Origin of the sequence: Candidatus Pantoea persica (genome assembly GCF_013753875.1) — a bacterium.
Taxonomy (GTDB): Bacteria; Pseudomonadota; Gammaproteobacteria; order Enterobacterales; family Enterobacteriaceae; genus Pantoea; species Pantoea persica.
This window is the reverse complement of record NZ_SMDS01000002.1, coordinates 1-85113: the sequence shown is the minus strand read 5'-3', so window position 1 is coordinate 85113 and position 85113 is coordinate 1. Positions and strand designations below refer to the sequence as shown.

Below are 85113 nucleotides of genomic sequence, written 5' to 3'. Positions count from 1 at the left end.
AGAGAGAGAGAGAGAGAGAGAGAGAGAGAGAGAGAGAGAGAGAGAGAGAGAGAGAGAGAGAGAGAGAGAGAGAGAGAGAGAGAGAGAACGCCGGGCGCAGCAGCTGGTGAAAGGTCTGCTATAGGCTCTCCCGGTCGCGGGGCGCACCCAGCGGCGCGGAGTGGTTGATAAAACCGGGCGCCACCAGCACCTCGAATGCCGCGCGGTCGCCCGCCGCAATTACTTCCTGATTAAAGCGGCGCGCAAACGCCTGGATATCCTCCAGCACCGCCGCCGCGTCGGCGCCCGGCAGCGTGCGTAGCTCAAGGTCGAACTGGCAATCCTGCGGCACGATATTGAGCGCCGTGCCGACCTGCAGAGTACTGAAGGGCGGATCGAAGCGCGCGTCGCGCGTCTGCCGCAGCGTCTCACCAATCTCGACGATGTGCCCAATTAGCTTCGCCGCCTGCTCAATCGCATTGACGCCCGAGGGCGCATAGGCTGAATGGCAGGCGCGGCCGCGTACCTCACAGCGCATCGCCGCCTTGCCCTTGTGGCCGTAAACCGGCTTCATCTCCGTCGGCTCTCCGATAATGCACAGCGCGGGCTTCTCCGGCGACGCCCACAGATGCGCCACCAGCGTGCGCAGCGCGCTATTCATCGCCGGGCACGCCGTAGCTCGGCGCGTCGCGCGGATCGAGCGTGCGCGTTCGGAGTCGGCCCATTCGATACGCAAATCCACCAGCGGCCAGGTATAGTCGTCCACCACTTTCCCCGCTGCCGAGAGCACCGGCCCCACATCTCCGCCGAGCGCGATGCCCACTTGCAGCGCGGCGATCAGTCGGCTGGTCAGCTCGCCGCCATGGCTTTTTCCTTAATCTGGATCTCCCTTGTATGGCTGATAAAACTCTGCGTTTTTTAGTGGTGGACGATTTCGCCACCATGCGCCGCATCGTGCGCAATTTGCTCGAGGATCTCGGCTTCAACAACGTTGAGGAGGCGGAGGACGGGCAGGATGCGCTGAATAAGCTCCAGCAGGCGACGCAGCTCAGCGCGAGCTGGGACGCCTGGTTTGCCGATCCAGTGGCGCTGCCGATCGCCAGCGAGCTGGTCGGCGACACCCGTGATTTCCTGCGCGCGGTGCCCGACCTGACCGGCCGCACCAGCGCCGAGCTGACGGAAATCATGATGGCGCAGGACTTTCAGGATCTCACCGGCCAGGTGCTCAACCGCATGATGCAGCTGATTGAGAATATCGAGCAAAAGCTGATCCAAGTGCTGGTGGAAACCATACTGAATCTGGCGAGCGAGGCGGAGAAGCCGTCGGAGAGCCTGAATAAACGGCCCGCCGATCCGCCACAACCAGACTGGCGTGGTCGCCACCCAGGAGCAGGTGGACGATCTGCTCGCCGATCTCGGCTTCAGACCGCCCTGATGCCCGATCTCTCCCGCCCGCCACGATCTTGCCGAGCAGCCCGTGTCTGAAGAGAGATACGTTGAAAAAATCGAAGAGCCCACGCCCCAGCGACGACAATAAAGCGTGGGAATAGGGAACCATTCCGCGCTCGAAAGAGCTGACCTCATGGCTGATGCTGCTGGCGGATTGAGCGCTGACGTTCCGCGCCGGCGCGCTGCTGTCGCTAACGCTGGCGCTTTACGCCGTGGCCGTCGCCGCCTGCGTGGCCATCGTCGCGCTGGCACCGATGGTGGGCTATGACGTGTTCTATCAGCTGATGAGCCACCTGAAAAAACTGCGCATGAGCCGTGAGAAGATCCGCGACGAGCTGAAGCAGAGCGAAGGCGATCCGCAGGTCAAAGGCCGCCTGAAATAGCTGCGCCACGCGCTGGCGCGCAGCCGAATGATGGAGCAGGTGCCGAAAGCGGACGTCATTATCAACAACCCAACGCACTACTCCGTCGCGCTGTGCTGGCAGGCGAGCAGCATGCGCGCCCCGGTGGTGCTGGCGAAAGGCGCCGGCGAGATTGCGCAGCGCATTCGCGACAAAGGCGCCGCGCACCAGATCCCGATGCTGCAGGCCGCGCCGCTGGAGTTTATGCTTGACCAGCTGCTTACCTTTTACATTATCCTGGCGCTGATGATCCTACTGGTGGCAATGTTTACGCTAGAACACGCTCGATTTCTCCTCCTTCCCTGTGGTGGTGCTGTGCTCAACCCTGCTGCGCCTCGCACTCAATATCGCCTCGACCCGCATCATCCTGATAAAAGGCCACACCGGCGCCAGCGCCGCCGGCCGCGTGGTCGAGGCGTTCGGCTACTTTCTGGTGGGCGGCAACTTCACCATCGGCATCATCGTCTTCGCCATCCTGATCATCATTAACTTTATGGTGACCACCAAAGGGGCGGGACGCATTGCCGAAGTGGGCGCGCGCTTCGTGCTGGACGGCATGCTCGGCAAGCAGATGACCATCGACGCCGATCTCAATGCCGGTTTGATCGGCGAAGAGGAGGCGAAGCGCCGCCGTCGCAAGGTGACGCAGGAGTCCGATTTCTACGGCTCGATGGACGGCGCCAGCAAGTTCGTGCGCGGTGACACCATCGCCGGGCTGCTGATTATGGCGATCAATATTATCGGGCGGGCTGGTGATCAGCATGCTGCAGCACGACCTGTCGTTCGCCGATACGGCACAGACCTATGCCCTGCTGACCATCGGCGACGGGCTGGTGGCGCAGATCCCGGCGCTGATCGTCTCGACGGCGGCGGCGGGGGTGATCGTGACCCGCGTCTCAACCGAGGCGGACGTCAGCGAACAGATGGTCAGCCAGCTGTTTAACAATCCGCGCGTGATGCTGCTGGCCGCCGGGGTTATCGGCCTGCTGGGGATCATTCCCGGCATGCCTAACCTGATGTTTTTACTCTTTACCGCCGCGCTGCTCGCCCTCGCCTGGTGGCTGCGCGGCCAGCAAACCAGCGCGCCGCGTCCCCTGCTCAGCCGGGCGGTGCCGTCAGCGAGGCTGAACAGGCGCCAGAGGCCTCCTAGTCAGACGTAGCGCTGGAGGATGTGCTGGGGCTGGAGGTGGGCTATCGCCTGATCCCGCTAGTGGACAGCGCGCAGGAGAGGCAGCTGCTGACGCGCATTCGCGGCATACGTAAAAATTCGCCCAGAGCATGGGATTTCTGCCGCCCGCCATCCATATTTGCGACAATCTCGACCTGAAGCCCACCGCCTACCGCATCTTGCTGAACGGAGTGGAGATCACCAGCGGCGAGGTCCATCCCGAGCGCTGGATGGCGATCGATCCCGGCTGCGCGGAGGGCGAGCTGGAGGGCGTTCACGGGCGGGATCCAGCCTTCCAGCTGCCTGCCATCTGGATCGACGAGGAGTTCGTGATCTCCCGCTCCGCCAAGATGCAGTCGATTATCGCCTTTATCTCCACGCTGCAGTTTCTCAATACCGTCAAGCTGGATCATATGATCTGGAAGCTGCAGGTCTACCAGCTGCTGCTAGATAAAGAGGCCGATTACCGCGTCAATACCCATACCGACTGCCGACTGGGAAAATGGTACAACAAAGGGGAAGGCAAACACTTCGCTCACCTTGAGGCTTACCGCCAGCTTGAGCAGCCCCATGCCGAGGTGCATGCCAGCGGACGCACGGCGCTGGAGGCCTTCTTCAATCAGGACAGCGCCGGCATGGAGGCGGCGAGTCATCGCGTGGTGCGGCTAGTGGATGAGCTGGCAACCAGCATCACCTTTTAATCACGCGCCGCAAAAAGCATAAATAAGGTGTTTCCCCATCGCAGCCAGCGTGCAGTTGCCGCCTAGCATGGCCTCTGCGCCGGGAAACAGCAAAACCTCAGGCAGCAGATTTTATTTCGCGCGGAGCGGAAAAGTGAAAGGGTGATAATTGATTGAGATCACTATTTCCGTTTTTAACTCCAGGCTTATTGAATATTCACTAACCTTTCCGATACTAATTTATCGTGGTCATGAATGAAATAACAACTGCACGATGTTAATCGAGAAAAGCAATGCAAAAAATTCCTGAGCAATATAATAATGTACAAAATATTAATGACCTGAATCTCCCCTATTTACTTTTAGCGCAAACACTCATTAAAGAGGATAAAGAAGCCGCCCACTTTCGCCTGGGCTTAACGGAGGCGTTAATGGAGAGTCTGAAAAATATCTCCGTGCCTCAGCCGATAAAACTCGCCTCGACCAACCAGTTAATTTGTCAGCTGCGCATCAGCAGCTAAGCGGTTATCGATTTTCTGACGAAGGATTCGTGTATCGATGCACGGCAGCACGTCCATACCGGCATCATTTTGTCCACCGATCTCCTTCATACTCTTCCCGCCGCTGACACGGCAAAGTGATGACCATGCAATGAGCGAGCAAAGCATCCTCTATGAAGTCAACGATATCCATATTGCGATGGCGTTAATTTCCGCCAGCGCGCGTATGCAGGTATTAGAAAGTGAAACCACGCTCAGCCGCAGGAAATTATTGCGCCTCTATAAAAATAGATTAACGGCTGTTCCCCTGCGAAAGCTGCGCGATGCTGGAATAGGTGGCCTGCGCAGCGTGCGGCAGTAATTTTATCTCTACCGCGCGCTATACCAGCGCCCAGTTTATCCGCAGCCTGTGCCATCCGCCTTCGCGCGCCAGCAAGAAGAGCCACGGCGATGAGGCGCGCCAGGCTGTCGCCGTGAACTAATGTCAGGCCCGCCGTTCGCCTGAAAACCGCGGACGGCATGGCGCACCTTCATTTTCTTCCCCTTACCCGCCAGATGGCGAAATATCTGTTTCGCTCTGCCTTCCTGCCTGTCCGCCGCGCCACGTAATCAACCCGCGCGCAGAGCAAGTTTTATCCCCTTCGCAAAATGAAAAATATATTCCTTTTCGTGTTTTATTCAGAAAAAAAATTTGGTAAAACTCCGGGCAGTACGTTAGCGTTGATGGAATCCCATCATCAAAAGGTTAGAGAGGCTGCGTCAGGCTTTCTATAGTGGTGGAAGCCTGACGGCGGCGCGGTCAGCCGCCCGGCGCCACAACAGGCTAATAATTATGGAGATGCTATGTTTCCCTCTGCCTTACCTCGCCCGCACTGCCTGAGGCGCACGCTATTCCCGCGCTGCGCTGGAGCATCGTCGGTCCGGGCGGCGTCAATGGCCAGACAGCGATGCTGTTTACCCACGCGGGCGGCATGCAGTCGGTACTGCATACCACGCAGTTCAGCAACACGCCGGGCACGGCGGTGATTGCCGGACGCGACGCTCTCCCTTGACGGCCAGTTCCACGCACCGGGCAACTTCCGTCTGGTCTCTAGCGACAGGCGCCATACCCTGCACTGGGAAGAACCCGCCAACAGCTACCAGCAACTGTGGCATAAGATCGACCACTTAGGCCAGAGCCTGCCTGAGTCGCCAACGTGCTCGCTGACCACCTCGCTGCTGACGCTGTGCGCCATGTGAGGTGCGCCGCCAGATCGGCGTGACATTCAATGAAAAACGCTCACTTTGACTCCGGAGTTGTAAGATGAAAATCGCTTTTGACGTGGATGTAATCCGAGATATGGACATCACCCGCATGGTTCACCAGGTGGCCGAGTGGGGATATAAATATATTGAACAGTCGCCCCATCCGCAGATCAACCCGTTCTACAAACACCCCAAAGCCAGCCGCGAAACCATGCACGAATACAAAAACGCCCTCAACACCACCGGCGTGGAGCTCTCATCTTTTATCGTGGTTTACCGCTGGTCCGGCCCGGACGAGTTGCGGCGCCAGGCGGCGGTAAAAAACTGGAAGCGCATGATTGAGATCGCGGTGGAGATGGGCGTGCAGGTGATCAACACCGAGCTGTCCGGCAACCCTAACGAGCCGGAGATCTGCGAAGAGATGTTCTACCGCTCGATGGAGGAGCTGCTGCCGATTTTCGAACGCGAGAATATCCGCGTCGAGATCCAGTCGCACCCGTGGGACTTCTGCGAGAACAGCAACGAAACCGCCGATATGGTGAAGTCGTTCCGCAGCGACAACGTGAAGTATCTCTACAGTGTGCCACACACCTTTTTCTATGACAACGGCAAGGGCGACATCAGGCCGATGCTGGAGTACGTCGGCGACGATCTGTCGCACGTGCTGATCGCAGACACCATGAACCACACCAAGCACTGCCGCTATATCGTCAACCCGCCGGGTGTCGACGCCACCATCCACCAGCACGTCGGCGTCGGCGAAGGCGAAGTCGATTTCGATACCCTGTTCCAGACGCTGCGCGAGATGAATTTCGCCAACCGTACCTACAAGGTAGGCGGCGAATCCATTATCACCTCTGCGCTGTTCGGCTACCCGGAGAAGATGAAGGTGCAGGCGGTGGAGACGCGCGAGCTGATCGAGCGCGAGCTACTGAGCCGCGGACGGCACTGAGGGGCGACCGCGAGCGGATCGCTAAGGCGGTCGGTATCGCCTGCGGCGCAGGCCGTCCGCCAGGCCGGGCAGCTCAGCGACCTTCTCGCCGCCGGGCTGGCGCAGAAAGGCGTCCAGATGCGCGTAGTAGGTATCGCGCACACGGCTGAACCAGTCGGGAAACAAACCGGGCCCGGTAATGCCGTTCTCCTGATAGAGCGTCGCGCTGCGCGCCGCCTGTGGCTCCGAGACGAGCATGCCGCGCGCGCCGACCACGCTGATGTGCTCATCATGTACGGCGCGTGTTATCCAGCTGCGCCAGCGTGCCGGAGCTGAACTGCATAATCAGCACCGAGGTATCGACGTCGTTGAATTCGCGCAGCGCGCCAACGGTTTCCACCTCGTCGGCGGTCAGGAAGCGCAGCAGATCAAAAAAGTGGATCTCCTAGTCGCGCATCTGGCCGCCCGAGGCGCGCAGGTAGTCGAGCGACGGCATCTGCGAGGCACGGCACGCCATCTGCACCAGTTCCGGCGCGCCGATAGCGCCTTGCTGAATGCGCTGCCGCAGCTGCTGATGGCTGGCGTCGAAGCGCCGGTTGAAGCCAACGGTGACCGCAACGCGCAGCGGCGCAAGCCGATCCACCACCGCACGCGCCTTTGCCAGCGACAGATCGATAAGCTTTTCACATCACAGTAGACCGCCTTGCCCGCGCTGACCGCCTGCGCCAGAAAGTCGGCATGGGTGGGCGTCGAGCTGGCGATCAGCACCGCATCGATGTCGTCGCGGTTGATCGCCTCACCGCCCCACCCCGCGCGTGCGCCATAGCGCTACGCCAGCGCCCCGGCGCGCGCGTCGTTGAGATCGCACACCAGCGCCAGCTGCGCGCCCGGACGGGCCGCTAGGTTGGCGGCGTGCACCTGGCCGATAAAGCCGCTGCCGATCAGGGCGAAGCGTGGAGTTGCTGGCAACATATCCGTTTCCTTGTTTATCGTCTGGGAGGGCTGAGGCTGCCAACATAGCCGATGCCGTCGGTATAGCCGGTGATATTGATCGAATTAATGCGGCTAGCTTTTTTTAATACCGCGATGATAGTGTCCAGCTTGACGCGCGATTCCGGCAGCAGATCCTTGTAGCGGCTGCCAGCAAAGCGAAACAGCACCGACTCCTGCACCAGCGTGACGCCTTCGCCGCCCGTATACTGACAGGGCTTCACGGCTGAGGCCCGGTTGACGATTCTGTGCTGCCGCTGAATGGCGGCAAGCGCGCTCCGCGCTGATGCGCGCAACGGGCTGGTTGCTGACGCTGCCGTCCGCCACTGCCGCGCGGACAAAATAGGTTTGCCCGATTTTAAACAGCGCTTTGGTATCCGGCCGCGTCTTTTTTGCGTAGCGCGGCGCATCATCCAGCGCGGCGGCGAAGCTGTGCTCGCCCGGCCCGACGCACAGCAGGGTAAATTCGCCGGGAAGCAGCGTGGTGTGAAAGGCTTTATCAATATAGATATTGATCGGCCCATGTTTAATTATCGCTCGAATAGTAATAAACCAGCAGAGACCGCTCGGGAACAACCTGAGGAACTGAACGGTAGCCGAAATTATTTATACTGTTTTCACTGCCAGACGCAAGCGGGATTTTTTCTGCCTGTGCCCCAAATGAAATAAAAGAGGATAAGAGAAAACTTAACAGTTTTAATTTACTCGCAATCGTAATGATATTGGCATCCATTCTGGACTCCATATTTTTAACATTATTTTTCGATCGACAATAACGTTGTTGAACAATCCTTTCAGTGGCAATTTATGCCGCGCGCCGTCAGTAACGACGCGCGGCCAGCGCACTAAATCATGATCTGGTTATTCTGCAACAGCGTGACGAGATCTGTCTGGGTATTGGCCAGCGTCACCACTGCGGTAAAGCTGTAATCGCCACCGCTGCCGTCACGATCGAGGCTGATGACCGTGTTATTACCGGATATATCTGCCTTCAGATAGTTCAGGATGTCTCTGGAGGCGTAGTCCAGCTGCAGCTGCCCCCCCCATCCTGATAGAAGGAGAGACTGCCGGTGTAGTCCAGCAGCTCGCTCAAATCGATAAGATCCGCATTACTGTCGGTCGCCAGATCGCCGATGTGAAAATCGTGTATTGTATCGTGACCGTTGCCGCCGGCGCCCTTCGATGCCGATTAAGGTATCCGTGCCGTGAACGGTTGCCACTCAGGTCATCAGGTTGGCGTTAACCGCGCCTGGCGCACTGCTATAGTCGATGATGTCCAGCCCGGCTTCTTCGCTCCAGATGGCATTCCCGCTGACGATCAGGTTCCAGCCGCCGCCGGTATAGGTATCGTCACCGGCCGTACTGAAGAAGGTGTCGTTATAGCCGGTGCCGACAATGCCGCCGCTGCAGATGGTAGAATTAGCGTCGCCGCTGCTTTCCGCCGTCAGCACGTAGGCATCGTGCGATTTACCGGTGGTCAGGCCGCTCCAGGTTTAGTTCATCGTGCCGTTGGTATAGCCGCCGATGCTCTCGGTCGCGCCCAAATGGTTCGCAACGCCGTTGGTGACGCGCAGTAGCTGCACCGAGTAGGTTTAACTGGCGTCCAGCCCGAAAAAGCTGACCAGCCCATGCTGTTGCTCGAGCCCGACGCCTGCGGGTTGATCAGCTGGGTCGCCACCAGTTCGCGTGCCGAGTTGTAAAGCTCCACAGTGTTGCTGTAGAAGGTGTTAATGCCGTTGCCGTCCAAAATACGAATCTTCAGGCTGGTGCCGTCCGCCGCGATATTAGTGTTTTTCACTAGTAACGTAGGCGCGGAAGCGTCACCGGAAACGACATCTGTATCGCTTCCCGCGCTATAAACTACCAGATCCATCGAGCCATCCCGGTCGTAATCGAGCGCGACCGCGCCGGTCAGCCCGCTTGTAGGGGTTTTCCGTCAGGGCGATACCCGCCGCGCGCCAGTTGTTGTTGCCGCTGTTCATATAGAGCGTCGGCGTGTCATCTACGTCTGAACGCGGGATCTCGATGATGTCCATCAGCCCATCGTGGTTCCAGTCGATGGCCAGAGAGGTGCCGCCGTCCGCACGGAAGACGTTGGCATAGTAGCCCTACCGAACTAAAGCTGGTAATGCCGTCGCCGTTAACGGTGTTGTTGAGGATCCCCAGCCCGCGCGAGTAGTCACTCTGCACCGACACGCCCGCGCCATTGTAGTCGATGTGCGCAGTAATATCGACGGTGCCGTTGTTGTCGATATCGACCGCGCCGACCTCATGCATAACGCCCAGATCGGCGGGTATCGCGCCGCCCGGATGACCGTTAGCGAAACCCGTATTCGACTCGTAGGTCAGCGTGCCGTTCACGTTTTTGACAAACGAGATCGAGTCATACGCGGAATCGGCCAGCACAAAGTCGAGATAACCGTCGCCTTCACGGTCGTAGGCGATCACGCCACCCAAATGATTCAGGGTGCCCTGGTCCAGCGCGTGCGCTTGCCAGCTGCCGTCGGCGTTTTGCGTCCAGTAGGCCGTACGGCCGCCGTTATTGTAATCGCTCACCTGCGACATAATGTCGGTATAGCATCGCGGTTGATATCCGCGAAGGTCATGGAGTTAACGAAGTGTCCATACCAGGGGCCGCTCACATTGTATTCGGCGCCGTTGGCCGTGCTCGGCTCCGCCAGACAGGTGGAGGTATAGTCCGTCAGGTTATCGGCGCTGTAGATGCGTAGCGCGTTCGCCGCACTGGTACCACTGGTGCCGCGCACGCTCTGAGCAAACGACCAGGTACCGTTTTGGTTGACGTCACTGATCAGCGAAACGATAGCGCCCGCCTCAACCGTGCCATAGGTGTTGCTGTCAAATATCAGCACATCACTGGTGCTGAGCGTAGCGGCTACGGCGGGCGCCAGCGCCAGTACCTCAGGATCGGTAAGATCGACAACAACCTGATAGCATTTTTTCAAATGCCGTCGTGGTCGCGATATTGCCTGCGCCGTCGATGATACGCAGACTGAAATTGAAGGCCGTGCTTTACGTCACCTCCGCCAGCGGATAGCGCCACTCCGTGCCGCTTTCCAACAGCAGCGTCTCCCACGTCGCCCCGTTATCAAAGGTGATCTGCAGATATTTATCTGTTTTCAGCATCTAGCTCAGCGTGCCAGTGATGGTCACGGTAGTGTCGCGCGTCACCCCGTCGCTGTTGGCGGCGTCAACGCTGTGGTTGAAAAGATCGCCGACAGCTAAACCGTGCGACGTATCAGTGACGATCGCGGCGGCGGTCGTCATGCCCGCCGCGTCCGTCTACACTGCCGTCAGGCCGTGGGTGCCTGCCGCTAGCGCACCGCTCTCGTCCAGCGCCAGCCGCCAGCTGCCGTGCTCCTCCACCGTGACCGTGCCCAGCAGGGCGGTGGCGCCGTTGGGGGTGCTGTAGATCGCTACCCGGTCTCCCGCCGTGCCGGTGCCGCTGATCACCGGGGTCGGATCGTCGCTGCGGCCCCCGCTCACCAAGTTGCCAGTCACCTCGCCCGCGTTGTCCAGGTAGCCGGTGATCGCCAGCCTCGCCGCATCCGGGGCGGTGTAGTCAAGCCGCAGGCTGAACGCCGCCGAGGCCTCGCTCTCGTTGCCTACCACGTCCGTCGCCGCCGCCCGCAGGCGGTGCGCCCCGTCCGCCAGCGCGGCCTCCGGCGTCTAATGCCAGCTTCCGTCCGCGCCGACGACGGCGGAGCCGATCGCCGCACCGTTGTCGTAGATCGTCACGGTGCTGCCCGTGTCGCCGCGGCCGGAGAGCTTAGGCTGCGCGTCGTCGGTGACGTCGCCGCTGCTGAGCGCGCTGGTGATATCGCCGAAATCATCCGCAGCGGCTGGCGCCTTGGCTTCTTCCGGTGCGATGGTGTCGACCGTTATGGTGATGGTCGCGGACGCGCCGCTTACACGGCCGTCAGGATCGGCTTCGGTGGTGTAGAGCTTATGGGATCCGTCAGCGAAAGCGGCATCTGGTGTCCAGCGCCAGCGCCCGTCCGCATCCACCGTCACGGAGGCTATCGCGCTGCCGTTGTCGTAAAGCGTGACGATATTGCCTGCCGTACCCTGTCCCGCGATGTGCGGAAAAGATTCATCGGTAATATCGCCATCCGCCAGCACCCCGGTGATGACGCCGGTGCTATCGACAATTTCGCTGATGCCCAGGCTCTGCGGCAGCGCAGCGTCGCCGGAAGCGGCGTCATCCTAGTTATAGTGATGAATAATGGCAGCGTCAGCACCTATCGTGCCGGCGCCAGCGAGAAGTCCGAACAGCGGAAAAGATAGTTGCTCTCTTCCTGCGCGGCAAAGAACGTCACGCCCGACTCAACCGCATCACCCCCCAGCGCGACCGCTTCCAGCCGCCCTTCGGTAAGCAGATAGCCCGTTTCGTAACTTTTGCCTGACAGCGGCACATAGGAATAGATCATGCCGTCTTCCGCCATGCCGAGCAAAAGGGGCGACGGCTCGCCAGCATTGGCGAAGTAATCGGCCAGCACCAGCGAAGGCGAGTCATCGCCCTCCTGAATAACCAGCAGATCGTTGCCTGCGCGTTTTAACGTCACGTTTTCTGGCGCGAAGTTATTTTCTTCATTTTTGATCAGATATTGTTTGCCTGACGCAACGCTAATTTTTCCCAGCTGAGCATTATATCCCTTAACGCTTTCATTTTTTCCGTTAGCGCTACGCACTATGAAAACAATACTTTTTTCACTCATAGAAATATATTCCTTATCGATCGGACATCACTGTTCAATATGCTATTCACTTAGCGAACCGGAACTAACCTGTTTCAAAGGCGTAAGTCTACCTATTTTTTTCAGACGTAAAGACAGAAAAGCGGCCGCCGCTTAAATCAGAAAAAGCACAGGGGAAAGAAAAATCTGACAGACATACTCTCCGAAAAAAATGTTCCGCCTCGCGTGTTATTTAAAATAATAATCTCATCCTTGATCAGTTTTACTCCTTTAAGCAGATTACAACGGAAATTATGACAAAGATTAATTATCTGTATGCGTATTTATTGGCTGCGCGCTATGAATAAGCTGAGAACTTTTCATGCCAAGCTTGCTCAATATATTGAATTTATGAGCGCTGATGTTTTTTTCACTGCGGTAAAGCCTGATTGATATAGCCTTATTGCTTTCTCCCGACTGGCACAGCTTTAGGATTTCACGTTCCCGCCGCGTTAATCCGGCTTTTTCATACATTTCTTCATTAGTATTGCTGTCTGACTCCAGCACATCCCATGAGTAGCAGAAGCCTCCCGCCGCGACGATTCTGATGGCTGAGATAAAAAATTCTACGCTGCTCTCCTGATCGATCAGGCCGCGAAAGGCGGGCAGTTCGCGATAAAGATGGTGAAACAGGTGGCTGTTGGTTGAGAGTCCTAATACAGGCGTTTTCATGCCGGACAATTCGCGCTCGGTCGCAAGCAAGTCTGGACGCTGTTCGATGCTTTCGCAATTCATAATGATGATGTCAAATTGCTGTTTTGGCGCCGCGGTGGGGATTTCATCGCGCGAGAAGAGCGAAACTTAGTCATCAGGGAAGCACATCGTCAAAATATAGAAAATTCCCTGACACATAATGCTTTACGTACCCAGATACAAAAATTTTATAACTGCCCCAACTCTTTAGCACGTCAGCAACAAGCCCTATTAAATAATAAGGCGTGTTGCCCTGACCCGACGCCCGGTTTCTTTATCATTCATTTCCGACGGGTGATATGTGGCATTCAACTATCTGAAAAGCGCCGCTGTTTTTTCTCTGAAGCAATCTTGCCCGTTCCTTTTATCATTTAATTTCAATCAGCAGATTGTTTAGCTTGCGTTGAACAAGGAGACCATCTGCGAAAAATATTGTCAATATGCTGCTGTATAACATACAAACTTCACTTATTCCAAATTGGCAATCAGTTACTGGCAGAGCAGGCTCGATTGTAAAGCGTTAATAATCTCTTGCCAGCTGCTCTCTCTGTAATCATACCATTAACACCATAACCTTTATTGCCAAATAAAATTAACAAACCAAATTTTGTTAATTCACAGCACAATAAAAGACAATCAGGTAACAATTATGGTTATTCTGAGGAGGTTATTCGCAGTGGCGGTACTGCTCTGGGATTGATCCTGTTTACTTCCAGCATCCACGCCAAGGCACTTCTTGCCCGATAAAAAAGCGGGCACGGATATCATCCACGCGCGATACAGTAAAATAGTTAACATCTTTTATTTATTAAAGCTTCATTGCGCTGTGCGGCTGGGATAATGCATCACAACAATAAGCTGATTTCTTACTAAAGGAGAAATAACAGCCAGTGCTGAAAAAGCGGCCTGCTCCAGCAGCGGGATCCTTACTGTTTTCGGTCCTTTATCTGCCAAGCATCGGCGAAGCGGTAAGGCACAGATAAATGCAGCGCCAGTCCAGCCTAGCAGCGGCGAATATAAGCCGCGCCCGTTCAGGCTGGCGTGACGGGCCGCGCAGAACGGCGAAAAGTGCAACGTGCCTTGCTAAAAACTCATCAACAACCCCCTCGGTAAGGATCGTTGAATTGATTATTCTGCCATCTATTTGCTTGCTAATGGTTGATTATTAAAAAAATCTCCTCCACCCGTCAGCAGGTTATGCAAACATCGTCACACCGAGGTTTAAACCAAAATGACTACAGCCTGCACTTCAGGGATGGCGCCGGGGTATGCCGCGCCGACGCCGGAAAACAGCTTAGCGGGGCGTATTAACGCCCTGCTATCATCGCCGGGTTTGTGGCGCTTTATCGCCCTCGGCGGCTTTTTCGAACTCTACGATCTGTTTGAAACCGGCTATATCAGCTCTAGGCTGCTGGCCGCCGGCGTCTTTCACACCGGCAGCGCGGGCGCGTTTGGCATCGCCGATCAGGCCATCTTCGCCTCTGCTACCTTTCTCGGCCTGTTCGTAGGCGCCAGCCTGCTGGCGCACTGGGCCGACCGCTTCGGCCGCCGCCTGACCTTTATGTACGCGCTGGTCTAGTACGGCGTTTTCTCTCTGCTGATGGCTTTTCAGCAGAGCGCCGAAACGATCATTCTGTTTCGCTTTCTGGTGGGCATCGGGCTGGGCGTCGAGCTGGTCACTATCGATACCTACCTATCTGAATAGGTGCCGACCCATCTGCGCAGCCGCGCCTTCGCCTTCTCGTTTTTCGTGCAGTTCCTCTCCGTGCCGGCGGTGGCGCTGATGTCGTGGTGGCTGGTGCCGCAGCCCCTGCTGAGCCTGGAGGGCTGGCGCTGGGTGGTGATCGTCGGCGCGCTGGCTGGCGCAACAGGGCCGCCATCAGGAGGCGCATCACGTGCTGAGCGCGATGGAAAAACGCTGCGGCGTCGCGCCCGGCGCGGATTTCCCGCAGGATGACGCGGCGGCGCAGCTGCCGAAGCGCGGCAAGTTCCGCGAGATCTGGGCGCCGGCGTACCTCCACGGCGTACCGGAGGTGCCGAACACCTTTTTCACATTGTCGAAGAACGGCTCCAGCTCGTCGTAGGTAACGCCGAAATCCTGGATCGTCATCCCTTCCGAGATAAAGTTTTTTCCGTAGCGCTCTTCATAGTGGCTACACTGGCGCAGCTCGGTCGGGTCGACGCAGAAGTGCACGCCAGACCAGTGCAGGCCCGCGCCGCCGGTGCCGGTGCTCGACAGAAACGCCGCCAGCTGGCGATAGGGCACCGCCGTCTGCAAGGCGTCGTGACGGATGGTCACGGTGCTTTTCGACAGATCCTGGAACAGCTTTTTGCGGATGTTGTAGGTCAGCTCGTCAATCGACTGCGGATAGGTGCAGTCAGGATAGGTACCGCGATGCGGGCCGCGCTCCAGCGCCATCACATTCAGACCCGCTTCGGTCAGCTCTTTCGCCATAATGGCGCCGACCCAGCCGAAACCGACAATCACCGCGTCCGCTTTTTTCATTTCGTTTACCATGTTTACGCGCGCTCCCCGCGAATTGATACTGACGGGAAGGGATAGCGCTCGCCGCGCTCAACCCAGTCCATAAAGTCGGCGCGCGCGCCGGGAAAGCCGATCAGCATCCAGCCCACCATATTCTGGTTGCCGCCGTGGATCGGGTCGCTAAAGAAGCCTTCGCGGGTGTTCTGGATCAGGAAGGCGAAGAAGGTTTTCGCCGGCAGCTGGCGGAAATCGGCCTAGCCTCTCTCCATCGCCTGCAGCAGCACGTCCTGCTACTCGGCGCTCAGCTCGGCGAAGATTTTGCCGTGCTGGCGTTTGCTGTAGTCGTCGGCGTCCGCCAGCCCCAGGCGGTAGATCTGCTGCGGCACCAGCGGCAGCTGATAGCCCAGCTCTTTCGGCAGACTCGGGTTGAACGGCCTCTGCATGTACCAGTTGGCGCCGGTGGCGTAAGGGGTGTTCATCTGGCGGTCGATAAACTCCGGCACGCCCGCTTCCAGCGCCCCTAGGCCGCTCTCGTCGTTGGGGAGCAGGCGCGCCACTGCGGCCTTGATAAAGGCGAACTCTCTCTGCGGTAAACCAGCTGGGCTGATAGTCGCGCGCGGGTTGCGCGGCAGCGGGATCGGCGGCCTGTGCCACAGGCACCATGCTAAAGCCGCTAACGGCGGGTACCAGCGCGATGGTCTTTAACAGGAAATCCCTGCGCGTCTGCCCACGTTTTTGTTCTGACATGACATTGCCTCAGTACCGCCTGTAATGCGGCATGAAAGTTAAAAACTTGCGTTATAATGATTTTTTTGCGGATTAAGGGATACAGTCGGGTTGTTACCGGCAATAACGGGCGGCAGTATAACTGCCGTTGCGGTTAAACATTTAGATCGGCGAAACAAATTCGCACACATTTATTAACATCTTGCGAGCGCTTTTTACCTACGTCACGCGCGATTGTCATCATCGGAACAACACACAACATACAAATAACGCTGAAAGGCGTTATAAAAAGGTGCACACAACAGCGGAGAGCCTATGTTTAAGTCCTATTTCCCCCGGCCAGCGCTGTTTTTCAGCTCGGCTGCGATCTGGAGTCTGATCGCGATTTTCGCCTGGTTCGGCTTTGCCGACTATTTGCCGTCTCGCTGGCCTACGCTGCACACCGCGATGCAGCAGCCGTTGTCGACCACGGCCGCGCGCTTTATCGCCCCCAGCCAGCTCTGGTTTTACAGCTACTACTGGATCATTATGGCGATTTTCGCCCTCGCCTGGCGCGTTATCGATAATCATCCTTGGCAGCGCTGGTCCGTCTGGGGCTCGGCGCTGATTATCTTCGTCACCTGGTTCGGCGTGCAGGTCGGCGTCGGCGTCAACACCTGGTATGGCCCGTTTTACGATCTGATCCAGCAGGCGCTGACCAAGGCGGGTTCGGTGCCGATTAGCCGTTTCTATGCGGAAGTGATGGCCTTCCTCGGCATCGCGCTGATTGCGGTGGTCATCGGCGTGATGAACTCCTTTTTCATCAGCCACTGGGTATTCCGTTGGCGTACCGCTATGAATAACTACTACATGCATAACTGGCAGCGCCTGCGCCACGTCGAGGGCGCCGCGCAGCGCGTGCAGGAAGACACCATGCGCTTCGCCAGCACGCTGGAGGACTGGGGCGTCAGCTTTATTCAGGCGATCATGACGCTGGTGGCCTTTTTGCCGGTGCTGATCGCGCTGTCGCACCACGTCAAAGATGTACCGATCCTCGGCAATATTCCCTATGCGCTGGTGATCGCGGCGCTGCTCTGGTCGCTGTTCGGCACGGCGCTGCTGGCGCTGGTGGGCATTAAGCTGCCAGGGCTGGAGTTCCGCAATCAGCGGGTGGAGGCGGCCTATCGTAAAGAGCTGGTCTACGGCGAAGATAATCCCGATCGCGCCACGCCGCCGACGGTGCAGGCGCTGTTCAGCCGCGTGAGCTTCAACTATTTCCGCCTATACTTTCACTATCTCTACTTCAATATCACCCGCATTCTCTATCTGCAGGTGGATAACGTCTTCGGTCTGTTCGTGCTGTTTCCGTCGATGGTGGCGGGCACCATTACGCTCGGCCTGCTGAACCAGATCACCAATGTCTTCGATCAGGTGCGCTCGTCATTCCAGTATCTGATCACCTCCTGGTCGACGCTGGTGGAGCTAATGTCGATCTACAAGCGTCTGCGCAGCTTTGAGCAGATTTTGCAGGATATTCCGCATGAAGAGATGATGCGCGAAGCGGCGGAAAGCGAGTAGGCCGCCCCACACCGGGCGGCGGTTCAACGCGGCACGGCCCGCTGAGCAATGCGGCCCACGGCAGCAGACGCCGGACGCGTTTAACACCGCGCTTCGCGCTAATCCGCAGCAGCGTGCGCGTTCAGATACGGCACGCAGCCGCGCCGGACCAGCAGCTAGAATACGACGCTTCGCCTCCGTGGAGAGCACGTCCTCTGGCTGCCGCGCCGCGCTTCCCCCAGTGCGGCGAACACCTTCTCAACGGCATACGCGCCAGGATCTTTTACCCCGTCCAGCGTCTGCTGATTCAGGTAGGATGAGCGGCCCGCTCTGGCGCTCTGCATCTGGGCGGTGGATTCCGCGCCCTGCGCCGTAGCCTCTGCCGCCTCCGCCAGCGATTTGCCCGCTACCAGCGCCTCCACCAGCGTGCGGTGGCCAATCTGCGCGCCGCCGTAGTGCTTCATCTGCTCCAGCCCCTGCTTCAGCGCCTCCGGCAGCGATGCGCCCTGCGGCAGCTGCTGCGCCTCAAGCGCACTTTTCACCTTGCGCGCCCCGGCGGCAAAGGTGGAGCCGGTGTCGCCGTCGCCGACTTTCGCGTCAAGCGCGTTGAGCCCCACCTCCAGATCGATCAGCTTCTGGGCGACGCGCGCCACCACCTGACCCACCTGCTCATCCTGTGATGGAGTAAATTCCAGCTGGATGACCACGCGTTCGCTGGTCAGGGAGGTCACCGGCTCCACCGCATGGATCGGCGTCCAGCCCAGCACCTCCACCGGCGCCTTCAGCGCTTCGAGAAATGCGGCTTCCATCTGCAGCACCGTGAGCGAAAAGCCCTTCATATCCAGCGCGCTGACCAGCGTCGCCGGGCCGATAAGATGGCTGATCTGCGCCGCCATCGGGCTTTTCAGCACCTCGCGCGTTACCAGCGCTAGCTCTAGCATTGAAAAGCCGCCAAGGTTGTTGACCAGCAGCACAGCTTTGGTGCCGGCCGAGAGATGCTTCGCCAGCTTTTCCGTCATGATGGTCACCAGCTGCGCGCTGTTCTGCGTGTCCAGCGTGATCACGTCCGGCTTGCCGTGGACCCATGCCCAGTTAGCTCTCGCCCTCTTTGACGCGATTGTCGCGCCGCTCGCCGGGAATATGGCAGGTAGAGAAAGCGACGCCGATACTCGCCGTGCCCTTTATCGCGCGCTGCGCCAGGGTTTTCACCTGCGCCAGCGACTGCCCCTGCTCGGCGGCGTGACCGGCGATTTTATGGATCAGCGCGGTGCCGGCGATGCCGCGCGGCTGCGGGTTGTCCGGCAGCGCGATATCGTCCTGTACAATTACCATCTCAACGCTGTAGCCCAGCGCCCGGGCCTTTTCCGCCGCCAGCCCGAAGTTCAGCCGGTCGCCGATATAGTTCTTCACAATCAGCAGGCAGCCCGCGTCACCGGTCACGTTGATAATGGCGCTCAGCACCGCGTCCACGCTGGGCGAGGCGAAGATGTCGCCGCACACCGCGGCAGTTAGCATCCCTTTGCCAACAAATTCCGCGTGGGCTGGCTCGTGCTCGGAGCCGCCGCCGAAAATCAGCGCCACTTTGCTTTTGTCCCAGTCGTTGCGCACCACCACGCGAATATCGTCGCCCAGATCGAGGCGGCTGAGGTTGTGCCACGGCGTGCTCAGCAGCACGCCCGCTATCGCTTCGTTGACCAGATTATTTTTTTCATTCATCAGGAACTGGCTCATTACATCTTCTCCATTGGTGTTGATGCCGCCAGGCAGCGGCACGCTTTAAAGGTAGCCGAAGAAATGCAAAGAGCGGCCAGCGGCCGCCCCTGATGCGATTAGTGAAATTAAAGCACGATGCACATCACGCTGTCCGGGTTTTTCGGCGGTGCTTTGCGCAAGCCAGGCTGCTTGACGCTGACGAACAGCGCCTTGCCGTCGGCAGAGAGCGCCAGGCTGTTGGGCAGACCCGACGTTTTCACCGTGCGTTTCACCTTGTAGCTCTCCGCGTCGATAATGCTCACTTCGCCCGCTTTGCTATGGGTAACGTACAGCTCATTGCGCTGCGGGTTGAACAGCACCGCCAGCGACTCCGGCACGGCGATCGTCTGCATCACCGTCTGATCGCGCAGATCGACCACCAGCACCTGCGGCTGTTTCGAATAGCTGAGGAAGGCGTGCTAACCCTGGGTGTCCAGCGCGATATTCAGGAAGAAGTGTTCTTTATCACCGTCGATCTTCTGGCGTTTTTCCACGGTGTTGGTGCGGGTGTTGATAGTGACCAGCTCTCCGTCACCGTTGGTAACTTAGAGCTTCTGCTTCTCGCTGCCCACCGCCAGGCCGGTGCCCATTTTAACGGTGTTCGGCACCGTGCTGATCAACTGCATTGTCTTGCCGTCTACTACCCAGACCACGCTCTGCGGTCCCAGACCGGTGACGTAAACGTGATTAGTTTTAACGTCGACGGCGATCTCACGCGGCTGCAGCGGATGCACGTTCTCGCCGCGCTTGCGCCCGTCGAGCACCAGCGTATTGAGCACCTTGCCACTGGCGGTGTCGATAGCGATCAGCGCGCTGTTCACGGTATTGCCTATATAGAGCACGTTGGTCTACGGGTTGATGGCCGCGCCAAAGCTTTTTAGCTCGGTCGGGATGGTCTGCTTAACGGCCAGGTTCTGTGGATCAAGGCGGAATACCGCGCTGCCCTGCGAGGCGGCAAGGAACAGCGCGTTGTCTCTGGGGCTAAAGGCCAGCTCATAGGCGCCTTTGCTGACCGGCTAGTTGAGTTCGTCCGCGCGCCCAGTGTACCGGTGGCGGCGAAGAGGGCGGCGGCGAGCAGCGTGGTGCGCAGCGCAAAAGATAAAGATTTCATGATCTCTCCATAGCAAAAATTCACCGCCGTCAGGCAGTGCAGGAAAGCTCACATTGCAACCATACAAAAAAGAGAAACAGCCTTAAGGCCGACGAAGGATATTTTTTTGCAAATCATAAGGATTTATTGCCGGAAGGGAAGCTTTTTCACCTCTTTAAACGCCGCCAGGACGCCCGCAGGCGTCCTGTCAGCAACGAGATCGCGCTTATTTCAGCAGTTCAGACGTCATGTGAACGCCGTTGTTATTGTAGGCTTCGGTCACTTTATAAAAGGCGCTCGCTTCTTTCGCCTACGCGGCGATTTTCGCTTCCGCGCCGTCCAGCGTTGAGTCAACAGCGGTCACGCTCTGGGCGAAGCTGGTCAGCGGAAGAACGGAAATCGCGATAACAGCAGCAAAATTTTTGATAGTTTTCATGGTCAATTCCTCGGTAGATGTTTATTCAGGTAAGGCGTATCGCCTTGTTGAGAGAGATAATAGACTGGGGGCAGATAGTGAATAGCGGAGATAATTGCCGTTCTTTATCAAATTTACTGATTAATAAAGCGCACAAAGGGGGTAGCCGCGCCACAAAAGGTCAAATCGCTGGCAGAAAGGGAAAGGTCAGCATATTGCGCTGTCCTTTAACCTTTATCCATGATGACGTACGCGCGTGAAGATAGTTATTGCCGCCAGCAGCATCAAGACGCCGCTGTAGAGGAAGACGCCGCCCGCATCGCGCAGGTCGAACACCCAGCAGCCCGCCGCCCGATTCAGCGTCGTCCGGCACCGCGCGCGAAATCCAGGTGGACCAGCCGGTCGACATCGAGCCAAACGCCAGTCCCTATAGCGCCACGCCCGCGCCGACCAGCCAGGGAAAGGTCGCCGAAGTTCACTAGCAGCAGCGCCACGCCGCTCAGCGTCAGCGATACGCTGCGCGTCACCAGATAGCCGCCCGCCAGCGAGGTGCCGAAGAAGTTAGCCACGCCGAACGCCAGCAGCACCAGCGAGAGCTGATTGACGTTAAGCTGCGCCGCGCTTTCCAGAAAGGGCGCAGACAGGTGAAGAAGGCGAAGTGGCCGGTGAACATCATGATCACCGCCAGCATGCCCCAGAGCATCAGGCCGCTGCGCAGCAGATCGAGCATGCCGCCGCTGCGCGCCTTGTTTTCCGGCGGCATCGCCGGCAGCGTAAAGGCCTGCCACACCAGCGCCACCACGCCTAGGGCGGTGGTGAGCATAACATAAAGATATTGCGCCAGCAGATCAGCGAGCCCAGATAGCTGCCGAGCGGCGCAGCAATAATGGTCGCCAGCGAAATGCCGCTGAAAACGATCGACAGCGCGCGCGGCACCTGATCTTTCGGCACCAGCCGCATGGTAATGGCGGTAGCGAGCGTCCAGAAGCCGCCAATCGCCATGCCGAGCAGCACGCGCGCCAGTAGGAGCAAGGTTAAATTGCCCGCCAGCGCCACCAGCAGCGCAGTCACCGTCACCGTTTGTCCCGCCTGCCCTTCCGACACCCGCAGCGAGGCCGCGATCGGCGTCAGCAGGCTGACCGGCAGAAACTCCGCGGTGATCAATCCAAATACCCCAAACGCCATTGAAAAGACCGCGGCCTAGGTGGGACGCGCGGGTACGGAAATCTCATCAGCCACTTCTGAACTCAGACTCATGCTGCTTCTCCAGAGAAAATTTATAAAGGGGGAGAATGAGGTGCGCGTCAAGACGATCTATGATGGTTACACCTTCATTCTTGATAATTCGTCCTGATTGTTATGAGCCACTATGAAGATCTGACCAGCAAGCATGCTGATGGGCATGCGACTGCACAGCGTTACCTATCAGCGCATTCAGCTCGCCGCCCCGTTCGGCCTGCGCTATCCGCATGCGCCGGGCCGCGCGCAGTTCCACTTCGTCGGGCGCGGACCGCTGCTGGTGCGCGGCGAATCGGGCGAGATTTTTCAGCTGAACAGCGGCGATGCGCGATCCGCGCCTGAGCAAGACAATCGCCGCGATGCATCGCGTGCCGGGCGAAAACTGGACGGTTGAGGGGCCGGCGCGCGTGGCGGGCTGCTCGCGTTCGGTGTTTGCCGAGCGCTTTCAGAACGCCACCACCATGACGCCGCTGACCAAGCTGCGCATGCGGCTGGCGGTGCAGCGCATCGTCAATAACGGCGAAGCGGTTCCAGCTGGGGTATGGCTCGCTGGCGGCCTTCAGCCGCGCCTTTAAGCGCATTATCGGCCAGCCGCGCTGCGCGCCGGACGGGACGAGGCGCGCGTCGCCTCCTAGCGGAAGACTCTGATCGACTCCACTAGCCGGTTGGCCTAGTGCGTCATACGGCCCGACACCTCGACGCTCTTCTGCACCCGCGCCGCGTTGCGGTGGGTGATGTCGTCGAGATCCTCCACCGCCGTGGAGACCTCGCTCAGTGCGGTGGACTGTTCGACGGTCGCCGCACTGATCTGGGCGATCAGCGATGAGACGTTCTGCACCTGCACAACGATATCCTGCATGGTGCGGCCCGCCGCATTACCGCGATCACTGCCCAGGCGGACGCGGCCCGCGCTGTTTTGATTTCGCTGGCGGCCGTGGCACTGCACTGCGCCAGGTTGCACACCTCACCGGCCACCACGGCGAACCCTTTGCCCTGCTCGCCGGCGCGCGCCGCCTCTACTGAGGCGTTGAGCGCCAGAATATTGGTCTGGAAGGTGATGCTGTCGATCACGCTGGCGATGCGCTGCGAGCTGTCGGCGATCTCCGCCATAATGCTGACCATCTCCTGTATCACTTCGCCGCCCTTGCTCGCCGCCTGGCTGGTCTGCGCGGAGAGGGTATTCGCCTCGCCCGCGGTTTCGGTGTTGCTTTTCCCCGTGGTGGTCATCTCATTCATGGTGGCCGCGGTCTGCTGCACGTTGGCCGCCGCCTGGTCGGTGCGGCGGCTCAGTTCGTTGTTACTGTCGTCGCTGGCGCTGAGCACGTTGATCGCCTGGCCGCTGACGTCGTCCACCAGCCAGCGGAACATCTAGCACGCAGCGTCATGCCGACCTCATCGACGCGATCCATCTTCTCGACCTTGTGGCTGGCACCGGTGGCGACGCTGATCGCCTGCTGGCACATTCGCTCGATGGGGCGCGAGATCTGCTGTTTCATCCACAGGCTGGCCAGCAGCAGCAGGATCGCCATGTCGCCGGTAAAGCAGCCGAGCGCCGCGGCAGGGTTTTCAGCAGCGAGCCGACGCGGCGCCAGCCGGTGCGCACGAGCAGCCTTTTGTGGAAACGGCGCCCTTTCGCCCGCCCATCGCGGAAATCGCGGTAGAGCGCTTCAGTCTGGCGCACCTCCGCCTCGCCCGGTTTGGTCGCACTGACATAAAGCCCCGCACCAGCTTCTGGTTGGTGGCCTCGACGTCCACCATCAGGTTGCCGTAGACTTTGCCGCTGCGGATCATCGCGCCGGTGGTGAGCATATTGAGCATCAGCTTCTGGGCGGTGCCCGCCTTCATACGCGAGGAGCCGGTGACCACTTCCGGGCCGACCACCGGCGTCAGCGCAATGTCGGCCTCCTGCGCCATCGGGCTGTGGGGATTGCAGCTCAGCGCCGCCGTGGTAGCGCCGAGCGAACGGGCATACGCTAGCGCGCCCAGCACGTAAGGCGTGCGGCCGCTGGCGGCGATGCCCACCAGCACATCGCTGGCGCTGAACTGGATGTCGCGCAGATCCTGCGCGCCCTGCTCGCGGTTGTCCTCGGCGTTTTCTACCGCCTGCAGGATCGCCTGGTGGCCGCCGGCGATAAGGCCGATCACCTGGCCGCGCGGCGTGCCGAAGGTCGGGGGGCATTCGCTGGCGTCGAGAATGCCGAGTCGCCAGGAGGTGCCGGCGCCGCACCAGGTGGCCGCCCTGCGCGAAGGCAGCGACGATGGCATCAACCGCCTGCGCCACCTTTTTATCTTCGTTGTTGATGACGCACAGCATGGCGTCGGTGGCGAGTTCGTCGATGTTCTGGCTGGCCTGGTTGCGGCCTTCGGTGATCAGCTGGCTGAGGTCGATAGTTATGGGGCGTGCTCTAGGGGAAAGTATACAGGCCCGGTTTTATCATATTTGCGGGATAAAAAAAAAGGGTTCAGACGTGGTCTGAACCTTTGATCTTCGCTACGCTGGCTAGCAAGATGCTAACGCGTTAGCTCGCCGTTTGCGTGCGCAGCTTCAGCTCGTAGGCTTTCGCCTGCTCGGCGTCGAACTGATTCTCCCAGCGGGCGATCACCAGCACCGCCAGTGCATTGCCGATGACGTTCAGCGCGGTGCGCGCCATATCCATGATGCGGTCGACGCCGGTGATAAAGGTCAGGCCTTCCAGCGGAATGCCAACGCTGCCCAGCGTCGCCAGCAGCACCACGAACGAGACGCCCGGCACGCCGGCGATGCCCTTCGAGGTCACCATCAGCGTCAGCACCAAGATAATCTCATCGGTGAGCGACAGATCGATGCCGTACAGCTGCGCGATAAAGATCGCAGCGATGCTCTGGTAGAGCGTCGAGCCGTCCAGGTTGAACGAGTAGCCGGTCGGCACCACGAAGCTGGTGATCGCCTTCGGCGCGCCGTAGGCCTCCATCTTCTGCATAATGCGCGGCAGCACGGTTTCCGAGCTAGAGGTGGAGTAAGAGAGGATCAGCTCATCTTTCAGGATGCGCATCAGGGTGGTGATGTGCAGCTTGCACAGCCGCGCCACGCCGCCAAGGATAATGAAGGCGAAGAAGAGAATGGCGGCGTAAACCAGCATCACCAGCTTTGCCAGCGGCCACAGCGAGCTGAAGCCAAAGTTGGCGATGGTGACGGCGATCAGCGCGAACACGCCTGCCGGCGCATAGCGCATAATCATATGCGTCACTTTAAACATGGTTTCCGACACGCTGCGGAACAGGTTCACCAGCGGATTGCGCTGCTCGGACGGCAGCGAAGAGAGACCCAGGCCGAACAGCACCGAGAAGAAGATAATCGGCAGCATGTCGCCCTTCACCAGCGAGGCGAAGATGTTCTGCGGGATCAGCGATAGAATGGTGGTCACCAGGCTGTGGGGCCCGTTCTGCACTGCTTCGGTGGTGGCTTCATACTTAGAGATGTCCACCGTTGCCAGCGTTGACATATCAATGCCGGTGCCGGGTTGAAACACGTTAGCCAGCGTAATGCCGACCACAATGGCAAGGGTGGTGATCACTTCGAAATAGAGAATGGTTTTGACGCCAATCCGCCCCAATTTTTTTACATCACCCACGCCGGCAATGCCGACAATCAGGGATGAGATCACGATGGGCACAACAATCATCTTGATGAGATGAACGAAGATATCGCCCGCCGGGCTGAGAATATTGGTGATTAACCATTCACGATCGTCTGGCTGATTATGCAGCACGGAACCGACAACAATGCCGAGCACCAGAGCAATCAAAATCTGCCAGGCGAAGGTTATTTTAAAACCTTTCATAACGCGTTATTTCCTCAGTCAGAACCCCTATTGCTACGCTGCGAAGGTGCAGAGAAGGATACACACAGGGAAGTGAGCAAAAGCCAGGTAAATTAGAATGTTATTGAGGACAGCGTCCCGCACGAACATGCGAGAATTCCCGTACCCTTTTCAGACGCCGTCTGGTTAAGCTCCTGCTGAGCAGGAGTCAAGATAAGTACCATTTTCACGGTGGTAAATGCAACCCCTGGCGCGTTCGATTAAAGATTAGCCACTCTTATAGCATAAAATGCTGTTTTGTTATCAAAACCCTAACTTACTGTTCTAAAAAATAATAGTCTCGCCTTTTTCCGCATAGCTATGCAGCTTGCGCAAATTGTCGCCGGGCGCGTTTGCCTATTTTTTCATCATCTTCTCTGCGATTTACCTACACTGTCAGGCAACAGGCCGCGCAAAAGTGATGGCCTTTGCGCCCTGTTGGGAGGCGCAAATCTGCTCTCGTGATCTGAGACGCAAAAAAGAAACAAAGCGATGGCACGGGCTTTAATCAACCTTTGATTGACATATTATTAAAATTTTCAAGGAGATCCGCCATGAGCCAACTACATAAACACTCGATACCTGCCAGTATCGCCGCTAACGCACTGATCACCGCTGAGCAGTATCAGACGATGTATCAGCAATCCGTCCGCGACCCGGATGCGTTCTGGGGCGAACAGGGAAAAATCCTCGACTGGATCAAGCCCTACAGCAAAGTCAAAAACAGCTCTTTTGCGCCGGGCAATATCACCATCCGCTGGTATGAAGACGGCACGCTCAACCTAGCGGCAAACTGCCTTGACCGCCATCTGGCGACACGCGGCGACCATCCCGCCATTATCTGGGAAGGCGACGACGCCAGCGAAAGCAAGACCATCACCTTCCGCCAGCTGCATAACCAAGTGTGCCGCTTTGCCAACGTGCTGCTGTCGCTGGGGGTGAAAAAGGGCGACGTGGTAGCAATCTATATGCCGATGGTGCCGGAAGCGGCGGTGGCGATGCTCGCCTGCGCGCGCATTGGCGCGGTGCACTCGGTGATTTTTGGCGGCTTTTCGCCAGAGGCGGTGGCGGGACGCGTGGTGGACTCCAGCGCGAAGCTGATTATCACCTCTGACGAAGGGGTGCGCGCCGGCCGCACCATTGCGCTGAAGAAAAACGTTGACGACGCGCTGAACAATCCCAGCGTCAACAGCGTGAAAAATGTGGTGCTGCTGAAGCGCACCGGCAGCGACGTCGACTGGCACGACGGGCGCGATCTCTGGTGGGACGAGCTGATCGATAAGGTCAGCGAGCAGCACGCACCCGCCGAAATACAGGCGGAAGATCCGCTGTTTATCCTCTATACCTCCGGCTCGACCGGCAATCCCAAAGGGGTGCTGCACACCACCGGCGGCTACCTAGTTTATGCAGCCACCACCTTCAAATATGTCTTCGACTACCATCCGGACGATGTCTACTGGTGCACCGCCGACGTCGGCTGGGTGACCGGCCACAGCTATCTGCTTTACGGCCCGCTGGCCTGCGGCGCGACGACGCTGATGTTTGAGGGAGTCCCCAACTGGCCGAAGCCGAGCCGCATGGCGGAAGTGGTGGACAAGCACAAGGTGACGCTGCTCTACACCGCGCCGACGGTGATCCGCGCCCTGATGGCGGAAGGCGACAAAGCGATTGAGGGCACCAGCCGTCAGAGCCTGCGCATTATGGGATCGGTGGGCGAACCCATTAATCCGGAAGCCTGGGAGTGGTACTACAACAAGATCGGCGACGGCCGCTGCCCGATTGTCGATACCTGGTGGCAGACCGAAACTGGCGGCTTTATGATTGCCCCGCTGCCGGGCGCTACTGAGCTGAAGGCCGGCTCTGCCACGAAGCCCTTTTTCGGCGTGCAGCCGGCGCTGGTGGATAACGAAGGCAACCCGCAGGCGGGCGTGGCCGAAGGCAATCTGGTGATCACCGACTCCTGGCCGGGCCAGGCGCGCACCCTGTTCGGCGATCATAAACGCTTCGAGCAGACCTACTTCTCGACCTTTAAAAACTGCTATTTCAGCGGCGACGGTGCGCGCCGCGACGAGGATGGCTACTATTGGATCACCGGGCGCGTCGATGATGTGCTCAACGTCTCCGGCCACCGCCTCGGCACCGCTGAAATTGAGTCCGCGCTGGTGTCGCACCCGAAAATCGCCGAGGCGGCGGTGGTGGGCATCCCGCACAGCATCAAAGGCCAGGCGATCTACGCCTATATCACCCTGAACCACGGCGAAGAGCCGTCGCCGGAGCTCTACAGCGAAGTGCGCAGCTGGGTGCGCAAAGAGATCGGCCCCATCGCCACGCCCGATATCCTGCACTGGACCGATTCGCTGCCGAAAACCCGCTCCGGCAAGATTATGCGCCGCATTCTGCGCAAGATTGCCGCCGGCGACACCAGCAATCTAGGCGATACCTCGACTCTGGCCGATCCGGGCGTGGTAGACAAACTGCTAGAGGAGAAGCAGACGATCCGCATGCCTTAAACGCCTTTACCGGCCGGGAAGGCTCTTCTTGCCGCCGCCCTTTCCTTACGCAGTGTGTTTCTGAAGTCACATAACAATACCTAATCGGGCCTTTCTCACGCAGCGGCGTGAGGCTGCCGCCTGCACAACCTCTGGAGAAACTGTGATGAACGACGCCCTTTCCACCCAGGAGGCGCTCAATCAGCAGATTGAACGCCATCCGCGCTTTCAGGAGCTGGTGCACAAACGCCAGACGTTCGCCCTGGTGCTGTCGCTAATTATGCTGGTGCTCTACGTCGGCTTTATTTTGCTGATCGCCTTCGCCCCTAGCTGGCTCGGCACACCGCTGCATGCGGGCACCAACGTCACGCGCGGCATTCCTATCGGCGTGGGGCTGATTGTAATTTCTTTTGTGCTGACAGGCGTTTACGTCTGGCGCGCTAACGGCGAATTCGATCGCCTGACGAAGCAGATCCTGAGCGAGGTAAAATCATGAATCGTCTCTCCCTCTGGCTGCCAGCGGCGCTGCCCGGCGCCGCGCTGGCGGACGCGCTGACCGGCGCGGTGCAGAAGCAGGCCACGAACTATCAGGCGATTATCATGTTTGTGGTATTTGTCGCCGCCACGCTGGGCATTACCTACTGGGCGTCGAAGCGCACCCGCTCGCGCAGTGACTACTATACGGCGGGGGGCAATATCACCGGCTTTCAGAACGGGCTGGCGATGGCGGGCGATTTTATGTCCGCCGCCTCGTTTCTCGGCATCTCCGCGCTGGTCTATACCTCTGGCTACGACGGCCTGATCTACTCACTCGGCTTCCTGGTGGGCTGGCCGTTGATTCTGTTTCTGATCGCCGAGCGCCTGCGCAACCTTGGTCGCTATACCTTTGCCGACGTCGCCTCTTACCGTCTGCAGCAGAAACCGATTCGCACCCTCTCCGCCTGCGGCTCGCTGGTGGTGGTGGCGCTCTACCTGATTGCGCAGATGGTCGGTGCCGGCAAGCTGATCCAGCTGCTGTTCGGCCTCGACTACCATATCGCCGTGGTGCTGGTGGGCATTCTGATGGTGCTCTACGTGCTGTTCGGCGGCATGCTGGCCACCACCTGGGTGCAGATTATCAAGGCGGTGCTGCTGCTGTTCGGCGCCAGCTTTATGGCGATCATGGTGATGAAGGCGACGGGCTTCAGCTTAAATAACCTCTTTACCCTGGCGATGGCTGTGCACCTGAAAGGCGCGGCGATTATGCAGCCGGGCGGGCTGGTGAAGGATCCCGTTTCGGCACTGTCACTCGGGCTGGGGCTGATGTTCGGCACCGCCGGGCTGCCGCATATCCTGATGCGCTTCTTTACCGTGGCGGACGCGCGCGAGGCGCGGAAAAGCGTTTTCTGGGCCACCGGCTTTATGGGCTATTTCTACTTCCTGACCTTTATTATCGGCTTCGGCGCGATTCTGCTGGTCGGCGCTAACCCCGCCTTTAAGGACGCCAGCGGCGCGCTGATCGGCGGCACCAATATGGCGGCGGTGCATCTGGCGAACGCGGTGGGCGGCAGCACCTTCCTCGGTTTTATCTCCGCCGTGGCCTTCGCCACCATTCTGGCGGTGGTGGCCGGGCTGACGCTGGCGGGCGCCTCGGCGGTGTCGCATGACCTCTACGCCAGTGTGATCCGCAAAGGTCAGGCGAGCGAGCACGAAGAGCTGCGCGTGTCGAAGATCACCGTGCTGGTATTGGGGGTAGTGGCGATTGCGCTGGGCATTCTGTTTGAGAAGCAGAACATCGCCTTTATGGTCGGCCTCGCCTTCTCTATCGCCGCCAGCTGTAACTTCCCGATCATTCTGCTGTCAATGTACTGGTCGAAGCTGACCACGCGCGGCGCGATGATCGGCGGCTGGCTGGGTCTGATTACCGCAGTGGTGCTGATGATCCTCGGCCCGACCGTTTGGGTGCAGGTGCTGGGCCACGCCACGCCGGTTTATCCCTATGAGTATCCGGCGCTGTTTTCCATGGCGATCGCCTTTATCGGCACCTGGTTCTTCTCGGTGACCGACCATTCGCCGCAGGGCGCGCAGGAGCGTGGCCGCTTCCGCGCGCAGTTTATCCGCTCGCAGACCGGCATCGGGATTTCGCAGGGGAAGTCGCATTAACCGGTATCCTCTCTCGCCAGCGTTTTCGAACGCTGGCATTTTTTTCTGCGTGCAGGCTAAAATAGGCGTTAATCGCACGATTAAGGGATCCCTATGCTGAGTCTTACCGCTAACCAGGCTAAAACGCGTTTTGGCGAACTAATGAACAAAGCGCAGCACAAAACCGTGACTATCACCCAAAATGGCCGTACCGCCTTTGCCTGTCTCCCGCCGAAGAGTATGCGGCCTATGAGCAATTCAAGCTGGAAAGCCTGAGGAGCAGGCTGGCTCACGCCATCGCTCAGGCGGAAAATGAGCAGCTGCACAACGGCGAGGCTGCCTTTGATAAGCTAATGAAGGATCTGTAATGGGAAAGTTTACGCTCACGGATGACGGAAAGAGGATTTAAAAGAGATCAAAGCCCACTCATTAACGCAATAGGGGACTGTTATCACAAAAGATTACTTACAGGGAATACGCGTGGCGATGCAAATGCTGGCGAATCATCAGGCCGGCATTGACGTCAGCAATGAGACCTGGCCGGGCGTCTTTTACCAGCCCTACGACAGGTCATCGCGGTTATTCATCAGTCGCGTCTGCCGAATGTGGTGAAAAAACGTCAGCCCTGAAGTTATGGCAATAAAAAAGCCGGTCGCGCATGCAACCGGCTTGCACAGCACTTGTCTTGATTGAATCAGAAGCGCAGCGAGGCGCCGACGTACGGGCCGTCGACCAGCACGTTGTCTTTGCGGCTGCCCTTGTTGTTCAGCTCGATGTACTGATAGCCGACGCGCAGTTTGATCAGCGAAATCGGGGTGAAGCTCAGGCCGCCCGCGGCTTCCTGGTAGCTGTCAAGATGGTCGGTCAGACCTTCCGGCGCGTAGTAGTATCGCCGTACAGGCCCCACATGCTGTTGAAGCTGTACTGCGCGCCGCCGCCCAGCGCCATGGCGAAGCCATCTTTGCCATCTTCCGGATGGGTGATATGGTCTTGGCGGTCGGCGCCATAAGCAGTCTGCCGATATCGACGTTGTAACCCAGACCCAGGCCGTAGGTGCTACCGTCGTGATCGCTGCGCAGCCAGTTGCCCTTGAGGAACAGGCCCGGCGAGGTGGTGCCCAGACCAATGTTCAGATTGGTGTTATGCTCGCCCACATCGATGCTGCCTTCAATCGCCTGCGCGGCGCCGCTCAGCAGCAGGCTAGAGACCACGCCCTCCTGTTCGCCGAGCTGATAAGCGCGCGCCGTGCCTGCGCCGTTCGAGGCCGCGCCGAATCCCGCGTTTCGCCACACCCTGTTGAATAGCGATGCACAGAAACAGCACATCGCAGATTGCCATACCAAACACGCCGGTGATCACCACAAACAGCGCCACCAGATCCGGCTGGCCGCCGATGGGCTGCGCCGCCGCCAGCGCAAAGGGCGTAGTGATGAAGCGCACCGCCAGGCTGCGCTAGAGCGACTCCGGCAGCGTCAGCAGCCGCGCCAGCTACACCGAACTGCACACCGCGACTAGCGTGGCGGTGAGCTCGCCGGCGCTTAGCGACAGCCAGTGGCGGCGGATAATCGCCATTTTTTCATACACCTGCACGGCGAACGCCAGCGTCGCCGGGCCGAGCAGCCACAGCAGCCAGTCGCTCTCGGCGATATAGTCCTGCCAGGAGACGTGCAGCAGCAGCGTCGCCACCAGTGGCATCAGCAGCAGTGTTACCGCCGTGCAGAGCAGGCTCAGGAGCAGATCCCGCATCGCCGCCCTGCTTACCCACCGCGCGCGCCAGTTCATATTTATTAGCGGCGATCCACCACCAGCACACGGTAGAGGCGAGCACCAGTCATGTGCTAACTGCAATCACCACGCAGATGCGCCAGCCCTCGACGCGCAGCAGATCGCCGTAGTTCACCACCGCGCTACCACGGCGGGAATAAAGAACAGCAGTATCTCCGCCAGCAGCCAGCACGAGCCGGCCTTGACCCAGCGCAGCGGCAGCACGCGCGTGGCGATCAGCGCCAACATCAGCAGCATGCCGACGAATATTGGCGGGCAGCGGCAGATGCAGCCAGCTCACCAGCCGGTCGCTGGCAATAAACATGCCGATATAGAGCAGCAGCGGCAGCCAGAGTCGTTGCACCCTGCCCGCGCGCTGCGGGCTGAGCGCCAACGCCATTTTTCCTTCCTCCGACAAAATATCTGGTGCCCAGTATAAATCCGCTGCAGAGAGGGTGAAAAAAATGAATTAAAATTATTCAAATTATGCCAAAAGGGAATAGTTATGGACGTGCGCGCCTTGCACTATTTTACCGAAGTGGTGCATCAGCAAAGCTTTACCCGCACCGCGCAAAAACTTTTCATCACCCAGCCCACCATCAGCAAAATGGTGCGTCAGCTGGAAGAGGAGCTGGGCTGCACGCTGCTGCTGCGCGACGGGCGATAGCTGCACCTGAGCGACAGCGGCCAGGCTGTCTATCAGCGCGGGCTGGCGATCCTGCAGGAGTTTCACCAGCTGGGGGTGGAGATTGGCGACATTAATCAGCTGAAAACCGGCGAGCTGCGCCTCGGCATTCCGCCGATGGTCGGCATGCAAATCGCCGGGTCGATTTCAGTGTTTCGCCTCCGCTACCCCGGCGTCGAGCTGAATATTGCCGAGTTTGGCGGCCTGACGGTGCAGCAGGCGGTGCTGGCTGGCTCGCTGGATATCGCCCTCACCGCGCTGCCGGTCGACCCCGAGCTGCCGCTGAATACCCTGCGCTGATGCATCACCCGCTCTGCGTGCTGGTGCCGCGCCAGCCGGCGTAGCTCGACCGCAGCCACGTGACGCTGGCGGAGCTGGCGGCGCATCCGCTGCTGATCTTCAACGAGGAGTTTGCGCTTAATCGCCAGCTGATGACGGCGTTCCAGCGGCTCGGCGTGACGCCGCATATCGCGGTGCGCAGCGGGCTGTGGGATTTTCTGGCGGCGATGGTGCAGGCGGAGATGGGGCTGGCGATTTTGCCGGAGCCGATCTGCGAGCGGCTCGATAAGCAATCGCTGCTGTGGCTGCCGCTGGCGTAGGAGCTGAAGTGGAGTCTGGGCCTGATCTGGCGCGAGGGCAGCTATCTGTCACGCAGCGCGCAGGCGTGGATCGCCTGCTGCCGCGAACACTGGCCGGATAAAGCGCCGGGCCTGTCAGTCCAGGCGCGACGCGCGGCTTACTCTTCTTTCTCGATCAGCAGCGCTTCTAGCAGGTCGAGATCGCGCAGCAGACGCTGCATGCTTTCGTCAGAGATCTGCTGCGTCGCGCGCAGGTGATAGACCTCGGCGCGCTCGGCGCGCAGTGCGGTCAGGCGGAAGCGGCGCTCAAGATTCTCCGCGAACAGCGCCTGCTCCAGGTCGCTCTTGCCGTCGGCGCGGCGGCGCAGGTTGCCGATGACGCGCAGGCTTACCTCTTTCAGCAGCTCGGGATCGATGTTCTCTTCGCTGCTGTTCTCCAGCCGCGCTTCCATTTTATGCAGGCTTTCAATAGCGACGCTCGCCATCACCGCGCGGGCGTTTTGCAGCTCGCGGCGGTGTCCAGCCTTATCGATGCCGTCCACGCCGCGCAGCAGCAGCGGCAGCACCACGACGCCCACCAGCAGCGAAAACAGGATCACGCCGGTGGCGATAAACACCAGTTCATAGCGCGCCGGGAAGGGATCGCCGGAGGTCAGGAACAGCGGAATCGAGAGCACGCCCGCCAGGGTAATCGCCCCGCGCACGCCGGCAAACGTCGCAATCAACAGCTCGCGCAGCGAGTAGTTGGCGAACTCCAGCGGCCGCTTCTTCAGCACGCGCTTGCTGAAGCGTTGCATGATCCATAGCCAACCGAAACGCACCACCATCAGCGCGCCGTAGACTAGGATAATGTCGGTGAACAGCATCCACAGCTCGACGTTGGGATCGGCGTTAGCGGCGTCAATCGAGGTGCCGATAATGTCCGGCAGCTGCAGGCCGAGCATCAGGAACACCATGCCGTTGAACACAAACTCCAACATCTGCCAGACGCTGTTGGCGCGCAGGCGAATCGCCAGCGGTGCACGGCGGATAATGCCGGAGCGGGTAATGGTCATGCCCGCCGCGACCGCCGCCAGGATGCCGGAGACGCCGAGATGTTCAGCAATCAGATAGGAGGCGAACGGCAGCAGCAGCAGCAGCACGGTTTGCGTCGCCGGATCGTCGCAGCTCCAGCGGCTCAGCAGACGCAGCGATTTGCCGTAGAGCCAGCAGACCGCGACGCCGGCAATCAGGCCGCCGATGGCTACCTTAAGGAACTCGACGCTAGCGCCGCCCCAAGTGAACACCATGGTACCCATCGCCACGGCCACGGCAAACTTCAGCGACACTAGGCCGGAGGCGTCGTTCATCAGGGCTTCGCCCTGCACGATCGACATAATTTTTTTCGGGATGCGTTCTTCGCCGACGATGCCGGAGAGCGCCACGGCGTCAGTTGGCGACAGCACCGCCGCCAGCGCGAAGGCGGGGATCAGCGGTATGCCCGGCACCGTCCAGTAGATCAGGTAGCCGATGCCGACCACGGTAATCAGCACCAGCACCAGCGCCAGGCCGATAATTTCCCGGCCGTGATGCAGGAACTCGCTGATCGGCGTTTTCCAACCGTCAGCAAACAGTAGCGGCGGGATAAACAGTACCAGAAAGAGTTCGGGATCGAAATCGACGTGCAGGCCGAAGGTCGGCCAGGCGAGCAGAGCTCCGGCGAAGATCTGCACCAGCGGCAGCGGGATCTGAAACGGGAGAATGCGCGCCGCTACCCCGGACAGCGACACTACCAGCGTCATAATGAGAATAGTAAAAAAGATTTCCATGCTTTCCTTAGGCGAATCGTAAAGTCAGAACAGAGAACAAGATCGTGAGCGCTAAAGTGTAAAGCAAAGTTCGCAGAGAGGGGCAAGTCACGCGTGCGGCGCGGCGAAAACAAGAGAAAATTCCGGACGGGGCGGCGCCCGCCCGGACAAACAGTTAAATAGCCCAGCCTCCGGCATAAAAAATTACCAGCGCAGCGGCAATCACTACGGTGCAAACATTCAGCCTGCGCCACTCGCCGGCAAACAGGCGGCCAACAACCAGCACGGCGAAGCCGAGCATAAATGCCGGTCACGATATTGCAGGTGAGCACGATAAACACGGCGGTCAGCAGGCCGGACATCGTATCCACGAAGTCGCTGAAGTCGATTTTCGCCACATTGCTCAGCATCAGCAGCCCCACGTACATCAGCGCGGGCGCGGTAGCATAGGCCGGCACTAGGTAAGCCAGCGGCGACATAAACAGAATCACCAGGAACAGCAGGCCGACCACGATCTCCGTCAGGCCGGTTTTGCCGCCCGCCGCCGTGCCCGCGGCCGACTCGATATAGACCGCCGCCGGCGACGCGCCCACCAGGCCAGCGAACAGGCTGCTGACTGAATCGGTGGTCAGCGCGCGGCCGTCGTTGATGATCTGCCCCTTTTCATCCAGCAGGTTCGCCTGCCCCGCCACCGCGCGGATGGTGCCGGTGGCGTCGAAAACCGCGGTCATCACCAGCGCCAGCAAGCTCGGCAGTACCACCGGCTGTAGCGCGCCCATGATGTCGAGGCTGAACAGCAGCGACTCTCCCTGGCTATCGCGCAGGCTGGGCCAGGCGAACAGACCCTGATATTTCACCGCCGGATCGAAAATCAGCCCGAGCGCGGAAATCGCGATGATGGTCAGCAGAATGCCGCCCGACACCCGACGCTTCTCCAGACCGAAAATCGCCGCCAGTCCCAGCAGCGACATCATGACCGGGAACGAGGTGAAGTGGCCCAGCGCCACCGGCATGCCGGGAGCGGGATTATTCACCACCAGCCCGATGCCGTCTGCGGCGATCAGCAGCAGGAACAGGCCGATGCCAACGCCGGTGCCGTGCGCCACGCCCATCGGCAGATTGCGCAGGATCCGGGCGCGGATGCCGGTGACGGAGATAAAGGTAAAGAGCAGCCCCATCAGGAATACCGCGCCAAGCGCCACCGGCACGCTGATCTGCTGGCCCAGCACCAGGCTGAAGGCGGTAAATGCGGTCAGGGAGATGGCGCAGCCAATTGCCAGCGGCAGATTGGCCCACAGCCCCATGACGATAGAGCTGACGCTGGCGACCAGGCTGGTGGCGACAAAGACAGCTGTGGGCGAAAAGCCCGCCTTGCCCAGCATGCCCGGCACCACGATAACGGAGTAGACCATCGCCAGGAAAGTGGTCAGTCCCGCCAGAATTTCCTGCCGAACGCTGCTGCCGCGTGCAGAAACAGAGAACCAGGCGTCCAGCTTGCCAGCGGACGAGCGTGATTAATATGGCATAGTTGACCTCAAGAATTTTTGTTGTGTGAAACACCCTGCGTCGCCGCCTGCGCAATCCTTGATTTTTGGTCGGGCGCAAGGAGCGCCAGACGGCAGGCAAACGATTACTTCGCGGCGAATAACTGTCCGCAGTGCGGTCAGATAAAAGGCAGGGGATTACTTGGCGTTTGGCAGCCGATTTTCAACTGCTTTTTCGCCTTTATTCAGCATAAAACCAAGCGTGCGATGCGTTTTTTAGGGGTTATGCGGCGGCGACGCAACGTCACCGCCGTGCGGCAGGCGGCTTGCAGAGTAGAGGGCGAGCTAGCTGGCGGGCACGACCCCACCGCCCTGCTCGATAGCGCGCTGCTGAAGGGTGGCAAGCCAGGCCGCGGTGGAAGACATATCCGTCAGGCCGCCGCGCGACTGCATCGCCAGCAGCGAAAAGCTCATCTGGATATCGGCGATGCTGAAGCGCTTGCCGGCGAACCAAGGCTGCGACGCCAGCTGCTGCTCGATCATCTGACGATGCGGCGCCAGCATCGACGCCTCGCTCTGATACCGTTTAATCTGGTACGGCACCTCCAGCTCTTCCAGCAGCCACAGCACGCGGGGCGAGCGTGACTGCTCAAGGTGGTGGACAGTAATTATAATGAATCCCTGTTGTGAGCCTAAGGCAAGTATAGCGCTCAGCCTCTTCAGCGCGGCAGCTCGCCCTTTTCGTCCCTTTCGGGATCGAGCAACACCGCCCCCGAGCCCTGCTGCCCCAGTCGGTCGCCGGAATTGCGCAGCGGGCAGTCGAGCATCGACAGGCAGCCGATGCAGCCGTCGAGATCGTCGAGCAGACGTGTCAGAGTTCGATGCGCTTATCTAGCTCCTCGCGCCAGTGCTGCGTCAGTGCGTCCCACTCTTGCATCGACATGCGCTTGTTGGCGGGGATCTGCATCAGGCTGTCGCTGAGCGTGGCGAGCGGAATGCCGATGCGCTGGGCAATCTTGATAATGGCAACGCGGCACAGCACGTCGCGGCTATAGCGCCGCTGGTTGCCACCGTTGCGCGTACTGGAGATCAGCCCTTTGCTCTCAAAAAATGCAGCGCGGACACCGCTGCGGCGCGCCACTTCGCCGGGCGTCAGCACCGGTTTTGGGTAGTTGCGAGCTTTTTTATTGGGGACTTTACCTCAAGTTAACTTGAGGAATTATACTCCCCTGCGTCAAATAACGAATCCCTCAGGACTAAAGGACAAGATTATGATGCAAGAAGAGATCACCTACTCCCTGACGCACCGGATCGATCAAAACCTCGACAAGAATCTGTCGATTGATGAAGTAGCGGCGAAATCGGGCTATTCAAAATGGCACCTGCAGCGTATGTTCCGTATCGTGACGAAACAGACGCTGGGTGGCTATATTCGCGAACGTCGGCTGACGCTGGCGGCCGAGGCGCTGCACCAGATCCAGCGTCCGGTGTTCGATATCGCCATGCAGTATGGCTATGACTCGCAGCAGACCTTTTCTCACGTGTTCCGCCGCCAGTTTGCGTAAACGCCGACCGCCTATCGTCACTTTATGCGCCGTCAGAGCGCTCAGCGCCCGCGCCTAGTCAGCTTTGACTGTAGCGAACCGGCGGCCAGCTTTACCCAGCGCACCACCGGCGAATACTGCCCGATTCGCTAAGTTTACAGTGCCCTTGACGGGCGCACCTTTCCGCCTCGCTTTTTTCTTACCTGTTTCGATAAAAATTTTTCTACTGTACCAAGCACAAATTTTGTTTATAATTTCAAATCGCGTGACACAAGTCACACATTCTCCTGCCCACCCCCTTTTTTTGTCGACGAAAAAGCCTTTCCTAACAGGCTCTTTCGTCGCCGGTGATGTCCAGTAAGCGTCAGGGATAATCACTTAGATTCAGAGGCATAAGTCGATGGCGACGATAACTACCAGCTTAATTGTGATGCGTTGGGAACTGCTCAGCGCAATTTTGATGTTTTTTGCCAGCACGTTAAAAATTAAATTCCGCCAGAGCAGCCATCACGTGATGGCTTTTATGTGCGGTGGCATCGGCCTGTGGATGACCTGCTGGTTCGTCACCGGCCTGCTCGGCATTTCGCTGAGCATGGAGAATGTGCATAACTTTATGCTGATTACCAAAGATACTTTTATGCAGGTGATGAGCCAGACGCCGCCAGACTGGCCGATGCCCTGATGCGCATTCTGTTAACGAACCCCGCTCCGCGGGGTTTTTTATATTGCTGTGTCGATTTAAAATTTTTTCAACAAGGTCGGAATATTGACATCCGTTACCGAAACGCCCGGTCTCTGCGTGCCGCGGCGATCCTGAATCCACATATCTCCCATCATCTGGTTAAATCCTCGATCCAGCCCGATGACCAGCCCTGCGCCAGGCGTAAAGGTCAGCTCGCCGAAGTAGATGCGCTCATCGTGGATATATCAGTCGACGCGCGCATAGTCGAAATCGCTGGCCAGCTTTTTGCTCAGGCCGAGCGCATGCTGCAGCGACGCGGCGATTTTGCTGACGTCGAGCCCGGTATCGCGAATTTTATGGAACGCTTCGCTCAGGTTGTTGGCGTAGAAATTCATCGACAGCTGCGGCTGGCAACGGTTGTAGATCACCTGCAGCACATACTCGAAGCGGCCGTCGCGCTTGTTGAACATGTGGAATTTATAGTCAATCGGCGCTGTTTTGCCTTCCCCGATATACTGCTCGACTAGAATACGCGGCTTGATATAGCGATAGTGGATCTCGCGCGCCTCGTTGGCGAAGTCGGTTTTCAGCCACTTATAGCAGCTGTTGATGATCTGCTACTTACGCCGCGCGTCCGGCTCTTCCAGCAGAATCTCCACCATACTCGAGGCGTGGTTCGGCTTGATGACCGTGCTCTTCCAGCATTTCAGGCTGTTGAGCGTCGCGGGATCGGTGAACTCATGCACCAGCGGAATCAGGTATTCTTTGCCGATCTTCTCGGCGATATAGTCGCGCACCGAATATTTGTCGGAGAGTCGGCCTTAGATCTGGTAGTCGCCATAGACAAACTTGCGGTACAGCACCTTCTCGTTGAACACTTTCGGCTGACGCAGATTGAGTAATTTTTTGAACTTGTGGAAGTAGTAAATGCGGTCCTGGTATGCCCAGGGCATCTTCTTAATGAAGTACTGCACACTTATTCTGAGTTCATCTTTCAACTTAATCATATCTGACCTCATTTTTTAGTTTCGTAGTTGAGTGAGGAAACCTGGATCTTTTGAATGACGCCATTTGTGAAGAAGTAATTCATTACGGTGAGAGACAAGAGTTCCGACACGAAAACACTCCACGCGGCGCCCATAATGCCGTAGCCTTGGATCAGCCACCATGAAAGCGGCAGGCTGATGACCATCAGGTAGATGATTTTCTTCAACAGGTAGTTGAAGCCACCCTCTTTCACCATGTAGCGGTAGGCTAAGGTGCCCATAGCTGAAAAGCAGGTTGCCATTGACAGCAACGTAATGATACTTCCTAACTGTGTGTATTCCGAACCGTATAAAGCGATGATGATTTTTTCGCCGAACAGCGCAATAACGAGTAGCATCATCAGTAACACTCCCATGACATACCCATTAAGCCGCGCTGCCAGCTTAATGGCCACTTTGCCGCGTTCCCTGAAAATCTCAGTGAAGCATGAAGTAATGAGCACCACGGGATGAAAATCCACGAAGCCGCAATGGTGTTGGCCGCCGCAAACAGCCCAAGGTCGCTCGCCGAGGCGATGCCGGCTAAAAACATCTGCACGGCCTTAACCTGAACAGAGATGAAAATACTGGAGATGGCAAGCGGCAGACCAGCATACATCAGATAACGCAGTTAGGCGCTGCGCTTCTCTTGCAGCGGAGCAATATCCTGGGTTTCGCGGTAAAAGTTGTATCGCTTGATAACGTAAGGCACTAGCGTCACGGCGACGATCGAGAGCGTCAGCCACATCGGGTTGAGGCGCAGCCAGGCGACGACGAAGCTGATCGCAAAGCTCAGCAGCATCCCCACTGAGTTCGCCATGGTATTGAGCCGGGAAGCGAGGCGTGCATTGTTGTAAACGCCGAACGTATCCTGGGTGACGAATACCGACGCGACGAACGACGCCAGCATAAAGGGAGGAATTTCTCCGACATGGTGAACCAGACCCAGGCCATCACCGGGACCGCCGTCAGCAGTAGCAAGATCATGCGCAGCGTGCGCGCCACGTTCATCAGGCGCAACCCTCTCGGCGCGTTCTTGCTGATCCGTTTAAACAAGATGGTTTCGGTACCGAAGATGGCAACGGTCTGTACCATTGAAAATAAAAGAGGTTGAAAATGTCATTTGACCAAAAACGCTTGGCCCAAATGATTTCGCCACGTAGGAGGTCACAAATATGACGCCAAAAACCGAGACGATCTTTTCGGACATCATCCAGGCGGCATTAGACATCACGCTCAATTTCATTGACTCATCCTTTGCATTACTTACTTCAATCGCATCGGTATAACGTCCCTGTACGAATTAACAAACGCGCAGTGGGCCTGGCGTAAATTAAAGATGTCAGACCAGGCTGGCCCGAAAAATGAGAATAAGAACACTACTTGGTGATTATTTTCAGGATAATTCTGATTAAATCTGGCTCAGAACGGCAAATTTGGAAACGTTTTCACAAGCGAAACAGCAGCCATTCGCAAGCCACTTTCCTTCGTTTTTAGCAATCACCTTATGCTAAATATCAAAGGTATGTAGTAATTTTTCTTATTTGGAATGGGAATAATCTATAACAAAAATCCTTAGCCAGAAAGGTGCGTCCATCCTATAAGAATAAAATAAGATTTATCCCATAATGATATTTATTCCAAATCTATTAATTTAACTCACGTAATTCTAATTGCGAACTTTAATACTGCATTAATACTTTACTTACAGTGACAGATATTAATATAGTACGAGAGCATTTATGAGAAAGTCACGATATAGCAAAGAGCAAATCACAAATGCCATTAAAGCTTCCGAATCAGGAGTTAAAATTAGGGAGATTTGTGACGAGCTGGGGATCTCTGAGGCAACCATCTATGGCTGGAAGAAGAAATTCTCCGGTCTTTATTCTGAAAAGGGACGTAAAATCAAGGAACTAGAGGATAAACTACAAACCCCGACGCGTGAGCTACAGCTACTCAAATCAGACAAGGAGATGTTGCAAAACGTCCTGAAGAACTTCTTTACCACTAACGAAAAGCGTCAGGCAGTTAACTTTCTGCAGAGCACTTTCAACATCGGCACCTGCCGCAGCTGCCGCCTGCTGGATATTAGCCGTAGCGTTTATCACTATCCGTCAGACTCAGAAAACAAATAATACTGCTTTAATTTGACTTAGCGCTGAGATTGTTCTTATCAGAAGAGATGATGACACTTTAACATACCATTCGTGGCTTTAATTTCCGTTCCATGTATTCCTGATCCGTTTCCAAAGGAAACGACTTTCGTTTTTTGCGGTAATATTGATAGGCACCAGCAAATTTTACTTCCACTGAAGATTGTTTAACCAACGCGGTAAGAGCGAACCGACTTAGAATAGCCAGGAATCTTCCCGGCAAAATGCTTTATGATTTCTTATCACTCCCCTCCCTTTGCCGCCTGCGTCGCTAAGAATAATCCGTGAAAATATGAATGACGCTAACCTTTTATCAGAAAATTTATTGGGAATTTATCTTATTGGCTACGCTTTTTCTGGAAAAAACGATGGTTTATCGAACAGCATTCTCAGGGCCAAACGGTAATAAAAACGCAGCGGGAGAAAATAAATACGCAGGGGAATGACTAATTTAATGCCATCTTAACAGCGCAGATTTATTGGTAACGCTTCTTGTCAGCCCGCGCAAGGCAATAATATCACCAGTTACCGGTGTGCTTTATCCGCTTTAAGGAGGGCGAAAATGAGATCGCCATCGTTATTTACCGCTAATGGGCAGCGGACGTTGGATGATCTTTGGCAAAAGAACGGCGATATTTGCCGTTTCGCTCTACGAATAATTATTAAAACAGCGTGAAACCAACGACGCCAAACAGGTGCGCAGGCGTCGCTGGAAGGAAGGATTAATGCTCTATCGAGGTGACAATGGGTTGCGGCTTAATACGCATCGCCCAGAGCACACCGACAATCAGCAACAAAATGCCGGTGGCGGTCAACAATGGCGACCAGCTTTGCCGCCAGACAAACGTCCACAACAGCCCTGACAGGGTTTCGAAAACGATAAGCGGCCCCATCAATACCGTCGGTAGCCGCTGGCTGGCGGCGTTCCAGCAGAGCGTGCCCAGCCAGGAGCAGAGCAAGCCAATTAGCAGCATCAGCGGCAGAAAGTGATGCGGCTGCGGGCCGAAAGGCAGAGCAAAGTCGGGATGCTGCCAGGCGAGCTGGGCGCATACCAGCCCATACATCACCAGCGTCAGCGGCAGCGCGATACCGCTCAGGTACTGCGTTATATCGCCTCCGCCGCTCTGCCCGCGCAGCTCAGCGATATTGACGCACACCAGACCGCCGCCGATCGCCAGCAGCGCCGGTATCAGCTTGCGCCAGGTCAGACGCCCTTCAAGATGGCCGTAACAGAGGTTGGCGGTAATGGCCATCACCACTGGCAGGGTGCCGATAATCATGGTGGAAACCGGCGCGCCGGTGCGCTGAATGACGCTGGCGAGAAAGGTGTAATAGAGCAGATTGCCCACCAGCGACAGCTTCAGCGCCTCGCGCCAGTCGGCAGGTAGCAGCTGGCGCAGCCGCCGACGGTCGTGCCAGGCAAGTGGCAGCGCGATCAAACCAAAGGCCACGTAGCGTCCGGCGGACTGGAGCGCGCCGGGATAATCCGGCACCAGCAGCGGCCCGACGAAAATCAGACCCTACATCAGCCCTGCGGCAAGGGCAAACAGCACGCCAGCTAACATTGTCTCTTCCTTTATTGAGAGTGAGGCGGCAAGTGTGGCTGAAACAAGAAGGAAAATCTTGTAGCAGATTGCGCTATGCGTCGCGCACCTGTTTCTGATAGCGTACTAGCGTAATGCCGTAACGCTGCGCAAAGGCGCCAGTAAGATGCGCCTGGTCGCTCAGGCCGACGGCGTGCCGCGCGCCAGCTGCAGCTTGGCCTCGTACAGCCGATAGGCCATCAGCATCTGGTGCGGCGTGACGTGAAAGTGCGCGCGGAACGCGCGCAGAAAATGCCACGGCGAGAGCGCCGCCTGCGCCGCCAGCTCTTCCAGCCCGATCGGCTCGGCAAGATTGTCGCGCAGATAGTCGCGCCATCGCTTCAGGCTGGATATAGATCATCTGATAGCGCTAGCCCTCCACGCACGCCGATTCGCCGGTGTGCAGCTTATCAGGATTCATCATCACCAGCGACTGTGCTGGCGCGGTGTAGTGCGCGCCGCGACAGCGGAAACGCTGTGCGCCGGCCACGATGGTGCCGATGCCGAAGGCCTCATGCGTATGCGGCTCGAAAGCATAGCGAGAGATATGCGCCTGGTAGAGTTCCACGCCGGGCAGTTCGCCAAACTGGCGAAACTGCGCGCGCTCTTGCTCACAGGGAAAAACAGCCGGAACGCTTTCCACCTCGACGCCTCATTAACCAGAGAGAGGTGCAGCATGCCAGCGATAGCCGGCGAAATGCAAAACAGTTTTGCCATTTCGCGGCGGCGCGGTGAAACTGAGGCACACCTTTGGCAAGGAGAAAGCACGATGAACCAGCGAGTCGTTATCGTCGTGGATATGCAAAACGGCGTGTTCGCCACGCCGCGCTTCGATCGGGCCGGTCGTACCGCGCGCATCAATCAGCTCGCTGCCGCAGCCGATCGGACCATCTTCATCACCCATCTCGAAGGCGAGATGCAGCCCGGCAGCCAGGCGTTTGAACTGCTTCCGGAGCTGCGCCCGCCTGCAGGATCGCTCTACGTGACCAAAACCGCCCGCGACAGCTTCTGGCGGACGACGCTGGCCGCGACGCTTGCGCAGCTGGCCATGAATGAGTTTGTGATTTGCGGCTGCGCGACGGACTACTGCATCGATACCACGATCAAGGTCGGCGCCGTTTTGGGTTATCGCATTACCGTCGCCGGCGATGAGCACACCACGGCGAACCGCACTTACGCCAGCGCGGAGCAACTGATTGGGCAACATAATGAGGCCTGGGCGGGTTTGTCGCTGCCTGGCAATGTGCCGCGGGTAGTTAATACGGCGAATATCGTCGCTGACTGGCTGGCGCGGCGGCCAGCACCGCCGCTGGACCAGACGCTTCGCCACGGCTAAAACCGCAGGCAAAATAAAGGCCCCATAATCGGGGCCTTAACGCGAGCGTTAAACAGATGACAATCAGAACGGGATGTCGTCGTCGAAATCCATCGGCGGCTCGTTGTTGTTGCTGGCCGGCGCGCTCTGCGGACGCGGACGCGACTGCGCGCCACCGCTGAACTGGTTGCCGCCCTGCGGCTGCTGCTGGCCACCGCCCATCGGCGCGCCGCCGGCATTAGCGCCGCCCTGCTGACGGCTGCCTAGCATCTGCATGGTGCCGCCCACGTTGACCACGACTTCCGTAGTGTAGCGATCCTGGCCGCCTTGATCCTGCCACTTACGCGTGCGCAGCTGACCTTCGATATAGACCTGAGAACCTTTATGCAGATATTCGCCGGCGACTTCCGCCAGCTTGCCAAACAGCACGACGCGGTGCCACTCGGTGATCTCTTTGTTTTCACCGGTCTGCTTGTCACGCCAGCTCTCCGACGTGGCCAGCGTAATGTTGGCAACCGCGCCACCATTCGGCATGTAGCGCACTTCCGGATCCTGACCCAGATTCCCGACAAGAATCACTTTATTTACGCCACGACTGGCCATGTTGCTCTCTCCCGATGAGTTAATGCTAAGAGTCTAAATGATAAATTCTACCACGTCCTGCCGAGCGATCCCACTTTCGAGCCGGCTCGCAGAAGTGCTCATTTTACACCCATAAAGCCCAAAATACTGGATATTTAATCAGTCTATTTTTTGTGCCATAATATCGTGTTTACGCTAAATCGTGTCACAAGGACACAGAGCGTGCTGCTTAATCCGGGAAAGGTGAATGGATAAGATCGAAGTTCGTGGTGCCCGCACCCATAATTTGAAAAACATCAACCTGATCATCCCTCGCGACAAACTCATAGTAGTGACCGGCCTGTCAGGCTCCGGCAAATCCTCTCTGGCGTTTGATACGCTCTATGCGGAAGGTCAGCGCCGTTACGTCGAGTCGCTCTCTGCCTATGCGCGTCAGTTTCTCTCCTTGATGGAGAAGCCGGACGTCGACCATATCGAAGGTCTGTCGCCCGCTATCTCGATCGAGCAGAAGTCCACTTCACACAACCCCCGTTCGACGGTCGGCACCATCACCGAGATCTACGACTATCTGCGTCTGCTGTTCGCCCGCGTCGGCGAGCCGCGCTGCCCGGATCACGACGTGCCACTGGCGGCGCAAACCGTCAGCCAGATGGTGGATAACGTGTTGGCGCAGGGTGAAGGCCGTCGCCTGATGCTGCTGGCGCCGGTGGTGAAAGATCGCAAGGGCGAGCACACCAAAACGCTGGAGAACCTAGCTGCGCAGGGGTACATCCGCGCGCGCATCGACGGCGAAGTGTGCGATCTCTCCGATCCTTCGAAGCTGGAGCTGCAGAAAAAGCACACCATAGAGGTGGTCATCGATCGCTTTAAGGTGCGCGAGGATCTGGCGACGCGACTCGCCGAGTCGTTTGAAACCGCGCTAAATCTGTCCGGCGGCACCGCGGTCGTCGCCGATATGGACGACGCCGAGGCGGAAGAACTGTTCTTCTCCGCCAATTTCGCCTGCCCGATTTGCGGCTACAGCATGCGCGAGCTGGAACCGCGCCTGTTCTCGTTCAACAACCCGGCGGGCGCCTGCCCGACCTGCGACGGCCTAGGCGTACAGCAATATTTCGATCCCGATCGCGTGGTGCAGAACGGCGAACTGTCGCTGGCCGGCGGCGCCATCCGCGGCTGGGACCGCCGTAACTTTTACTATTTCCAGATGCTGCGTTCGCTGGCGGAGCATCTCGATTTCGACGTCGAAGCGCCGTTCAACACCCTGAGCGACAAAGCGCAGCAGGTGATCCTTTACGGCTCTGGCAAAGAGAGCATCGAATTTAAATACATCAACGATCGCGGCGACACCTCGGTGCGTCGTCATCCGTTCGAAGGCGTGCTGCACAATATGGAGCGCCGCTACAAAGAGACGGAATCGACAGCGGTACGCGAAGATCTGGCCAAATTTATCAGCAACCGCGCCTGTACCAGCTGCGAAGGCACGCGCCTGCGCCTCGAAGCGCGCCACGTGTTTGTGGAAAACACCAATCTGCCGACCATCTCCGATATGAGCATCGGTCATGCAATGGATTTCTTCCTCAACCTGAAGCTGAGCGGCCAGCGAGCCAAAATCGCCGAAAAAGTGCTGAAAGAGATTGGCGATCGCCTTAGCTTCCTGGTCAACGTCGGCCTGAACTACCTGTCGATGTCGCGCTCTGCGGAGACGCTTTCCGGCGGCGAAGCGCAGCGCATCCGTCTGGCGAGCCAGATCGGCGCCGGTCTGGTAGGCGTGATGTACGTGCTGGATGAGCCTTCTATCGGCCTGCACCAACGCGACAATGAACGCCTTCTCAGCACCCTGATCCATCTGCGCGATCTTGGCAACACCGTGATCGTGGTGGAGCATGACGAAGACGCTATCCGCGCGGCGGATCACGTAATCGACATCGGCCCCGGCGCGGGCGTGCACGGCGGGCAGATCGTAGCGGAAGGCACTGTGCATGAGATCATGGCGGTGGAAGAGTCGCTGACCGGCCAGTTCCTCAGCGGCAAGCGCGAGATTGCAGTGCCGAAAGAGCGCGTGAAGGGCGAACCGTCGAAGACGCTGAAGCTGAGCGGCGCGCACGGCAACAACCTGAAAAATGTGACGCTGACGCTGCCGGTCGGGCTGTTTACCTGCATTACCGGCGTCTCCGGCTCAGGCAAATCGACGCTGATCAACGACACGCTGTTCCCGCTCGCGCAGCGCCAGCTGAACGGCGCGACCACCGGCGAAGCGGCGCCCTATCGCGATATCAGCGGTCTGGAGCACTTCGATAAGGTGATCGATATTGACCAGAGCCCGATCGGCCGCACGCCGCGCTCTAACCCGGCGACCTATACCGGCATCTTTACGCCGGTACGTGAGCTGTTTGCCGGCGTGCCGGAAGCGCGTTCGCGCGGCTACAATCCTGGCCGCTTCAGCTTTAACGTGCGCGGCGGCCGCTGTGAAGCCTGTCAGGGCGACGGCGTATTGAAGGTAGAGATGCACTTTCTGCCCGATATCTACGTGCCCTGCGATCAGTGCAAAGGCAAGCGCTACAACCGCGAAACGCTGGAGATTAAATACAAAGGCAAGAGCATCCACGAAGTGCTGGAGATGACCATCGAAGAGGCGCGCGAGTTCTTCGACGCGGTGCCCGCGCTAGCGCGTAAGCTACAGACCCTGATGGATGTGGGCCTCCCCTATATTCGCCTCGGCCAGTCGGCGACCACGCTCTCTGGCGGTGAAGCGCAGCGCGTCAAGCTGGCGCGCGAGCTGTCGAAGCGCGGCACCGGCCAGACACTCTATATTCTCGATGAGCCAACCACCGGCCTGCACTTCGCCGATATTGCCCAGCTGCTGGAAGTGCTGCATCAGCTGCGCGACCAGGGCAATACCATCGTGGTGATTGAGCATAATCTGGACGTGATCAAGACCGCCGACTGGATTGTCGATCTTGGCCCGGAAGGCGGCGGCAGCGGCGGCGAGATCCTGATCGCCGGCACCCCGGAAACCGTGGCGGAGTGCGAGAAATCGCATACCGCGCGCTTCCTGAAGCCGCTGTTAGCGAAATAGCAGAAGCGCAAGTGCGCCAGCAGCGACTGGCGCACTGCTAATCTTAAAAGGCCCGCCGCAAGCGGGCCTTTCTGTTACTGCATATTCCCGCTGATAAAAACAGAATCAGGCAAGATTCATGCATGTATAGGCATAGTCGCGCTGACGTTCTGTGACTATGCTTTTAAGCGTTCCTCACTGGCAGGGTCCTCTGGCCGCGCGCTCTTGTCGGCGCGCCCTTTGCGCCGCACACATTGATCTCATCACGACACACCGAAACGGGAGACACCATGAATATTACGCACGCCTATGCTGCTCAGGACGCGAAATCGAACCTGGCGCCCTTCAATTACACCCCGCGCGCGCTACGCGCGCATGATGTCCAGATTGAAGTACTGTTCTGCGGCGTCTGCCACTCAGACCTGCATCAGGCCCGCAACGAGTGGAAAAATACCCTTTTTCCAGTGGTGCCGGAACATGAAATTGTCGGCCGCGTCACCGCCGTCGGCGACCAAGCCAGCAAATATAAAAGTAGGCGATCTGGTCGGCGTCGGCTGTATGGTCGGACTCCTGCCGCAGCTGTCCGAGCTGTCAAGAAGGGCTGGAGCAGTATTGCGAAGTCGGCTTCGTCGGCACCTACAACGGCCAGGATCGCGAAACCGGCGACGTACCTACGGCGGCTACTCGACTGCGGTGGTCGTCGATGAAAACTTCGTGCTGCGCGTGCCGGAAAACCTCGAGCTGGCGGGCGTCGCGCCGCTGCTGTGTGCGGGTATCACAACCTACTCGCCGCTGCGCCACTAGAACGTCGGTCCGGGCAAAAAAGTCGGCATCGTCGGGCTGGGCGGCCTTGGCCATATGAGCGTGAAGATTGCGCAAGCCATGGACGCGCATGTGGTGCTGTTCACTACCTCTGCGTCAAAAATCGAAGATGGCAAACGCCTTGGCGCGGATGAAGTGGTGGTGTCGAAGGATGCGGATCAGATGGCGCAGCACGTCAACAGCTTCGACTTTATCCTCAACACCGTGGCGGCGCAGCACGATCTCAACCCCTTTATCGCCCTGCTGAAGCGCGACGGCAATATGACGCTGGTGGGCGCGCCGGAGCACGATCACCCAGCGCCGCAGCATTGCCGGCTCGCTGATCGGTGGCATCGCCGAAACGCAGGAGATGCTCGATTTCTGCGGCAAGCACGACATCACCTTAGATATCGAACTGATCGCCATGCATCAAATTAACGAAGCCTACGAACGCATGCTGAAAAGCGACGTAAAGTACCACTTTGTTATCCATATCAACACGCTGCGCGACGAAGCGGCAGCGTAATCCCAACAGCGCGCACGGCGACCGGCCCCGCGCGCTGCGCTTTTCCTGCCACATCCCCGCCGCGCGGGTCGCGTCGGCCTGCTGATAAGACGTATCCATCAGATAGTAGATCTGTGAATCTTTTAGCGAACCGTCCAGCAGCAGCGTGCTCCGGTGGGTTTTATTGAGATGCTCGCTGGGAATGACATCGCTGTGCTCCTCGCGCAGCAGCTCCGCCAGCGCGGGCGTCGTCTTCAGCGAGACGGCTGGATGCCCTTTCACCTCATGCACCATCGCGAACAGCACGCTGCCGCTTTTGATTTGCGTTGCTTTCCAGTCGCTGTGGACGCTCTGCTCTGCGTCCGGCTTGCTCATGCAGTAGATCAGCAGATCTGACGTATTCATTTCGTTTCCCTTTGTAGAGTGGCGACCATGCGCCGCGCGCCGACGTGAATGCGGTGTTCGCCCAGCCAGATGCCCCGCAGGTGCCCAGCACTAACTTTCCACGTTGTACTGGCAGCAGCAGCAAGACGCCCGGCGTAGAGGATTTGATATGCGCCGGCATATCGTCGCGTCCCTCGTAATCGTGCTGATAAGGCGCCTGCTCCGGCACCTGGCGCATAAAGTGCTGCTCCATATCGCTGCGCACGGTCGGGTCGCAGTTCTCGTTCAGCGTCAGAGAGGCCGAGGTGTGCTGTAACAGCACATGGAGCAGTCCGGTCTGGCTCTACGCCAGCGCCGGGATTTGGCTGAGGATCTCATCGGTGCCAGATGAAAACCGCGTGATTTCTCACCGAGCGTGACGTTTGCTGATGCCACATGCCTTTTTCCTGAGTTGGTTACACCGTTTAAGTGTGCAAGAAGTCAGGCAAAGGTAAACCTGCAGGCAAAAAAACCGCCGGCCTGCGCCGACAGTTTATAAGGGGAAATACGTGCCGTGGTAAATAACAGCGGGATTACATGACGGCGGCAAACGCCTGTGCCACCTGATGCACGTTGTTATTGTTCAGGCCAGCCACGCAGATGCGCCCGCTGCAGACCAGGTAGATGCCGAACTCGTTGCGCAGGCGATCGACCTGCTGCGCGCTAAGGCCGGTATAGCTGAACATGCCGCGCTGTTGCAGCAGGTAATCGAAGTTTTTGCCGGGCAGCGCGGTGCTCAGCACGTCCACCAGCGTTTTACGCATGGCGATAATGCGCAGGCGCATCGCTTCCACTTCCGCCAGCCAGCTGGCCTTCAGCGCCTCGTTGTTGAGGACGCGCGCCACCACCTGCGCGCCGAAGTTCGGCGGGCTGGAGTAGTTACGGCGCACAGTGGCCTTCAGCTGGCCGAGCACGCAGCTCGCCTCTTCGGCGCTGTCGCAGACCACAGAGAGCCCGCCGACGCGTTCGCCATAGAGCGAGAAGATTTTCGAGAAGGAGTTGCTGACCAGCGCAGGCAGACCGGCCGCGACGATGGCGCGAATCGCATAGGCGTCCGCTTCCATGCCCGCGCCGAAGCCCTGATAGGCGATATCCAGGAACGGAATCAGCTCCTGCGCCTTTAGCACCTCAACGGTCTGGTCCCACTGTGCGTCGGTAAAATCGGCGCCGGTGGGATTGTGGCAGCAGGGATGCAGCAGCACGATACTCTGCTTTGGCAAGGCCTGCAGCGCACTAAGGAAGGCATCGAATTTAACGCCGTTGGTCTGCGCGTCGTACCACGGATAGGTCTTCACCTCGAAGCCCACGCCGTTGAAGATCGCGACATGGTTGTCCCAGGTGGGATCGCTGACCCATACGCCCGAATCGGGGAAGTAGCGCTTGAGAAAGTCCGCACCCACTTTCAACGCGCCGGAGCCGCCCAGCGTCTGAATCGACGCGATACGGCCCGCCTTCAGCAGCGGATGTTCGGCGCCGAACAGCAGTGGCGCGATGGCGTTGCGGTAGGCGTTGAGCCCTTCCATCGGCAGGTAGAGCGACGCCTGCTGCGGCTCGGCCTTCAGCTGCTCTTCTGCGGCAGCGACCGCCTGCAGCTGAGGAATAATTCCCTTTTCGTCGTAATAGAGGCCGATGCTGAGATTCACTTTATTGTCGCGCGGGTCCTGCTTGAAGGCTTCCATCAGCGACAGAATCGGGTCGCCGGCGTAGGCGTCAACGTTTCGAAACACGGTGTAGATCTCCAGAAATGGTCGTAATAATCAGTTGTGTATGCAGCGTTAAACCTGATAACGGCCGGGACGATGGTTCATGGCGATAATCAGGTTGAGGATCACCGCGCCCGCGATGGACGCCAGCAACATCGGCATGCTGACCACAAACAGCGACGCCAGCACCACGCAGGTATCGATGGCCATTTGCAGTTTCCCTGCGCACAGTCCGATACGATCCTGCAGCCACAGTGCCAGGATATTGATGCCGCCCAGGCTGGCTTTATGACGAAACAACACTATAAACCCAATGCCCATGATGACGTTACCGAACAGTGTCGCATAAAAGGGATTGAGCGCGGAAAAATGCACGAACAGCGGATGCAGGTGGGTAAACAGCGATACCAGCCCCACAGCGCAGAAGGTTTTCAGGGTGAATGCCCATCCCATACGCCGCATCGCCAGCCAGTAAAACGGCAGGTTGATCAGGAAGAAGGCGCTGCCGAACGACAGCGGCGACAGGTAGCTGATTAAAAAGGCGATGCCGGCGCTACTGCCGGTCAGCGCGCCTGCCTGCTTCAGCATGATGACGCCAAAGGATACCATCAGCGTGCTGAGCAGGAGCGCCAGCGCATCTTCGATACGGGAATGGGGAATACGAACGGGTGTTACGACGTTATCCATGGAGCGTTCTCATTGCAGTCAAACCGGAAAAGTTGCCGGTTTGATGCAAAAAGCGCACCATACCGCCGCCCTCAACGGCGCGGCGGCAGGTACCAACGAATATCTAGTTGATAACTAAGGCGCTTTTCTTGCTCTTTTTTGTGCACTCTTTACGGATTTCTCCGTTACTTCGTGTATAAATTTGCTATGCAGTGCTTGTTCTTTGCATTGAACGCGCTTTCTTTGCACCCAATAAGCACATCATGCACTATTTTGGCGCATTCCGTGCTCGGCTATCATCATCAGCCCGTTCTCTTTCAGGCGGCCCAGCACCACCGAGGTTTTAACGTGCGACACGCTTTTGTGGCCTGCCACCAACTGGCTGATCAAGGCGCTCAGCGAGGCGAGATCTGCCACTGCCACCTTCAGCAGATAGTCTGCGTCGCCGGTGATTTTGTAGGCGTCGACTATCGCCTCTTCCTGCTCCACCATGCGGTAAAAGCTATCGACATATTCGGCGGTGTGGTTTATCAGCCGCACCTCAATCAGCCCAACTATCCCCAGGCCAATCGCGTCGGGCGACAGCCGCGCATGGTAGCCGAGGATCAGATTCGCCTGTTCCAGATTGATGCGGCGACGTGAACATTGCGAGGCGGACAAACCCACTAAATCGCTCAGCTCCTGATTGGTTAAGCGGCCGTTGGATTGTAATAAAGTCAGAATTTTCAGGTCGTAATCATCTACGTGAGTCATGCTGCTTCCAAGCTTAGTCATACGCTGTGGTACAGATAACCCGATAAACGGCGAGGTTGTCCAACACTATTTTCTTATGATGCGAGGCGGCATGCACAGATCGCGCATGCCTTAGGGAGCGGCTATTCGTCGTCGTAGGTGGGACCGGCATAGTTGTCGAAGCGCGACCACTGGCCGTTGAAGGTCAGGCGCACCGTGCCGATGGGGCCGTTACGCTGCTTGCCGAGAATAATTTCAGCCATGCCTTTCAGATCGCTGTTCTCGTGGTAAACCTCGTCGCGGTAGATAAACATAATCAGGTCGGCGTCCTGCTCGATGGAGCCTGACTCACGCAGATCGGAGTTAACCGGACGCTTATTGGCGCGCTGTTCCAGCGAGCGGTTCAGCTGCGACAGCGCCACCACCGGCACGTTCAGCTCTTTCGCCAGCGCCTTGAGCGAGCGGGAGATCTCGGCGATCTCCAGCGTGCGGTTGTCGGAAAGCGCCGGCACGCGCATCAGCTGCAGGTAGTCGATCATAATCATGCTCAGCCCGCCGTTTTCGCGGAATACGCGACGCGCGCGCGAGCGCACTTCGGTGGGCGTCAGGCCGGAAGAGTCGTCGATATACATATTCTTCTTCTCCAGCAGAATGCCCATGGTGCCGGAGATACGCGCCCAGTCTTCGTCATCCAGCTGGCCGGTACGGATGCGCGTCTGATCCACGCGCGACAGCGATGCCAGCATACGCATCATGATCTGCTCGCTGGGCATCTCCAGGCTGAAGATCAGCACCGGCTTGTCGTGCAGCATAGCGGCGTTTTCGCACAGGTTCATGGCGAAGGTGGTTTTACCCATTGAGGGACGCGCCGCGACGACAATCAGATCCGACGGCTGCAGTCCCGCCGTCTTTTTATTCAGATCCTGATAGCCGGTATCGACGCCGGTGACGCCGTCGTGCGGCGTGGAAACCAGCGATTCGATGCGTGACACCGTGGCCTCCATCACTTCCTGGATGTTCTTCGGCCCTTCGTCTTTGTTAGCGCGCGACTCGGCGATTTTAAATACGTTGGATTCGGCGAAGTCGAGCAGCTCGTCACTGTTGCGCCCCTGCGGATCGTAGCCCGCGTCGGCGATCTGGTTCGCCACCGAGATCATCTCGCGCACCACTGCGCGTTCGCGCACGATATCCGTGTAGGCGCCGATGTTCGCCGCGCTGGGAGTGTTTTTCGCCAGCTCAGCCAGATAGGCGAATCCGCCCACCATTTCCAGCTCTCCACGCGTCTCCAGCGATTCAGAGAGGGTGATCAGGTCGATAGGCTGACCCGTCTCCAGCAGACGCTGCATTTCGGAGAAAATCAGGCGATGCGAACGGTTAAAGAAATCCTCTGCCACGACGCGCTCGGAAACGTTATCCCAGCGCTCGTTATCCAGCATCAACCCACCCAGCACCGACTGCTCCGCTTCAATCGAATGCGGCGGCATTTTAATACCTTCCAGCTGCCGGTCGGGCGTGTCGTTCAATTTGTTGGTGGGTTTATTTCCTGCCATAGCGAGTGCAATACCGATCTTCTGAGGGGACGCGCCAGTATACCTTATGGCGGCGCGCCTCTCACGCCTCATGTTGAACAATCAGTTGAACAATCACTGGAGTAAAAATGGCAAAGCGTATTCAGTTCACCGCGCCGGGCGGACCTAAGGTATTGCAATGGGTAGAGGTCGATCCCGCCGATCCTGCTGAACGCGAAGTACAGGTCGAAAACCGGGCTATCGGCATCAAATATATCGATACCTAATATACGCAGCGAGCTCTATCCGGTCGCCAGCCTGCCTTCCGGATTCGGCACCGAGGCGGCGGGCGTAGTGAAGCGCGTGGGCGCCGAGGTGACGCACTTCAAGCCGGGCGATCGCGTGATCTACTGCCAGGCGGCGCTGGGCGCCTACAGCGAGCAGCATAACGTGGCGGAGGATCGTCTGATGCTACTGCCGGACGCCATCAGCTTCGAACAGGCGGCCGCCAGCTTTCTTAAGGGGCTGACGGTGCACTATCTGCTGCGCCAGACCTATCAGGTGAAGCCGGATGAGCTGTTTCTGTTCCACGCCGCGGCCGGCGGCGTCGGCCTGATCGCCTGTCAGTGGGCGAAGGCGCTCAGCGCGCACCTGATCGGCACCGTCGGCTCGGCGGAAAAGGCGGAGCGCGCGAAAACGGCGGGTGCCTAGGCAACCATTAATTACCGTGTACCGTGAAGAGAATATCGCCGAGCGCGTCAGCCAGCTGACCGACGGCAAAAAAGGCGGTGGTTTACGACTCGGTGGGCAAAGACACCTGGGAAGCGTCGCTGGATTCGCTGCGCCGCCAGGGACTGATGGTGAATTTTGGTAATGCTTCCAGACCGGTGACCGGCATTGATTTAAACATTCTTAATTAAAAAGGCTCGCTGTTCGTGACGCGGCCGTCGCTCTACGGCTATATCACCAATCGTGAAGAGCTGGAGCAGGCAAGCAACGATCTCTTCTCGCTGCTGGCCAGCGGCGCTATCAAGATCGAGGTGCCTGAGCCGCAGAAATTACTGTTGAAAAAGGCAGCGCGGACGCATCAGACGCTGGAGAGCCACAGCACGCAGGGCTCCAGCCTGCTAATCCCCTGAGGCCAGAATGCAAATGGGGCTTCCCGAAGGAAGCCCCTTTTCTTTTATCGTTTGCGCTGGTGTAGGGACAGCGGCGATGAATTCATGTCGACTCAACGGCGACCATCTTGGCAGAAAACATCATAAGTAAATAATATGTTTAATTGCAAAACCGGCATAAGCAATCTGTCACTCTGTGATCGCGCCCGCAATTAATAGCCGCGACGGCGATCTAACCTGCTGATTTTGCAGCGCAGCTTCCGCTGTGCGCGTACGCGATCGTCGCCGGCGACGGTGCGATAAAGCCAGACGGCGGCCAGCGCCAGCAGCAGCCACGGCAAAAGTTTGATTATAAAAACGAACAGCCCGCCGACCATCATCAGCGCCGTTGCTACCAGCAGCGCCGCCAGTACCCCCAGCAGCGAGACGCCGGTGACCATCAGCATCACAAAAAAGCTTAGAAAGAATAAAATTTCCACTTGGCAACTCCTCTTGTTATGGCAACTTTTGTTATTTCAACAGCGTTATTACAAGAAGCGTGCCATATTATAAAGCACTGATATCTAGCATAAATAGCCTGCGCGCCGCGGGAAGAGATAGTGAAATTCGCCGTTTTATGGTGTAAAAAAACAGCTTGCGGGCTGGCTTTACGGGCGGTCGGGCTTCTTGTCAGCCACCAGCGCCAGCGCCGCTTCGAGCACACGCACGCCGGCGCCCGGCTTGTGGGCGTTCTCGCTCAGGTGTCGACGCCACTGGCGCGCGCCGGGAATCCCCTGGAACAGACCGAGCATATGGCGTGTGATATGGCCCAGATAGGTGCCCTTCGCCAGCTCCGCTTCGATATAAGGGTACATGGCGCGCACCGCCACCACCGGATCAACGGCCGGCGTATCGCGGCCGAACAGCTCGCGGTCCACCTGCGCCAGCAGGCCGGGATTCTGATACGCTTCGCGCCCCATCATCACGCCGTCCAGATGCTGCAGGTGCGTTTTGGACTCTTCCAGCGACTTTACCCCACCGTTAATGGCGATGGTCAGCTGCGGGAAATCGCGCTTGAGCTGGTAGACGCGCGGGTAGTCGAGTGGCGGGATCTCGCGGTTCTCTTTTGGACTGAGGCCGGAGAGCCAGGCTTTGCGCGCGTGAATAATAAAGGTATCGCAGCCGCCGCGCTGCGCCACGGTAGAGACGAAATCGACTAAAAATGCATAGCTGTCCTGCTCGTCAATGCCGATGCGGGTTTTGACCGTTACCGGAATATCGACGACCTGACGCATAGCGTCGATACACTCGGCGACCAGCGACGCTTCACCCATCAGGCAGGCGCCGAAACGGCCGTTTTGCACGCGGTCCGACGGGCAACCGACGTTAAGGTTGATTTCATCGTAGCCGCGCGCCTGCGCCAGCTTCGCGCACTGCGCCAGCGCCGCCGGATCGCTGCCACCCAGCTGCAGCGCAACCGGATGCTCCGCCTCGCTGTAGGCCAGATAGTCGCCCTTGCCGTGAATAATGGCGCCCGAGGTCACCATTTCTGTGTAGAGCAGCGTATCGCCGGTCAGCTGACGATGAAAATAGCGACAGTATCTGTCGGTCCAGTCGAGCATGGGCGCGATGGAAAAGCATTGCGAGGAAAAAGAGTTGCTCATGAAGCGCAGAAAATCCGTTAAGGGTGGTGATAATCTGCGCAAGGATAACACATTTACGGGGTGCCGGGCGATTGCGCGTTGCCCGATTTCTCCCCGATGGCAAGGCCGATCAGAAATTAAAGCCGAGCTGCATCATCGCGCCCCAGGTATTGTTGTCGCCCACCGAGACGGCCAAATCCAGATGCACCGCATTGTTGAACAGCGCCAGGCCGAAGCCAGCGGTGAAGACATTCTCATCGGCCGATTTCATATCCGCGCGGTAGCCGGCGTACAGCGCCAGCCAGTCCAGCACGCGACATTCGCCGCCGACGCCCGCGTACTGGCTATTCGCCTGCGACTTAAAACGCTTCGTCTCCGTTAAATCCACGTCCAGCGCGGCGGTAAACGGCCCGCTGCTCCATGACAGGCCAGACGTCACCAGCGGACGGATCTGATAGGTATCACGATAGCTGTTGGTCTCTTTGGTCTGCAAATCGCGCGACACCAGATTCAGGCCAGTAACGCCCAGCGTCCAGTTGTCGCCCAGCGGCGTCGCTAAGCCGGCATCGATGTTAAAAGCCAGTATTGTCGTTGCGGTAGCGGCTGCCGTTAAAGTCATTCTTGTCGTAGTTGTAGATGCTGGCGGAATAGTTATAGAGCCAGGTTTTCTGGATCTTCGGCGTCACGCCCAGCGAAACCGGATGGCCCGCTACGCTAAATTCGTGCGCCACCGCGACGCCGTAGTCGGTGACCAGCGCAGAAAGGCCGTGAGCGCTGGAGCGCAGGTTATTCTGGTTGCCCAGCGCGGGAATAGTAGTGCCGTTGGCCACACCATCAAGGTAGGCGATATCGCTCTGCGCGACGTCAGCGCGCAGATGCACCGTGCCGTAGGCTTTGGTGATAAAGGCGAATGGCAGCGTCTCGTTGGGCATAGTTACCGCCAGCGCCACACCCGCGTTGGCGTTAGCTTTGTTGCCCGCGCAGTTGGTCCGCCACATCGGCAGACGCCGCTTTCAGCTGCGGATAGCCGTTCAGGTAGTCGCGACAGGTCAGGTTGTTGATGACGTCTTTGTAGCGATCGACGGTGTCGCTGATGTCATCGACCTTATCCACCATCTTGTTGTCTTTATCCGTGATCTGCAAACCGGCAAAGAGAAAAATAATTGCCACGTTGTTTTCCGGCTGCGCCCGCGTCATCAGCGCCGGGTTCGCCAGTACCGCTGAGCCATAGGTCGAGGAGGCGACGCCGGTGCCGTCCATCGCGTCATTGCGCGTGTTGTACCAGGTACCTACTGCGAAGGCCGAAGAGGAAATGAAAACCGAATTCAAAACAAGCGGATATAAAAGCGTAGCGCGCCGGGAGTGTTTATTTGCCATTTGTCTGCCATCACCTTGATCGGGAAAACATTTATCACCAGAATTTGTTGTTAGCGATATTGTGAACGCTGGCTAACAATTCATTGCTGTGAGTTCAGTCAAAACAGCATTCTTATTCGCCGGATTGGATGCTTTTGCTGCAAAACGACGCTTTTATTGTTTTGCGGGGTCTTCATAAAGGAAATCAAGGCCAGTGGTTGCTTAAAGCCCATTGAACATTAGTGCTTAAACTATTGATTTTTAAAGAAATATGTCGGTTATGTTAACAATTATCTTAATTAGTCTGACCCTATCTGATGGGTGCATCTCAGGCCTGGCTGCGTTTTTCGCCGTTAATCCGATGAAAATAAAAGCGGAAATCAAAGCTGTGGCAAAAAAGCAGCTGCGCCAGCGCGAGCAAATTTATTGTGATAGAATAACATCTCGTTTCCTGGGGAGAAGTCACTATGTCGACAATGACGCCAGAGCAAATCATGACCCAGGCAGAGAAGCTGTGCCTGCAGCGCGGGGTGCGCCTGACGACGCAGCGCGCCGAAGTGCTGCGCCTGATGGCGATGCAGCACGGGTCGATTAGTGCCTATGATCTGCTGGGTCGGCTACGCGCCAGCGAGCCGCAGGCGAAACCGCCCACGGTCTATCGCGCGCTCGATTTTCTCCTGAAGCAGGGCTTTATCCATCGCGTGGAGTTAAACAACAGCTATGTGGTTTGTCATCACTTTGAAGCGCCCGCACATACGTCGGTGATGCTGGTGTGCGATCGCTGTGCGGCGGTAACGGAAAAGCAGGCGCAAGGCGTTGAGAAGATCATTGGCAGTCTGGCTGGCGAGGTGCAGTTTACGCTACGACACAGCGTGATAGAGGCGCATGGGCTGTGCGTTGCCTGTACGGAAGTGGAAGCCTGCACGCATCACGACTGCTGTAGCCATGACCATGAGACAGAAGGGAAAAAGCGCGGGAAAATAGGCTAAACGGCACTTCCCTGTGCCGTCTGTTCAGATCGGTCTGAACGGGGGAATTACCAGCGGTAGTCTTTGTTATGGGTTTCCCAGTCGGAGACTTCTTTTTCAGCCTCGTCCTTTGCGTAACCGTAGCGTTCCTGAATTTTGCCGACCAGCTGATCGCGTTTACCTTCGATAACCTACATATCGTCGTCAGTCAGCTTGCCTCATTTCTCTTTAAATTTTCCTTTGAACTGCTTCCCGTTACCGCTCGCTTCATATCTATTCATTATAGACCTCCACGTCATCCTTAGTTTTACATACCACCATTTAAAGGCAATACGACAATACAATGCGCTGCTGCATCGCGCTTTTGTAGGTTAATTATAGTAGACGAATCGACAACTGCCGGAGCATTACAGAATGTTCCGTATCGGCGCGGGCGTTCTGGACGGCGACTTTCGCGCTAATTAGTTGTTAAACCAGCGATTCAGACGCCATTCGCGCAGCCAGATGATCCAGAGCGAAACGCCGCGCAGCGCGAGAAACACGGTTACCGCCAGCCACAAGCCATGATTGCCAAGCCAGGGAAGCGTCGGCAGCGTCAGAAAGTAGCCGAGCGCCGCAATCGCTTCGCCGCTCAGCGCGTAGATCAGGGCGAACGCCAGCACTACCAGCCCCGCCTGGCGGCAGGCCGCGTGCCATACGTCGAGCAGCTAGCTGCCGTCGCGCGCGCCGAAGGCTTCGCCGGAGACGGCCTCGACCGCATAGGCGTAAAGGTGATAAACATCAGCAGCACGGCGTTGGCGGCGACGATCTCCGGCCCCAGCCGGGCGCCGATCAACGTCAGCGAGGCGAAACAAAACTGCACCAGCAGCGAGCGCAGCATGATGTCGCGATTAAGGCGCAGCAAGCGGCTGATGTCGCCGCGCCCGCCACGCCCCACTTCAACCCCAGCACCAGCCAAAGGTCGAGCAGGATATTCACACCGTTGCCGACCAGCAGCAGCAGCACCGGCACACGCGCATACTGCACGCCCAGCAGCCAGCCGAGCAGCACCATATTCGCCAGCGTCGCCGGCGCGCTGAGCCAGCGGATGTACATAAAGCGCGCCGCCTGCGCCAGTACCGCAGGGTCGCCGCCCGCCAGCTTGCCCGTCAGCGCGCCCAGCGAGTCGCGCAGCAGAATAAACAGTGCGCCGGTCAGCAGCGGCTGCGTCAGGGCGCGCGCCAGTGCCAGCCTGTCCTGCGCGCCGAACGCCTGCGCGGTCAGGCCCGTGGTGCTCATGCTCATAAACAGAAACAGCATAAAGACGAAGCTGGTGGCGGTAGCGCCAATCGCGACGCCACCTAGATCGACGGGACTGTCAAAGTGGCGATCACAGCCGTATCCACCAGCCCAAGCAGCGGAACGGTGATATTGAAGAGAATCATCGGCAGCGCCAGCCGCCAGAGTTGTCTGTCTTTCGCAGTGAAGAGACTCATCAGCGACTCCATGCCGCAGAGTAGAAGAGAGAGAGGTGTTCAGACGCCTGACAAAACGATGCAGGCGCCTGAAGGCAGCGGATCAGAGCTACTCGCCGTTGCGGACCACGCCCACCGCCAGACCTTCAACGGTCAGCGACTGGGTGCGCGTATCGACAACGATAGGCTGAAAGTCGTTGTTTTCCGGCAGCAGATGCACCACGGAACCCTGCTTTTTCCAGCGCTTCACGATCACTTCATCATCGATGCGCGCCACGACGACCTGGCCGTTGCGTACATCCTGCGTCTTATGCACAGCAAGCAGATCACCATCCATAATGCCAATATCTTTCATCGACATACCGGAAACGCGCAGCAGGAAATCGGCGGAAGGCTTAAACAGATCCGGATCGATTTTGTAGTGGGTTTCGATATGTTTCTGCGCCAGCATCGGCTCACCGGCGGCGACGCGCCCGATCAGCGGCAGACCGTTCGACTCTTCCTCTTCCATCAGCAGACGAATGCCGCGCGAGGCGCCGGAAACGATCTCAATGACGCCTTTGCGCGCCAGCACTTTCAGGTGCTCTTCGGCGGCGTTCGGGGAACGGAACCCCAGCTGCGAGGCGATTTCCGCGCGCGTCGGCGGCATGCCAGTCTGGTTAATATGGTCGCGAATCAGGTCATAAACCTGTTGCTGCCTGATGGTTAATGCTTTCATCCCGCCCCCTGGTTGTTTATACAGTCTCTGTAAGTATATATAGGTATTGGCGAAATGAAAAACCGAAACTCCGGTACAAAGCTGCCGACTGATAATTATGGAAGGCCTACCGCAAATGCGACCAGAGCAGCGCGATCCAGATGAAAAGCGCCAGTATGATAGCCAGCAATACGGCGGCGGAGCCCATATCCTTCGCCCTGCCCGCCAGCGGATGACGCTTATGACCAATGCGATCGACCACCGCTTCAATGGCGCTGTTCAGGATTTCGACGATGATAACCAGCACCACCGAGCCGATCATCAGGATGCGCGACACGGTATCCACATCCAGCCAGCAGGCGACGACGATAGCGATAATGGCGGCCGTCGCTTCCTGACGGAACGCGGCTTCATGCTGCCAGGCGGCGCGCAGTCCCTGCCACGAGTAGCCTGCCGCCTTTATAATCCTGAGCAAACCGGTGGTATTACTTGCCATTGCGAGGGAACCCTTTTAATCGTTTAACGTCAACGTCTGGGCCAAGTGCGTTTGGCACCACCACAGATCTTCGCAGCACTTTCTGGTATGCTTGCGGCGCTTTGCTAACAAGAGGCTTCATGTTGTCTATGTCAGGTTGGCGTAAACTCTATTATAAACTGTTGAATTTACCACTTTCCGTTTTGGTGAAAAGTAAGGCTATTCCGGCCGATCCCGTTTCCGAACATGGGCTGGATCCGACGCGGCCGATTATGTACGTGCTGCCTTACGATTCCAAGGCGGATTTGATGACGCTGCGTCAGCAGTGCCTCAGGCATAATTTGCCCGATCCGCTTTCGCCGCTGGAAATCGACGGCACGCTGTTGCCGCGTCACGTCTTTATTCATGACGGCCCGCGCGTCTTCCCCTGTTTCGTGCCCAGCACGGAATCGGTGAAGATTTTCCATGAGTATCTCGATCTGCACCGCAACAATCCCGCGCTGGATATTCAGATGCTGCCGGTATCGGTGATGTTCGGCCGCGCACCGGGCCGCGAGGTCCAGGGCGCCGATACGCCGTACTTGCGCGAGCTGAACGGCGTGGAAAAGTTCTTCGCCATCGTCTGGCACGGGCGCGACAGCTTTGTGCGCTTTTCCCCGACCGTCTCGCTGCGCTGGATGGCGACGCAGCACGGCACCGATAAAACCATTGCGCAGAAGCTGGCGCGCTTAGCGCGCATTCATTTCGCGCGTCAGCGTTTAGCGGCGGTGGGTCCGCGCCTGCCGGCGCGACAGGATCTCTTCAACAAGCTGCTGCAGTCCAAGGCGATTGAAAAAGCGGTGGAAGAAGAGGCGCGCAGCAAAAAGCTCTCCAATGAGAAGGCGCAGCAAAACGCCGTTGAAATGATGGAAGAGGTTGCCGCCGACTTCTCCTACGAGGCGATCCGCGTCACCGACCGCATAATGGGCTGGTTGTGGAGCCGTCTCTATCAGGGCATCAACGTCAACGGCGGCGAGCGCGTGCGCCAGCTGGCGGAAGATGGCCACGAGATCGTCTATGTTCCCTGCCATCGCAGCCACATGGACTATCTGCTGCTCTCCTATGTGCTCTATCATCAGGGCCTGGTGCCGCCGCATATCGCCGCGGGCATCAACCTCAACTTCTGGCCCGCCGGACCGATTTTCCGCCGTCTGGGCGCCTTCTTTATTCGCCGTACCTTCAAGGGCAACAAGCTCTACGCCACCGTATTCCGCGAATATCTGGGCGAGCTGTTCAGCCGCGGCTACTCGGTGGAGTATTTCGTTGAGGGCGGGCGCTCGCGCACCGGCCGCTTGCTCCATCCAAAAACCGGCACGCTGGCGATGACACTGCAGGCGATGCTGCGCGGCGGCAATCGCCCCATTACGCTGGTGCCGATCTACATCGGCTATGAGCACGTTATGGAAGTGGGCACTTACGCCAAAGAGCTGCGCGGCGCGGCGAAAGAGAAAGAAGGCTTTATGCAGATGGTGCGCGGGCTGCGTAAGCTGCGCAACCTGGGCCAGGGCTACGTCAACTTCGGCGAGCCGCTGCCGCTGGTCAACTACCTGAACAAGCGGGTGCCGGAGTGGCGCGACGCCATCGATCCTATAGAGCCGCAGCGTCCCAGCTGGCTGACGCCGACGGTCAATGACATTGCCGCGCGTCTAATGGTGCGCATCAACGAAGCGGGCGCCGCCAACGCGATGAACCTGTGCGTCACCGCGCTGCTCGCTTCACGTCAGCGCTCACTAACCCGTGAGCAGCTGATCGAACAGCTTGAGTGCTACACTCAGCTGCTGCGCAATGTGCCCTACTCGCCGGAATCGACGGTGCCGCCGCTCTCCGCAGAGGCGCTGCTGGATCATGCCATGAGCATGAACAAGTTCGAGACCAAGCAGGACAATATCGGCGATATAATCATCCTACCGCGCGAGCAGGCGGTGCTGATGACCTACTACCGCAACAACATTCACCATATGCTGGTGATGCCGTCGCTGATCGCCGCGATTATCCAGCAGCACCCGAACCTTAGCGAAGCCGAACTGCTGCGCCAGGTGAAGCTGATTTATCCCATGCTGAAGAGCGAGCTGTTCCTGTGCTGGGATATGGAGGCGCTGCCCAAGCTGCTGAACGCGCTTTGCCAGGAGCTGGCGCGCCAGGGACTGATTACCATTCAGGACAGCCAGCTGCGCCATACCGCCGCGCGCGTTCGCGCGCTGCAGTTGCTGGCTGCCGGCATCCGCGAAACCCTGCAGCGCTTCGCCATCACCTTCTCGATCCTCAGCGCGAAACCCGCCATCAACCGCGGCACGCTGGAAAAAGAGAGCCGCATGCTGGCGCAGCGTCTGTCGGTGCTGCACGGCATCAATGCGCCAGAGTTCTTTGATAAAGCGGTATTTACCACGTTGGTGCTGACGCTACGTGACGAAGGTTATATCAGCGATACCGGCGACGCTGACATCGAGCACACGCAGGCCACCTGGCATATTCTTGCCGACCTGGTGACCAGCGACGTGCGGCTGACCATCGAGAGCGCGGTGGCGCACGATTAACCCGCCGCAGGCAGAAAAAAAGGGCGACAGAGATATCACCCTTTTTTGCTTTTAAAACAGCTATCTAAATGGCGGCGTATTCAACACCACGCCGATAAACACCTCTAGGCCAACATAGTTATTGTTTAGGAAGCCCTGAAAACAGGCGTCGCGTTCGCGTCGGGCGATCAGCTTTTGCTGCCAGATAAACAGCGCCGCCGCGCCCGCCAGCGCCGCGTAGAAAAAGCCGTTAAGCTTCAGCCGCTCGCCTACCAGCGCCAGCAGTCCCAGCGTGGCGAGCTGCAGCAGGCCGATGATCAGCTTGTCGTAGCGGCCAAACAGAATCGCCGTCGACTTGATGCCGATTTTAAGGTCATCGTCGCGATCCACCATGGCGTACTGGGTGTCATAGGCGATAGTCCAGCAGATGTTTGCCAGGAATACCAGCCAGCACTCTAATGGTAAGTGCTCACCAACTGCAGCCCACGCCATTGGAATCGCCCAGCCGAACGCCGCCCCCAGCACCACCTGCGGCAAATGGGTATAGCGCTTCATAAAGGGATAGCACCAGGCAAGCGCCAGGCCGCCCATCGAAAGCAGAATGGTCATCAGGTTCATGGTCAGCACCAGCGCGAACGCCAGCAGCCCCAGCACCACAAACAGGATTTTCGCTTCTTTCTCGCTGACCACGCCGCTGGGCAGCGGACGGCCCGCGGTGCGCTTGACAAAGCCATCCACCTTGCGATCGGCGAAATCGTTGATTACGCAGCCCGCCGCGCGCATCACAACGACGCCGAGCATAAACACCATCAGCACCGAGAGCGGCGGCACGCCCATGTCCGACAGCCACAGCGCCCACAGCGTCGGCCACATCAGCAGCAGCGTGCCAATCGGTTTATTGATGCGCATCAGGCGGCTGTACGCCTGAAACTTGCTCATTTGTAAGCTCTTTTGCACGTTTACTATCTCTCAGGTCAGGTCGCGATAGAGCGGCGAGTCGGGTAAAAACAGTTCGGTCAGTAGCAGCGGCTTGCCCGACAGACGCAGGCGCGAACGCCGCCCCCAGAGCGCCTCGACGCTGCCGGGTTCGATAAAGTCGCGGCTCAGAGTTGAAGAGGAGAAAAGATAGCGGCCAAGCGGACGCGTGCCCAGCTGCTGCAGCATCTGTTCCGGCCCGTTGAGCGTGCTTTCCGGCACCAGCGTACGGCCGATGAGCCACGGCTCGTGGTCGCCGCACAGTACGATTTCGCGCAGCCAGAAGCGCGCATCCGCCGGCAGCAGCGCCTTTTCATCGCTGAGTTCATCCGCACTGATAAAGCCTTCGCGCATCGGCAGCACTGTCACCTGCCGACAGTGCTGCTCGAAGCGGCGCGTCATGGAGTCCTCTTCCATCAGCCAGTCCAGCAGCGGCGCCGTCAGCGTCGGATGCGTGGCTGGCAGCCAGTTGAGCGCGCGTAACAGGCTGAGCGCCTCTTGCGGCATATCTTTACCACTCCCGTCAATTTTGAGGGCAACAGTGTAGCGCAGAGGCGCGGTGGGCACACCTGGCGGCGTTTATTCCCGTTTCAGGCGGTTGTTGTTCGCCAGCCACAGCGTCACCACCAGGATCAGAATGGCGCCGGAATAGCAGAGCGTATCGAAGGGATTTTTATGGTCGACAATAATCAGACGGATAATTGCGGTGATGCCGATATAGACGAAATAGCGCAGCGGAAAGTGGTAGCCCGACTGGAAATACTTGACGATCAGCGCGATAAATTAGAAATAGAGGAAATAGATAACGATGCCCTCAATCAGCAGATAGGAGGACACATGCTCGCCGGTGTTCAGCTGTACATTGGCAAGGTGCAGCGTCTCTTTGCCGAGATACACCGCCAGAATAACCGCCAGCGCCAGCAGCCCCAAGTTAAGCACCCATTGCAGCACCATCGCGATATACTGGCCGCCGGCGGGTTTTACATTCATGATTTGCCTTGATAATTACTTGCTGAAAATATTCCTTATCATGCGGTAACGTGATTCAAATCACAATATGCCGCCGCCCTGTTAGCCGCCTCGCCTGCGGCGAGGCACGGATTTCCTTGCCCCCTAGTGCAGGGGTTTGGTCTACAGTTAACAAACTGGCAGCGAGCCATGTTGATTAAAGCTCAGGAAAATTGCGCCTGTTCGTCCCCTGTTTTCGCAGAGTGTTGTTTCCGCCAGGCTGGCATGCTGCTGCCTGATAGCCTGTCGGTTATGAAGTGTTGCTATGTTGACCCTGCTTAATCTTCTCTCAGCTGTCGCCCTGCTGGTCTGGGGCACCCATATCGTACGCTCCGGCATTATGCGCGTGTTCGGTGCCGATCTGCGCCGCGTGCTCAGCCGCAGCATTGAAAAGAAACTGATGGCCTTTCTGGCCGGCGTTGGCGTGACGACGCTGGTGCAGAGCAGCAACGCCACCACGCTGCTGGTGACCTCGTTTGTGGCGCAGAAGCTGATGGGCCTCACCCCGGCGCTGGTGGTGGTGCTAGGCGCCGACGTCGGCACCGCCATCATGGCGCGCATCCTTACCTTCCATCTATCCTGGCTATCGCCGCTGTTTATCTTTTTCGGCGTGGTGTTTTTTCTGTCGCGTAAGCAGACGCGCGTCGGCCAGATGGGGCGCGCCAGCATCGGGCTGGGCTTGATCCTGCTGGCGCTGCAGCTGATAGTCAGCGCCGCCCGGCCGATTACCCAGGCCTCCGGCGTGCAGGTTCTCTTCTCCAGCTTGACCGGCGATATTCTGCAGGATGCGCTTATCGGCGCGGTGTTCGCCATTATCAGCTACTCCAGCCTGGTAGCGGTGCTGATCACCGCCACGCTGACCGCCGCCGGAGTAATCTCCTTTAAGGTTGCACTCTGCCTAGTGATCGGCGCCAACCTCGGCAGTGGTCTGCTGGCGATGCTGAACGCCAGCGGCTCGAACGCCGCTGGCAAGCGGCTGGCGCTCGGCAGCCTGCTGTTCAAGCTACTGGGATCGCTGGCGGTGTTGCCCTTTATCAATCTGCTGGCGCCCTGGCTCGATAAAATGCCGGTCAATGACGAAGAGCTGGTGATCTTCTTTCACGTCTTTTACAACCTGCTGCGCTGCCTGGTGATGGTGCCTTTCGCCGATCCCATGGCGCACCTGTTCAAGCGGATGATCCGCGACGATACCGAGGCGGAAGCGACGCTGAAGCCGCGCCACCTCGACCGCAGCGCGCTCGATACCCCGGCGCTGGCGCTGGTGAACGCGGCGCGCGAAGCGCTGCGCATCGGGGATGTGCTGGAGTTGATGCTGGAGGCGTTCAGCAAAGTGGTGCATGGCGAAGTGCGCGAAGAGCGTACGGTGCGGCGGCTAGATGACGACGTCGACGTACTGTACACCGCCATTAAGCTCTATCTGGCGCGCATGCCCAAAGAGGATCTCTCGGAGGAGGACTCACGGCGCTGGGGCGAGGTGATTGAGATGTCGCTCAACTTGGAACAGGCTGGCGACATTATCGAGCGAATGAGCGCCGACGTGGCGGACAAATCTCTGACGCCGCGCCGCGCCTTCTCGGCAGAGGGGCTGAAAGAGCTGGAGGGGCTGAAAGAGCTGGAGGCGCTGCACGAGCAGCTGGTGGCGAACCTGCGCCTTAGTCTGTTGGTATTTCTGTCGCGCGATCTCGCCAGCACGAGACGGCTGCGCCGCGCCAAGCACCGCTTTTGCATTCTGATTCGCCGCTACTCGCACGCGCACGTCGAACGCCTGCATCAGAAGAACGTGCAGAGCATTGAGACCAGCTCGCTGCATCTCGGCCTGCTGGGGGATATGAAGCGCCTGAACTCGCTGCTGTGCAGCGTGGCCTATACGGTGCTGGAGCAGCCGGACGACGAGCGGGACTATGAGTAGAACGGGGGCCAACGGCCCCAGAGAGATGACGGCTTCTTGATCGGCTTGCCTGACCAGTAGCCGGCCAGCAGCGAGCCAGAGAGGTTTTGTCAGACCGAGAAGAGCGCGCCCGGCAGCGCCGCCAGACCGGAGTTCTGCATCCCGACCTCCAGCGCCAGCGTGTAGCAGGTCGATTCGTCAAAGCCAAACAGCTTGCTGCCCCAGTAGCCGCCCAGCAGGCCGATGGCGTTATGCAGCACCACAGCGGCGATCACCATCAGGCCGACCGAGCCGATAAAGCCCTGACTGACCGCCACCACCGCGCTGATGATCAGCAGAATGCAGACCATGGAAAAGGCCGGCAGGTAAGGCTTCACCCGACGCACCAGGCCGTTGAGGCAGTGGTGGATGATCAGCCCCAGGCTAATCGGGATCACTACGATCTTCACGATACTGAGCAGCATGCCCACCACGTCCACCTGAATATGGGTATCGACATAGAAGCGGGTCAGCAGCGGCGTGGCGAACACGCCCACCAGCGCGGAAACCGAGGAGATGGTCACCGACAGCGCCACGTCCCCCTTAGCCAGGTAGATCATCACGTTCGAGGCGGTGCCGCTCGCGACGCTGCCTACCAGGATCATGCCGGCGGCGAGCTCCTGCGGCATATGGAACAGCTTCGCCAGCGCACAGGCGGCGAGCTGCATCACCAGGTAGTGCAGAAAGGTACCGGCGGTACCGGCGCCGGACGCACCAGCACGCGCTTAAAGTCGTCGATATTCAGCGTGACACCCATGCCGAACATAATCAGCATCAGCAGCCAGGTAACCCACGGCCCAATGCCGAGAAAAACGCCGGGCGAATAGTAGGCGGCGATAGAGAGCAGCACGGCCCACAGCGGGAACAGGCAGGTTAAGGTGGCGAGCATAGCCAGACTCCCTTCTTTTAGATGTTGTGTTATTTCATGGTGTGTTTTGCCATAGAGACGCGGAGCGGGATCAAGAGGGTCGGAAGAGAAAATGCAGATCGACTGCTGCCGATCCGCTGAATAGTGCCGGAAATACGCTGGCTTTCGCGCCCAAACGCGGTGGATCGCACCAGCCGGACAGATCCTTATTCGAACAGGTTTTTATGCAGCGCGCGCACCACGCTTTCCGCATCTTCGCCCGGCACCAGGAAGCAGAGGTTATAGCTGCTGGCGCCATAGCAGATCAGACGCAGGTTGAATGGCTCCAGCGTGCTGAACACCTCTTTGCCGACGCCGCGCGCGCGGGAGAGGTTGTTGCCGATGATCGCCACCAGCGCCAGGTTCTCTTCTACTTCGACGCGGCAGAGCGACGACAGCTCCGTCAGCAGCGCCTGAGTCAGCAGGCTGTCGCCGGTCGAGGTGGAGCCGGTGGTGTCGAGCGTCAGCGCCACACTCACTTCCGAGGTGGTGATCAGATCGACGGAGATATTGTGGCGCGCCAGAATGGTGAACACTTCGACGAGGAAGCCGCGCGAGTGCAGCATATTCAGGCTGTGCAGCGTCAGCAGCGTCTGGCGACGACGCAGCGCCAGCGCGCGGAACAGCGGCGGATTGTCGGTTTCGCGGTGCACCCGCGTGCCACCGGCGGCCGGATCTTTACTCGAACCGACGAAGACCGGAATGTCGCTGCGCACCGCCGGCAACAGCGTCGCCGGATGCAACACCTTGGAGCCGAAGATCGCCATTTCGGTCGCCTCTTCAAAGGTGATGTCGTCGATGCGCTTGGCGGACGGCACCACGCGCGGGTCGGTAGTATAAATACCCGCCACGTCGGTCCAAATATCGACGCGCGCCGCTTTCAGCGCTTCGCCCAGCAGCGCAGCAGTGTAGTCGCTGCCGCCGCGGCCCAGCGTGGTGGTGCGGCCTTTCTGCTCACTGCCGATAAAGCCCTGGGTAATCACCAGCGACTGCGCCAGACGCGGCTGAAGCAGCACCGCGGCCTGCTCGGCCAGCGTCGCCACGATCGGTTCGGCGCGGCCGAAGCGGTCGCTGGTGCGCATCACTTTGCGCACGTCGAACCACTCCGTCTCGACCTGACGTTCGCGCAGGATCTCGACGAACAGCAGCGTCGACATCAGCTCGCCGTGGCTGACCAGTTCATCGGTCAGGGCGTTGGAGGTCGCCAGCGAGGCGGCGTCGGAGAGCATGGTGATGTTCTCGAGCATACGATCGATTTCGTCGCGGATCACCGCCGGGTTTTGCAGACGTTCGACGATCGCATACTGGATGCGGCGAATCTCGTCGAGCAGGTAAGCACGCTGCGCCTGCTCCTGGCCTTCCGCTAGGGAAACCAGCAGGTTAGTCACGCCCGCCGAGGCGGAAAGCACTACTAGGCGCGTATTGGCGTCGCCCAGCACCACGTCGGCGCTGCGGTTCATAGCATCGAAATCAGCAACGCTGGTGCCACCGAATTTCGCCACAATCATAGTTTGAGACATGTACGACCTCGTGTCAGGTTATCTTCTCCCGCGTGTATGGGACGGGAGCATTGTATCAGCCTTGGCACAAGGGAAGAGCAGAATTGGGCAAACAAGATTAGGAGACGAGTCACCCAGAAGCACTTCACCTTGCAGAGCGCCCGACTGTGGACGCCTCTGGTGACAACCCAGGGGATTCAGCCCCTGCAGCCGACAGGCAACACTCCGTGTGTTGTCCACCTCGGCGTCGCTCCCCCTGATGTGTTTTCCCCGGATACGGTTCCTCCAACACACTGCCTAGGCGACGCGCCTCTTCTGGCTTGCGCACGGGTGCGCAAGTAGCCGCATAAAAATACCGGGTCATAAGGTTGCTGTCTACGTCTGTCGTCAGCGACGCGCTCTTTTTTACCGCGCATCGTCACGCCCGGTGGATTAAGCGGCTCGCTTCCGGCCGGTTTATGCTGACCCGGCACAAAGAACGGCGGCGCGGCGCGCGGCACAACAGGCGTCGCCTAATCTGAAAATCACCGGTGGCGAAACGGCGCCGCAGCGCGGATTCTCAGGCGCGCAGGCGCCATCCATGCCGCCGGAAAGTGACGGCGCCGACAAAATTTTTCCTTTCCGTGGACACTGTTGTCATACTGAAACGCTATACGGGTGTGATTGCCCACGATGGAATGACAGTTCTTAAATTAACAAGAGTGTTGCTATGAAAAATATCAATCCGACGCAAACCGCGGCCTGGCAAGCGCTGCAACAGCATTTTGAACAGATGAAATCGGTCGAAATCGCCGATTTGTTCGCCCAGGATCCCGATCGTTTTGCGAAATTCTCCGCCACCTTCGACGACCAGATGCTGGTGGACTTTTCGAAAAACCGCATTACGCAGGAGACGCTCGACAAGCTGCAGGCACTGGCAAAAGAGACCGACCTGAGCGGTGCCATTAAATCGATGTTCTCTGGCGAGAAAATCAACCGCACCGAAGATCGCGCCGTGCTGCACGTCGCGCTGCGCAACCGCAGCAATAAGCCGATCCTGGTGGACGGCAAAGATGTGATGCCAGAAGTGAACGCGGTGCTGGAGAAGATGAAACACTTCTCCGAGCGCATCATCGGCGGCGAGTGGAAAGGGTATGCCGGCAAGGCGATCACCGACGTGGTAAATATCGGCATCGGCGGGTCGGATCTCGGGCCGTTCATGGTGACGGAGGCGCTGCGCCCCTATAAAAACCACCTGAATATGCACTTCGTCTCTAACGTTGACGGCACACATATTGCAGAAACCCTGAAAGATCTCAGCCCGGAAACCACCCTGTTCCTGGTGGCGTCGAAGACCTTCACCACCCAGGAAACCATGACAAACGCCCACAGCGCGCGCGACTGGTTCCTGAAAACCGCCGGCGATCAGCAGCATGTGGCGAAGCACTTCGCCGCGCTCTCCACCAATGCCAAAGCGGTGGGCGAGTTTGGTATCGACACTGCCAATATGTTTGAGTTCTGGGACTGGGTCGGCGGCCGCTACTCGCTCTGGTCCGCCATCGGCCTGTCAATTATTCTCTCTGTCGGCTTCGACAACTTCGAGCAGCTGCTGAGCGGCGCGCACGCGATGGATCAGCACTTCTCCATCACGCCAGCCGAGCAGAACCTGCCGGTGCTGTTGGCGCTGATCGGCATCTGGTACAATAACTTCTTCGGCGCTGAGACCGAGGCAATCTTACCTTACGATCAGTATATGCACCGCTTCGTGGCCTACTTCCAACAGGGCAACATGGAGTCCAACGGCAAGTACGTCGACCGCGATGGCAACCCGGTGGATTACCAGACCGGCCCGATTATCTGGGGCGAACCAAGCACCAACGGCCAGCACGCCTTCTATCAGCTGATCCACCAGGGCACCAAGCTGGTGCCGTGCGACTTTATCGCCCCGGCGATTACCCACAATGCGCTGTCGGATCACCACCAGAAGCTGCTCTCTAACTTCTTTGCCCAGACCGAAGCGCTGGCGTTCGGCAAGTCGCGCGAGGTGGTAGAGAAAGAGTTTACCGACGCGGGCAAATCCGCCGAGTCGGTCGCGCATATCGTGCCGTTCAAGGTGTTCGAGGGCAACCGTCCGACCAACTCGATCCTGCTGCGCGAGATCACGCCGTACAGCCTCGGCGCGCTGATTGCGCTCTACGAGCACAAGATCTTTACCCAGGGCGCCATCCTGAATATCTTTACCTTCGATCAGTGGGGCGTAGAGTTAGGCAAGCAGCTGGCTAACCGCATCCTGCCGGAGCTGGAAAACGGCGAGGACGTAACCAGCCACGACAGCTCCACCAATGGCTTGATTAACCGCTATAAAGCCTGGCGCTAATTATTGCGCGCTTGTCTTCAGGGCGGCCTTGTGGCCGCCTTTTTTCTGCCCTGCTCTGCAAAACAGCATCGTCAACGGCCTGAAGCGACCTGCTGCAGACGGGATAATTCTTAAAGTCGCCTCGGGTTAAACAAAGATAATGCCCAAACGCCTACCTCTCTTTTAGTTTACGCTGGCCCGTTTTCATAATTAAACTTTTGATTTCAAAATTTTTTTATTTTTTTGCCGCCAGGGAAAATCTGATAATCTCCGTTCCGGTCCAGATATTAATAAAAAAGAACAAAACGCTTTGCATTTGCCTTTCGCCCGAACGGATCTTCCGCCACGCTTAAAAAACGCCGCAATAAAAAAGGGTTAATGCGCTTATGGCTCGTTTTCGCCCGCTTTCCGACGCGCTGTTAGCCTGCTTTTTCCCATGCTGAACGCTGGTAATTTGTTATCCTACACTAGAAGCGCCCGTAACGGGTACCTCCTTCATTCACTCAATGCAGGACAACGCAGTATGAAGAAAATCCTGGTTGCCGGAGCAACCCTCTACTCTACGTCGCAGCGCATTCCGTGGCTTTTGCCGCCCTGGAAGAAGCAAGTGCGGCAGCGGGCGCGCAGGCAGGAGCAATCTCCGCCGGCACCACGACCACTGTTGGTATCGGCGCGCTTGGCGCATTAGTAGGTGTCGGTATCGCCACATCTGGCGGTGGCGACGGTGCGAACACCGGTACAACAACCACGACCACAACGAGCACCACACTTTGATGTAGCAACTTTAAACATAACCACACAGCCGTGTGGTTATTTTTTACGTTGGTATTTTTTTACAGGGGCACACAGTGCGCCGACTCTCTTTTTTGCTGGCTTGCCTGCTACTACAGGGCCTGCACGCAGACGCAAAAAGGGCTGGAACAGACCGTTATGCTGGCCCCGACAACGTCGTTAAAACCAACTAGCAGATCGCCGATCTGCCCTACGCCAGCCTCTATGCCCGCATCAATGCGGGGCCGCAGATATTCGTGGTGCTCGGCTATAACGAAAACGGCCAGCAGAAGTGGATCACTCAGAACAACACCATGCTGGTGACGCAGCACGGCCGCCTAGTGAAAACCCTGGGCCTGACGGACAACCTGCAGCAGGTCAGAAATCTGTCGCAGGATCCGCTGGCGAACGCGCTGTAGCTGCGCGACGGCGCCAGCTGGACGCGCATCGTGCAGTGGACCGAGGGGGACGAACTGCGCGCGGCCACGGTCAGCTCCCGCTTCGTGCGGGGCGCCGCGTCGCCTGTCGCGTCTGGATCGAGCAGGCGCACATCGAGGCCAGCGGCCGCGCATGGGAAAACACCTTCTGGATCAACAACAGCAGCGGCGACGTGGTGCAGGCGCACCAGATGCTGGCTGCGGACGACTTCCCTGTTGCCACCACCCTTCTGAAGCCGGCGAAATAATGAAAACAACACTCTCTTTGCTGGCCGGGCTGATGCTGGCCGGCAGCAGCGCCGCGTGGGCGGCGGGCCAAGCGCAGGCCGAGACCTTTCCCGCTCCGATCGGCCCGTCGCAGTCCGACTTCGGCGGTGTCGGCCTATTGCAGTTGCTGACCGCGCGTATGGCGCGTGAAGGGGAGTTCAGCCTTAACTTTCGCGACAACGACCAGTACCGCTACTACTCCGCCTCGCTGTAGCTGCTGCCCTGGCTAGAAGCCACGGTGCACTACACCGACGTGCGCACGCGCCGCTACCGCGGCGTTGAGAGCTTCAGCGGTAACCAGAGCTATAAAGACAAGGCGTTCGACCTCAAGCTGCGCCTGCTGAAAGAGAGCTACTGGCTGCCGGAGGTGGCGTTCGGCACGCGCGATCTCGGCGGTACTGGCCTGTTCGACAGTGAATATCTGGGGCGAGCAAGGCGTGGGGGCCATTTGACTTTATGCTCGGCCTCGGCTGGGGCTATCTCGGCAACAGCGGCACGGTTAAAAATCCCTTCTCTTACAGCGACAGCTACTGCTAGCGCCCGAGCATTGGCGAAGCGGGCTCGATCAACGGCTCGCAGATGTTCCACGGCCCGTCGGCGCTGTTCGGCGGCGTAGAGTATCAGACGCCGTGGCAGCCGCTGCGCCTGAAGCTGGAGTATGAGGGCAACGACTATCAGGATGACTTTGCCGGTCGGCTGGAGCAGAGCAGCAAGGTCAACGTCGGCGCGATTTACCGCCTGACCGACTGGGCCGATATCAACGCCAGCTACGAGCGCGGCAATACCTTTATGTTCGGCGTGACGGTGCGCACCAACTTCAACGATCTGCGCCAGGCGCATATCGACAGCGCGAAACCTGAATACCGCCCTCACCCGTAGGAGAGCATGCTGGAGCCGACGGTGGTGGCCAGCCAGCTGACCGATCTGAAATATAACGCCGGCCTGAGCGGGCCGCGCATCCAGACCAAGGGCAGCACGCTTTACGTCTCTGGTGAGCAGACAAAATATCGCGACACGCGCGAAGGGGTCGATCGCGCCAACCGCATCATCACGAATAACCTGCCGGCGAGTATTGAGGCCATCGAGATCACCGAGTCGCGCTTTAATATGCCGCAGGTAACCACGCGCACCGACGTCGACAGCCTGCGCCACTAGCTGGTCGGCTATCCGCTTGGCCACGAGCAGCCGCCGCGCCATTCGCGGGAAAATCCCGTCGACGCAGGCGAGACCGAGCAAGGCTTTTTTATTCGCAAAGAGCGGCTCAGCTACAGCCTGTCGCCGGTGCTAAACCAGTCGGTAGGCGGCCCGGAAAGCTTCTACATGTATCAGGTCGGGGTGATGGGCAACCTAGACTATTGGCTGACCGATCACTTGCTGATGGGCGGCAGCCTGTTCGGCAATATCGCCAATAACTACGACCGGTTTAACTACAACGGCGCGCCCGCCGACTCGACGCTGCCACGTGTGCGCACCCATATCCGCGACTATGTCGAGAACAACATCTACGTCAACGATCTGCAGGCCAACTACATGGGCTACCTCGGCAACGGCCTCTACGGCCAGATGTACGGCGGTTACCTGGAGACCATGTATGGCGGCGTCGGCGGCGAGCTGCTTTATCGTCCGGTGAACAGCAACTGGGCCGTGGGCGTCGACGCCAACTATGTGCGCCAGCGCAACTGGGACAACATGATGCAGTTCACCAACTATAAGGCGCCGACCGGCCATCTGACCGCTTACTGGCGTCCGTGGTTTATACAGGATATGCTGGTGAAGGCAAGCGTCGGTCAGTTCGACGCCTCGAAGCACTTCGACAGCGGCGTAATGGTAGGCATTTACGCCACCAAAACCAACATATCGTCGGAGCAGTATGGCGAAGGAGAATTCACCAAAGGCTTCTATCTGTCGATTCCGATGAATCTCTTCACCGTGACGCCGACGCGCAGCCGCGCGCATGTGAACTGGTGCCGCTGACGCGTGACGGCGGTCAGATGCTGGGACGTAAGTATCAGCTTTATGACCTGACGTCCGATCGCGACGCGCGCTTCAACTGATGAACAAAGGCGGCCTGATGGCCGCCTTTTTTATTGGTCAGTGCTGACGCTGCCGTCCGTCTTTCAACTTTCTCAGCCGCCTGAGCAGTTAGCCGCGTCATATCCCAGGTTGGGCGCCAGCCAGCGCTCCACCTCGCTCACCGTCATGCCTTTGCGCACCGCGTAATCCTCCACCTGATCGCGCCGGACCTGCGACACGGCAAAGTAGCGGCGGTCGAGGTGGCTGAAGTACCAGCCGGAAACCGACGCGCCCGGCCACATGGCGAAGGATTCGGTCAGCTTCATGCCGGTGTCGGCCTCCACATCCAGCAGCTGCCAGATGGCCGCTTTTTCCGTGTGTTCCGGACAGGCGGGATAGCCCGGCGCCGGGCGAATGCCCTGATAGTTCTCGCGGATCAGCTCGTCGTTGCTCAGGTTCTCATGGGCAGCGAAGCCCTAGATCACCTTGCGCACCCGCTCGTGCAGATACTCAGCGAAGGCTTCCGCCAGCCGATCCGCCACCGCTTTCACCATGATTTTGTCGTAGTCGTTGTGCCGCGCGTCATACGCCTCCGCCAGCGCGTCTTCTTCAAGGCCGCCGGTGACGGCGAATGCCCCCAGATAGTCCGCCTTGCCGCTCGACTTCGGCGTCACGTAGTCCGCCAGGCAGTCGTTGGGGAAATCGCTTTTCTCCGTCTGCTGGCGCAGATGATGGCTGACGGCAATAACCTCGCGGCGGCTCTCGTCACGGTACACTTATATATCGTCGCCGACGCGGTTGGCGGGAAAGAGGTCCAGCATGGCGTCGGCGAACAGGCGCAGCGTATCGATGCTGACGGTTATTTCGCTGACGCCGAGTCGATGCGCCACCGGCGGCGTGCGTGGCTTTTTGCACGCGTGCTGGACGCGCACGGTGTCGTACTCTTTGCGCGTACGCGCCACAAAATTGGCTTTGAGCGTCGGCGACAGTAGCGACGAGACCACGCCGACGGTGCGCGAGGCGTTCTGCACGTAAACCGTCGGCCCGCTGTAGTTCTGCTCGATCTTCACGGCGGTGTGCGCCTTCGAGGTGGTAGCGACGCCAATCAGCAGCGGCAACGTAAAGCCCTGGCGCTCCATCTCTTTAGCGACGTTGACCATCTCATCCAGCGACGGCGTAATCAGGCCCGACAGGCCGATAATATCCGCCTCTGTTCAATGGCGGTCTTCAGGATCTTGTCGCTCGGCACCATCACGCCGAGGTCGATAATCTCGTAGTTGTTGCACTGCAGCACTACGCCGACGATATTCCTGCCGATGTCGTGCACGTCCCCTTTTACCGTCGCCAGCACGATTTTGCCGTTGCTGCGGCCCGCCTCTTTGCTGGCCTGAATATAGGGCTCCAGATAGGCGACCGCCTGTTTCATCACGCGCGCCGACTTCACCACCTGCGGCAGAAACATCTTTCCTTCGCCAAACAGGTCGCCCACTACGTTCATGCCCGACATAAGCGGCCCTTCGATAACTTCGATCGGACGCGCCGTCGCCTTTACTGGCGCGATACTTCTCCGCCAGCGCCAGTAGGCGCTCGGTGCCGTCGGCGTGGCGGTTAAGGACGACATCCTCGACCGCGTCGCGCAGATCGTCGTAGATCGCCAGCTGGCTGGCGTTGACGATGCCCATATCCATGCCATTGCGGATGGCGTAATAGAGAAACACGGTATGAATGGCTTCGCGCACCGGATCGTTGCCGAGAAAGGAGAACGACACGTTGGAGACGCCGCCGGAGATCATCGTGTGCGGCAGCTCGCGCTTGATGTCTTCACAGGCGCCGATAAAGTCCATCGCGTAGTTGTTGTGCTCGTCGATGCCTGTGGCGACGGCAAAGATATTCGGGTCGAAGATAATATCTTCCGGCGGGAAGCCGACCTGCTCGGTAAGAATTTTGTAGGCGCGGCGGCAAATCTCGATTTTGCGCGCGCGTGTATCCGCCTGGCCCGCCTCGTCAAAGGCCATCACCACCATCGCCGCGCCGTAGCGCCGCACCAGCCGCGCATGCTGGATAAAGGTCGCCTCGCCCTCTTTCATCGAGATGGAGTTAACGATGCCTTTGCCCTAGATGCACTGTAGGCCCTTTTCAATCACCTCCCACTTCGAGGAGTCGATCATAATGGGCACGCGGGCAATATCCGGCTCGCCGGCGATCAGGTTAAGGAAGCGCACCATCGCCGCTTCGGCGTCGAGCATCCCCTCATCCATATTGATGTCGATAATCTGCACGCCGTTCTGCACCTGCTGCAGCGCCACCTCCAGCGCTTCGCTATATTTCTCTTCTTTGATCAAGCGCTTGAATTTGGCCGAGCCGGTGATGTTGGTGCGCTCGCCGACGTTAACGAACAGCGAGTCGCCGCTGATGTTAAGCGGCTCAAGGCCGGAGAGACGACAGGCTCCCGGCAGCGTTGGCAGCCTGCGCGGCGCCACGCCTGCCACTCTCTCCTCCATCGCTTTGATATGCTGCGACGTAGCGCCGCAGCAGCCGACGATAATATTGCGAAAACCGGCGCACGGTCACGTAGCACTCGGCGATGCGCGACATCTCCGCCACGTACTGGCGCAGATCATCCGGGCCGAGCACGCAGTTGAGGCCGAACGACAGCGGCTCGGTGTGGCGCAGTGAGTTGTAGAAGGCTTCGGTGGTCTGGCCGGAGAGCGTGCGGCCCGACGCGTCGGTGATGGTACCGGAGATCATCAGCGGCAGGTTGACGCCCAGTACCTCCATCTCGCTCTGCACCGCAAAAATCGCCGCCTTGGCGTTCAGGGTGTCGAACACCGTCTCGATCATGATGATATCCGCGCCGCCTTCCACCAGCGCGCGCGTCGATTCGCGGTACGCCGCGACCAGCTGACTGAAGGTGACGTTGCGGTAGGCGGGATCGTTAACGTCGGGCGAGATAGAGCAGGTGCGGTTGGTCGGCCCCAGCACCCCGGCGACGTAGCGTGGACGATCGGGCGTTTTCATCGTCCACTCGTCGCAGCAGGCACGCGCCAGCCGGGCAGCGGCGTAGTTGATCTCCGCCGACAGCGCTTCCGTCTGGTAGTCCGCCATCGCAATGGTGGTGGCGTTAAAGGTATTGATTTCCAGAATATCCGCGCCCGCGTCGAGACAGGCGTGGTGGATCTCGCGGATCACCTTAGGCTTGGTCAGCACCAGCAGATCGTTGTTATTGCCTTTGAGATCGCAGCTCCAGTCGCCGAAGCGATCGCCGCGGAAATCTTGCTCGTCCAGTTTATAGCGCTGGATCATGATGCCCATGCCGCCGTCCAGCACCATGATGTGTTGCGCAAGCTGCTGATGCAGCGCGTCAGTTTTGTTGCTCACTCTTGTCTCATTCAGCGCAGTCCGCTGGCTAACGTGCCTGGCGATCATCCTGGCATAACTTCATGGAGGGAAAAAGCCGCCGCGTCCTAGCCGCCTAGGACAGAGGATAAAAAAACCGCAGCAGCCCTGCGGCTGGCACGGTAAGGACAAACAGGACGGCTGGTATGGCTACTCCAGCGTGGGATTCATGCGGCGCAAATCGAATGGCGTAATCTGGTAGACGTAATAGTTCAGCCAGTTGGAAAAGAGCAGATTGCCATGGCTGCGCCAGGTGGCGCACGGCGGCAGCTCGGGATTGTCCTGCGGGAAGTAGTTCCAAGGCACCTCCGGATGCAAACCCGCCTCATAGTCACGGTGATATTCGCCAGACAAGGTCAGCGCGTCATATTCGGGGTGGCCGGTCACGAAGACCAGCCGCTTGTCTTTGCTCGCCATCAGGTAGGCGCCAGTCTGCTCCGACTCCGCAAACAGCTCCAGATCGGTGTAGTCGGTGATCAGCTGCGTTGGAAAATCGGCATAGCGCGAATGGGGCGCGAGGAAATTGTCGTCGAAGCCGCGCGTCAGCAGCGCGTGCGGATGCAGGATCTGATGCTCATAGACGCCCGACAGCTTGGTCTGCCGCGTCTGCTTCGGAATACCGTACAGGATATTCAGCGCCGCCTGCACCGCCCAGCAGACGAAGAGCGTAGAGGTGACGTGCTCTTTCGCCCAGTGCAGCACGCGCTGGATTTGCGGCCAGTAGGCAACATCGTTGAAATCCACCAGCCCAAGCGGCGCGCCGGTCACAATCAGGCCGTCGAAATTATCGTGCTGGATGTCGTCGAAGTTGCAGTAAAAGTTGTTGAGATGCTCCATAGGCGTATTGCGCGATTCGCGGCTGTCGATGCGCAGCAGCTGAATATCGATCTGCAGCGGCGAGTTGGAAAGCAGTCGCAGGAACTGGTTTTCGGTTTCAATCTTTTTCGGCATCAGATTGAGTACCAGCACTTTCAGCGGACGGATTTCCTGAACACTGGCGCGCGACGAAGTCATGATAAAGACGTTTTCGTTACGCAAAAAATTAACTGCCGGTAACTCGTCGGGAACCCTGATTGGCATGGATCGCTTTCCTCTGTACAACCGTATATACGTTTAGACATCCAGATACCCAAAGCATAGCCTGGCCATGCTATGTTGTCGAGTCTTCATGCGATAGATGAAAATCTTTCAGCTTAAATCGGCAAACATCTCGGTAAAGGGCAAGATTACCGAGGCATCGGCGCTGGCGTAGTGCCAGAGCAGCCAGGTGCGGCTTTTCAGCGCCTCGCCCGCCACCCTAACTGACTGGCACCAGAGGTACGCCGGCAACGGCTGATAGCTGGAGACGATAGTGTAGCCCGGCCCGCGCTCTACCATCGCCAGGCACACCTCCGGCTTGTCCACCTGCATGGCGACGCGCGGTGCCAGCGAGTAGTTGGCGTTCCACCAGCGCTCAATCAGATGAGTGATATGGCCGCGGTAGTTGATGCGAATTTGCGGCAGCAGGCGCAGATCCAGTGGCTGCAGGCTCACCAGCCAGTAGTCATCCATGTCCACCAGCCGTTTACCGTGCCGCCAGTGATAGTCATCTTTCACCAGCGCGGCGTGGATCGCTTCGCGCTGCAGCTGCTGGTAGATCTCTTCGCTCAGCCCCCTGAGCAGATTAACGCGGATCCCCGGATACATCCTGCTGAAGCGGGCCAGTATATCGGGCAGTCGATAGGCGGCGTAGTTGCTGGTCACACCAAGACGCAGCTCGCCCTGGCAGAGGCTGTAAAAGACTCTGCAGGGTTTGCCTCAGCTGCTCCGATTAATGCAGCATTTTTGCGGCGTGCTGCGCAAGATAGCGTCCCTGCGCGCTAAAGGTTAACGGACGACCGCCCTCTTCAAACAGCGTGACGCCCAGCTTGCGCTCGATCTGCTTGAGCCGGTAGCTGAGCACAGGCTGCGAGGTGAACAGCTGCTCTGCCGCGCGCGTTACGTTCTGGTGGTGCCAGACGTTATGAATTATCAGCCAGTCTTTTTCGTTCATCGCGATCTCCCCGCCCCTTGCTCCATAAAATATTTTTTTCCGGCGCGCGGCAAGCGATAAAAAAGCCCGATTGGGAATTTGCAGTTAAGCGGTTTATATCTGGATAAGGTTTTTAATTTCAACGGATTAAGCGCACCAGACTGGTGAGCGCCGCACCACGGGATGCACGATGACCGAGCAGAAAAATAAAATTCTTTTCACCATCGAGCAGATTGCGCCGCAGATGGCCGCGCTTGCGCGCGCGATTCATGCGCGGCCGGAGTTGAGCTTTAGCGAACACTACACCAGCGCGGCGCTGCAGGCGCCGCTGCGCGCCGCGGGATTCGACATGACCACCGGCACCACGAGCATGAAGACCGCCTTTCGCTCCCGCCTCGACAGCGGCGAGCCGGGCGCGCACGTTGTCTTGCTGGCGGAGTATGATACGTTGCCGGAGCTGGAGCACGCCTGCGGCCATAACCTTATCGGCACCGCTTCGGTGGCCGCCGCGCTAGCGCTGGCGAGCAGCGGCGTGCTGCAGCGCGGGACGCTGGAGGTTATCGGCACGCCGGCAGAAGAAGAAGGCGGCGGCAAGATCGTTATGGCGGATCAGGGCGTGTTTGCAGGCGTCGACGCGGTGATGATGTTCCACCCGCGTGAGAAAAATATGATGACGCGCGGCGCCCTGGCCTGCGTGATCCAGACCTTTGTCGGCATCAATGCGCTGCGTCAGTTCTTTACCGACGATGTGCGCGTGCACGGCATTATCACCCACGGCGGCAGCGCCACCAATATTGTGCCCGCCTTTGCCGAGGCGAAGTTTCTGATGCGCGCCGCGACGGTTGCGGGATTACAGCAGGTGCGCGCGAATGTGTTCGCGGCGGCGCAGGGCGCGGCGGCAATGAGCGGCGCGCGGCTGGAGATTGAGGAGGGTCTTACCTACGCCAAGCGCAATAACAAACATGCGCTGGCGGCGCTGTTTCAGGCCAATATCGAACAGCTGGGATTACACGCAGACGCGGCGCCTGCGCAGGGCGGCGTCGGCTTCTCCGATATCGGCAACGTCAGCCAGCTGACCGCCGCCATCCATCCCTATCTGCGCATCGGCGACATGGTGCCACACACGGCAGAATTTACCGCAGCCGCCGCCTCCAATGCGGGCATCGACGCCATGCTAAACGTTGCGCGCGCACTGGCCATGATCACCTTCGATCTTCAGCATTCCGCTCCCTTCAAGGCCGTGCGCGATGAATTTCTCGCCTGGCAGGCCGTTCACCTTGCTTCAGGAGAAAACCGATGAAAAAGATCCTGTCCGTGATGATTTTTGCCGCGCTGACGCTGGCGGGCTAGGCGATGGCGGCGGGCGAAACCCTGCACGTCGCCGCCGACCTGACCTATCCGCCTTTCCAGTATCGCGACAGCAACAGCACGCCAGCCGGCTTCGAAATCGATATTACCAATGCGGTCTGCGCGGCGATGCAGGTGAAGTGCGAGTATGTGGTCAGCAGCTTCAACGCGGAAATTCCCTCGCTGATGGCGAAGAAAGTTGATTTTATCTCGCCGCTAGGCGCCACGGAAAAGCGGCGTAAGTCAATCGACTTCAACGATTTTATTTATCACATTCCCACCTCCCTGGTCGCGCGCAAGGGAGATTAAAAAACGCAGCAGCTGCTCAATTCTGGTCTGGCGAAAGTCATGGCCGACGGCACCTGGGAGAAGGTGAAGCAGCACTATTTCGGCGATCTGCAGATAAAGGTGACGCGCTCGGGAGCGGCTGATGCGCCCCACTGACCTGACCGCCGAAATGCGCGCGATGCTGGCGCATTTTCAACAGCTGCATCGTTTGTCCGGCAGCGTGGACGCTGAGCGCAGCGTTGACTGGCTTTGCCAGCGGCTGGCCTCGCACGGTATCGCGGTACGCCGCGACCGCTGCGATCTCTGGCTGAGCGATTCGCTGTCGGCGTTATTAACCGTAGAAGGCGTGACGATCGCAGCGAAAACCCGATCTTTCGCCGCAGATTGCCCGCAGGGCGTTGACGCGGCGCTGGTTTACGACAGCCGCTCGCTCGCCTTTCTGCCCGACTTCGACAGTCAAGCCTAGGCGGAACAGGTGCGCGGCAAGCTGGTCGTGGCGGATTTAGGGGTATGAGGATTACATCCAGCGGCTGATGCAGGCAGGTGCGGCTGGGCTGATTGATGTACGCGATGTCGCGCCTGGCGCAACCTTTGGCACGGCGGAAATTGAACGCTGGGAGAGCCAGCATG

57 protein-coding genes, 40 pseudogenes and 1 riboswitch are annotated in these 85113 nt (G+C 58.4%); of the genes and pseudogenes, 37 read left to right on the top strand and 60 right to left on the bottom strand.

Annotation, left to right across the window (positions count from 1 at the left end; translation table 11 throughout):
* Positions 1-235 precede the first annotated feature (235 nt).
* Both EIO60_RS01115 and EIO60_RS01110 read right to left on the bottom strand, forming a co-directional pair.
* Positions 236-628, bottom strand: a pseudogene (locus tag EIO60_RS01115) (peptidase dimerization domain-containing protein); the annotation flags it as partial.
* Positions 629-632: 4 nt separating this feature from the next.
* Positions 633-838, bottom strand: a pseudogene (locus tag EIO60_RS01110) (DUF1028 domain-containing protein); the annotation flags it as partial.
* A gap of 35 nt (positions 839-873) precedes the next feature.
* Between EIO60_RS01110 and EIO60_RS01105 the strand changes: the two are divergent.
* The 8 genes and pseudogenes from EIO60_RS01105 to EIO60_RS01070 all read left to right on the top strand — a co-directional run bounded on the left by EIO60_RS01105 (position 874) and on the right by EIO60_RS01070 (position 6374).
* On the top strand, positions 874-1464 hold the full coding sequence (locus tag EIO60_RS01105) for a protein phosphatase CheZ (RefSeq protein WP_258575650.1): 591 nt from the start codon (positions 874-876) through the stop codon (positions 1462-1464).
* 164 nt (positions 1465-1628) lie between these two features.
* Positions 1629-2027 (top strand): annotated as a pseudogene (locus EIO60_RS01100) (EscU/YscU/HrcU family type III secretion system export apparatus switch protein); the annotation flags it as partial.
* Positions 2028-2030: 3 nt separating this feature from the next.
* Positions 2031-3698: pseudogene (locus EIO60_RS01095) on the top strand (FHIPEP family type III secretion protein); the annotation flags it as partial.
* Between the two features lie 272 nt (positions 3699-3970).
* A pseudogene (gene flhD, locus EIO60_RS01085) lies at positions 3971-4318 on the top strand (flagellar transcriptional regulator FlhD).
* Between the two features lie 10 nt (positions 4319-4328).
* Positions 4329-4492 (top strand): annotated as a pseudogene (locus tag EIO60_RS01080) (FlhC family transcriptional regulator); the annotation flags it as partial.
* Between the two features lie 20 nt (positions 4493-4512).
* Complete coding sequence (locus tag EIO60_RS16395; protein WP_374058079.1) at positions 4513-4659, top strand: FlhC family transcriptional regulator; 147 nt, start codon at positions 4513-4515, stop codon at positions 4657-4659.
* 438 nt (positions 4660-5097) lie between these two features.
* Positions 5098-5465, top strand: a pseudogene (locus EIO60_RS16390) (gfo/Idh/MocA family oxidoreductase); the annotation flags it as partial.
* Between the two features lie 15 nt (positions 5466-5480).
* Positions 5481-6374 (top strand): sugar phosphate isomerase/epimerase family protein, encoded by an 894-nt coding sequence (locus EIO60_RS01070; protein ID WP_258575649.1) that lies wholly within the window; start codon positions 5481-5483, stop codon positions 6372-6374.
* Positions 6375-6419: 45 nt separating this feature from the next.
* Here the strand turns inward: EIO60_RS01070 and EIO60_RS01065 are convergent.
* Positions 6420-7325, bottom strand: a pseudogene (locus EIO60_RS01065) (Gfo/Idh/MocA family oxidoreductase); the annotation flags it as partial.
* Between the two features lie 14 nt (positions 7326-7339).
* Positions 7340-7567: a hypothetical protein gene (locus tag EIO60_RS01060; protein WP_258575648.1), complete on the bottom strand. Its 228-nt coding sequence runs from the start codon at positions 7565-7567 to the stop codon at positions 7340-7342.
* Positions 7568-7604: 37 nt separating this feature from the next.
* Between EIO60_RS01060 and EIO60_RS01055 the strand changes: the two genes are divergently transcribed.
* Positions 7605-8012 carry a hypothetical protein gene (locus EIO60_RS01055; protein WP_258575647.1) on the top strand — a complete coding sequence of 136 codons (408 nt, stop codon included), beginning with the start codon at positions 7605-7607 and terminating at the stop codon, positions 8010-8012.
* Between the two features lie 331 nt (positions 8013-8343).
* On the opposite strand, the gene EIO60_RS16385 is transcribed toward EIO60_RS01055, so the two are convergent.
* The 11 genes from EIO60_RS16385 to EIO60_RS01005 form a co-directional block, all read right to left on the bottom strand.
* The gene (locus EIO60_RS16385; protein WP_374058092.1) at positions 8344-8493 is read right to left on the bottom strand and encodes a hypothetical protein; all 150 of its coding nucleotides are present in this window, start codon (positions 8491-8493) and stop codon (positions 8344-8346) included.
* A gap of 70 nt (positions 8494-8563) precedes the next feature.
* Positions 8564-8794, bottom strand: a complete 231-nt coding sequence (locus EIO60_RS01050) for a hypothetical protein (protein WP_258575646.1) — start codon at positions 8792-8794, stop codon at positions 8564-8566.
* A gap of 47 nt (positions 8795-8841) precedes the next feature.
* Positions 8842-9216, bottom strand: coding sequence for a hypothetical protein (locus tag EIO60_RS01045; RefSeq protein ID WP_258575645.1), 375 nt, complete (start codon positions 9214-9216; stop codon positions 8842-8844).
* Positions 9197-9379, bottom strand: a complete 183-nt coding sequence (locus EIO60_RS01040; RefSeq protein ID WP_258575644.1) for a hypothetical protein — start codon at positions 9377-9379, stop codon at positions 9197-9199. Before EIO60_RS01040 ends, EIO60_RS01045 begins: the two co-directional genes overlap by 20 nt.
* The gene (locus tag EIO60_RS01035; protein ID WP_258575643.1) at positions 9342-9899 is read right to left on the bottom strand and encodes a hypothetical protein; all 558 of its coding nucleotides are present in this window, start codon (positions 9897-9899) and stop codon (positions 9342-9344) included. Before EIO60_RS01035 ends, EIO60_RS01040 begins: the two co-directional genes overlap by 38 nt.
* A complete protein-coding gene (locus tag EIO60_RS01030; protein WP_258575642.1) occupies positions 9896-10306 on the bottom strand; it encodes a hypothetical protein in 411 nt (136 codons plus the stop codon). The genes EIO60_RS01035 and EIO60_RS01030 overlap by 4 nt, the downstream gene beginning before the upstream one ends.
* 181 nt (positions 10307-10487) lie before the next feature.
* Entirely contained in the window at positions 10488-10628 is a 141-nt protein-coding gene (locus EIO60_RS01025; RefSeq protein ID WP_258575641.1) for a hypothetical protein, read from the bottom strand.
* A 15-nt stretch (positions 10629-10643) separates the two neighbouring features.
* On the bottom strand, positions 10644-10973 hold the full coding sequence (locus tag EIO60_RS01020; RefSeq protein WP_258575640.1) for a hypothetical protein: 330 nt from the start codon (positions 10971-10973) through the stop codon (positions 10644-10646).
* A 57-nt stretch (positions 10974-11030) separates the two neighbouring features.
* Positions 11031-11483 (bottom strand): Ig-like domain-containing protein, encoded by a 453-nt coding sequence (locus EIO60_RS01015; protein ID WP_258575639.1) that lies wholly within the window; start codon positions 11481-11483, stop codon positions 11031-11033.
* 119 nt (positions 11484-11602) lie between these two features.
* Positions 11603-11926, bottom strand: a complete 324-nt coding sequence (locus EIO60_RS01010) for a hypothetical protein (protein ID WP_258575638.1) — start codon at positions 11924-11926, stop codon at positions 11603-11605.
* A 435-nt stretch (positions 11927-12361) separates the two neighbouring features.
* A complete protein-coding gene (locus tag EIO60_RS01005) occupies positions 12362-12832 on the bottom strand; it encodes a helix-turn-helix domain-containing protein (protein WP_258575637.1) in 471 nt (156 codons plus the stop codon).
* Positions 12833-14021: 1189 nt separating this feature from the next.
* On the opposite strand from EIO60_RS01005, the pseudogene EIO60_RS01000 reads away from it, so the two are divergent.
* Positions 14022-14805: pseudogene (locus EIO60_RS01000) on the top strand (MFS transporter); the annotation flags it as partial.
* Here the strand turns inward: EIO60_RS01000 and EIO60_RS00995 are convergent.
* Positions 14781-15308 (bottom strand): annotated as a pseudogene (locus tag EIO60_RS00995) (GMC family oxidoreductase); the annotation flags it as partial. The pseudogenes EIO60_RS01000 and EIO60_RS00995 overlap by 25 nt on opposite strands.
* Positions 15309-15310: 2 nt before the next feature.
* Positions 15311-16022 (bottom strand): annotated as a pseudogene (locus tag EIO60_RS00990) (gluconate 2-dehydrogenase subunit 3 family protein).
* A 294-nt stretch (positions 16023-16316) separates the two neighbouring features.
* Here EIO60_RS00990 and sbmA point away from each other — a divergent pair.
* Entirely contained in the window at positions 16317-17558 is a 1242-nt protein-coding gene (gene sbmA / locus EIO60_RS00985; protein ID WP_258575636.1) for a peptide antibiotic transporter SbmA, read from the top strand.
* 155 nt (positions 17559-17713) lie between these two features.
* Here the strand turns inward: sbmA and EIO60_RS00980 are convergent.
* The 5 genes and pseudogenes from EIO60_RS00980 to EIO60_RS00965 form a co-directional block, all read right to left on the bottom strand.
* A pseudogene (locus EIO60_RS00980) lies at positions 17714-19268 on the bottom strand (dihydroxyacetone kinase subunit DhaK).
* A gap of 107 nt (positions 19269-19375) precedes the next feature.
* Entirely contained in the window at positions 19376-19675 is a 300-nt protein-coding gene (locus EIO60_RS16380) for a YncE family protein (protein WP_374058078.1), read from the bottom strand.
* Positions 19676-19834: 159 nt separating this feature from the next.
* Positions 19835-20131 (bottom strand): YncE family protein, encoded by a 297-nt coding sequence (locus EIO60_RS16375; RefSeq protein WP_374058077.1) that lies wholly within the window; start codon positions 20129-20131, stop codon positions 19835-19837.
* Positions 20132-20605: 474 nt separating this feature from the next.
* Positions 20606-20815, bottom strand: a pseudogene (locus tag EIO60_RS00970) (DUF1471 domain-containing protein).
* Between the two features lie 213 nt (positions 20816-21028).
* Positions 21029-22045: pseudogene (locus EIO60_RS00965) on the bottom strand (MFS transporter).
* Between the two features lie 139 nt (positions 22046-22184).
* Here EIO60_RS00965 and EIO60_RS16370 point away from each other — a divergent pair.
* A complete protein-coding gene (locus tag EIO60_RS16370; protein WP_374058076.1) occupies positions 22185-22427 on the top strand; it encodes a cupin domain-containing protein in 243 nt (80 codons plus the stop codon).
* Positions 22357-22681: pseudogene (locus EIO60_RS16365) on the top strand (helix-turn-helix transcriptional regulator); the annotation flags it as partial. The gene EIO60_RS16370 and the pseudogene EIO60_RS16365, both read left to right, overlap by 71 nt.
* Positions 22682-22703: 22 nt before the next feature.
* Here EIO60_RS16365 and EIO60_RS16360 read toward each other — a convergent pair.
* The 3 genes and pseudogenes from EIO60_RS16360 to EIO60_RS00950 form a co-directional block, all read right to left on the bottom strand.
* A pseudogene (locus EIO60_RS16360) lies at positions 22704-23155 on the bottom strand (methyl-accepting chemotaxis protein).
* A gap of 164 nt (positions 23156-23319) precedes the next feature.
* Positions 23320-23562 carry a hypothetical protein gene (locus EIO60_RS16355; RefSeq protein ID WP_374058075.1) on the bottom strand — a complete coding sequence of 81 codons (243 nt, stop codon included), beginning with the start codon at positions 23560-23562 and terminating at the stop codon, positions 23320-23322.
* A gap of 112 nt (positions 23563-23674) precedes the next feature.
* A pseudogene (locus tag EIO60_RS00950) lies at positions 23675-24371 on the bottom strand (N-acetylmuramic acid 6-phosphate etherase); the annotation flags it as partial.
* Between EIO60_RS00950 and EIO60_RS00945 the strand changes: the two are divergent.
* A complete protein-coding gene (locus EIO60_RS00945; RefSeq protein ID WP_258575658.1) occupies positions 24264-24518 on the top strand; it encodes a hypothetical protein in 255 nt (84 codons plus the stop codon). The pseudogene EIO60_RS00950 and the gene EIO60_RS00945 overlap by 108 nt on opposite strands.
* A 34-nt stretch (positions 24519-24552) precedes the next feature.
* On the opposite strand, the gene gltP is transcribed toward EIO60_RS00945, so the two are convergent.
* Positions 24553-25854: a glutamate/aspartate:proton symporter GltP gene (gene gltP / locus EIO60_RS00940; protein ID WP_258575635.1), complete on the bottom strand. Its 1302-nt coding sequence runs from the start codon at positions 25852-25854 to the stop codon at positions 24553-24555.
* Positions 25855-26426: 572 nt separating this feature from the next.
* Here gltP and acs point away from each other — a divergent pair.
* The 5 genes from acs to EIO60_RS00915 all read left to right on the top strand — a co-directional run bounded on the left by acs (position 26427) and on the right by EIO60_RS00915 (position 31094).
* A complete protein-coding gene (gene acs / locus EIO60_RS00935; protein ID WP_258575634.1) occupies positions 26427-28382 on the top strand; it encodes an acetate--CoA ligase in 1956 nt (651 codons plus the stop codon).
* 145 nt (positions 28383-28527) lie between these two features.
* Positions 28528-28857 (top strand): DUF485 domain-containing protein, encoded by a 330-nt coding sequence (locus EIO60_RS00930; protein ID WP_258575656.1) that lies wholly within the window; start codon positions 28528-28530, stop codon positions 28855-28857.
* Positions 28854-30503 carry a cation acetate symporter gene (locus EIO60_RS00925; RefSeq protein WP_258575633.1) on the top strand — a complete coding sequence of 550 codons (1650 nt, stop codon included), beginning with the start codon at positions 28854-28856 and terminating at the stop codon, positions 30501-30503. Before EIO60_RS00930 ends, EIO60_RS00925 begins: the two co-directional genes overlap by 4 nt.
* Positions 30504-30596: 93 nt before the next feature.
* On the top strand, positions 30597-30758 hold the full coding sequence (locus tag EIO60_RS00920) for a type II toxin-antitoxin system prevent-host-death family antitoxin (RefSeq protein ID WP_309484666.1): 162 nt from the start codon (positions 30597-30599) through the stop codon (positions 30756-30758).
* Between the two features lie 204 nt (positions 30759-30962).
* On the top strand, positions 30963-31094 hold the full coding sequence (locus tag EIO60_RS00915) for a hypothetical protein (RefSeq protein ID WP_258575632.1): 132 nt from the start codon (positions 30963-30965) through the stop codon (positions 31092-31094).
* A gap of 82 nt (positions 31095-31176) precedes the next feature.
* Here the strand turns inward: EIO60_RS00915 and EIO60_RS00910 are convergent.
* The 3 pseudogenes from EIO60_RS00910 to EIO60_RS00900 form a co-directional block, all read right to left on the bottom strand.
* A pseudogene (locus EIO60_RS00910) lies at positions 31177-31678 on the bottom strand (YfaZ family outer membrane protein).
* Positions 31652-32228, bottom strand: a pseudogene (locus tag EIO60_RS00905) (LrgB family protein); the annotation flags it as partial. The pseudogenes EIO60_RS00910 and EIO60_RS00905, both read right to left, overlap by 27 nt.
* Before the next feature lies 1 nt (position 32229).
* A pseudogene (locus tag EIO60_RS00900) lies at positions 32230-32646 on the bottom strand (CidA/LrgA family protein); the annotation flags it as partial.
* A 105-nt stretch (positions 32647-32751) separates the two neighbouring features.
* Between EIO60_RS00900 and EIO60_RS00895 the strand changes: the two are divergent.
* Positions 32752-33650, top strand: a pseudogene (locus tag EIO60_RS00895) (LysR family transcriptional regulator); the annotation flags it as partial.
* A gap of 17 nt (positions 33651-33667) precedes the next feature.
* Here the strand turns inward: EIO60_RS00895 and EIO60_RS00890 are convergent.
* The 4 genes and pseudogenes from EIO60_RS00890 to soxR all read right to left on the bottom strand — a co-directional run bounded on the left by EIO60_RS00890 (position 33668) and on the right by soxR (position 37939).
* Positions 33668-35317 (bottom strand): Na+/H+ antiporter, encoded by a 1650-nt coding sequence (locus EIO60_RS00890; RefSeq protein ID WP_258575631.1) that lies wholly within the window; start codon positions 35315-35317, stop codon positions 33668-33670.
* A 154-nt stretch (positions 35318-35471) separates the two neighbouring features.
* Positions 35472-36789 (bottom strand): annotated as a pseudogene (locus tag EIO60_RS00885) (NCS2 family permease).
* A gap of 336 nt (positions 36790-37125) precedes the next feature.
* Positions 37126-37452 (bottom strand): glutathione binding-like protein, encoded by a 327-nt coding sequence (locus tag EIO60_RS00880; protein WP_258575654.1) that lies wholly within the window; start codon positions 37450-37452, stop codon positions 37126-37128.
* Positions 37453-37499: 47 nt separating this feature from the next.
* Positions 37500-37939, bottom strand: a pseudogene (gene soxR / locus EIO60_RS00875) (redox-sensitive transcriptional activator SoxR).
* Between the two features lie 112 nt (positions 37940-38051).
* On the opposite strand from soxR, the pseudogene soxS reads away from it, so the two are divergent.
* Positions 38052-38477 (top strand): annotated as a pseudogene (gene soxS / locus EIO60_RS00870) (superoxide response transcriptional regulator SoxS).
* Positions 38478-38724: 247 nt separating this feature from the next.
* The gene (locus tag EIO60_RS00865; protein WP_258575630.1) at positions 38725-39006 is read left to right on the top strand and encodes a YjcB family protein; all 282 of its coding nucleotides are present in this window, start codon (positions 38725-38727) and stop codon (positions 39004-39006) included.
* 56 nt (positions 39007-39062) lie between these two features.
* Here EIO60_RS00865 and EIO60_RS00860 read toward each other — a convergent pair.
* Positions 39063-40013, bottom strand: a pseudogene (locus tag EIO60_RS00860) (ATP-grasp fold amidoligase family protein).
* An 8-nt stretch (positions 40014-40021) separates the two neighbouring features.
* Positions 40022-41277: pseudogene (locus EIO60_RS15980) on the bottom strand (MATE family efflux transporter).
* 496 nt (positions 41278-41773) lie between these two features.
* Here EIO60_RS15980 and EIO60_RS00840 point away from each other — a divergent pair.
* Positions 41774-42169, top strand: coding sequence for a transposase (locus tag EIO60_RS00840; protein WP_258575626.1), 396 nt, complete (start codon positions 41774-41776; stop codon positions 42167-42169).
* A gap of 740 nt (positions 42170-42909) precedes the next feature.
* Here EIO60_RS00840 and EIO60_RS00835 read toward each other — a convergent pair.
* Both EIO60_RS00835 and EIO60_RS00830 read right to left on the bottom strand, forming a co-directional pair.
* Positions 42910-43704, bottom strand: coding sequence for a DMT family transporter (locus tag EIO60_RS00835; RefSeq protein ID WP_258575653.1), 795 nt, complete (start codon positions 43702-43704; stop codon positions 42910-42912).
* 121 nt (positions 43705-43825) lie between these two features.
* Positions 43826-44413 (bottom strand): annotated as a pseudogene (locus EIO60_RS00830) (AraC family ligand binding domain-containing protein).
* 126 nt (positions 44414-44539) lie between these two features.
* Here EIO60_RS00830 and EIO60_RS00825 point away from each other — a divergent pair.
* Positions 44540-45106, top strand: a complete 567-nt coding sequence (locus EIO60_RS00825) for an isochorismatase family protein (RefSeq protein ID WP_258575625.1) — start codon at positions 44540-44542, stop codon at positions 45104-45106.
* A 63-nt stretch (positions 45107-45169) separates the two neighbouring features.
* Here the strand turns inward: EIO60_RS00825 and ssb1 are convergent, their stop codons facing one another.
* Positions 45170-45688 carry a single-stranded DNA-binding protein SSB1 gene (gene ssb1 / locus EIO60_RS00820; protein ID WP_258575624.1) on the bottom strand — a complete coding sequence of 173 codons (519 nt, stop codon included), beginning with the start codon at positions 45686-45688 and terminating at the stop codon, positions 45170-45172.
* A 226-nt stretch (positions 45689-45914) separates the two neighbouring features.
* Between ssb1 and uvrA the strand changes: the two genes are divergently transcribed.
* Together uvrA and EIO60_RS00810 are read left to right on the top strand one after the other, a co-directional pair.
* Complete coding sequence (gene uvrA, locus EIO60_RS00815) at positions 45915-48743, top strand: excinuclease ABC subunit UvrA (protein ID WP_258575623.1); 2829 nt, start codon at positions 45915-45917, stop codon at positions 48741-48743.
* 269 nt (positions 48744-49012) lie between these two features.
* Positions 49013-50049: pseudogene (locus EIO60_RS00810) on the top strand (NAD(P)-dependent alcohol dehydrogenase).
* A gap of 63 nt (positions 50050-50112) precedes the next feature.
* On the opposite strand, the pseudogene EIO60_RS00805 reads toward EIO60_RS00810, so the two are convergent.
* The 6 genes and pseudogenes from EIO60_RS00805 to dnaB form a co-directional block, all read right to left on the bottom strand.
* A pseudogene (locus tag EIO60_RS00805) lies at positions 50113-50433 on the bottom strand (MmcQ/YjbR family DNA-binding protein); the annotation flags it as partial.
* Positions 50430-50849 (bottom strand): annotated as a pseudogene (locus EIO60_RS00800) (secondary thiamine-phosphate synthase enzyme YjbQ). The pseudogenes EIO60_RS00800 and EIO60_RS00805, both read right to left, overlap by 4 nt.
* A gap of 135 nt (positions 50850-50984) precedes the next feature.
* A complete protein-coding gene (locus EIO60_RS00795; protein ID WP_258575622.1) occupies positions 50985-52178 on the bottom strand; it encodes an amino acid aminotransferase in 1194 nt (397 codons plus the stop codon).
* Positions 52179-52226: 48 nt separating this feature from the next.
* The gene (locus tag EIO60_RS00790) at positions 52227-52841 is read right to left on the bottom strand and encodes a YitT family protein (protein WP_258575621.1); all 615 of its coding nucleotides are present in this window, start codon (positions 52839-52841) and stop codon (positions 52227-52229) included.
* A 240-nt stretch (positions 52842-53081) separates the two neighbouring features.
* On the bottom strand, positions 53082-53573 hold the full coding sequence (locus EIO60_RS00785) for an Lrp/AsnC family transcriptional regulator (RefSeq protein ID WP_258575620.1): 492 nt from the start codon (positions 53571-53573) through the stop codon (positions 53082-53084).
* A 122-nt stretch (positions 53574-53695) separates the two neighbouring features.
* Positions 53696-55102 carry a replicative DNA helicase gene (gene dnaB / locus EIO60_RS00780; protein WP_258575619.1) on the bottom strand — a complete coding sequence of 469 codons (1407 nt, stop codon included), beginning with the start codon at positions 55100-55102 and terminating at the stop codon, positions 53696-53698.
* A 107-nt stretch (positions 55103-55209) separates the two neighbouring features.
* Here dnaB and EIO60_RS00775 point away from each other — a divergent pair.
* A pseudogene (locus EIO60_RS00775) lies at positions 55210-56199 on the top strand (quinone oxidoreductase).
* A 191-nt stretch (positions 56200-56390) separates the two neighbouring features.
* Here the strand turns inward: EIO60_RS00775 and pspG are convergent.
* From pspG to EIO60_RS00760, 3 genes and pseudogenes are all read right to left on the bottom strand, one after another.
* A complete protein-coding gene (pspG, locus tag EIO60_RS00770; RefSeq protein ID WP_258575618.1) occupies positions 56391-56657 on the bottom strand; it encodes an envelope stress response protein PspG in 267 nt (88 codons plus the stop codon).
* 168 nt (positions 56658-56825) lie between these two features.
* The gene (gene dusA / locus EIO60_RS00765) at positions 56826-57821 is read right to left on the bottom strand and encodes a tRNA dihydrouridine(20/20a) synthase DusA (protein ID WP_258575617.1); all 996 of its coding nucleotides are present in this window, start codon (positions 57819-57821) and stop codon (positions 56826-56828) included.
* A 109-nt stretch (positions 57822-57930) separates the two neighbouring features.
* A pseudogene (locus EIO60_RS00760) lies at positions 57931-59177 on the bottom strand (conjugal transfer protein TraF).
* A 446-nt stretch (positions 59178-59623) separates the two neighbouring features.
* Here EIO60_RS00760 and zur point away from each other — a divergent pair.
* Positions 59624-60145, top strand: coding sequence for a zinc uptake transcriptional repressor Zur (gene zur, locus EIO60_RS00755; RefSeq protein ID WP_258575616.1), 522 nt, complete (start codon positions 59624-59626; stop codon positions 60143-60145).
* 47 nt (positions 60146-60192) lie between these two features.
* On the opposite strand, the pseudogene EIO60_RS00750 reads toward zur, so the two are convergent.
* From EIO60_RS00750 to EIO60_RS00735, 4 genes and pseudogenes are all read right to left on the bottom strand, one after another.
* A pseudogene (locus tag EIO60_RS00750) lies at positions 60193-60405 on the bottom strand (CsbD family protein).
* Between the two features lie 180 nt (positions 60406-60585).
* Positions 60586-61599, bottom strand: a pseudogene (locus EIO60_RS00745) (MATE family efflux transporter).
* Between the two features lie 88 nt (positions 61600-61687).
* Positions 61688-62296: a transcriptional repressor LexA gene (lexA, locus tag EIO60_RS00740; protein ID WP_258575615.1), complete on the bottom strand. Its 609-nt coding sequence runs from the start codon at positions 62294-62296 to the stop codon at positions 61688-61690.
* A gap of 106 nt (positions 62297-62402) precedes the next feature.
* Positions 62403-62771, bottom strand: coding sequence for a diacylglycerol kinase (locus EIO60_RS00735; protein ID WP_258575614.1), 369 nt, complete (start codon positions 62769-62771; stop codon positions 62403-62405).
* 128 nt (positions 62772-62899) lie between these two features.
* On the opposite strand from EIO60_RS00735, the gene plsB reads away from it, so the two are divergent.
* Positions 62900-65323, top strand: coding sequence for a glycerol-3-phosphate 1-O-acyltransferase PlsB (gene plsB / locus EIO60_RS00730; RefSeq protein ID WP_258575652.1), 2424 nt, complete (start codon positions 62900-62902; stop codon positions 65321-65323).
* A 60-nt stretch (positions 65324-65383) separates the two neighbouring features.
* On the opposite strand, the gene ubiA is transcribed toward plsB, so the two are convergent.
* The 3 genes and pseudogenes from ubiA to psiE all read right to left on the bottom strand — a co-directional run bounded on the left by ubiA (position 65384) and on the right by psiE (position 67267).
* On the bottom strand, positions 65384-66259 hold the full coding sequence (ubiA, locus tag EIO60_RS00725) for a 4-hydroxybenzoate octaprenyltransferase (protein WP_508278728.1): 876 nt from the start codon (positions 66257-66259) through the stop codon (positions 65384-65386).
* Between the two features lie 12 nt (positions 66260-66271).
* Positions 66272-66784 carry a chorismate lyase gene (ubiC, locus tag EIO60_RS00720; RefSeq protein WP_258575651.1) on the bottom strand — a complete coding sequence of 171 codons (513 nt, stop codon included), beginning with the start codon at positions 66782-66784 and terminating at the stop codon, positions 66272-66274.
* A 72-nt stretch (positions 66785-66856) separates the two neighbouring features.
* Positions 66857-67267 (bottom strand): annotated as a pseudogene (gene psiE / locus EIO60_RS00715) (phosphate-starvation-inducible protein PsiE).
* A gap of 283 nt (positions 67268-67550) precedes the next feature.
* On the opposite strand from psiE, the gene EIO60_RS00710 reads away from it, so the two are divergent.
* Positions 67551-69194 carry a Na/Pi cotransporter family protein gene (locus EIO60_RS00710; RefSeq protein ID WP_258575612.1) on the top strand — a complete coding sequence of 548 codons (1644 nt, stop codon included), beginning with the start codon at positions 67551-67553 and terminating at the stop codon, positions 69192-69194.
* Positions 69195-69286: 92 nt separating this feature from the next.
* Here EIO60_RS00710 and panS read toward each other — a convergent pair.
* A pseudogene (gene panS, locus EIO60_RS00705) lies at positions 69287-70101 on the bottom strand (ketopantoate/pantoate/pantothenate transporter PanS); the annotation flags it as partial.
* Between the two features lie 185 nt (positions 70102-70286).
* Positions 70287-71639, bottom strand: coding sequence for a lysine-sensitive aspartokinase 3 (gene lysC, locus EIO60_RS00700; protein WP_258575611.1), 1353 nt, complete (start codon positions 71637-71639; stop codon positions 70287-70289).
* A gap of 109 nt (positions 71640-71748) precedes the next feature.
* Positions 71749-71941: riboswitch (Lysine riboswitch) on the bottom strand.
* 386 nt (positions 71942-72327) lie between these two features.
* Between lysC and pgi the strand changes: the two genes are divergently transcribed.
* The 4 genes and pseudogenes from pgi to EIO60_RS00680 all read left to right on the top strand — a co-directional run bounded on the left by pgi (position 72328) and on the right by EIO60_RS00680 (position 77482).
* A complete protein-coding gene (gene pgi / locus EIO60_RS00695; protein WP_258575610.1) occupies positions 72328-73974 on the top strand; it encodes a glucose-6-phosphate isomerase in 1647 nt (548 codons plus the stop codon).
* A 502-nt stretch (positions 73975-74476) separates the two neighbouring features.
* Positions 74477-74727: pseudogene (gene yjbE, locus EIO60_RS00690) on the top strand (exopolysaccharide production protein YjbE).
* 74 nt (positions 74728-74801) lie between these two features.
* Positions 74802-75409: pseudogene (locus EIO60_RS00685) on the top strand (YjbF family lipoprotein).
* A 32-nt stretch (positions 75410-75441) separates the two neighbouring features.
* Positions 75442-77482, top strand: a pseudogene (locus EIO60_RS00680) (YjbH domain-containing protein).
* 72 nt (positions 77483-77554) lie between these two features.
* Here the strand turns inward: EIO60_RS00680 and EIO60_RS00675 are convergent.
* The 4 genes and pseudogenes from EIO60_RS00675 to EIO60_RS00660 all read right to left on the bottom strand — a co-directional run bounded on the left by EIO60_RS00675 (position 77555) and on the right by EIO60_RS00660 (position 82869).
* Positions 77555-80771: pseudogene (locus EIO60_RS00675) on the bottom strand (methionine synthase).
* Positions 80772-80987: 216 nt separating this feature from the next.
* Positions 80988-81917: a homoserine O-acetyltransferase MetA gene (metA, locus tag EIO60_RS00670; protein ID WP_258575609.1), complete on the bottom strand. Its 930-nt coding sequence runs from the start codon at positions 81915-81917 to the stop codon at positions 80988-80990.
* Between the two features lie 108 nt (positions 81918-82025).
* Positions 82026-82580 carry a substrate-binding domain-containing protein gene (locus tag EIO60_RS00665; RefSeq protein ID WP_258575608.1) on the bottom strand — a complete coding sequence of 185 codons (555 nt, stop codon included), beginning with the start codon at positions 82578-82580 and terminating at the stop codon, positions 82026-82028.
* 67 nt (positions 82581-82647) lie between these two features.
* Positions 82648-82869 (bottom strand): LysR family transcriptional regulator, encoded by a 222-nt coding sequence (locus EIO60_RS00660; protein ID WP_258575607.1) that lies wholly within the window; start codon positions 82867-82869, stop codon positions 82648-82650.
* Between the two features lie 169 nt (positions 82870-83038).
* Here EIO60_RS00660 and EIO60_RS00655 point away from each other — a divergent pair, with 169 nt between their 5' ends.
* From EIO60_RS00655 to EIO60_RS00645, 3 genes are all read left to right on the top strand, one after another.
* Complete coding sequence (locus tag EIO60_RS00655; RefSeq protein WP_258575606.1) at positions 83039-84148, top strand: M20/M25/M40 family metallo-hydrolase; 1110 nt, start codon at positions 83039-83041, stop codon at positions 84146-84148.
* Positions 84149-84201: 53 nt separating this feature from the next.
* Positions 84202-84504 carry a transporter substrate-binding domain-containing protein gene (locus EIO60_RS00650; protein ID WP_258575605.1) on the top strand — a complete coding sequence of 101 codons (303 nt, stop codon included), beginning with the start codon at positions 84202-84204 and terminating at the stop codon, positions 84502-84504.
* Between the two features lie 121 nt (positions 84505-84625).
* Positions 84626-84949, top strand: coding sequence for a hypothetical protein (locus tag EIO60_RS00645; protein WP_258575604.1), 324 nt, complete (start codon positions 84626-84628; stop codon positions 84947-84949).
* Positions 84950-85113 lie beyond the last annotated feature (164 nt).

Excerpts from the sequence above, each read along its gene's own strand:
- EIO60_RS01105 (WP_258575650.1), top strand. The coding sequence starts at position 874 with ATGGCTGATAAAACTCTGCGTTTTTTAGTGGTGGACGATTTCGCCACC.
- EIO60_RS01070 (WP_258575649.1), top strand. The coding sequence starts at position 5,481 with ATGAAAATCGCTTTTGACGTGGATGTAATCCGAGATATGGACATCACC.
- EIO60_RS01055 (WP_258575647.1), top strand. The coding sequence starts at position 7,605 with ATGGCGGCAAGCGCGCTCCGCGCTGATGCGCGCAACGGGCTGGTTGCT.
- EIO60_RS01045 (WP_258575645.1), bottom strand. The coding sequence starts at position 9,216 with ATGGATCTGGTAGTTTATAGCGCGGGAAGCGATACAGATGTCGTTTCC.
- EIO60_RS01040 (WP_258575644.1), bottom strand. The coding sequence starts at position 9,379 with ATGGACATCATCGAGATCCCGCGTTCAGACGTAGATGACACGCCGACG.
- EIO60_RS01025 (WP_258575641.1), bottom strand. The coding sequence starts at position 10,628 with ATGACGACCGCCGCCGCGATCGTCACTGATACGTCGCACGGTTTAGCT.
- EIO60_RS01005 (WP_258575637.1), bottom strand. The coding sequence starts at position 12,832 with ATGAATTGCGAAAGCATCGAACAGCGTCCAGACTTGCTTGCGACCGAG.
- sbmA (WP_258575636.1), top strand. The coding sequence starts at position 16,317 with ATGTTTAAGTCCTATTTCCCCCGGCCAGCGCTGTTTTTCAGCTCGGCT.
- EIO60_RS16370 (WP_374058076.1), top strand. The coding sequence starts at position 22,185 with ATGCTGATGGGCATGCGACTGCACAGCGTTACCTATCAGCGCATTCAG.
- EIO60_RS16355 (WP_374058075.1), bottom strand. The coding sequence starts at position 23,562 with ATGGCGATCCTGCTGCTGCTGGCCAGCCTGTGGATGAAACAGCAGATC.
- gltP (WP_258575635.1), bottom strand. The coding sequence starts at position 25,854 with ATGAAAGGTTTTAAAATAACCTTCGCCTGGCAGATTTTGATTGCTCTG.
- acs (WP_258575634.1), top strand. The coding sequence starts at position 26,427 with ATGAGCCAACTACATAAACACTCGATACCTGCCAGTATCGCCGCTAAC.
- EIO60_RS00930 (WP_258575656.1), top strand. The coding sequence starts at position 28,528 with ATGAACGACGCCCTTTCCACCCAGGAGGCGCTCAATCAGCAGATTGAA.
- EIO60_RS00925 (WP_258575633.1), top strand. The coding sequence starts at position 28,854 with ATGAATCGTCTCTCCCTCTGGCTGCCAGCGGCGCTGCCCGGCGCCGCG.
- EIO60_RS00920 (WP_309484666.1), top strand. The coding sequence starts at position 30,597 with ATGCTGAGTCTTACCGCTAACCAGGCTAAAACGCGTTTTGGCGAACTA.
- EIO60_RS00890 (WP_258575631.1), bottom strand. The coding sequence starts at position 35,317 with ATGGAAATCTTTTTTACTATTCTCATTATGACGCTGGTAGTGTCGCTG.
- EIO60_RS00865 (WP_258575630.1), top strand. The coding sequence starts at position 38,725 with ATGGCGACGATAACTACCAGCTTAATTGTGATGCGTTGGGAACTGCTC.
- EIO60_RS00840 (WP_258575626.1), top strand. The coding sequence starts at position 41,774 with ATGAGAAAGTCACGATATAGCAAAGAGCAAATCACAAATGCCATTAAA.
- EIO60_RS00825 (WP_258575625.1), top strand. The coding sequence starts at position 44,540 with ATGAACCAGCGAGTCGTTATCGTCGTGGATATGCAAAACGGCGTGTTC.
- ssb1 (WP_258575624.1), bottom strand. The coding sequence starts at position 45,688 with ATGGCCAGTCGTGGCGTAAATAAAGTGATTCTTGTCGGGAATCTGGGT.
- uvrA (WP_258575623.1), top strand. The coding sequence starts at position 45,915 with ATGGATAAGATCGAAGTTCGTGGTGCCCGCACCCATAATTTGAAAAAC.
- EIO60_RS00790 (WP_258575621.1), bottom strand. The coding sequence starts at position 52,841 with ATGGATAACGTCGTAACACCCGTTCGTATTCCCCATTCCCGTATCGAA.
- EIO60_RS00785 (WP_258575620.1), bottom strand. The coding sequence starts at position 53,573 with ATGACTCACGTAGATGATTACGACCTGAAAATTCTGACTTTATTACAA.
- dnaB (WP_258575619.1), bottom strand. The coding sequence starts at position 55,102 with ATGGCAGGAAATAAACCCACCAACAAATTGAACGACACGCCCGACCGG.
- dusA (WP_258575617.1), bottom strand. The coding sequence starts at position 57,821 with ATGAGCAACTCTTTTTCCTCGCAATGCTTTTCCATCGCGCCCATGCTC.
- zur (WP_258575616.1), top strand. The coding sequence starts at position 59,624 with ATGTCGACAATGACGCCAGAGCAAATCATGACCCAGGCAGAGAAGCTG.
- lexA (WP_258575615.1), bottom strand. The coding sequence starts at position 62,296 with ATGAAAGCATTAACCATCAGGCAGCAACAGGTTTATGACCTGATTCGC.
- EIO60_RS00735 (WP_258575614.1), bottom strand. The coding sequence starts at position 62,771 with ATGGCAAGTAATACCACCGGTTTGCTCAGGATTATAAAGGCGGCAGGC.
- plsB (WP_258575652.1), top strand. The coding sequence starts at position 62,900 with ATGTCAGGTTGGCGTAAACTCTATTATAAACTGTTGAATTTACCACTT.
- ubiC (WP_258575651.1), bottom strand. The coding sequence starts at position 66,784 with ATGCCGCAAGAGGCGCTCAGCCTGTTACGCGCGCTCAACTGGCTGCCA.
- EIO60_RS00710 (WP_258575612.1), top strand. The coding sequence starts at position 67,551 with ATGTTGACCCTGCTTAATCTTCTCTCAGCTGTCGCCCTGCTGGTCTGG.
- lysC (WP_258575611.1), bottom strand. The coding sequence starts at position 71,639 with ATGTCTCAAACTATGATTGTGGCGAAATTCGGTGGCACCAGCGTTGCT.
- pgi (WP_258575610.1), top strand. The coding sequence starts at position 72,328 with ATGAAAAATATCAATCCGACGCAAACCGCGGCCTGGCAAGCGCTGCAA.
- metA (WP_258575609.1), bottom strand. The coding sequence starts at position 81,917 with ATGCCAATCAGGGTTCCCGACGAGTTACCGGCAGTTAATTTTTTGCGT.
- EIO60_RS00660 (WP_258575607.1), bottom strand. The coding sequence starts at position 82,869 with ATGAACGAAAAAGACTGGCTGATAATTCATAACGTCTGGCACCACCAG.
- EIO60_RS00655 (WP_258575606.1), top strand. The coding sequence starts at position 83,039 with ATGACCGAGCAGAAAAATAAAATTCTTTTCACCATCGAGCAGATTGCG.
- EIO60_RS00650 (WP_258575605.1), top strand. The coding sequence starts at position 84,202 with ATGGCGGCGGGCGAAACCCTGCACGTCGCCGCCGACCTGACCTATCCG.
- EIO60_RS00645 (WP_258575604.1), top strand. The coding sequence starts at position 84,626 with ATGCGCCCCACTGACCTGACCGCCGAAATGCGCGCGATGCTGGCGCAT.